The sequence below is a fragment of the Nitrospirillum iridis genome (genome assembly GCF_014205765.1).
Lineage (GTDB): Bacteria > Pseudomonadota > Alphaproteobacteria > Azospirillales > Azospirillaceae > Nitrospirillum > Nitrospirillum iridis.
In genome coordinates, this window is the sequence record NZ_JACIIZ010000005.1 from 341,803 (window position 1) to 452,911 (window position 111,109).

The 111,109-nt window shown below is 67.1% G+C and carries 103 protein-coding genes, 2 tRNA genes and 1 pseudogene; 42 read left to right on the forward strand and 64 right to left on the reverse strand.

From position 1 onward, the window contains the following. Positions 1 to 54 precede the first annotated feature (54 nt). The 6 genes from FHS74_RS11165 to FHS74_RS11190 form a co-directional block, all read right to left on the reverse strand. Positions 55 to 1,257: a hypothetical protein gene (locus FHS74_RS11165; protein WP_184800364.1), complete on the reverse strand. Its 1,203-nt coding sequence runs from the start codon at positions 1,255 to 1,257 to the stop codon at positions 55 to 57. A 213-nt stretch (positions 1,258 to 1,470) separates the two neighbouring features. Then, positions 1,471 to 1,854: a hypothetical protein gene (locus FHS74_RS11170; RefSeq protein WP_184800366.1), complete on the reverse strand. Its 384-nt coding sequence runs from the start codon at positions 1,852 to 1,854 to the stop codon at positions 1,471 to 1,473. 118 nt (positions 1,855 to 1,972) lie between these two features. Continuing rightward, positions 1,973 to 6,580 (reverse strand): beta strand repeat-containing protein, encoded by a 4,608-nt coding sequence (locus FHS74_RS11175; protein WP_184800368.1) that lies wholly within the window; start codon positions 6,578 to 6,580, stop codon positions 1,973 to 1,975. Positions 6,581 to 6,589: 9 nt separating this feature from the next. Then, positions 6,590 to 7,006 carry a phage tail assembly chaperone gene (locus tag FHS74_RS11180; RefSeq protein ID WP_184800370.1) on the reverse strand — a complete coding sequence of 139 codons (417 nt, stop codon included), beginning with the start codon at positions 7,004 to 7,006 and terminating at the stop codon, positions 6,590 to 6,592. Further along, positions 7,003 to 11,799, reverse strand: a complete 4,797-nt coding sequence (locus tag FHS74_RS11185; protein ID WP_184800372.1) for a phage tail protein — start codon at positions 11,797 to 11,799, stop codon at positions 7,003 to 7,005. Before FHS74_RS11185 ends, FHS74_RS11180 begins: the two co-directional genes overlap by 4 nt. A gap of 3 nt (positions 11,800 to 11,802) precedes the next feature. Beyond that, complete coding sequence (locus tag FHS74_RS11190) at positions 11,803 to 12,264, reverse strand: C40 family peptidase (RefSeq protein ID WP_211106223.1); 462 nt, start codon at positions 12,262 to 12,264, stop codon at positions 11,803 to 11,805. A gap of 113 nt (positions 12,265 to 12,377) precedes the next feature. Here FHS74_RS11190 and FHS74_RS11195 point away from each other — a divergent pair, with 113 nt between their 5' ends. Then, entirely contained in the window at positions 12,378 to 12,578 is a 201-nt protein-coding gene (locus tag FHS74_RS11195) for a hypothetical protein (RefSeq protein WP_184800374.1), read from the forward strand. A 26-nt stretch (positions 12,579 to 12,604) separates the two neighbouring features. On the opposite strand, the gene FHS74_RS11200 is transcribed toward FHS74_RS11195, so the two are convergent. The 24 genes from FHS74_RS11200 to FHS74_RS11315 all read right to left on the reverse strand — a co-directional run bounded on the left by FHS74_RS11200 (position 12,605) and on the right by FHS74_RS11315 (position 33,117). After that, positions 12,605 to 13,522 (reverse strand): DUF2163 domain-containing protein, encoded by a 918-nt coding sequence (locus FHS74_RS11200; protein ID WP_184800376.1) that lies wholly within the window; start codon positions 13,520 to 13,522, stop codon positions 12,605 to 12,607. 12 nt (positions 13,523 to 13,534) lie between these two features. Next, entirely contained in the window at positions 13,535 to 14,122 is a 588-nt protein-coding gene (locus tag FHS74_RS11205; protein WP_184800378.1) for a DUF2460 domain-containing protein, read from the reverse strand. Positions 14,123 to 14,317: 195 nt separating this feature from the next. Continuing rightward, positions 14,318 to 15,151: a hypothetical protein gene (locus tag FHS74_RS11210; RefSeq protein WP_184800380.1), complete on the reverse strand. Its 834-nt coding sequence runs from the start codon at positions 15,149 to 15,151 to the stop codon at positions 14,318 to 14,320. Between the two features lie 53 nt (positions 15,152 to 15,204). Next, the gene (locus tag FHS74_RS11215; RefSeq protein ID WP_184800382.1) at positions 15,205 to 18,048 is read right to left on the reverse strand and encodes a coiled-coil domain-containing protein; all 2,844 of its coding nucleotides are present in this window, start codon (positions 18,046 to 18,048) and stop codon (positions 15,205 to 15,207) included. Between the two features lie 161 nt (positions 18,049 to 18,209). Next, entirely contained in the window at positions 18,210 to 18,773 is a 564-nt protein-coding gene (locus tag FHS74_RS11220; RefSeq protein WP_184800384.1) for a hypothetical protein, read from the reverse strand. A 335-nt stretch (positions 18,774 to 19,108) separates the two neighbouring features. Further along, positions 19,109 to 19,318, reverse strand: a complete 210-nt coding sequence (locus FHS74_RS11225; RefSeq protein WP_184800386.1) for a hypothetical protein — start codon at positions 19,316 to 19,318, stop codon at positions 19,109 to 19,111. Positions 19,319 to 19,329: 11 nt separating this feature from the next. Further along, positions 19,330 to 19,656: a hypothetical protein gene (locus tag FHS74_RS11230; RefSeq protein WP_184800388.1), complete on the reverse strand. Its 327-nt coding sequence runs from the start codon at positions 19,654 to 19,656 to the stop codon at positions 19,330 to 19,332. Positions 19,657 to 19,660: 4 nt separating this feature from the next. Then, the gene (locus FHS74_RS11235) at positions 19,661 to 20,398 is read right to left on the reverse strand and encodes a hypothetical protein (RefSeq protein WP_184800390.1); all 738 of its coding nucleotides are present in this window, start codon (positions 20,396 to 20,398) and stop codon (positions 19,661 to 19,663) included. 4 nt (positions 20,399 to 20,402) lie between these two features. After that, positions 20,403 to 20,627, reverse strand: coding sequence for a hypothetical protein (locus FHS74_RS11240; protein WP_184800391.1), 225 nt, complete (start codon positions 20,625 to 20,627; stop codon positions 20,403 to 20,405). A gap of 20 nt (positions 20,628 to 20,647) precedes the next feature. Beyond that, positions 20,648 to 21,070, reverse strand: a complete 423-nt coding sequence (locus FHS74_RS11245) for a hypothetical protein (RefSeq protein ID WP_184800392.1) — start codon at positions 21,068 to 21,070, stop codon at positions 20,648 to 20,650. Between the two features lie 16 nt (positions 21,071 to 21,086). Beyond that, positions 21,087 to 21,596, reverse strand: coding sequence for a hypothetical protein (locus FHS74_RS11250; protein ID WP_184800393.1), 510 nt, complete (start codon positions 21,594 to 21,596; stop codon positions 21,087 to 21,089). Next, positions 21,593 to 22,177, reverse strand: coding sequence for a hypothetical protein (locus tag FHS74_RS11255; RefSeq protein WP_184800394.1), 585 nt, complete (start codon positions 22,175 to 22,177; stop codon positions 21,593 to 21,595). The genes FHS74_RS11250 and FHS74_RS11255 overlap by 4 nt, the downstream gene beginning before the upstream one ends. A 57-nt stretch (positions 22,178 to 22,234) precedes the next feature. Next, the gene (locus FHS74_RS11260; RefSeq protein ID WP_211106224.1) at positions 22,235 to 23,743 is read right to left on the reverse strand and encodes a hypothetical protein; all 1,509 of its coding nucleotides are present in this window, start codon (positions 23,741 to 23,743) and stop codon (positions 22,235 to 22,237) included. 114 nt (positions 23,744 to 23,857) lie between these two features. After that, positions 23,858 to 24,808, reverse strand: coding sequence for an HK97 family phage prohead protease (locus tag FHS74_RS11265; RefSeq protein WP_184800395.1), 951 nt, complete (start codon positions 24,806 to 24,808; stop codon positions 23,858 to 23,860). Positions 24,809 to 24,812: 4 nt separating this feature from the next. Then, on the reverse strand, positions 24,813 to 26,228 hold the full coding sequence (locus FHS74_RS11270) for a phage portal protein (RefSeq protein WP_184800396.1): 1,416 nt from the start codon (positions 26,226 to 26,228) through the stop codon (positions 24,813 to 24,815). 244 nt (positions 26,229 to 26,472) lie between these two features. After that, positions 26,473 to 26,853 (reverse strand): hypothetical protein, encoded by a 381-nt coding sequence (locus FHS74_RS11275; protein WP_184800397.1) that lies wholly within the window; start codon positions 26,851 to 26,853, stop codon positions 26,473 to 26,475. Between the two features lie 45 nt (positions 26,854 to 26,898). Further along, positions 26,899 to 27,249 carry a hypothetical protein gene (locus tag FHS74_RS11280; protein WP_184800399.1) on the reverse strand — a complete coding sequence of 117 codons (351 nt, stop codon included), beginning with the start codon at positions 27,247 to 27,249 and terminating at the stop codon, positions 26,899 to 26,901. 241 nt (positions 27,250 to 27,490) lie between these two features. Next, on the reverse strand, positions 27,491 to 28,372 hold the full coding sequence (locus FHS74_RS11285; protein WP_184800401.1) for a BPSL0067 family protein: 882 nt from the start codon (positions 28,370 to 28,372) through the stop codon (positions 27,491 to 27,493). An 88-nt stretch (positions 28,373 to 28,460) separates the two neighbouring features. Then, positions 28,461 to 30,047, reverse strand: coding sequence for a terminase family protein (locus FHS74_RS11290; protein WP_184800403.1), 1,587 nt, complete (start codon positions 30,045 to 30,047; stop codon positions 28,461 to 28,463). Beyond that, entirely contained in the window at positions 29,965 to 30,522 is a 558-nt protein-coding gene (locus tag FHS74_RS11295) for a helix-turn-helix domain-containing protein (protein WP_184800405.1), read from the reverse strand. The genes FHS74_RS11290 and FHS74_RS11295 overlap by 83 nt, the downstream gene beginning before the upstream one ends. A gap of 386 nt (positions 30,523 to 30,908) precedes the next feature. After that, a complete protein-coding gene (locus tag FHS74_RS11300; protein ID WP_184800407.1) occupies positions 30,909 to 31,313 on the reverse strand; it encodes a hypothetical protein in 405 nt (134 codons plus the stop codon). 6 nt (positions 31,314 to 31,319) lie between these two features. Further along, positions 31,320 to 32,192, reverse strand: coding sequence for a class-II aminoacyl-tRNA synthetase family protein (locus FHS74_RS11305; protein WP_184800409.1), 873 nt, complete (start codon positions 32,190 to 32,192; stop codon positions 31,320 to 31,322). 23 nt (positions 32,193 to 32,215) lie between these two features. Beyond that, a complete protein-coding gene (locus tag FHS74_RS11310) occupies positions 32,216 to 32,851 on the reverse strand; it encodes a hypothetical protein (RefSeq protein WP_184800411.1) in 636 nt (211 codons plus the stop codon). Then, positions 32,848 to 33,117 carry a hypothetical protein gene (locus FHS74_RS11315; protein ID WP_184800413.1) on the reverse strand — a complete coding sequence of 90 codons (270 nt, stop codon included), beginning with the start codon at positions 33,115 to 33,117 and terminating at the stop codon, positions 32,848 to 32,850. The genes FHS74_RS11310 and FHS74_RS11315 overlap by 4 nt, the downstream gene beginning before the upstream one ends. A 146-nt stretch (positions 33,118 to 33,263) precedes the next feature. On the opposite strand from FHS74_RS11315, the gene FHS74_RS11320 reads away from it, so the two are divergent. Then, positions 33,264 to 33,734, forward strand: a complete 471-nt coding sequence (locus FHS74_RS11320; protein ID WP_184800415.1) for a helix-turn-helix domain-containing protein — start codon at positions 33,264 to 33,266, stop codon at positions 33,732 to 33,734. Between the two features lie 38 nt (positions 33,735 to 33,772). On the opposite strand, the gene FHS74_RS11325 is transcribed toward FHS74_RS11320, so the two are convergent. Beyond that, positions 33,773 to 34,183, reverse strand: a complete 411-nt coding sequence (locus tag FHS74_RS11325) for a hypothetical protein (RefSeq protein ID WP_184800417.1) — start codon at positions 34,181 to 34,183, stop codon at positions 33,773 to 33,775. A gap of 485 nt (positions 34,184 to 34,668) precedes the next feature. Between FHS74_RS11325 and FHS74_RS11330 the strand changes: the two genes are divergently transcribed. Further along, entirely contained in the window at positions 34,669 to 35,190 is a 522-nt protein-coding gene (locus FHS74_RS11330; RefSeq protein WP_184800419.1) for a hypothetical protein, read from the forward strand. Positions 35,191 to 35,203: 13 nt separating this feature from the next. On the opposite strand, the gene FHS74_RS11335 is transcribed toward FHS74_RS11330, so the two are convergent. The 3 genes from FHS74_RS11335 to FHS74_RS11345 all read right to left on the reverse strand — a co-directional run bounded on the left by FHS74_RS11335 (position 35,204) and on the right by FHS74_RS11345 (position 37,320). Continuing rightward, a complete protein-coding gene (locus FHS74_RS11335) occupies positions 35,204 to 35,542 on the reverse strand; it encodes a hypothetical protein (RefSeq protein WP_211106225.1) in 339 nt (112 codons plus the stop codon). A 163-nt stretch (positions 35,543 to 35,705) separates the two neighbouring features. Next, the gene (locus FHS74_RS11340; protein WP_184800421.1) at positions 35,706 to 36,590 is read right to left on the reverse strand and encodes an NIPSNAP family protein; all 885 of its coding nucleotides are present in this window, start codon (positions 36,588 to 36,590) and stop codon (positions 35,706 to 35,708) included. Positions 36,591 to 36,666: 76 nt separating this feature from the next. Next, on the reverse strand, positions 36,667 to 37,320 hold the full coding sequence (locus FHS74_RS11345) for a hypothetical protein (protein WP_184800423.1): 654 nt from the start codon (positions 37,318 to 37,320) through the stop codon (positions 36,667 to 36,669). A 109-nt stretch (positions 37,321 to 37,429) separates the two neighbouring features. Here FHS74_RS11345 and FHS74_RS11350 point away from each other — a divergent pair, with 109 nt between their 5' ends. Continuing rightward, positions 37,430 to 38,416, forward strand: coding sequence for a helix-turn-helix transcriptional regulator (locus FHS74_RS11350; RefSeq protein WP_184800425.1), 987 nt, complete (start codon positions 37,430 to 37,432; stop codon positions 38,414 to 38,416). Positions 38,417 to 38,477: 61 nt separating this feature from the next. On the opposite strand, the gene FHS74_RS11355 is transcribed toward FHS74_RS11350, so the two are convergent. From FHS74_RS11355 to FHS74_RS11365, 3 genes are all read right to left on the reverse strand, one after another. Continuing rightward, positions 38,478 to 40,880, reverse strand: a complete 2,403-nt coding sequence (locus FHS74_RS11355; RefSeq protein ID WP_184800427.1) for a TonB-dependent receptor — start codon at positions 40,878 to 40,880, stop codon at positions 38,478 to 38,480. A 275-nt stretch (positions 40,881 to 41,155) separates the two neighbouring features. After that, the gene (locus FHS74_RS11360) at positions 41,156 to 42,571 is read right to left on the reverse strand and encodes a DUF2252 domain-containing protein (RefSeq protein ID WP_184800429.1); all 1,416 of its coding nucleotides are present in this window, start codon (positions 42,569 to 42,571) and stop codon (positions 41,156 to 41,158) included. A gap of 286 nt (positions 42,572 to 42,857) precedes the next feature. Further along, positions 42,858 to 42,932, reverse strand: a tRNA-Thr gene (locus FHS74_RS11365). Positions 42,933 to 43,170: 238 nt separating this feature from the next. On the opposite strand from FHS74_RS11365, the gene FHS74_RS11370 reads away from it, so the two are divergent. From FHS74_RS11370 to murA, 3 genes are all read left to right on the forward strand, one after another. Continuing rightward, the gene (locus FHS74_RS11370; RefSeq protein ID WP_184800431.1) at positions 43,171 to 43,326 is read left to right on the forward strand and encodes a hypothetical protein; all 156 of its coding nucleotides are present in this window, start codon (positions 43,171 to 43,173) and stop codon (positions 43,324 to 43,326) included. A 173-nt stretch (positions 43,327 to 43,499) separates the two neighbouring features. Then, positions 43,500 to 44,054 carry a dCTP deaminase gene (gene dcd / locus FHS74_RS11375; RefSeq protein ID WP_184800433.1) on the forward strand — a complete coding sequence of 185 codons (555 nt, stop codon included), beginning with the start codon at positions 43,500 to 43,502 and terminating at the stop codon, positions 44,052 to 44,054. A gap of 118 nt (positions 44,055 to 44,172) precedes the next feature. Further along, the gene (gene murA, locus FHS74_RS11380; protein ID WP_184800435.1) at positions 44,173 to 45,456 is read left to right on the forward strand and encodes a UDP-N-acetylglucosamine 1-carboxyvinyltransferase; all 1,284 of its coding nucleotides are present in this window, start codon (positions 44,173 to 44,175) and stop codon (positions 45,454 to 45,456) included. Between the two features lie 34 nt (positions 45,457 to 45,490). Here murA and FHS74_RS11385 read toward each other — a convergent pair whose 3' ends face one another. The 3 genes from FHS74_RS11385 to FHS74_RS11395 all read right to left on the reverse strand — a co-directional run bounded on the left by FHS74_RS11385 (position 45,491) and on the right by FHS74_RS11395 (position 50,196). Further along, positions 45,491 to 48,637, reverse strand: coding sequence for a diguanylate cyclase (locus FHS74_RS11385; RefSeq protein WP_184800437.1), 3,147 nt, complete (start codon positions 48,635 to 48,637; stop codon positions 45,491 to 45,493). Between the two features lie 193 nt (positions 48,638 to 48,830). After that, positions 48,831 to 49,352 (reverse strand): FKBP-type peptidyl-prolyl cis-trans isomerase, encoded by a 522-nt coding sequence (locus tag FHS74_RS11390; RefSeq protein ID WP_184800439.1) that lies wholly within the window; start codon positions 49,350 to 49,352, stop codon positions 48,831 to 48,833. 121 nt (positions 49,353 to 49,473) lie between these two features. Continuing rightward, positions 49,474 to 50,196, reverse strand: a complete 723-nt coding sequence (locus FHS74_RS11395; RefSeq protein ID WP_184800441.1) for a hypothetical protein — start codon at positions 50,194 to 50,196, stop codon at positions 49,474 to 49,476. Positions 50,197 to 50,424: 228 nt separating this feature from the next. Between FHS74_RS11395 and FHS74_RS11400 the strand changes: the two genes are divergently transcribed. The 6 genes from FHS74_RS11400 (at position 50,425) to FHS74_RS11425 (ending at position 55,054) form a co-directional block, all read left to right on the forward strand. Continuing rightward, positions 50,425 to 51,696, forward strand: coding sequence for a glycosyltransferase (locus tag FHS74_RS11400; RefSeq protein WP_184800442.1), 1,272 nt, complete (start codon positions 50,425 to 50,427; stop codon positions 51,694 to 51,696). Between the two features lie 312 nt (positions 51,697 to 52,008). Then, positions 52,009 to 52,380 (forward strand): response regulator, encoded by a 372-nt coding sequence (locus FHS74_RS11405; protein ID WP_184800587.1) that lies wholly within the window; start codon positions 52,009 to 52,011, stop codon positions 52,378 to 52,380. A gap of 5 nt (positions 52,381 to 52,385) precedes the next feature. Next, entirely contained in the window at positions 52,386 to 53,258 is an 873-nt protein-coding gene (locus FHS74_RS11410) for a protein phosphatase CheZ (protein WP_343066903.1), read from the forward strand. A 199-nt stretch (positions 53,259 to 53,457) separates the two neighbouring features. After that, positions 53,458 to 54,207, forward strand: a complete 750-nt coding sequence (locus FHS74_RS11415; RefSeq protein WP_184800443.1) for a substrate-binding periplasmic protein — start codon at positions 53,458 to 53,460, stop codon at positions 54,205 to 54,207. Positions 54,208 to 54,376: 169 nt separating this feature from the next. Continuing rightward, positions 54,377 to 54,799, forward strand: a complete 423-nt coding sequence (locus FHS74_RS11420; RefSeq protein WP_184800444.1) for a hypothetical protein — start codon at positions 54,377 to 54,379, stop codon at positions 54,797 to 54,799. Between the two features lie 54 nt (positions 54,800 to 54,853). Further along, positions 54,854 to 55,054, forward strand: coding sequence for a helix-turn-helix transcriptional regulator (locus tag FHS74_RS11425; RefSeq protein ID WP_184800445.1), 201 nt, complete (start codon positions 54,854 to 54,856; stop codon positions 55,052 to 55,054). A gap of 22 nt (positions 55,055 to 55,076) precedes the next feature. Here FHS74_RS11425 and FHS74_RS11430 read toward each other — a convergent pair whose 3' ends face one another. From FHS74_RS11430 to FHS74_RS11445, 4 genes are all read right to left on the reverse strand, one after another. After that, positions 55,077 to 55,679, reverse strand: coding sequence for an HAAS signaling domain-containing protein (locus FHS74_RS11430; RefSeq protein ID WP_184800446.1), 603 nt, complete (start codon positions 55,677 to 55,679; stop codon positions 55,077 to 55,079). Then, on the reverse strand, positions 55,669 to 56,025 hold the full coding sequence (locus FHS74_RS11435) for a PadR family transcriptional regulator (RefSeq protein WP_211106226.1): 357 nt from the start codon (positions 56,023 to 56,025) through the stop codon (positions 55,669 to 55,671). The genes FHS74_RS11430 and FHS74_RS11435 overlap by 11 nt, the downstream gene beginning before the upstream one ends. 71 nt (positions 56,026 to 56,096) lie before the next feature. After that, positions 56,097 to 56,780, reverse strand: a complete 684-nt coding sequence (locus FHS74_RS11440; protein ID WP_184800449.1) for an alpha/beta fold hydrolase — start codon at positions 56,778 to 56,780, stop codon at positions 56,097 to 56,099. A gap of 60 nt (positions 56,781 to 56,840) precedes the next feature. Next, entirely contained in the window at positions 56,841 to 59,105 is a 2,265-nt protein-coding gene (locus FHS74_RS11445) for a tetratricopeptide repeat protein (RefSeq protein WP_184800451.1), read from the reverse strand. Between the two features lie 207 nt (positions 59,106 to 59,312). On the opposite strand from FHS74_RS11445, the gene FHS74_RS11450 reads away from it, so the two are divergent. The 3 genes from FHS74_RS11450 (at position 59,313) to FHS74_RS11460 (ending at position 62,382) form a co-directional block, all read left to right on the forward strand. Next, positions 59,313 to 59,657, forward strand: coding sequence for a BufA1 family periplasmic bufferin-type metallophore (locus tag FHS74_RS11450; RefSeq protein ID WP_184800453.1), 345 nt, complete (start codon positions 59,313 to 59,315; stop codon positions 59,655 to 59,657). 102 nt (positions 59,658 to 59,759) lie between these two features. After that, entirely contained in the window at positions 59,760 to 61,121 is a 1,362-nt protein-coding gene (locus FHS74_RS11455) for a chloride channel protein (RefSeq protein WP_184800455.1), read from the forward strand. A 142-nt stretch (positions 61,122 to 61,263) separates the two neighbouring features. Then, positions 61,264 to 62,382, forward strand: a complete 1,119-nt coding sequence (locus FHS74_RS11460; protein ID WP_184800457.1) for an alpha/beta fold hydrolase — start codon at positions 61,264 to 61,266, stop codon at positions 62,380 to 62,382. 57 nt (positions 62,383 to 62,439) lie between these two features. Here FHS74_RS11460 and FHS74_RS11465 read toward each other — a convergent pair whose 3' ends face one another. Further along, positions 62,440 to 63,303 (reverse strand): MBL fold metallo-hydrolase, encoded by an 864-nt coding sequence (locus FHS74_RS11465; RefSeq protein ID WP_184800459.1) that lies wholly within the window; start codon positions 63,301 to 63,303, stop codon positions 62,440 to 62,442. Positions 63,304 to 63,426: 123 nt separating this feature from the next. Between FHS74_RS11465 and FHS74_RS11470 the strand changes: the two genes are divergently transcribed. Genes FHS74_RS11470 through FHS74_RS11485 form a run of 4 tightly spaced genes read left to right on the forward strand, consistent with a single transcriptional unit; the run spans position 63,427 to position 65,440 of the window. After that, positions 63,427 to 63,771, forward strand: a complete 345-nt coding sequence (locus tag FHS74_RS11470; protein WP_246463054.1) for an ArsR/SmtB family transcription factor — start codon at positions 63,427 to 63,429, stop codon at positions 63,769 to 63,771. Next, on the forward strand, positions 63,768 to 64,193 hold the full coding sequence (locus FHS74_RS11475) for a YeeE/YedE family protein (protein ID WP_184800461.1): 426 nt from the start codon (positions 63,768 to 63,770) through the stop codon (positions 64,191 to 64,193). The genes FHS74_RS11470 and FHS74_RS11475 overlap by 4 nt, the downstream gene beginning before the upstream one ends. Positions 64,194 to 64,196: 3 nt before the next feature. Further along, positions 64,197 to 64,658 carry a DUF6691 family protein gene (locus FHS74_RS11480; protein WP_184800463.1) on the forward strand — a complete coding sequence of 154 codons (462 nt, stop codon included), beginning with the start codon at positions 64,197 to 64,199 and terminating at the stop codon, positions 64,656 to 64,658. A 5-nt stretch (positions 64,659 to 64,663) separates the two neighbouring features. Beyond that, positions 64,664 to 65,440 (forward strand): sulfite exporter TauE/SafE family protein, encoded by a 777-nt coding sequence (locus FHS74_RS11485; RefSeq protein WP_184800465.1) that lies wholly within the window; start codon positions 64,664 to 64,666, stop codon positions 65,438 to 65,440. A 10-nt stretch (positions 65,441 to 65,450) separates the two neighbouring features. On the opposite strand, the gene FHS74_RS11490 is transcribed toward FHS74_RS11485, so the two are convergent. The 3 genes from FHS74_RS11490 to FHS74_RS11500 all read right to left on the reverse strand — a co-directional run bounded on the left by FHS74_RS11490 (position 65,451) and on the right by FHS74_RS11500 (position 68,988). Next, on the reverse strand, positions 65,451 to 66,701 hold the full coding sequence (locus FHS74_RS11490; protein WP_211106227.1) for an alkaline phosphatase family protein: 1,251 nt from the start codon (positions 66,699 to 66,701) through the stop codon (positions 65,451 to 65,453). Between the two features lie 244 nt (positions 66,702 to 66,945). Then, positions 66,946 to 68,160: a glycoside hydrolase family 27 protein gene (locus FHS74_RS11495; protein ID WP_184800467.1), complete on the reverse strand. Its 1,215-nt coding sequence runs from the start codon at positions 68,158 to 68,160 to the stop codon at positions 66,946 to 66,948. A 288-nt stretch (positions 68,161 to 68,448) separates the two neighbouring features. After that, on the reverse strand, positions 68,449 to 68,988 hold the full coding sequence (locus FHS74_RS11500) for a hypothetical protein (RefSeq protein WP_184800469.1): 540 nt from the start codon (positions 68,986 to 68,988) through the stop codon (positions 68,449 to 68,451). 277 nt (positions 68,989 to 69,265) lie between these two features. Between FHS74_RS11500 and FHS74_RS30145 the strand changes: the two genes are divergently transcribed. Then, positions 69,266 to 69,790, forward strand: a complete 525-nt coding sequence (locus FHS74_RS30145) for a hypothetical protein (RefSeq protein WP_211106228.1) — start codon at positions 69,266 to 69,268, stop codon at positions 69,788 to 69,790. Between the two features lie 83 nt (positions 69,791 to 69,873). After that, a complete protein-coding gene (locus FHS74_RS11510) occupies positions 69,874 to 70,191 on the forward strand; it encodes a chorismate mutase (RefSeq protein WP_184800473.1) in 318 nt (105 codons plus the stop codon). A 28-nt stretch (positions 70,192 to 70,219) separates the two neighbouring features. Here FHS74_RS11510 and FHS74_RS11515 read toward each other — a convergent pair whose 3' ends face one another. Beyond that, positions 70,220 to 72,448: a DUF6600 domain-containing protein gene (locus FHS74_RS11515; protein ID WP_184800475.1), complete on the reverse strand. Its 2,229-nt coding sequence runs from the start codon at positions 72,446 to 72,448 to the stop codon at positions 70,220 to 70,222. Positions 72,449 to 72,683: 235 nt separating this feature from the next. Here FHS74_RS11515 and FHS74_RS11520 point away from each other — a divergent pair, with 235 nt between their 5' ends. Further along, a complete protein-coding gene (locus FHS74_RS11520; protein ID WP_184800477.1) occupies positions 72,684 to 73,358 on the forward strand; it encodes a hypothetical protein in 675 nt (224 codons plus the stop codon). Here FHS74_RS11520 and FHS74_RS11525 read toward each other — a convergent pair. Then, entirely contained in the window at positions 73,355 to 74,254 is a 900-nt protein-coding gene (locus FHS74_RS11525; RefSeq protein WP_184800479.1) for an alpha/beta hydrolase family protein, read from the reverse strand. The genes FHS74_RS11520 and FHS74_RS11525 overlap by 4 nt on opposite strands. Positions 74,255 to 74,353: 99 nt before the next feature. On the opposite strand from FHS74_RS11525, the gene FHS74_RS11530 reads away from it, so the two are divergent. The 3 genes from FHS74_RS11530 (at position 74,354) to FHS74_RS11540 (ending at position 76,248) form a co-directional block, all read left to right on the forward strand. Continuing rightward, positions 74,354 to 74,902: a TetR/AcrR family transcriptional regulator gene (locus FHS74_RS11530; protein ID WP_184800481.1), complete on the forward strand. Its 549-nt coding sequence runs from the start codon at positions 74,354 to 74,356 to the stop codon at positions 74,900 to 74,902. 34 nt (positions 74,903 to 74,936) lie between these two features. Continuing rightward, on the forward strand, positions 74,937 to 75,632 hold the full coding sequence (locus tag FHS74_RS11535; RefSeq protein WP_184800483.1) for an aspartate/glutamate racemase family protein: 696 nt from the start codon (positions 74,937 to 74,939) through the stop codon (positions 75,630 to 75,632). An 88-nt stretch (positions 75,633 to 75,720) separates the two neighbouring features. Then, positions 75,721 to 76,248, forward strand: coding sequence for a hypothetical protein (locus FHS74_RS11540; RefSeq protein ID WP_184800485.1), 528 nt, complete (start codon positions 75,721 to 75,723; stop codon positions 76,246 to 76,248). An 85-nt stretch (positions 76,249 to 76,333) separates the two neighbouring features. On the opposite strand, the gene FHS74_RS11545 is transcribed toward FHS74_RS11540, so the two are convergent. Continuing rightward, entirely contained in the window at positions 76,334 to 77,227 is an 894-nt protein-coding gene (locus tag FHS74_RS11545) for a hypothetical protein (protein WP_184800487.1), read from the reverse strand. 149 nt (positions 77,228 to 77,376) lie between these two features. Between FHS74_RS11545 and FHS74_RS11550 the strand changes: the two genes are divergently transcribed. Then, positions 77,377 to 77,808 carry an OsmC family protein gene (locus tag FHS74_RS11550; protein ID WP_184800489.1) on the forward strand — a complete coding sequence of 144 codons (432 nt, stop codon included), beginning with the start codon at positions 77,377 to 77,379 and terminating at the stop codon, positions 77,806 to 77,808. Positions 77,809 to 77,885: 77 nt separating this feature from the next. Here FHS74_RS11550 and FHS74_RS11555 read toward each other — a convergent pair whose 3' ends face one another. After that, positions 77,886 to 79,280: a class II 3-deoxy-7-phosphoheptulonate synthase gene (locus tag FHS74_RS11555; protein ID WP_184800491.1), complete on the reverse strand. Its 1,395-nt coding sequence runs from the start codon at positions 79,278 to 79,280 to the stop codon at positions 77,886 to 77,888. Between the two features lie 346 nt (positions 79,281 to 79,626). Here FHS74_RS11555 and FHS74_RS11560 point away from each other — a divergent pair, with 346 nt between their 5' ends. Then, the gene (locus FHS74_RS11560) at positions 79,627 to 82,002 is read left to right on the forward strand and encodes a S8 family serine peptidase (RefSeq protein WP_184800493.1); all 2,376 of its coding nucleotides are present in this window, start codon (positions 79,627 to 79,629) and stop codon (positions 82,000 to 82,002) included. Positions 82,003 to 82,116: 114 nt separating this feature from the next. Further along, positions 82,117 to 82,623 carry a DUF1993 domain-containing protein gene (locus FHS74_RS11565; protein WP_184800495.1) on the forward strand — a complete coding sequence of 169 codons (507 nt, stop codon included), beginning with the start codon at positions 82,117 to 82,119 and terminating at the stop codon, positions 82,621 to 82,623. A gap of 735 nt (positions 82,624 to 83,358) precedes the next feature. Here FHS74_RS11565 and FHS74_RS11570 read toward each other — a convergent pair. From FHS74_RS11570 to FHS74_RS11580, 3 genes are all read right to left on the reverse strand, one after another. Beyond that, positions 83,359 to 84,654 carry a metal-dependent hydrolase family protein gene (locus tag FHS74_RS11570; protein WP_184800497.1) on the reverse strand — a complete coding sequence of 432 codons (1,296 nt, stop codon included), beginning with the start codon at positions 84,652 to 84,654 and terminating at the stop codon, positions 83,359 to 83,361. A gap of 4 nt (positions 84,655 to 84,658) precedes the next feature. Further along, positions 84,659 to 85,783, reverse strand: a complete 1,125-nt coding sequence (locus FHS74_RS11575) for an isoaspartyl peptidase/L-asparaginase family protein (RefSeq protein WP_184800499.1) — start codon at positions 85,781 to 85,783, stop codon at positions 84,659 to 84,661. A 118-nt stretch (positions 85,784 to 85,901) separates the two neighbouring features. Beyond that, entirely contained in the window at positions 85,902 to 86,393 is a 492-nt protein-coding gene (locus FHS74_RS11580; protein WP_211106229.1) for a phenylacetaldoxime dehydratase family protein, read from the reverse strand. 62 nt (positions 86,394 to 86,455) lie between these two features. Here FHS74_RS11580 and FHS74_RS11585 point away from each other — a divergent pair, with 62 nt between their 5' ends. Together FHS74_RS11585 and FHS74_RS11590 are read left to right on the forward strand one after the other, a co-directional pair. Then, positions 86,456 to 87,082 (forward strand): WHG domain-containing protein, encoded by a 627-nt coding sequence (locus FHS74_RS11585; protein WP_211106230.1) that lies wholly within the window; start codon positions 86,456 to 86,458, stop codon positions 87,080 to 87,082. 45 nt (positions 87,083 to 87,127) lie between these two features. Further along, a complete protein-coding gene (locus FHS74_RS11590) occupies positions 87,128 to 88,456 on the forward strand; it encodes an AmpG family muropeptide MFS transporter (RefSeq protein WP_184800503.1) in 1,329 nt (442 codons plus the stop codon). Here FHS74_RS11590 and FHS74_RS11595 read toward each other — a convergent pair. Then, positions 88,426 to 88,998, reverse strand: coding sequence for a hypothetical protein (locus FHS74_RS11595; protein ID WP_184800505.1), 573 nt, complete (start codon positions 88,996 to 88,998; stop codon positions 88,426 to 88,428). The two genes, FHS74_RS11590 and FHS74_RS11595, sit on opposite strands and share 31 nt — an antisense overlap. A gap of 241 nt (positions 88,999 to 89,239) precedes the next feature. Between FHS74_RS11595 and FHS74_RS11600 the strand changes: the two genes are divergently transcribed. Further along, positions 89,240 to 89,314, forward strand: a tRNA-Met gene (locus tag FHS74_RS11600). 91 nt (positions 89,315 to 89,405) lie between these two features. On the opposite strand, the gene FHS74_RS11605 is transcribed toward FHS74_RS11600, so the two are convergent. The 4 genes from FHS74_RS11605 to FHS74_RS11620 form a co-directional block, all read right to left on the reverse strand. Continuing rightward, a complete protein-coding gene (locus tag FHS74_RS11605; RefSeq protein WP_184800507.1) occupies positions 89,406 to 89,936 on the reverse strand; it encodes an META domain-containing protein in 531 nt (176 codons plus the stop codon). 117 nt (positions 89,937 to 90,053) lie between these two features. After that, positions 90,054 to 90,956 carry a class I SAM-dependent methyltransferase gene (locus FHS74_RS11610; RefSeq protein ID WP_211106231.1) on the reverse strand — a complete coding sequence of 301 codons (903 nt, stop codon included), beginning with the start codon at positions 90,954 to 90,956 and terminating at the stop codon, positions 90,054 to 90,056. Positions 90,957 to 90,986: 30 nt separating this feature from the next. After that, positions 90,987 to 92,123, reverse strand: a complete 1,137-nt coding sequence (gene mnmA / locus FHS74_RS11615) for a tRNA 2-thiouridine(34) synthase MnmA (RefSeq protein ID WP_184800509.1) — start codon at positions 92,121 to 92,123, stop codon at positions 90,987 to 90,989. A gap of 103 nt (positions 92,124 to 92,226) precedes the next feature. Beyond that, complete coding sequence (locus FHS74_RS11620; RefSeq protein WP_184800511.1) at positions 92,227 to 92,541, reverse strand: ferredoxin family 2Fe-2S iron-sulfur cluster binding protein; 315 nt, start codon at positions 92,539 to 92,541, stop codon at positions 92,227 to 92,229. Positions 92,542 to 92,789: 248 nt separating this feature from the next. Here FHS74_RS11620 and FHS74_RS11625 point away from each other — a divergent pair, with 248 nt between their 5' ends. After that, positions 92,790 to 93,476, forward strand: a complete 687-nt coding sequence (locus tag FHS74_RS11625) for a hypothetical protein (protein ID WP_184800513.1) — start codon at positions 92,790 to 92,792, stop codon at positions 93,474 to 93,476. Positions 93,477 to 93,619: 143 nt separating this feature from the next. Beyond that, complete coding sequence (locus FHS74_RS11630; RefSeq protein WP_211106232.1) at positions 93,620 to 95,635, forward strand: CocE/NonD family hydrolase; 2,016 nt, start codon at positions 93,620 to 93,622, stop codon at positions 95,633 to 95,635. Positions 95,636 to 95,652: 17 nt separating this feature from the next. On the opposite strand, the pseudogene FHS74_RS11635 reads toward FHS74_RS11630, so the two are convergent. From FHS74_RS11635 to cysE, 4 genes and pseudogenes are all read right to left on the reverse strand, one after another. Then, a pseudogene (locus FHS74_RS11635) lies at positions 95,653 to 96,372 on the reverse strand (YoaK family protein); the annotation flags it as partial. A 189-nt stretch (positions 96,373 to 96,561) separates the two neighbouring features. Further along, positions 96,562 to 97,239 (reverse strand): hypothetical protein, encoded by a 678-nt coding sequence (locus FHS74_RS11640; protein WP_184800515.1) that lies wholly within the window; start codon positions 97,237 to 97,239, stop codon positions 96,562 to 96,564. Between the two features lie 68 nt (positions 97,240 to 97,307). After that, positions 97,308 to 98,474 carry a cysteine desulfurase family protein gene (locus tag FHS74_RS11645; protein WP_184800517.1) on the reverse strand — a complete coding sequence of 389 codons (1,167 nt, stop codon included), beginning with the start codon at positions 98,472 to 98,474 and terminating at the stop codon, positions 97,308 to 97,310. A 48-nt stretch (positions 98,475 to 98,522) separates the two neighbouring features. Continuing rightward, positions 98,523 to 99,248: a serine O-acetyltransferase gene (cysE, locus tag FHS74_RS11650; protein ID WP_184800519.1), complete on the reverse strand. Its 726-nt coding sequence runs from the start codon at positions 99,246 to 99,248 to the stop codon at positions 98,523 to 98,525. Positions 99,249 to 99,525: 277 nt separating this feature from the next. Between cysE and FHS74_RS11655 the strand changes: the two genes are divergently transcribed. The 8 genes from FHS74_RS11655 (at position 99,526) to ybaL (ending at position 111,017) form a co-directional block, all read left to right on the forward strand. Then, positions 99,526 to 100,182, forward strand: a complete 657-nt coding sequence (locus tag FHS74_RS11655) for an alpha/beta hydrolase (protein ID WP_184800521.1) — start codon at positions 99,526 to 99,528, stop codon at positions 100,180 to 100,182. 109 nt (positions 100,183 to 100,291) lie between these two features. After that, the gene (locus tag FHS74_RS11660; RefSeq protein WP_184800523.1) at positions 100,292 to 101,041 is read left to right on the forward strand and encodes a transporter substrate-binding domain-containing protein; all 750 of its coding nucleotides are present in this window, start codon (positions 100,292 to 100,294) and stop codon (positions 101,039 to 101,041) included. A 113-nt stretch (positions 101,042 to 101,154) separates the two neighbouring features. Then, positions 101,155 to 102,426, forward strand: a complete 1,272-nt coding sequence (tyrS, locus tag FHS74_RS11665) for a tyrosine--tRNA ligase (RefSeq protein ID WP_184800525.1) — start codon at positions 101,155 to 101,157, stop codon at positions 102,424 to 102,426. Continuing rightward, a complete protein-coding gene (locus FHS74_RS11670) occupies positions 102,426 to 102,743 on the forward strand; it encodes a hypothetical protein (RefSeq protein ID WP_184800527.1) in 318 nt (105 codons plus the stop codon). Before tyrS ends, FHS74_RS11670 begins: the two co-directional genes overlap by 1 nt. 286 nt (positions 102,744 to 103,029) lie before the next feature. After that, positions 103,030 to 104,379 (forward strand): hypothetical protein, encoded by a 1,350-nt coding sequence (locus tag FHS74_RS11675; RefSeq protein ID WP_184800529.1) that lies wholly within the window; start codon positions 103,030 to 103,032, stop codon positions 104,377 to 104,379. A gap of 134 nt (positions 104,380 to 104,513) precedes the next feature. Next, positions 104,514 to 105,404 carry an ABC transporter ATP-binding protein gene (locus FHS74_RS11680; protein ID WP_184800531.1) on the forward strand — a complete coding sequence of 297 codons (891 nt, stop codon included), beginning with the start codon at positions 104,514 to 104,516 and terminating at the stop codon, positions 105,402 to 105,404. 41 nt (positions 105,405 to 105,445) lie between these two features. Further along, a complete protein-coding gene (locus FHS74_RS11685; protein WP_246463055.1) occupies positions 105,446 to 109,072 on the forward strand; it encodes an ABC transporter permease/M1 family aminopeptidase in 3,627 nt (1,208 codons plus the stop codon). Between the two features lie 196 nt (positions 109,073 to 109,268). Then, positions 109,269 to 111,017 (forward strand): YbaL family putative K(+) efflux transporter, encoded by a 1,749-nt coding sequence (gene ybaL, locus FHS74_RS11690; RefSeq protein ID WP_184800533.1) that lies wholly within the window; start codon positions 109,269 to 109,271, stop codon positions 111,015 to 111,017. Positions 111,018 to 111,109 lie beyond the last annotated feature (92 nt).

Genomic DNA, 111,109 nt, shown 5'->3' on the forward strand with positions numbered 1-111,109 from the left:
CCAATTTTAGGGAAGAAAAAGCCATTCGGCCGCGAGAAAATGAATAATTTAACACTAATGATGTATACGTGCAGCCTTCCAGCTTCGCATTAATTCTGTGATTCCGCCAGAAGCCGGGATCGCTAGAAGAATGTCGAGCGGAAGCCTGAATCTAATTCTATTAAAAAAGATCGAGTATGACGCATCAAAATATATTATTGCACATATTATTATTAATAATGGAACGGAACCCCTCCACTTCTTGTTTTTTAAAGAAAACAAAGATGTTGATATTAGAATGACGAAAAATACCGAGTAAGCCATCTGCGCCAAATTTATTCCGCCATTCGATATGGTAATATCGTCGTATAAACGGAAATAGGATACAAACTTATTAATATAATTCCAAATAGCGTGAAAAGGTTCAGCCCACAGTCGATCCACAACAAAATTCACCAGACGCTTGTTTACCTCAAGTTCGGACAAACCCAAAAGAGTGTCAAATATCGGACCGTCGGCGTTTGACACTCCCTGCCAAACATTTGACCATGGTGCATTTCCAATTATTAGATTTATTCCCGTGTTAGTACCTATAACGGGGACACCGAACACCTCCCAATTCCGGAAAATCCACCCACCAATCGGAGCGCATGCAATGAACAAAGATAAAATGCGCACAACGTGCGTCGAACCCCGGCCCAGCCACAACAAATGGGCTATTGAGAGCGGAGCGAGCATTGGATTTACAATATTCAACACCCCCCAGGCGCAGCAAGACCCTAAGATAGACTTGAATTTCGACACATCAACACTGAAATAAAAAATGATAGCCAAAAGAAAAGCCATCACCAACTGGGGGAATAATGTAACGGCCAACCCAGCCAAACCTGGGTTCGCCACGCAAAGAATTGCAGCCACGGGCCCTGCCACCTCACCGAAGAATTTAACTGCCAAACGAGATACAATCCATGCGGAAATCGCCAACAGCACGATTTGCATGAGCTGAACAGGAAATATACCAACATTAAGCGCAATTAAGGGAGAAATTAAAATTGGATACCCAGGGGGCCTAAATGCAGTTGGCTCCCCATTGGCCGAAATATAAGCATGATTATTTATTATACGAGACGAAAGTCCAATATACTCAATCTCGTCTTCAAACATTTGGCGGTTTGAAGTCAATTTTAAACAGGCGAATACCAATGCAATTACCGCAATCAGTATTATTGCAATAGATATGCGCCTGCGCGTGCCCACATACCAACTATTAGAATTCATTTAATTAACACCAAATCCAAGAGAAACGACCCCGCTAAAGCGATTGCATTCAATATATTTCGGAATGAGATCTATTTCATCGCTACACTCATATTTATCGTTCGATTTTGCGAATCTGAGATTCGGTAAATCTAGACAAAAAGCCATCGCGTTTTTCCGCCGCAAAGTGCCGAAAAAGCACATAAAATCAAAACAAGTGACCCGCGTTCCCGATTATAAATCCCCCTCCTTCAATTGCGCCAACCCCAAAGGCAGTTGCTGCTGCGCATTGGTCAGTTGCTCTGCCAGCACACTCACACGTTCAGTCTGCTCCTGTAGTTCCTGCTCCAACCTAACGACCCGTGCCTGCGCCACCTCGAGATCTGCTCGGGCATCGCCTGCCGTCTTCACGGCCGCCATCTGTAAGGCAGACAACAGCTCTGACAGAGGGTAGCTGGTCGTGCTTGTAACCCCCTCGGCCTCGCCGAGGCTCTCCGCCACCGTGGACTCGTCATCACTAACTACATAGCGCCACTGGACATGGCAGCCTTGAAGGCGGCCATCCACCCCCCAACGCGCTAGAAACTCATAGGGTAGCTTTGTGGTCTGCAGGGTCATAGGGCTTTCCTCGGAGTTAGAGCGCAGCGAGATCAGGCGGAATCTCCTGATCGTCTAAATCTGCGCTATCATGAACAGGTTACGAGCGAGATACGATCATAGGTGTTCCCATCTTGCTTTAGGAAACAATGGCGCCATCCGGCCACCGCCAACTGCCGCCATCGGAGACGGCCTGGCGCTTGTTGCTGGTGCCGTCGGACACATAAATCATCCGCCCAGCGGGAGATGCCGTGGGCAGGGTAGCCACGGTGTAGGAGCGCAGCCCCACGATCCCGTTGGCGTCAAATGCAGTGACGCCGTTGGCCGTAATCGCGCCGCCAGAGGCGATCGTCATGCGCGTTGTGCCGCGGCCACTCGAACCGGTCGCAAACGCCAGGCTAGTAGGAACGGAGCCGGTAGAGGGCGCGCCGTCGACCACTGCCGAAATCTGAGCGGACGGGATGATCGCGGAGCCGTCTGCGCCCGCGAACACGATATAGCCGAGGCCATCACCACTATTGACCGTGGTCACCGAGTTGTAGGAGGTGCCCCGGGTCTTTTGCAGGACCAGATTGACACCGCTGGAATCAGCGGTCGACCGGACCAACGAAAACGCGACACCGCTGCCCTCGTTCACGCTGAATTGCGGCGCCACACCAGAGATCGAGGGCGACGTTCCGGCCGATGAGTTTACGCGGGCGCCCCCATTGGCGATCATGGCGCCCGTCGCTGTCACCGTGCCGCCCGCAGTGACGTTGCCTGACGCCCCGTTCACGTTGAACGCAGCCACCCCGCTGTTATAGACCGTCAAACTACCCCGAACGCCATTGGTGCCCAGATATACACCGTCATAGGCGCCACCCACCGTCTTGATCACAAGCCCGGTATCGTTAGACGTCGGCGTAACAGTCGGAGTGCCTGTAAATGCTGGGCTGGTGGCAGTGAGTGCCCCGGTCACCGCCAACGCGCCCCCGAACGTGAAAGCCGAGGTCATGCTATTGTAGGCGACCTGATTGCCATTGAACTTGAAGCTGGTCAGGTCGGCATAAAGCACGTTTCCTCGAAAAGTGAAATGGTTCAGGTCCGCATACAGCACCGAAGTCCAGGTGATGGCCGCACCCGCCGCCGAAGAATGGCCATCGAACGAACGAAATTCAAAGAGGCCGCCATCGCCAGTATTGGTCGTGCTAAGTCTTATATTGGCCGCATCCTCGCTAGCTGCCACCAGGGTCGGGCTGGCGCCACCAGCCGTATTCCAATACCAATTCTGGCGGCCGGTACCATCCGTCGTGAGCCAGAATGCCTGGACGCCGGTTTGAATGCCTGCCGCCGCGTTGATCTTGCCGCTGACCGCCAGCGTGCCCGGCAGCGTAGGGTTATTGGCCAGCACCACGGCACCCGAACCCGTCACACCATTGGAGAGGTCGGCGGCCGCCAGTTGGCCCACCGTAACAGGGGCGCCAGCGGAGGCCTGTTTCAGGACCTGGCCGGCGCCACCAGTCGCGGAAAGGTCGGCGTTGGTTCCCCCATACGCCAGCCCGATCCTGGTGGCGGTCCATGCCGTGGTGCCGGAGACCGTCCCGCCGCTCACTGCCACCGCGTTGGCCGCCTGAGTGGCCAGGGTACCAAGGCCGAGGTTGGTGCGGGCCGTGGCGGCCGAGGCCAGATCGCTCAGATTGCTGGCCGCCGCCAGCCGGCTGGTGTCCGTGGGGTGGACGTGGTCCGCGCGGGCGTAACGGGTGCTGCTGCCGGCCGCCGCCGTGCCATTCACCGTCGGCGTAGCGGTGCCGGCCTGCCCCACCACATAGGCCGTTGTCGCCACCTGCGTCGTGTTGGTATCCGCGGCGGCCGTGGGTGCCGTCGGCGTCCCCGTCAGCGCCGGGCTGGCCAGGGGCGCCTTCTTGGTATCTAGCTCGTTCAGGGCCGCCTGGACCGTCACCGAGGTGACACCACCCGCTGGCGTGTTGGTGATCAATGCAGCCGTGTAATCGCCCGACGCGGCCGCCACGGCCCCGGTGCGCCCAAACACCGACAGCACCGGCGCGGCGGGGTGCGGCAGTTGCACCCAGTTGGCCAGTTGCGTCGGATCATCGGCCGCCAGGATATAGGCTTCCGACTGATCGGTGCGCACCGCCACGTCGCCGCGTTGCGCCGTCAGGGCCAGCATTGCCGCCTGGCTGGCCACCGGGAAGGTGTCGGTAATGGCCAGCGCCGGCAGCTGGGTGGTGAGCAACTTGCCGGCGCTGTCCAGTGTGGCCAGGCCGTTGGCCACCCCCATCCTGGCGGTAACGGCCCCCTGGACATAGGCGGTAGTCGCGGCCTGGGTATTGCTGGTGTTGGTCGATACCGTCGGGAATGTGGGTGTATGGGTGAGGGCGAAGACCCCCGTGGAGCGGTCGACGTCCAAGACGTTTTCGATGAAGCCCCCATCGTCAGCACAGCGGTGCATGAAGATGTGGCTGCCCGCGTTACCGCCGGCTTCTGGTTGGTAATCAATACCGAATGCGAAGCGTGTCACGCCGGCGCTTTTGAACGCGACATAGCGATAGTTGCCGGGCGCCCCGTCGACGCTCATGTACGTGGTCGCCGTTGGTGTAGCTAGGGTGGGGCTGGTGGCGAGAACTGCCGCACCAGAGCCTGTGCTTGATGCCAACTTCGCGCCAGAAGACGCATCATCGGAGACGCGGTAAACATCCCAGCTATCGGCCCACACCCCGAGACCTGCACTTTCCACAACGGCTGACATCTGGGAGTTGATCGGCAACTGGACATCCCAGAACGGGTACCCATCCGTATCCGTCGCGGCAACCGTATAGGTTGGCCCCAGACCGGACACTCCAATGATCGGGTCGCGGTTGGCCGTCACGTAGGAGCCAAAAGCCAACTGGACAGAGCCGCCGCGCGCGAAATCGTCCCAGCGCCCAGCCCACCGGATCGTGTGGATCACCGGCGATTGTCCGCCACTGGTTTTGCGCAACTTGAACCGCAGCGTCCGCACCCCCGCAGTGTCATTGAAAGTGCGAATGCAGCCGCCGACACCCCCGATTGACGGATTGATGGGGTGCGTTTTGGCTGTGCTGGCCAGCGGTACCGACGTGCCATAGCTGGCGACCCCGCTATCGCCATACAGGGAGCGGATATCCGACGAGGTGTCGACCGCTTGAGTGGTCGGGACAAAACCGTCACCCGCCACCCGCCCGAGCGTTACCACGGCACCAGCGTTGAAGGCCTGAATGCAGAACGGCGGCATGGTCGCCCCCACATGCCGCAGCGCCACGTCATCCACCGTGATCTGTGCGGCATCCGCCGCGACGAATGCGGACGAAATGGTGCTGCTTGTTTCCAATCGGGAGGCGCGAAGTACGATGTTCGAGGAATTCTGGGCGGACACGCAAACACCGTTGCTGTGGTTGACCACCTGCAACCCAGAAATATCAACCCGTTGAGCATTGATCATGTAAACGCCACGGTTGGTGGCGCCGTTGACGATCAAGGCCGAAACCGTCACATCAGAGGTGGCCGTGGACCCATCCAGGACGAGGCCATCCTGGGCACCATCAATGGTGCCCCCAGAAATTGTGACCTGCTGGCAAGACGCCAGTTCGATGCCGATGGCCAGGCCGCTGGAACCAGCATTGATGACGTTGCCCGTCAGGGTGGCCCGCGTCGCCGCATCCAGGCTGATACCGAAGCCGTTGTTGGCATGCGTGCCCGTGACAACGGTGCCCGCAACCGTCACGTCCGTGGCGCCACCCCAGATCTCGACCCCAATATACCCCGAACTATCGACAATGCAGTCGATGACCCGAATTTTGGAACAGGGAACCAACGATCCGCCGTACGACCCGACGGTCTTAATGCCGGCGCTATCGGCCCCTGTGCCAATGCCCGAAACCCGCGTCCGCGTGATACTGATGTCGGAACAGTTGCTATGCACGATGATACCCTGCTGGCCACAGGACGAAACAGTGCAGCCGTCAATATCCAGGTGCGTGAGGTTGTCCCCGCTGAAGCCAGCAGCTGCGGCCCCCATCATGGTGACACCGCGCAGTGTCAGGTTGGATCGGCCACTGGCTACAATGCAACTGCCCGCAGGCGCACGCACAGCGCCGGTCGCGACCGTGATGCCGTCGCCCGCCAGGGTCATCGCATCGCCCGACTGTGCCGTTACAGATGGTCCATCCCAGGTCACGCCCACGCCCAGGGTCAAAGCCCCCGCAGCAAAGATCAACTCCCCATCGCCTGTCACCGTCGTGTCCGCCGGCACCGTCAGGCTCTGCGCGGACAGATACCGCCCCCGGATGGTCAGCGTGCCACCGGCTGCCGCCGCCAGGGCCAGCGCCAGGCTGGCGCCGCTGTCCGTGATGCCATCGGCCACCGCGCCGTAGTCCAGCGGACTGATGTTATCGATCGTCTTGGCGTTCATCGTGCCGGCGATCGCGGTGATCGCCCGGTTGAAAACGTCGTTGGCGCCCGGGTCGCCGTGGGCCAGAAGCGGGGCGCCCGTCTTAGGCTCGAAGTCGCGGATGATGCTGTAGCTGACGGCGGTATAGCCGATGGAAGGCCAGGGCGTCTCCAGCGTCAGTTGGGTGTCGCCGTCAACGGTGGCGACGCGCGCCATGGGGATGCCATAGCCCACCCACAGCCAGTTCCCGGGCTTGACGTTGGCCTGCCACGCCGTGCCCGCGCCGGTGACGACGGCGCTGCCGCTGGTAAGGGTGATGGTGCCGGTACGGTATTGGGCCATGGGGCGTCCTCAGGCGGGCTGGACCGGCCACGCGGGCGCGGTCGGATCGGTGCAAGTGTCGGGCAGGTCGCGCAGGGCCTGGCGGTAGGCCGCCCAGGCGGCACGCTGTGCGTCGGTCATGGCCGCCCATCGGTCGGGCAAAACGCGGATGTCGCTGGCGTTGAGCCGGACGCTCCGTTCCTGGCGCAATGCGCGCCAGGCGGCCTCGGTGGCCAGGGCGGCCTGGTCGGCGGCGGGCAGCGCTGTAAGCGCACCTTCCACCACCCGGTGCGTCGTCTCACTCACCGCGGCGTCGAGGTCGATCACTACGGTGGCCAAGCCCTCGTGATAGGGGGCGTCCGGATCAAAAAGCGGCTGATCCGCCGCCCCCTTGACCGTCCAGCGGGGCTTGCCCGTCGCGGCCTCGTAAATCAGTAGGTGTTTCATCGGTAGGTCGCCCAAACAGCGAGGGAACAGTTGCTGGCGGTGATCCGGCCGTCGCCGCCGTTCCATTGCAGGAGGACGGAATGCGATCCAGCGGCCAGCGTGGTGGCGTAGCTGTAGGTCGGCGTGTCGTTTGGTTGGGTGCCTGACCGGTTGATGACAATCGAGCCGTCGACGAACAGCACGCCGGTCCAGGTCGGCCCTGTCGACGTATAAGACTGCTGCCAGTTGGTCACGATCAGGACCGAGGCCGCCGCCGTCAGGGTGAACGCGCAGCTCACAAAGTTCTGATAGGACCCGTTGCCGGTCAGCGTGCCGCTGCTGCTGGCGATCTGGGGCGCGGTGACGGCGTTGGCCACGATCTGGCCCGTGTTGACAATGTTGTTCGCCAGGCTGCCCCCGACGATCACCGGGTTGCCGGCGGCATCCCAGGTCCATAGACCATAGTCCCCGAGCCGATACCCGATCTGGACGCGATCCGTCGTTCCATTGGCGCTGACGTTGATGCTGGGGCCGCCCCCAAGGTTTCCGTGCAAGTCAATGTAGCCGCCCGACCCGGACCAGATCCGGATGTCCTTGGAGACGATTTCGCCGCCCGTCAACTGCCCCACCCCCAGGCTGCCGAGATAGCCCACGCTGGCGGCGATGGTGCCGGCGGTCAGCACATTGGCCGACAAGTTCTGGATGAAGGCGTTGTTGACCACCACCTGGCCGTCATCCGTGACGAAAAAGGGCGACAGCGTCACCGTGCTGCCGGGCTTGACCAGGGCGAAGGTGTCGACCTCGATCACCAGGGCACTGGTGCTACTGCTGTTGGCCAGCCCGATACCGGCAACGTGGCCGTTTACATTGGTCTTGAGCACCCACTGGGCGTTCAGGCCGCTGACGCTGGTTTGTAGCGTGGAAATCGACGCGGTGTTGTTACCCACAGTCGTGGTCAGGCTGGTGATGGCCGTGGCGTTGGCGCTATCACCATTGGCCCGTGCCGTCTGTTCTGTCTGCAAGGCCGCATACGTCGCCGGCAGGCCCGTGCTGCCGTTGTTGACCTGGGCCGACAGCGTGGTGATTGAGGTCGACAGCGCGCTATCGGCGTTGGCGCGCGTCGTCTGTTCCGCCGCCAGGTCCGCACGTGTCTTCGGCAGGCCCGTGCCGCTGTCGTTCACCTGGGCGGAAAGAGTCGTAATCGAAGACGACAAAGCGCTGTCGGCATTCGCCCGGGTGGTTTGCTCCGCCAGGAGGTCCGCCCGTGTCTTAGCCAAGCCGGTGCTGCCGTCGTTCACCTGGGCAGAAAGGCTGCTGATGGAGGTCGACAGCGCGCTGTCGGCACTGGCGCGCGTCGTCTGCTCCGTCACCAGATCGGCGCGGGTCTTGGCCAACCCGGTGGCGCTGTCGTTGATCTGGGCGGACAGCGCATTCGTCGCGCTGGCGTTGGCGCTATCGGCGGTCGCCCGGGTGGTCGCCTCGCTGCTGATGGCAGCGAAGGCTGCGGACAGGCCGGTGGTCGGGTTGTGCACCTCACTGGCCAGGGTGGTGATCGAGGTGGCGTTGGCGCTGTCGCCGTTGGCGCGCGCCGTCTGTTCGGTCTGGATCGCAGCCGCATTGCCGTTGATGGCGGCCGTCAGCGTCGTGGTGGTGCTGGCCAGGCTATCGGCCGTGGACTGCTGGGCGGTGCTGACCGTGTCGATATGGGCCTGAAGGGTCTGTGCGCTGGCGAGGATGGCATTCGCCCGGGTCGTGGCCTCCGCCTGGATGGCGGTCACCCGGGCCGCCGCCTCCGCCGCGATCTGGGCGGCCACGCTGCCGGGCGTGGTCGTGGGGGCGGTGACCAGGCCAATCTCATCGACCAGGTCGGTGACCAGTTGGTCCTTGCCGATGGTGTTGGCCGCGATCTGTGCCGAGGTCAGGTACGGCACCTGGAACTGCAAGGGTGCGGTGATGGGGCAGCCCGCGGTGCCGAAGGTGTCGAAGGTCTGACTGACGGCATAATAGGTCGCCCCCGCCGTCAGGCCGGCAACGGTCAGGGGGGCCGTGCTGCCGCTGGCCGCCGGCTGGCCGCTGGTGTCCACACGGGTGGTGGCCCCCACCCAAACGTTCACGCCGGCGAAGTCCAGCGCGTCATCCCCTGTCGGGGCGATGAAGGCGAACAGGGTGGACAGCGTGTTGGGCAGCGCCTGCAACTGCACAGACGCTGGCACCGGGTTGTTGACGGTGATGGTGGCCGGGTCCGTCTCTCCGCCCAGCTTGTCGCGGATGGTGACATGGAAGGTCAGGCGGCGGTGCGGGCCGCCGGCGTCCTTCGCGTTCATGCTGTCGAACAGGTAGAAATATTCCGGGTCCGTCACCAGGTCGGTGCGCAGCACGGCGCCGCTGTCGGGCTCGATCACCGTGACGGCATAGGCCTGGAAATACGGGTTCACGAAGCCGCTGCCAGCCCCGTAGGTCTCGGACCCGAAGTCCGCCGAGGTGCTGGGGAAGTTGCCCCGCCACACCAGGTGGATGTCCTTGCCCTTGAATTCGGTGTCCAGGCCCTGGCCGTATAGCTCCAGCCCGGTCACGCTGGCGCCATCCATGACCCCGTTCACATTGATGCTGACCGCCGGACCCCAGGCGGATCGCACGTCGGTGCCGATGCTGGTGGCTGCCTGTACGGTGTAGGTGGCAGCCTGGGTGACGGGCGTCAGCAGCGTGTCGGTGGCGCCGGCCGGCACCTTGACCTGCTGCCATTCCGTCACCCCGCCACTGCCGCTCACACCCCAGCGCAGCACGGTGTCCGTCGCCATCCCGGCATCGGCCGGCGTCCAGCGGGCGCGGATGCCGGGCTGCACCGTGCCGTCGGCCAAATAGGTGGTCTCCACCGCCAGGGTCAGCCCGGTGGGCGCCGGCAGCATGCCGATCGCCCCCACGGGGCTGTAAAGGAAGGCGTCCACGTCCGCCAGGCTGCGCTCCGCCGCCTGGAAGATGTTGAAGCTGGTCAGCTTGATGTAGAGGGTCTGGCCGATATAGGCCGCCGGCAGGTCGTATTTAAAGACGGCCTCGTCCAGGCGCAGGAAGGGCGTGCCGGCGGGGTGGTCGACGGCACCCGTGCCGTATAGGCCCCGGTTCAGTCCAGTCAGGTGATAGGCGGCGCTGCCGGTCAGGGTGGCGCCGGCATAGGCCAACATCTCCGTGCCCACCAGGCTGAGCGTGCGGGCGGTGGCGGCGTCATCGGCTGTACCACCCGCCAGCTTCAGCCGGCTGGTGGCCAGGGTGGCGTAAGCATCGCCCCCCGCCGCCGGCAGGGCCTGGCCCAAGGTTCCCAACCGGGCCGGCGCCGTGATCTGGCCCACGCGCTGATAGGTCAGGTCATCCACCGAGATCCAGACGGAGCACCCGCCCCAGTTGCCGGACAGGCCGACGGCACCGATCCACACCTGCTGCACGCCGCCGGACAGGCCGGGCGACGGCTCGAAGATCACGGGATCGGCCAACTCGCCCGGGTTCACGCCGGTGTCCAGCGGCGTGTTGGACAGGATGGGGGTGGGATACAGCGTGGCGGTGCCAATACCGGCAGGCAGTTCCTCCGCCGTGAAGGTCAGCTGGCCCTCCTCGTCCTCGTCGATCTGGCTGATGCGCACGGGGAATTTGGCCAGGCCCAAGGCGGCGTCAGTCAGGGTGACGATGTCGCCCGGCTCCAGTAGGGCGAAGGTCCAGGCCAGCTTGAACTGATAGGTGTTGCGGACGTAGAGCTGGCGCTGAAGGATCAGGGTGGCGATGGCCGACGCCGTGGTGGCGTTGCAGATCTCATGCGCCTGGACGGGATCGCCGGTGCGCAAGCCGTAGGCGTCGATGGCCGCCAGATCGCGCACCTCCGCGGTCGCCGTCTGGTAGGAGTTGTCGCGGTCCTTGTACTCCACCTTGGCGGTGTTGGTGGCATCGGCCGGGTCCGACCGGCTGAGCGTCACCGGATCGTCGCCGGACCCGGCGATGAAGTCGTCGTCGGTCAGGTCGTAGATGGGCGTCAGGTCGGGGGTGAAGGTGACGCCGTTGCCGGTCAGCGGCTGGTCGCCCAGGGGCAAGGCCCGCACCATGTCGCCGGACCAATAGATCAGCGTGTTGGTCAGCTGGGCCCAGCGGTTGACGATATCGCTGGCGGCCTCCTGCTCCGCCAGCAGCGGCGACATCAGCAGGCCGGCGGCGGCGCAATAGGTGCGCCAGGCCGTCAGGTCGCCGATGCGGTCGGCCGGCAGGCCCACGCCATAGCGCTCGTTGGTCAGGAAATCGACCAGGATGTCGGCCGGGTTGGCATCGAAGCCGGTGCGCGGGACGGCGTTGGTCTGCAGTTCGAAATTATGGTTGGGCAGGCTGGCGCTGCCGCCCAAATCATAGGAGGGCGAGGCGACATAGGCCGTGTAGGGATAGGCCAGCGCCTGGTCGGCATGCTTGGTGTAGAGCGAGGCGAAAGGCGTCTGGTCGGCCGTGCCGGTGAACAGCGTCAGATTCAGCTTGGCCAGGCTGGTGTCGGTCTTGTCCGCCCATACCCGGCCGATGGAACCAATGCCCCCCTCGCACAGCGCCATGGCGACGGCGCAGCTGTAGGCCTGGGTGGTGGACTGCGACCCGCCGCCCTTCCCGCCGCCGCTGTCGCTGGCCACGGCCCTGGACGTGAAGTCGTCATACCAGATCAGGTTGGGGGCGGCGCGCTGGGTGCCCCACAGCAGCGGGATGGGCAGGCCGGCCGCGCTGGTCTGCACCTGCAGGCCGGTGTAGCTGGGCTTGGTGTCGGCATTGGTCTTGCCGCCGCCGAAAAGTCCGGACATGGGTCAACCCCACAGGCTGTAGAAGATCAGGGGACGGTCGAGAAAGGGCTGCTGTCGCAGGTCGCCCACCACACACTGGCCGTCCCGGGCATAGGCGTGGACCAGGGCGGACCGCCCGGTCATGACGGCGCCATGGCTGAAGCAGCGGCCGAAACGCGCCAGCACCACGTCGCCCGCCTGGGGAGCGCGGTCCGCTGGATCGAAGGGCCGGCCGAAGCGGGCCGCCCAGTCCACATAGCGCTCATCCGAGCGGTGGAGGTGCCAGTCCGGCGGATAGGGGCGCGGGTCGAAGGGGGGCAGCACGCCCGTGTCCACGAACACCCGGACCAGCAGCATGGAGCAGTCGACGCCGGCGCCCTTCACGTCGGCCAGCTGGTGATAGGGCGTGCCCACCCAGGTGAGCGCCTCCGCCGCCACGGCGGCGCGGGCGGTGGCCTCATCGGGTGGGGCGGGAGTGTTCGCCATCACGAGTCCTCCACAATGATGATTTGACGCTCACGGGGGCGGATAAACGGGCGTAGACTGAACCTCTGGAGTCGCCCGGGCCTCCGGGGCTCCCCTCTTCAGGGAGGACGGTCATGGCCGAGAAGGCGCAAGGCTTCTGGAGCGATCTGCTGCTGGAAGAATTCGTTGAAAGCCTGGAGTGGGCGCGGTCGCCCATGCCTCTGATCATTCCACCGCCGGAGCAACTGGCGGACATGGCAGCGGGCATGGTGCCACCCAGCCTCAGGCGACACGGACGGGCTCATTTGACACCGCCGGTGCTGCCCTATCCATGAGTCAGAATGCTAGGCAGGGCCTGTGGTCAGGTCGCCGTTTCCGCCGCCGGGATATAGGGAAAGGCGCGGATGTTGGCCAGGTTGTTGAACCGGGCCTTGCAGGTGGCTGCCGTGTGGTCGCAGCCATAGGTGATCTGGAACGGGTCGCCCACGGCCGGCGCATGTGGCAACGGGTAGGCCAAGCCCAGGTTACCACCACTGACAACTTTGATGGACCGAACCACCCCGGCGTTCATGCCGCCCGTGAAGCTGACCGCCCCTTGGGCGAAAGCCTGCGGATCCAAGGCGTGGCCAGCCCCGTCAGCAGCCAGGGAGGTGAGAGGCGTTGCCGGCACGATGGTGCCCACAATGGAACCTTGGCCTACGCTGTTGGTCCAGGTGTAGCGGCTGCGCAGCACCGCGCAACCGCTGTCGTATAGGGTGTGCAGGCAATTGGCCTGGTACAGGTTGCGGGGCATCTGCTGATCCAGCAGCAGCAGGTCACCCTTCACCGTGAGGCTGGCGCGCATCCGGCCCGCGGTGGCGGTGGAGACCCGGCCCTCGAACAACAGGATGGTGCCGAACGCGGCGGTGGACGCCGTGGGCGTCAGCGCCCGTTCCAGCCGGATACGGGTGCCGTCGAAGCCGCCGTTGTTGACGAAGGCGTTCACGGGGACGTCACCCAGCAACTCGCTGGCGGCGCTATCGATGGTGACGGTCATCTCCGGCACCTCCAGTTGCGCCTTGGATGACCAGCTGGATCGTGCGATGCGGGGACCGGCGGCCGACCAGGTGGTGCCGCCGTGGCTGATATCCCGGTCGGCAGTCGTCCAGCGCCAGACGGTGCCGGTGGGGGCGCTGGGGTTGCTGACCTCGGCCGTCAGGGTCACGGTGAACAGGTCCGCCGACCACAGGTTGGGCGTGGTCCGCAGCCATTGGATGAAGGCGGTGTCGGTGGAGCGCATGGGCTTTCCCCGTCAGGCACGCACGCTGATCAGGCCGACCTCTTTGGTCTGCCACAGCTGGGCGGCGAATTTCTCAAACTCCAGGCCGTCATCCTTGAAGCGGCACAGGAAGCCATAGGTGAAGTCGGCGCTGATCACCGCACCGTTGGCCGGGGCGCTGGTGAAGGTCAGCAGACTGCCGTCGACGCTGAATCCGGACGTCTGCCGCACGCCGTTGACGTAGAGCGTGACGGCGCCGACCATCCCACCCACCGGCTCGACGTAGCCGCCGAACGTTCGCACGAGGGTGAAATTGGTGCTGGCGCCGTTGCCCACGGCGATGGTCTGGCCGGTGGCCTGGTAGTCGTCCGGATCCTGGAACAGGAACGGCGTGAAGGCGCCCTGCATCTGGAGGTAAAAGCCCAGCAGCGTCTTCAGTTCATTGGCTGTCGCCGTATCGCGCAGGAAGTCATAGGTCAGCTGGAATTCCCAGATAGGCGCGGACCAGAACGCCATGCGGGTTTCCCGCCCGGACGCCGCCGTCGCGATTTTCGTGGACCAGGTCGGTTTCTTCGTGACGGAATAGCCCAGGCCCGCCAGGGCCGGATAAATCGCGGTCATGGACGGCTCCCTATATCTGAAATGATACTGACAGCATGGGAAAGTGGTTCGCGCCGTTATAAGACGCATCTCTCGTCTCCTGGCTTTTCAGAAGACCGCCTGAGAATCTCAAGGCGAAGAGATCGCGCACCTACGGCATATCTTGTTTAAGAAAAATTAATCTAATAGCAATGAGATAAACATTATATCAATGCTCTATTTGCTTTTTGTTATATAGAAATATGTGTTGTCTATGTATTTTGTATTTCTTGATGTTCTTTCGTCCCGTGGTATTTTCTTTACATATGTGTCCCACTCAAAATGCAGACCGCATATATTATGGGTGTTTTTGCCAGATCCATTCGAGTTGTCGATGTGCTCAAAAAGGTCATTATATAGAAAGTAAGAAAATTTCTCTTCTGTTATGTTTGGACACCCATCAAGAAGAATTGGATAAATGACATCATATATTCCAAGTGCATGAAAATCGTCTAATGTTTTAGCCATGATGAAATCTGCCCCACCTCTACTTATGGAATATATAAGAACTTCCTCCACCTTTCTGGTGCCGTCTTTGGTTGTCAGTAAATCAATCCAATAATCATCCGATGTTTGCAATCTGCCCAGTGGCGAAAGATAAGCATATGAAGTTGATATATCAACAGATAATGCCTCTAAGCGATTTCCGTTCATATCGGCCTTGAAATCCCCAAGAAATGTCCCGCCGTCTTTCCATGCCCTACTGCGCATCTGAATAACCAAGTGGCTGGCCAGAGTTGCAATGCACAATGTAACCGGCGCACCGATGCACGCGGGTTTTTCCTTGCCCGAACGCAGGTTCGAGATATGGCGTGCAGTATCCTGAAATTGTGCATCTTCTGGGATAACATCCTGCGGGCGGACGAGAACATCGTCGTGGGCCGCCAGCAAAACCTGCGGCTCAGCGCGCACCATCGGTCCGGGCTTGGACGGGGAACACCCTGCCGCACCGCAGGCCATGCCCCCCATCGCCAACGCCCACCGCATCCAAAACGCAATTCTCTTGGGCATCGTTTCTCCCCCATTTCGCGGCATCTCAGCGGATCAACGCCGAAACCCATGTCTCAAAAAACGAAATTCCGTTTCTGCCCCCGCAAGGCCGACACCAGTTTGTCGCCATGGCGGTTGAAAAAGCTCGCCACGTCACGGCTATCCATGGCCTGGATGTTCAAGGTCACGGTGCCGCCACCACCGGCACCCAAGGCGCCATTGGCGTTGGCGGCACCACCACCAGGTAGATTGAGATTGGCGGCTGCATAGGCCGGCACGGCCAATGCTGGAAGCTTCTGAGCCGCCAGCATGGAGCGCATGGGGGTGGCGATACTGGCGGGCAGCACCATTTCATCCTTGTGCAGTTCCGTCAGCATGCCATCGGCCGGCACACGGCCCCAGCCGCCGGCGGCGCTGGACAGGCTGCTGGTTAGGCCAGCGATGGCTAATTGCACAGCGGCGGAGATAGCGGGCGCGATCCACCATTCCGGCCCGGCACTGGCCGAGGCATAAGCGTTGGCCGCGCCCTTGGCGGCGGCATTATTGATTTCAGCGGTCGCCGTCTCCACCGACTTGGCCTTGATCTGGGCCGTGGTGTCCTCGTCGGAGGTCAGCTTGATCACATTGCTCATGATCCAGGCGTTGGCCTGCTTCTCAGCCATGCCCACCAGCTCTGACAGGGCGGATTTGGCCATTTCGCTGACCGCCTGGCGCACCGTCTTGGTGCCGGTGATCAGGCCTTGGATCGTGCCGCCCATGGACTTGGTGATACCTGTGACCAGCTGCTGGTATTTTTCCTGTTCATCGCGAATGGCTTGGCGTCGGATTTGCGTGATCTGATCCTGTGCCGTCTGCTTGACACTCGTTACCTTGCTCGCGAACCGTTGTTCGATCACCGCGCGCGCATCGGCATCCTCATTGGCGGCAAGCAGCCTTCGCTTGAACTGATCCAGCATGTTCAAAGTAACGTCACGCTGAGCCTCGATCTCCCTGGCGTTGGCGGCGGCGATATCAGCCGCAGACAGGGACAACATCTGCCGCCGGAACTCGACATCCTTCCTGTCCTCTTCCCGCTCGGCGGTGGTCCTCTTGTCATCCTTGCTTGGCTTTTTGGCCTCCTCCACCGCAGCCTGCGCCATCAGGTCCGCGTCGTCCTCGTGAGCCTTCCGCAGCCCCGGGGCGTCTTTGCCATACAGCTCCGTCTGCGCGGCCAGAAGCTTCTTCCAGCTGTCTTCCAGTTTCTCGTTCTTGCTGAGTTGGGCGACCAGTTCCTGCTGTGCGGCCTGAATGCTGCTGTTCAGCACAGCCTTGTGGGTCGCGGTGATTTCCCTTTCAAGTCGCCGCGCATCGGCCGCCCGGTCACGATAGTTGGCTTCGATGAACGCCAGTTCAGCCTTCAGCGCCGTTTCCCGTGCTTCAGTACCCTCACCAGTTGCCTTCACCGTATCCTTGAGACATGCCAGTTCCCCGTCCAACTCCCGACGCTGCCGTTGGGTCCTGGCGGCGCTCGCCGCCTGTTCTTCCCGCTCCCCCTGCGCCCGGGCTGCGGTCGCGGCCTGTTCCTGCACCTGACGGCCACGCGCGGCGGCCTGTTGGTCGGCGCCCTGCTGTCGGGTAAGGCGCCCCTGCGCCTCGGCCAGTTTCTGTTGGGCGACCTCCAAGTTGTTGCCTTGCAGCTTTTGGGTGGCGATCAACTCCTGCCATTTCCTGACCTCCATCTCCAGATACTCGCGATCGGCACTGCCCTTGATCGCAAGCTGCTTCGCCAGGTCGTTAGAAAGTTCGGCCAGCAGGACCTTGCCCTGCTCGCGAGCCCGCAAAGCTTCCTCATCAGGCTGGGTCAGCCCCCGCCGCGCCTGCACCAGCTCGGCGCGCGCGGCATCGGCGGCACGAGCATTTTGTACATAGTCCCGCCCCCAACTATTGGCCGGAGCATATAGCGCGCCCTCACGGCCCCCATTTTTACTCTCAGCCTCCCGCACTTTCCTCAAGGCTTCGGTATACCGCCCAACCCGGTTGGTCATCCCCTCCATGAAGATAGCGCCGGCCTTGTGCGCATCCCCAACCTCTTCCGCCTTTTCCAAAGTATCCAGCTCGGCGGCACTTAGCAGATTATACTCTTTCGCCAGGGCATGAATGGTGGCGAAGTCACCGCTGGCGGCCGTGCCGATGGCCGCCGTCAACTTGCCGACGTCCTTGTCATCCTTGATCTGCAGCATATCGGCAAAGGCGCCGCTCACCTTTGCCGCCTCCTTCTGAACGTCGGCGGAGGCGCGCGGCATGGCGCTGGTGATGGCATTGATCAGCGTGAGCGCCCGTTCCTCGGTTCCCCCGATCTCCTTCAGAACCGCATCAGACCAGGCCCTGATCGCCGGGGGGACGCCTTCAGCCCCCCGCCCCACCCCCGCCATATGCCCAGAGATGCTTTCGATCTTCTCGTCCACCTCAATAAGATGGGCCACCAGCATGTAGCTGGCGGTACCGACAGCAGTAAGTATCACGCCCGCCGCCATTCCGGCGGGACCGAAACTGGACAGGGCCCCCACGATGGCAGGCACCTGCTCAATGACCGCCATCAGAGGATCGGTTCCCTGCCGGATGGACGTGCCCATCTTAATGGCGGAATCACCCAGATCCTTGAAGGCGCCGCCGACCTTTTCCACCTTCTCCGACAAGGCTTGGTGCTTTTCCCCGGCGTCCTGGGCCGCCTTCGCCTGTTCCGCCAAGGAGGCGGCCGCTTGCGTGCCGGTGGCCAGCGTGCCCTGGGCGGCCTGGGCCATACCGGTCAGCGAAGTCGCCAGCGTGGCGAAATGCTCAGCCGCCTTTTCCGTCGTCCCCGTAAGGCTGGACAGTGCCTGGATCAGAGCCCCCGCATCGCCCTCTATTTTTACGCCGAAGCTTTCTTGGGAAGACGACATGCCCATCTCCATGATTGGAATATTTCAATCTACGAAGAACCCGTGATTATTACTAATCACATAACTTTGAATTTCGACACCTGGCAATACACCTGAATTGACGGAGGGGTTCACAAGCCCCCGAAAATCGGAATCATGCCTCAACGCCGCAGACACAATCTTTATTGATTGGACATTGATTGGCTAGGCCCTATCCATTCCATCATAATCTTTCGGTGAGATTCCAGCAATTTAGAGTCAGCAATCTTTGCCGAACAATATTCTCCATTACTATATTTTGAATGGATAAAAAAGACCGTCACCTTCTCATTTTGCCACTCATAACTGACATCATTTGGAAATTCTTCTTTCTTATACCCGCCCCCATACAGGGACTTGAAAGCATCAAAAAGGCCCCCAGGACACGCCCCATATGAGAAATCTATGGCGTCCAATACACCCCTAAGGAAAGTGGCTGTCGACTCGGCAGCGGCACCGTTGAACGTCACCGGCTGCCCCTTCATCTTGAAGACCTTTAGGGATTCGGGTGGAGGATAGTTGCTGCCCCAAGGGTCGAGGCCGACCTGCTCCGCCTCCGCAATGGTCATGCCCAATCGCAGCCCGCCAAAACCATCTGGCGCATTCGTGAAACGTCGCGATTGCCAGAATACCGCACCGCCCACAACCACCGCCACCGCCACCGCCACCGCGCCTGCCGCCAGAAGCGCCTTCCCAGTGAGTCTCATGAATATCCCCGTTTTCGCCAATATTCTACGCGACTGGAACAACCGTATTACTGGCCATACCTGGCCTTGACGCTGCCAAGAAAGCCTTTCTCTCTAACAACGATGGCATCCAGCAACGTCGGCTCATCAATGGCCAGCGAGTTCATATCAATGTCGATCAACTCCAGCCTCGCCTTCACCAAAGCGGGCGCGCATTCGGGATGCGAGCTTGTTCCAGCCGCAGGATGGCCAGCACCAGCCTCACGATCATCAGTTGCGCTTTACGCATGCCCCCCCTCAATTACATTGAGGGAGTCTCATGCTTACGAACAAAATGGCAACACCTTTCTGCAACCTCAGCGGATATTCCCTTCGCCGAACGTCGCAAGAAGCTCTGCCAACCCCACCTCACCGGTAGGTGGCGGCCCATCCGGCGCAAGCCCCAGATAGGCCGCCACCATAAGGTGGACGGGCGGGTGGTGGCGCCAGTAGCGCCACAGCGCCTGATAGCGCGGTAGGGTGAACTGTCGCTCCACGTCATCCCAGGCGCCACAACCCGACGCCACCAGTTCCGCAGTCAGGTCATCGATGTCGTCGACGGCCCCGCCTGCGGCATCGGCTCCCCCGGAGGAATCAACCCCGACTCGCGCAGGATGCTGACCACCGCCGACACCAGGGCCGGGAACTCAGTGGCGCCCATCTTCTGCTCGATGGCGTCGGCCGTCATATCCGGCGCCGTACTTTTAAGGGCGGCGGCCACGATGCGGATGCCGGCGGACGCTTGGTCCACCGGGTCGGTCAGCAGGGGCAGGCCCTTGATGTCAGCCCACGCCGCCTTCAGGGCGGCGAAGTTCATGGGCGGCACGGGGTATTCCGTGCCGCCGATCACCACGCTGGCGCCCATGGCATTACCCCTGCACGCTGAGCTTGCCCACCGTGCCGGAGGCGTCGGCGAAGGCCATGAAGTCCAGTTCCGGCTGCATGTAGTCACCCTGCTTGGTCGCCAACTGCAGCTTGCTGGACGTGCAGGCGTTCAGGCTGAGCACGAGGTTCTGGCCACCGAAGGGTGTGGCCAGCACGCAGGAGAAGGTGGGCGCCAGCCCCTGCAACTGGTTGGAAATGGTGGTGACGGTGCCGCCGGTGGCGCTGGTGTAGCTGTAGTTGATCAGCAGGCCGGCACCGGTGTCGGCGGCGGCGAAGGTGTAGACACCCCCAGTCTGGCTATACTGACCCGTCGCCGGCGCGCTGGCCACCTTGGTCAGCGCCACGCCGGTGGCGGCGAACACCACGCCTTGGTCGGCCTGGAAGCCGGTGCTGTTGGCCACCGTCACGGTGTAGGGCGTGGAGGCCGGCACGCTCGCCGCCTCGTTCAGGGCCACCAGCTGTTGGCCAACGGTGGAGGTCCCGCCGAAGAACAGACTGTTGAACAGGGCGCCCTGGATTTGGCCGGTCTTGGCTTTGCCCTGGATTTTGGCCTGGCCGCGGGCGACGGACACGGGGAACTGGTTCTGGCCATACAGTTCCTTGAGCGTGAAATCGATGTCCACCGATACCGACTGCAGGGTACCGAACTGGATGGGGGTGGCGTTGGCAACACCGGTGGGCGTGCCGAACAGGGTGCCGGCGCCGAAGGAATATTGGGGCATGGGATCAGATCTCCTGCAGGATGCGGGCCTTCAGCCCGCCCAGGGTGGTGACAAGGTGGTTGTAGGCATCGGTCGCCCGCGCCACGGGCGAGTTGTGGATTTCCTCCGCCAGCCAGGCGGCCAGCGCCCGTTCCAGCCGCACGGGCCAATCGCAGGGGGCCGCGTCGGGGGTGGAAGCGGGCACGGGTTCAGGGGCGGCGGCCTCGGCCGGCGTATCGGCGTCAGTCATGGCAAGCATCCTTGATGAGATCAGGGGATGAGCAGGCGCAGCGGCACGATGGCCACGGCCTGGGAGCCCAGGGCGCCCTCGTCCGTGGTCACCTGGCCCTCGATCCAGCAGTCGTAAACCAAGCCGCCCAGGGTCTGCTTGTCCTGCCCGGGCGGGGGGCGCAGCGCTGACTCGACGGCATCGAGCAGCGGATTCAGCACCACGGCACCGGCGGTGTCGTCATCCGGCGCCTGGGCGTAGAGCAGGATGTCGACGCGTAGCAAGCGATGGGCCGGCAGGGTGTCGCGGCGCGTCACCTCCTCCCCCCGGCTCATCAGGAACAGGGCGGGCTGCTGCGCGGGTGACAGGTCGTTCCACAGCCGCACGCGGCGGCTGGCGGTGGCGAAGGGTGCCGCCGCCGTCAGCCGGGCGAACAGGGCGGCGTGGATGTCCTCACGGGCCATGGAATGGGTCCTAAGATCAGGCGCCGAGCTGGGCGGCGATGGCGGCGCCAACGGCGTCGGCCAGGGCGGCGCGGATACCGACGGCGCCGTCGGCCAGGGTGGGCGCCAGGAAGGGATGGCCTGCATAGTCGACACGGCGGTCATAAGCCTGGACTGGCACACTGACCGGTGAGATGGCCTGGCCGAAGGCTTCGGTGACGGTGCGCAAATGGGCGTGCACGGATTCCGTGCCGTGGAAGCCGTACTCCTGGAAGGCGGCATAGGCGGCCGCGGGCGACGTCTCATCCACCGTCACCCCCGCGGTGGCCATCAAGCCGCTGACCGTCAAGGTGGGGATAAGGGCGCGGCTGAGCGCGCCGGTGCCGCCTTTCGTCTGCCCGTTCAGCGTGACGCCCGCAGCAGCAGCCAAGGTCCGCGCCTGGACCATCATGGCATCGGCCAAGGCGGCGCTGACAGCCGTCGGCACCTCTGTCAGACGATCCCGCAGTTGGTCGAGACCGCTGGCGTCGACCGACCAGCCGCTCATAACGGCGCCACCCGGCGGTAGGGCGCCAGGGCCGCCGCCAGGCTGTCCGGCATTTCCTTCTGCAGATAGCCGGTGGTCTCCCCGCCATGCGCCTTGGAGACCAGGCCCACGCGGTCACGCTCCCGGTAGCGCAGGGCCACCAGTTCCACGCAGGCCTGTTCCAGAATCGCCGGCAAGGGATCGTAGCCGGCGGTCCAGGTGACGGTCACCCGACGGCGGCCCCGGGGGAAGATGCCGCCCACCAGCATGACCGTGTACTCGTCATGGGCATAGCCGTAGGCTAACGGCTGGTCCCCCGGCTGGGGTGGTACAGGCACGCCGTCCACCGTCACCGCCGCGACCGCCGTCACCGGATAGTTGGGCAGGGGCAGCAGGGCGTTGCCGTTGCCATCCAGCGTCTGGGTATAGGTGGCCGGGGACAGGTCACGGCCCAGCCAGCGGCGAATGAAGCCGCTCTCCGCCTGGATCAGGCGGGTCAGCAGGGTATCGTCCGTGGCGCTGGTCAGGGGCGGACTGAACCAGGCCTTGACCGTTGCCACGTCGGTCAACGGCGTGGGGGTGAACGGCGTGGTGCCTTCCATGGAACTCGACCTCCGGAAAGGGGCGGGGTGCGGGCGGGCCGCCCCCGCCCGGCCGCATCAGCCGTTGGCGATGTTGGTGATGACGCCGAAGGCCGGCGGGAAATAGTTCTGCAGCACGCCGTCGCAATAGACGCCGTACTCGTAGCGCCGGGTGCGCAACGGCCATTCGATCTGGTAGTAGTCGCGCCGCATGCGCATCTGCGTGACGTTGGTGACGTTGGCCAGCGGGTAAGGCAGACGCGTGGTGCGGAACAGGATGGTGCCAGCCGGCATGTTGGGGTGGACCTTGATGTCCAGGGTCTGGCCGCCGACCATGCTGTAGCGGTTGAGGTAGGTGCGCACCATGACGCCGCCGCCCAGCAACGCCTGGTCGGTGTTGAAGACGAAGCGCTGCGCGGAATTGGCGGTGCCGGTCAGGATCTTCCGGCTGATGGTCTGGGCTTCCTGGCTGCTGACCCAGATTTCCTGCGGCGACAGGCGGTAGTTGTCCCAGAAGGCCTTCAGCGCCGTCTCGATCTCCACGATGCCGCCGGCGCCGTCGGCGGTCAGAGGGGTGCCGGTGCCGGCAGTGCCCGTGGGCATGACCTGGACATAGGCGTTGGAACCGCCCTTGAACGCCTGATACAGCAAGCCGTCGAAGGATAGGCTGTTCTGGCTGTTGTCGCCGGCGCCCAGGCTGGCCGCCGTCTGCGTGCCGGCCGCCAAATCGGTGATGACGACGGAATTGATGGTGGTGAGGGCGCCCAGCTTCTCCGCACCGGCGGCCCCCCAGAACCAGGCATAGGCGACGGCGCCGATCATCGGCGCCACGGTGGCGGCCAGGCTACCGGCCGACCCGGTGGTGGTGCCGGCAGCGGCGGCGGAGGGCTTGGCGGCCCCGCCGCCGAACTGGTCGCTGGAACCATCGGCATTGGTGCGCGTCATCTGTCCCTGGATGCCGGCGGTGACCGACCCATTGAGATAGCCTTCCAAGGTCAGGCCCACGGCGACGACGGACCAGGTGCCGGCGGTCAGGGCGCCACCGCTGTTGGAGGCGGTGACCACCGGGGTGGCCGTCGTGCCCAGCGTCACCGAGGCGTTGCCGCCCAGGATCATCTGCTCTTCCTGGATCATCAGGCTTTCCAGCAGGTTCTGCACCGCCAGCGCCCGGACGTCGTCCAGGCCCTCGGCGGCGTAGTCGGCCTCGAAGTCCACGCTGGCCTCCAGGCCCAAGCCGCGATAGACCGCGTTCATGTCCTGGGTGCGGACGGCGATGACGCCACCCCGGTTGCCGCCGGAAACGCCGGCGCGCACGCCGGTGGTGTTCACACCAGTGATGGCCTTCCAGTTAGCCTGGATGCCGCCCCGGCCGGAGACTCGGGGGATGCTGTTGCGCAGCGGCGTCAGCACCGGATAGAGCAGCTTGGCCCCGGGTTCCAGGTCATAGAAGGTCAGGCCGCTGGTGGGGTTGCCCGACTGGGTGAAGGTGGACTTGGTCAGGTCGTCGCCGGCCAGGCGCTGCCCCTGCGCCGCCTTGAAGGCGGACAGGGTGTCGGTGGTGGTCGCGGCGGGGGGGATGCCGTTCATCAATGTCTCCAACAGGTGAAAATGGGCGTGCGGCGGCCCACGCCGCATCACGTGACGGGGCGTTTCCGGGCGAACCGGTCAGGGAGTGGGGCAGGCTTTAAGGAATGGGAGGGATCAGAAGGCCGGCGTCATGTGCGCCGGGTGGCGCTGCGCCTTCTTGATGGCATCCAGCGCGGTAACAGGGCCGACGCCATCCAAGGCCGTCTTGCCGGCGGCCGCACCGGCGACGGTGGCCTTCAGCACGTAATCCTCGACGCGGGGCTGGGCCTCCAGCGCTCGCACCCGGGCGGCCAGGGCGTCGCGCTGGCGCAGCAGGCCGGCGCGGTCGGCCCGCGCGCGGTTCAGGGCCTTGCGCAGGCCGCCCGCCCCCAGGGCAGCGGTCTTGTCATCCGTCCCCTCCTCCGCCGCCGCCTCGTCCTCGTCGTCCTCTTCCGGCGCCTCGTCGGTGTTGGCGGCCTGCAGCGTGGACAGCAGGCCTTCCACCTCCTTGGCCGACAGGCCGGCCACGGCGGCGCTGAGGGCTTTCAGGAGGGTGGCCAGCGGCGCGCAATCAGCCAGCGCGTCTGGTTCATCGGCGCCGGGCTTCTTCTTGGCCGGCGGCGTATCGGCTTCGGTCATGTCGGTATCCTCCAGCTTGACCAGGGTGATGACGGCATCGGGGTTGGCCGGGCGGTCCACCAGGCTGATTTCCGTCAGGCGCAGGGCGGTGATGGTGTTGCGGTCGTCGGGATCACGCGCCACCACCTTGCCGCCGATGGAAAAGCCCTTGTAGACGCCGGCCTTGACCTTGCGGATGGCGACCGGGTCCACCACCGTGGCGGTGATGCGGGTACGACGGTCGGCGCCGACGGCGGCGGCATCCACCCGGCCGGCGGCCAGGGGCTGGTGCATCTCCCGCAAGGGCCCGGTACCCAGGCGCAGGAAATCCGGCAGGGCCGCCTTCACGGCGTCCGCCGCGACCACCTCACCGTCGCCGTCCACGGTCTCGGTAGTGGCGATGCCCTCCACCATCAGGGTGCCGTCCGCCCCCTCCTCCACCTTGGTGAAATTGCCGAACAGGCGCATGGCGTCAGGTCTCCTCATCAGGGGATGGCGCGTCGGGCGCCGTGTCGGGGGCGGGCGGGGGCAAGCCTTGCGCCGCCTGCTCCAGCGGCACGGCGTTGCCACCGTAGATCAGCGGGCGGTCCCCGCCGGGCACGGGGGGATAGCCGATGTCGGCCCGCACCTCGTTCAGGGTCTTGATGCCGGCACGGACATGGATGTTGGCGATGGTGGCGGCCTTGACCGGATCGACTTCACGAGTGTCGTTCCACGCGAACTCCAGGTCGGCGGCGTCGAACTCCCGGGCCAGCAGGTCGTCGATCAGTTCCTTGACCCACAGCATGGTGGGGCCCAGCCCCTCCTCATGCGCGGCGTCCTGCGCGGTCTGGGCGGTGGCGCGGTTCATCTGCGCCACGAAGGCCTGCGGGCTGATGGAAAAGGCGAAGCACGCCACCCGCGCCAGCCACTCGTCGAACACGCCCTTCAGCTCCGGTTCCTTGATGGGAATGAAGGTGCGGGCGACACCGCCGGGCACGAATTTGGCGTGGCGGCGGCTGGCGGTATCGCCCTCGTGCAGGGCGTCCCAATAGGTCTGGAACTGGCGGATCTGGTCCGGCGTCCAGGCATCCGGCACGCCGATCAGCGCCTCGGGGATGTTGCCCTCGGTGTAGTACTGCAGCTGCCAGATCTGCCGGCGCAGGGCGATGTTGACGGTGGTCTCGATCTGCTCCACCGGACCCAGGCCATAGACGCGGTGCGGGCGTGGGTTGCGCGGGGCGTAGATCAGGTCATCGGTGGTGTAGTCGACGGCGGGCAGGCCCTTCAGCTCCTGCTGATAGGCGACATCGGGCGGCAGCGGCGTGCGGCCGAAGGGGTCGATCACCCGCTTGATGGTGGCGCCGTCCATGACCTGCAGCGCCCGGACCTGGCCACCCAGCGTGCGCGCCACATAGAGCGTGGGCGCATCGATGACCAGCAGGTCCTCCAGCAGCAGGCGCAGCCAGCGCGACCAGGCGTGCACCCCGTCAGGCCGGTGGAAGAAGGTGGTCAACGCCTCGACCCGCGCGTCGGGCCGCGCATCGGCGGTATTGGTGGTAGGGGCGGCCCCCCGCACCCGGATGGTCCATTTCAGGCCCGCCATCTGATCCTTGCGGGTTTCGATCAGCAGGCGCAGCACGTCCCAACTGTCGGCCAGGGCGCGCAAGGCCTCGAACCGCGTCCCCTCATAGGCCTTGGGCCGTTGCAGCAGGTTGTAGCCGGACGGGAAGTCGAACTGCCGCCCCGCCACCTCCGGCGCGCTGGGAGGCAAGGGATCCAGCGGGCCGAACCAGGAGGAGGCGTCGCCCGTCACCGTGTAGGAGACGGCCGCCCCCAGGGCGCGGCTGGCGCGGGCAAGAATGCCCGGCGCCACCGCGCGCCCCTTGCTGTCGCGGTTGCTTGACATGCGTTTCGTCTTTCGTGGTGGAAGCGGGCAAAATAGGGTTACGCCGCAGCGTTTTCGCGGGCGGCGTGTTTGACCTGAGCCGGAAGAATAGGCCGGTGGTTAATGAACGACGTTCGGACCGCGCGTCAGCCCAACCAGCCGCTTAGGGGCCGTTGGGAATTTACTGATCCAATTCAAGCCTGAAACTCGAGATCCTGACTCTGTTTTGCTGCAAAACTTGATTCAGTTATTTTCCCACGAGCCCTTAGCCAAGGGCAGGAGCGTCGCGATCGACGATAAATCCGCCCGCGATCTCTTCAAAAGTGCCCCCACCATAATCAGCGAGAGCATCCCTGACCGCAGGGGTCGCCTGGCATCCAAACACACTCAATCGGCGCCACGCGGGATGATGCTGGTCAATCGTATCCAGAAGGGAGATGAACGCGTTCTCCGGTGACGTCATATCCGCCCTGGTGAAGACCGTGACCTGGTGAGCATGACCATCCTTGGCCCACAGCCGCTCGGCAGCTTCCCTGTTCGCGGGTGATTGACATAGCCAAACAGGATGCAGTCCGGCGAATTCACTGAGTCGCTCACCGAAATCAGGGGCGAAGGCCAGGACAACATCGTCGCTTAAAAATGACATCTGCCTTCAGTCCCCTTTCAATGGCTCCCCTTAAAGGGCTTGCCACTAGCGCTCGCCGCCCAGCTTGCCGGACGCTGCGTCGGGTACGCTACCCTGCTTGGCCCAAACATCGTTCCAACGCTGGAAGGTGCGTTCCGTTGGTTCCATCCACGTGTAAGGGCGAGAGTCCAGATAATCGAGACTGAGCATCGTCGCGGGCACATCAATATAAAGTCCAGGCTCGCCGCCGTCCTCGTAGCATCGAAACAGATCGTCCGCTGCCCACGCCTTCATCTGGACCAAGGCTTGTTCCCTACTCAAGCTCCAATCCTGGACTCCGGCGTTAATGAGATTCTGAACCGAATCCTGATCAAGGGCATAGAGTACCGCCGTATGTTCAAAATTTAAGTCCGTCACAGCGTTCTCCCGCTTTACCGGCCCCTGGCCGAGGACAGCCCATGATTTCTATATCATGTACGGAAAAGCCGTCAGCCTCATAGGGGAAGTGCGGCCTGTAGCGGGGTTTGCCGTCGACGTTCCCGGATCACCTATTTGGGGGTGTATGAGGATGTCTCATAGCTAATCGCCATGGCGGCAACTCCCGCATTTACCCAGATGAGGTAATGTATGGCGGGTATTTTGACGCTATTCCGGCCAATTAATCCTTTTTTATCGTGGAATAACTGGTGGGCAGTTTGCTGCCACCCCTTTTGTCTCCATACAAATATAGTTTTTTGTGCACCTGCCCCGAGTTATTTCCGCGACTATTATATTGCTCCAGAACCCAAATTCCCTCATCGGTCGCACTCAGGAAAATTGCCGCGTGATTCCCTGCCGCCCGGTTTCCGTATCGTCCATTGGGGTCGAATGTGGCGATAACAGTGCCTGGCTTTAGTGTCTTGATGACATCCGGGGTTAGCTTTTCCCCCTCACGCCAGTTGCCGGATTTCGCCAGTCCACTGGTCAAAGATCGAACCAAGCTTACACATTCATGGATGTTTTGCGCGTCTATATGCGGCGCGGAATGGAACCAACCACCAACCTTTCCCGCTTCCGCAATGAGCCCCGTTACTTTCGCGTCCACTTGCTTGGTACTCAAGCCCGCGAAGCCATCGGCGACCCAACGACCTTGGTCGTCGCGTGCTTCGCCTTGATAGGCATCGTTGGCAGCCTTGGCCAAAGCCGCCTTCGTTGCCCCCTCCGCTGGCGGCAATCCCACCCGCACAAGGGCGATGGCCGCCAACGCGCGTTTGCCCTCGCTCAGCGCCTGCGCCACTGAAGCCAGACGCTGAGCCAAACGTACGCCATCGTCCAGCGTGTAGGGACGGCCATAGGCCTGGGTCAGTGTCGCGGCCAGCCGATCAGGCGTCTGAGGCTGCCAGCCCTCCCCCACACGTCGTAACAGAGGCAGGCCGCCCCCCAGGAAAGCCCCTTGATCATTCACGTAAGGCAGCCCGTCTTTGGGCGGAGCGCCATCAAAGCAGGCGTCCGCGCGGTGGACGGTGCCAGGCCAGAATTCCGTCGATCGTTGCGGCGACATGGTGGGCGGACCTTTCCGGTAGCGCCCTTTGGGCGCGCTGACACATCTCTTGTGCGAAGACGGCGTAAAGAGTCCCGCGCCTGGCGGCTCAGGCCGGGGAACCGGTTGATACGGTGGGCGACACCAGCCCCGCCGCCATCTCGGCATAAACGGCCAGCAGGCCGGTGCCGTCGCCAGCGGGCTGGGCGTGGGCCAGCACCAGGGCGTCGCCCTTGTCGGGGCTGCGGCCGATGCGGGCCTTGATGTCGTCCTTGGCTTCGATCTGGATGCCGCGCGCCGTCATCTTCCAGCGTGGCGCCACCAGATCGGCCAGCAATTCGCGGTCCGGCGGCAGGGCGAGGTCGGCGCCCAGTTCCGGCTCCAGGGCTTCGCGCAGGCCCCAGTACCATTCGGCCCGGCGGTTGACGAAGCCCAGGCGACCACCACGGTCGCGGGCGCCGCTGGCCGCCGCCGCGTTCATCGCCACCATGCGCAGGCCGTGCAGCACGCCCAGATCCTGGACGGAGGCGCCGACGCCGATGGCATCCACCTGCACGGCGACGCCCCCGGGCGTATCCGTGGTCACCTGCCCGGCCAACCGCCGCAGGATCAGGGCGACGACGGCCGCACCGTCCGGCGTCTGCCGGCCAGGCACCACATCCAAGGGCGCGAACCAGGCGCCATGGCGGGCGGCCAGCACCGTGCGGTCGCGCCCGCCGCGCGCCACGTCCACCCCCAGGGCCACGAGGGGCGCCGTCGCGGCATCCACCGGACGCCAGCGGGCCATGGCGGCCTCCACCCAGGCGGTGGGGATGACCTGCCAGGGATGATCCTCCCGCCCCGCCCCGAAGTCGCCGCGCAGCATCTTGGAGCGCAACGGCTCCGGCAGGGACTGCAGGGTGGCGATGTAGCCGGCGCGCATCATCACCGGGTTGTCCTCCACCCGTGCCGGAATGAAGGTGCGGGACTTCGGCGTCAGCATCTCGCCATCCGCCAGCGCCACCGGCTCCGGGCCGGGAACCTCCTGGTCCTGGCCCTGGGCATCGGTGACGAACCAGCGCAACTCCCCCGGCTGGGCGGGGTTGGGGTGCGTCGGGTCCAGCCATGGGGCCCAGAAACGGATGACCCAGGCGCCCTCGGCGTCGGTGGGCGGGTTGCCGGCACCGATGACACGGCAGCGTTGGCCCGCGTCCACGCCCGGCCCCGGCCGGTTCCAGCCCACCAGGAAACGGAATTGCGTCTCCGTGAAATGCGGCAACTCATCGAAGGCGATCAGGTCGTGGGGGCGGCCCTGGTATTTGTGCACATCGTCGGCGTGCTGCACGGCGCCGAATTCGATGATCCGGCCATCGGCCAGACGCCAGGTCCAGTCCGATTTTGACCAGCGCCCCCGGCCGCGGAACAACAGCTGCGCCCGGTCGGCGATGCCCTTCAGCTGGGGATATTCGCGGCGGAAGAGGATGGACAGGCGGTGGCGGGTATGGGCCGCACCCAGCAACAGGTCGGTCTTGCCGCCGCCAGCCGCGCCGCCGTAGTAGAGGAAATCAGCCTCGCTGTTCAGCGCCAGGGTCTGGGGCCCGGGGAAGGGCGTCCACCGTGCCGCCGTGCGCCGCTCAATCTCCGCCCGCACCACCGTCAGCGCCCGGGTAAGGGCCCGCCGCTTCCAGGCGGCGGAGGAGGGCTTCCAGTTGGGCATCGTTCAAGCTCGCCAAAGCCACGGGATCATCAAGCGGCGGGGACGGGGTGCCACCGCGCGGACCCGCCCCGTAGCCATCGCCCTCGCCTTCCAGCGGGCCATCATCGGCGTCGCCCGCCTTGGCCCCCCAGCCCAGGCGCACCCGGCACCAGAAGATGAGGGAGGGGGCATGCCCTTCCAGGGCCTTGGCGTACAGGGTTTCGACGATGCGGGCGTGGGCGCGGGCCGCGCCCTGTTCCAGCTCCCGCCCGAAATGGCGGCGTAGGGTGCGGGGGCTGACGCCCAGCATGCGGGCGATGACGCCGCGCGGAACCCCCTTACCCGCCAGGTCGGCCACCTCCGCCCGGCGATCATCGCTGATCACCAGGCGGGTACGGACGGCGCGCACGGGAGCGGGTAGGGACAACGCCGGAGTGTCGGTCAGGGTTTGAGTGGACAGGGCTTCGGCTTCCGCCCCCTTTGTGACGGGCGGCATGGGCGGCGTCTTGCGCGTCGGCACGGCGGCGCACCTCTCAAAGGCTGCAAATCGGATTGAGGTCAGGCCCACCGGCACCGCCAGGGCCTGAAAAGCGAAGCGCCCGGCAAGGCGTTCAGCCTTCCGGGCGCAAATCGGCATTTCATATTTCTATATATGCCAGCACAGCGCCGCGGCGTCAAGCACATTTTACATCGCGCTTCACTTTTCGCCTGCGATTGACGGCGCCCATCAACGCCTTGGCAGGGGCGAAAGGCCCCGTCCGGGCCGGTCAATAGGGCATCCCAATCCCGCCGCATGACAATGGGGGCAAAACAACGCCCGACATACGGAAGATGGCCAGTCGGCCGATTCGCTGGAGAATTATGGCGCTGATGCCTCAACCACTATTCATCTTCTTCATCGTCCCTATGCTCCCAAGGAGGCCCTTCATCAGCCCAAGGGTCGCCGCGATCCTTGACGATTTGCCAGAATTTCTGAGCCAACACCGGCCTGCCCAACCGCCAGTATGCGTTTGCCAAGTTCGCGCACGCCGCGTTGCTCCCCGCGAGGCACGCCTTTTTATATAATATTTCGGCAGTTTTGAAGTCTTTGAAAATGGGTGGTTCGCTAAGATGGTCAGCCAGCATGGTCATGCTCCAAACGTGGCCAAAATGCACACCGATCTTGAACAGCAAAGTGGCATTATCCGCATCACCGGATTCTTCCAATTTCTGCGCCAAGACCCCCAATCTGTCAAAATCATCTTCTGAAATATCAAGGTTGAATGTCCCCGATTCTTCACTCATCATGGCACCTCAGATCGAATCCGGCAAACATTTGCCGGGGGTGAGCTGGCACATCTGCTCTTCCAATATCCTCCCCGGAAGAAAAGAAAAAGGAAGAATACCCGGTATTCCGCGAAGGGCTTTATCAGCAAAATACTCCAACTCCTCCTTGGTCGATGGCCGTTCGCGCCAAGCGCCATTCTGATCTTTCCACCGGGTCCATCCGGGTTTGTCGCGATGCGGCCGCAGTTTCTTAAACTGGTTTCCGCTTCCCGCCTTGCTGCTAGACCAGTTGCGTTCCCCGTCATACCCGACCGGCACCACTCCGGCACGCAGCCCATCGCCTGCCACTTCATATGGGGCGGAACCGGTCGCCATATCGCTGCCACCCCCGGACGTCCAGCGACCATGGTCATCCCTGGGCTGGTCGGGGCTGTATTTTGCAATCGCAAAGCCCGCCACCTTCATCAGGACATTTGGCGCCATCCCATCATCCAGCAGCGTCTCCGCCAGGAACAGGCGGTGGGCGGTGGCCTCGGTGTCCGGCAGGGCGCCTAGCCCCGCATGGGCCAGGTGGATGGCGGCTTGCACGGCCTCATTCGCGGCAAGGGCACGGCCGGCGGCCTCGACCTTCGCCAGAATATGCCGTGCGCGCTCCGCCGTATGGGGGCTGCCATACGCGATGGCGAGCAGGGCCAGCAGGCGATCGGCATCGACATCCAAAGCCTGTGGTGCCCAGACATTAGCCGAGCGCTTGGCCAACAGGGTGCCGGCGCCCAGGACCAAGCCAGCAGGGGTCAGAACCGGGTGTGGGTGTAGGCCCCGGGCGCGGCGATGCTGCCAGGCGGCGGCCAGGGCGGGGTGACCAGTATCCATATCGTCCCGGGGCAAGAGTGCGGTCATGGTCGTGTCCTTTCCAGCGACGGTCAGTCTCGAGGGATACGGTAGTGATCGGCCAGGACGTCCAAGGCACCGGTCAGCGCCGCCCAGCCTTGGGGCCAGTCGCCAGCCCAGTTGGCCTCGAAACGTCGGGGCATGATCTCATCGGCGCACAGCCCCTCCACCAGGGTCAGGGCCAGGAGACCGTGCGGCCCGCTGGCGCGGATCAAGGCGCGGGCGTGGGCCAAGCGCTCATCCGTGCGGTTCCAGCGGTCGGGGTCCACATCCGGGCGACCGACGCCGGTACCGGACTCCGGCACATAGGCATGCGGCTTGGGCGCCTCCGCCAGCGACAGCCAGGCGCGCCACAAGCCGCCGACCGCCTGGCCGGCATCGTGCTGCCGCCGGGTCAGGCGGCCGCGCAGCAACAGCTGGCCCAAGGGCTGGCCGGCGCGTTGGTCAAGCAGCTGGTCCGTGGACAGCGCGCCGGCGGCCCCCAGCAGATCGGCCCGGCGTTCCAGGGCCTGGGGCAGGATGGCCGCGTCCACGGTTTGCACCAGTTGACCGCAGGCATGGCGGGTACCGGCCTTGCGCGGCCGACCGGCGCGGCGGCGTGGCGGCGCCTTGCGGCCACCGATGGCGGCGACGGATGCGGAAGAGGCGGAGGAGACGGGTGTGGTCATGCCGAAGGCGTCCTTTTACCGTAGAGGGTGGTGGCGATGGCTTCCACCGCCAGGCGATCGAATTCGTTGGGCAGGTCATCCAGCCGGATCATGGCGACACCGCGCTTGTGCCAGGCGGCGATGGCCATGGACTTGAGGTCGTCGCTCGTGGATGGCGTCCGCCCCACCTTGCCCGACAGGCTGGTGGTGACGGGCACGCCCGCCAGCGCGGCGCTGACGGTCGGCGCGGGCGCACGCGGGACGGCGCCCCGGGAACGGGGTGGCATAGGTTTCCTTTCCTTTTCGGGCTCCAGACCCGGCGGAGCCGCAAAAGCCCGCTGGTCATATCGCAAAGGATAGGGTAAATTTCCCCCAGAATCTAGGGCATAATTCCCCCGCGACGTCCGTCCCGACCCAGGGTAAATTTCCCCACATGATCAATGTCGCCAAAGCCGCCCCCCCTAACCCCGCGCCCAGCCCGCTGGCTGAGCGATTGGGCCGCCGTCTGACGGCGCTGGGCCTGGGATACGCGGAATTCGAACGGGCCGCGGGCCTGAACGAGGGCACCATCAAGGGCATCATGTACGGCAAGTCCGCTTCGCCCCGGGCCGACACCATCTATAAGATCGCACGCGGCCTGGGCTGCCGAATCGAGGATTTGATCGGGGAGAACCGCCTGGGCGACGACTCGGGTGACAACCTCACCCTGGCAGCCCCCGGTGCCGCCCCCTATCAGGGGCAGGAGCCGCCGCGGTTGCCCGAACACGCCGTCCTGGACGCCGTCCTGGACAAGGTGCGCACGGCCTATCGCGAGGGTGACCTGGACCTGGCGGCCCAGTTGGTCCGCTTGTTCCAGTTGGACCTGGAAAAGCTGAAGATCGAACGCGAGATCAGCCGCCGCTAAGTCCGTGTCCGCACCCGGCGTCGCCGCGCGCCCATCGGTCAGCATATCGGCCACCCCAGGCAAACCGCCAGATCGCGACTGAGCAACAGGTCGGCAGGCGCCTCGTCCGGCGTGCCAGCCATGCCCGGCAGCGCGTCAACCAGATAGAGACGGGCGCGCAGCGCGCGCGGCTCATCGGCCATTCCTGTCGGCGCGGGCTCATCCAGAGCGACCCAGGCATCGGCGGCGATAGCGACGCCGCCAGCCACCTGATGCAGGGATGGTATCATGTCGACCTGGCGATGCCGGGCCAGCGACAGCAAGGTCCACGGCCACGCGTCGGTCACCGCCGCCACCACCGCCACGCCGCCCACCATGACCCGCAAGCGCCCGGTGGGCGGGGCCTGGGTGGTGCCGGGATATACCTCCCCGGCCAGGGGCAACCGCCGCTGCGACACGCGACCCGACATCCCACTCCTCTATTCTTGCGATGGTTCACCAGCGATGTTCCTCCAGGCGCACATCGTGCGGACGAGGAGTGGACCGGGCATAGCCCGCTATAAATCAATACATTATCGATAATCTCCGCATCAAAACTCCCGGTTAACGTGCGCTGACGGACAAGGAACGCCCTCCGGGAGCGGCCCGGCTGTTCTCTTTATGTTCTCATTTTGGTTCGGAACGGTCAAGCACCGCCCACCATCCGGAAACGACCGTGAAGCGGGGGATGATTCCCCTCTAGGGTATTTTTCTTCTGATTCCGCTTGACGGAAGATTTTTCTCCTGGCAGGGTAACTCTCACCGGCCGGCGCGATCCCCATCGGCGCCAGCCGGCGACGGCGCCCCGCCCTCTGCCCCTCCCGGGCGGGCGCGCCCCTCCCCCGGGGCGGGCAGGCGCCGACAGGCGGCCACCGCCCCGGGGGTCCTTTCCCAAAACCATCGGAGCCTCGCGCCCATGCCCCCCTCCCCGCTTGTGCCCATTTCGGCGAATCCCATCCCCGGCACCCCGACGCGGCCGGGCCCCGCCCTGGCGGCACACATCCCGGCCCTGGCCCGGCTGACGGCACACGCGGCGCTCAGCGTGCGCCTGGCCTGCCGCCGCCTGGAGCAGGGCCAAGATCAAGCCGCGTTGGATGAATTGCTGGAAACGGCCGGCCCGGTCCTGACGCAGGCGCTGGAAGGCGTCGGCCGGCTTGAGGCGGCACTGGAAGCCCATGGGCGGGAGCGGGAGGCTGATTGGCGCCCGGCCGCAACGCTGCGCGTGCGCATGGAGGCTGCGGCCGGCCTGCTGAGACAGGCCGACATCCTGGCCCGCGCCGGCCTGGCGGAGGAGGCGGGCGACAGTCGGGAGGCGGCGCTATGGACGCTGGAACGGGGCTTGGCCCTGGTGCCGCCGTTCAGTCCCGTGCCAGGGCAGGACATGCCCATCCACGCCCTGCCACCGACCTATCCGGCCGAAGGCTTGCCGCGACCATAATCGACAGCGCACATCAGCGGCGGACCGCGTGAGTGCCGCCGCTGCCCCAGGCGCTGACGCCCAGCAGGAAACCGAAATCGTACCAGCGACCGGGATTGGGATAGGCATAGACGCGGGTGTCGGACACCAGGCTGTAGATAAAGCTGAACGGCGCGATCAATCCGTGCAGCAGGCCGTAGAGGAAGCCGGGCAGTTCGCGGCCGGCCATGGGCGGGGGCTGCGTGGCACAGGCACTGAGCAACAGCCCAGTGCCCACCATGGCGGCACCCACCAGCACGGGCTTCAGCCAGCGCCGACGCCTGGCCTCCTCCTGCAGGGGCGATATCGGCGTGCGCGGTACGGACTGTTCCATCTTGGCCTCCCGGACAATGGCAGCGATAGGGATCACCTGTCGCTGCCACTGTCCGGGCGGATGATGGCGAGGCCAAGGCCCCCAAAAGGCGATTCTGGCCATAGGCGGGTTAGCCGGAAGACGCCCTGGCGACGGCCGCCCTCGACCGGAAGGCGGCGATCGGTCATTGCCACCGCGATCCCGCGGTGGGCACCAGACGGTGGACCTCCGGCAGCCCTTTCAACACATGGCCCCGCCACCAGGGCATCACCCCCTGCGTCCGATACCGGTCATAGGCCGCCACACCGGCGAAGGCTTGGAAGGTGACGAACACGCCCTCCCCCTCCCGTACCGGCAGACGGGGGAAGCTGTTGGCTTCAGCGGTGGTGACAAAGGTAGCCATGACGGGCCCGCCCGCCGCTGCCAGCGCTGGGGCCCCGTCATGGGCGAAGGCATCGGCCAATTCCTGGGCGGCGATGGCGTCGTGTGCCGGAAATGGGGTGTAGATGGTGACGACCAGCAACCCTTGGGAACCGGCCGGGCCGCCCGGCGGGGATGTTGGCGGCGGGGCCGCATCCGCGAACCCGGTGCCGGCCACGGCCGGCCGCAGCAGCAGGACATTGTCGGAGTCCAGCATGGTGGCATTGGCGTCCTGCCGGTGCGCCCGCCAGACCGGCCCGTCGTAGAAGGCGGCAAGGCCGGCGGCCCGCGACCGCATGTCCGTGAACCCGCGCAGCCAAACGAAGCGGTCAGGATCGTCCAGGTCACGGAACTGGCCCACCACCCGCAGGCCCAGCGCCTCCTGCCCTGTCCGGAAATAGCGGTCGAACAGGTCGATCAGCACGTCGCGCTGGCCGGGCTTCAGCGTGTACTGGCGCAGTTCCAGGATGGCGCAGCACAGCCCGGCGGCAGGGGGCGGCGTGACAGCGGGAGCGTCCGCCCGCAGCGCGGCCTTCAAGGGCAGGGCGCTGGCAGGCAACAGATCCGGCGGCCAGGCCAGCGCCCGTTGGGTCAGGCCGGCCCCGACCAGCAGGGTCGCGGCCAGCAGGGTGACGGTTTGCAGTCTCATGGTGGCTTTCCCGTGTTCGTATCGCCCGAGCTGACGACGACGCTAAAACCTCAAGCAAAGTTGAGGTCAAGTGTCCTCAGGCGCGGGTGAAATCCTGGGTCCAATTGGTTTCCCAGGTGCGGCCCCCATCGGCCGACCATGCCTGTTCCCAATGGGCGGAGGTCGCGGTGATGTGCGACCACACCACCCGCACCGCCACGGCCCGGTCCAACAGCGGATCATGGTCCTGACCGTGGAACTCGCCCCGCCGGCCGGCGAACAGACCGCCCCCGAAGTGCCCGGTCAGGGGCGCCCGCAGGGTGCCGGTGCGCCCGTCCACCTGATGCGATGTCCACTGGCGGGCGGCCGGGTCATACAGGCGAAAGGTGACGGCGGCGGACGGCTGCCCGGGTGTCGAAGCCGGCAATTCCAGTTCGTCCAGGCAGGCCAGCCCGCCCAGCATGACCTGGCCCTGGGCAGTGGCCGACACTTGATCCCAGCGATCATCGCCCGACCAGGGGTTCAGACGCCGACGGCTGAGCACCGACCAGCGGCCCGCCAGGAAATCGAAATCGCCGCGCCCCGGCCCCCCGGTCAGCAGGTCCGGCTGGCCGGGATCGGCGGGGCCGCTGTCGACCGCGGACAGACGTTCCGCCCATGCCGGGCGGGCGGCGACCAGCGTCAGCAGACCCGCCCCGAACAGGGTTGCCCGTCGGGTGGCAACTGGGAAGGTGGCAGGGACGGCATGCATGGAAACGGTCCTCCTGGCGGCGGAAAGCCGGACGTCTTGTCCGGCGCCTTCCTTTTACCGGACAAAACCTGACATCCTTTGTCATGTATAATCTGCTAGTTTGAAATTCATGCGCGCCAGCCGTCTCCTCTCCCTGCTCATGCTGTTACAGACCCGGGGTCGCCAGACCGCCCAGGCCCTGGCCGACGAGCTGGAGGTCACGGTGCGCACCATTTACCGCGACATCGACGATTTGAGTTCGGCGGGCGTCCCGGTCTATGGCGACCGCGGCCGGGCCGGCGGCTTCCAGCTGTTGGACGGTTACCGCACCCGGCTGACCGGGATGACCGCGCAGGAGGCGGAGAGCCTGTTCCTGGCGGGCCTTCCGGGTCCGGCGGCGGAACTGGGGCTGGGCGATACCCTGGCCGCCGCCCAGTTGAAGCTGCTGGCCGCCTTGCCGGAGCAGGGGCGCCAGACGGCGGCGCGGCTGAACGCCCGCATCCACCTGGACCCGGTGGGCTGGTTCCAGGAACCCGGCAAGGTCGACATCCTGCCCGACATCGCCCGGGCGGTGTGGAACGAACAGATCATCCGTATGCGCTATGAGCGGTGGAGCGGCATCGTGGAACGCACGGTGGAACCGCTGGGCCTGGTGCTGAAGGGGGGCGTCTGGTACCTGGTGGCGCAAAGCCAACCGGAATTGGGCAAGCCGCCCAGCGGCCCCCGCACCTATCGCGTCTCCAACATCCTGGCCCATACGGTGCTGGAGCGGCATTTCACCCGGCCCCAGAACTTCGACCTGCCCGCCCATTGGCGGGAGTCGCTGGAGAGCTTCGAGGCCGGCCTCTATACCGGCACCGCCCGGGTGAAGGCGACGGCTGCGGGCCTGAAGATGCTGCGCAACCTAGCCCCCGCCTTCAATGAACGCATTACCGCGACCCTGCGGCCCGCGGACGCCAGCGGCTGGGCCGAAGCCGACATCCCCCTGGAAGCGGTGGACTGGACGGCGCACCAATTGCTGGGCCTGGGTCTCACCGTGGAGGTCCTGGAGCCCCCCGCCCTGCGCGCCCATATGGCCGAATTGGCGGCGGAGTTGCATCGCCGCTATCAGAGCTAAAAAAGGGCACCGGCGTCGCCACCGGTGCCCCCTTCCTTGAACCTGGACGCCCTGCGTTGGGTCAGTAAGTGACTGACATCTTGGCGGAGACGAAACGCGGCGGCGCCAGCTGGTATGATGGCAGGTTCGCGGCCACACCATTATAGGCCAGGGCGTTGTTCCCGAAGTTGATGCCGCCGATGTAGTGCTTGTCGAACAGGTTGGTGACCGACAGCACGAACTTGGTGGTGAACTTGCCCGTCAGCGCCTCTGGCAGGGTGTACCCGGCCGACACGTCGAAGGTGTAGAAGGACGGCACCTCTTCATCGTTGGTCAGCGAGCTGAAACGGTGGGCGGTGTACTTGCCCTGGATCTGGGCGAAGTAGTTGTCCCGCTCATACCGCAGCATGGACGACACCAGCCATTCGGGCGTGTCCGTCAGTTGCTTGCCAGCCGTGGGCAGCGGCACCGTGCTGCCATTGCCCAAGCCGACATAGATGTCGTTCTTCAGATGGCTCTGGGTGTAGGCCGCCGACAGATAGGCGGAAAAGCCGTCGATGGGCTTGGTGCCGATCTCCGCTTCCGCGCCCTTGATGATGACGCCGCCGATGTTCTTCGACACCGTGGTGTTGGCGGTCACGTCAAACAGCGACTGCTGGCGGTTGGAGTAGTTGGTGTTGAACAAAGTGAAGGAACTGATGAACCATTCGTCGGCGTGGCGGACGCCTGCCTCCAGGTCCACCGTCGTCTCCGGCTGGATGGTGGAGAGGTTCACGCCCGGGGTGTACAGGGCCGAGTTGTCGGTGGCGCGGAAGGTCTGCGTCGCCGACATGAAGACTTGGTTGCTGTCGTCGATATGATAGACGGCGCCGGCGCTGGGCACGAACTTGCCCTGGTCCAATTCCGGCCGGGTCGGGGCCACCGCGTTGCCGGCGGTGCGTAGGCTCAGCGGCAAATAGTTGATGCCGCTGCGGTTGATCTGCGAGTGCTGCAGGCCGACGCTGAGCGCCAGCTTGTCATCGAACAGATTGAGGGTGTCGACCACGAAAGGCCGCACCACCTCGGTCGTCGTCTTCTGGTCCTGGGTGCGGACCACCGTGCCGTCGGCGCGGAAGACGTGCTCGTTGTAGAGGTCCGGCCACAGGCTGACGGGGTTGCCATAGGCATCCACCGACAGCAGTGGCTTCCATTCGCGCAGCTTGCCGATTTCGTACTGGAAGCCCACCACCAGTTCGTTGTGGCCGTAGCTCCACTTGCCGCGGGTCAGGAACCCGGGGCGCATCTGCTGCTGGGCGAAGGGGTTGTAGAACAGCTTGGTGTCCCTGGTGTCACCGTCGCCGTTCAGATCCCGGGGTCCGCCCAACTGGGCCGCATTGGTCTCAGAGAAATAGCCGGCGGTGCCGCCAGCGCCGAAGCCGTACCAGAGGTAGGGCTGGACATCGAGGCGAATGCTGTCGGTCAGGGCGAAATTGCCCTTCACCGACACCACCAGGTTCTCGAAAGGGTTGGTCGCCAGCTTGTAGTAGTTTGACCGCTGCAGCAGCGTCTGTCCGTTCAAATTGGCGCTGTTGTTATCGTTTTGCGCCGTACCGTTCGCCGCCGGGTCGGTGGGGGCGAAGGCCGTGGCGAAGTTGAAGTTGTAGCCGTATTGCGCGATCTGCGCCTTGTTCAGCGCCTGATACGAATAGGTCTCCGCCGTATTGTAGAAGGCGCTGAGGGCGATGCGGCTGCTGTCGCCGATGTCATGCGCGATGGAGGCGTCGACATGCTGGCGTTTGGTGTCGCCCACGCCGCGCCACACGTCGACCGCCGCGTTGGAGTAGGAGATGAAGGCCTTGGTACGGAAGCCGATGTCGCCCGTATCCACGCGCACGAATTCGCGGCGCAGGCTGTTGTCGCCCAGCGCCTGCTGCGCCATGACATGGAAGTCGTCGGACGGCTTCTGGATGACCATGCCGATGTTGCCGCCCGTCTCGCCCACGTTGGGGGTGTCGGCATCGCCAGCACCCTGCATGATGTAGACTTGGGAGAGGTTTTCGGCGTCGATGTATTCCTGCGGATAGACGTTGAAGGTGCCGCTGTCGTTCACCGGCACGCCGTCCAGGATCAGGCCGATCTGATTGGACTGGAAGCCGCGGACGGAGATGGCGCCGCGGCCGGTACCGGTGGCGTCACGGCCATTGGAGTTCACGCCCGGGGCCAGGTTGATCAGCTGGAAGGGGTTGGCCGCCGCCGGCTGGTCCTGGATGAACTGCCGCGAAACCGAGGAGGCGGACTTCGGCGCCTCTTGCAAGGTGATCATACCGGCGGCCCCCGCCGGGCGACCGCTGGTGACCAGGATCGTCTCCACGTCACCGGCCGACGAGGCCTCCTGCGCCAAGGCGCCGGCACACACCACAACGTTGAGCGCCACCCCAGCCAGCAAGGCGCCGCGCAGCCGAGACCCTTCACGGACGGCGTCGCCGTCCCGTGCCAAAATCGTCATGAGATCCCCCGATCTTTCCTACCCAGCGCCCACTTCCCATGGGGTCGCCAACCGATGCTTCTGCAGCTGCAACTATCATTGGTTTGTTGCAGTTTCAAGGCGTTGGCAAAAAAGCTTGGGGACAATATGTCCTTTGCGCTTCGCATGCGCGAATTCGCCTGGACCTTGGGCAAACGGACGGTGGTCCTGTCCATTTTCTGACCATCCGGTCAGCCAGATTCACGCACGGAAAGGGCGAATCGAGACAGAACCGCAAAGGTCGCGGGCGGCGGGTATCAGTCCGCCTTCTTCGCCTTGCCCTTGGCCTTACACGGCAGGTCCGCCACCGCCAACTGGCCATCGGCGATGGCCTGCTTCAACAGGCCGTGATCCCGCGCGCTGATCTCGGCATAGCCGGCGGCGAAGTCCGCCACGGCGTCGTCAAAGGTCCCGGAGGTCCCCAGGTAGCCCGAGATCAGGGCCGCATCGCCGGAACGGGCGTGGGCGCGCGCCAGCGTGGTGCCGCACAGGGTGGCATAGAAATCCAACCGGTCGCTTTCCATCAGGGTGCTGGCCGAGGCCATGCGCCGGTCCTTCAACTGGCGGATATAGAAATAGCGGCCAGCCTCATCCGCCGCCCAGCCAAGAAAACCGTCGCTGACCGTCTGCAGGACGCGTTGGCCCACCACGACCCGCTGCCCCTGGTTGGCGTAGGGCGAGGCGCCGGCGTAAGGCGCCAAGGCCGACGCCATGGCCTCCTTCACCTGCAGGAACAGGGGATGGCCGTCCGGGTCGATGAACAGGCCAATGGCGCAGAACGTGCCCACGGACCCCACCCCCACCACCTTGAACGCCACGTCGGCCAGTTGATAGCGGTCGATGAGGAAGCGCCGCTCCTCCGGCAAGGTATCGCGATAGCGGGTGAAGAGGGCGCGGGCGCGCAAGGCCGCCTGGCCCTGGCGGTCCGTCTCCTCATCAAAATGATAGATCAGGGGTGGCGCGTCGCGGATGCGGGCCTCACGCCCGTCGTGGTCCGCCAGGCGGGGAAAGTCGTCGCCGGCGGATGGCGTGGCCGCCGCCTTGGCCAACAGCGCCATCTCCTTCTCGCGAACCGCCAGATCACTGATGCCCTGGGCCATGGCGGTGATGTCCACCCGACTGGACCAGGCGGTCAGTGGATCAAGATCGGCCAATTCGGCCATGCGCAGGCGATAGGCGGTGACGGCGGCCCGGGCCATGTCTTTCGCCGCGGCGGGGGCATGGCCGGAATCCAAGGCCGCCAGCACCAAAGAAGCGGCCAGCCGCTTCACATCCCATTCGAAGGGAGCGGACAGCGTCTCGTCGAAGTCATTCAGATCGAAGACCGGGCGCCCCTCCGGGCTGGCGTAGACGCCGAAGTTCATCAGATGGCAGTCGCCCGACGCCTGCACGCGGATGCCACTGGCCGGCAAGGCCGCCAGATCGCGCACCATGACCGCGGCGGCCCCGCGCAGGAAGGTGAACGGGCTGGCCACCATGCGCGCCCAGCGCACCGGCAGCAGGGATTGAATGCGCTGGGCAGACGTCGCCAGCAGCAGGGCGATGGGGTCGCCCCGGCCTTGCAGCGCCGGAAGCGCGGCGTTGCCCGACCGGGGGGCGGCGTCGCGCAAATCCTTGCCAGCCTCCCGGCGGCGATTGGCGGGCAGGGTCCGCAGGGCGGCGAGATCGGTCATGGCTCTCTCCAAACAGGTCGAGGGCGCGGACGGCGTGGAGCGGACAAATCCAGCTATGGCTGGCTGCGGTTCCGATTAAACGCAGCCGACCATAGCGTCGGGGGCGATTATGGCAGGGATGTGAAGCCGTGCCGGTAGGCACCGCGGCTGGGAAGCCGCTACCGCACGGAATGTTCACCACAGATACGGACGCCATTCCATGACGGCTCATGGAAATGGACAATCGGCCGCAGTACGCCCCACCGGGGCGTCGGCCATAAGCATCTGATTTTTAGGAGGGTTCGGATGGTGCTGCCAGAGAGGATTGAACTCTCGACCTCTCCCTTACCAAGGGAGTGCTCTACCACTGAGCTACGGCAGCGCCCGTCCGGTGGGCGGGGTAATTGCCACAGGGGCGGATGGTATGCAAGCCCTTTGATCGAAGAAAATGAAAGAAAGTCCGGGACGCCCGATCGGATCATCCCCCAGATGCCCCGTGACAAGGCTTGGCGTCGGCCCATTCTGCGCCTATTTTCGGACCCTTGCGACAGGGAAAAGGCCAGGGTTTCCGCCCGTCCCCGCCCCCTTCTGGAGTAACCATCCCCCCCATGACCCGGAACATGACCGACAAGCCGACCACCAAGCCCGGCGCCGAGAAGACCCTGACACGCGAGGAACGCCTGGCGGCCGCGCTGCGCGAAAACCTGCGTCGCCGCAAGACGCAGTCGCGTGAGCGGGAGGACACCGCCGACAGCCCGGCATCCGACGGCGAGTGAATTGCGGACCAGCCGCTTAACCACATGTGGTGGGTGGAACCCAATCCTGAGGCCCATTCCTGGGGCATATGTCCGCCAGATATGGCGTCAAAGTCACCTTGAGCGCCGCGCGGGGAGGGTCTAAGAAGGGATCCGTAATCCTTGCCCGACACCCGACCCCAGGAGTACCGCCCATGGCCATCATGCCCGACAGCTGGATCCGCGATATGGCGCAGAACCGGGGCATGATCGAGCCGTTCGTGGAAGCGCAAAAGCGCGAGGGCGTCATCTCCTTCGGCCTCTCCTCCTATGGCTATGACGCGCGGGTGGCCGACGAGTTCAAGATCTTCACCAATGTCGACAGCGCCATCGTCGATCCCAAGCGCTTCGACGACGCCAGTTTCGTGGACCGCAAGACCGACGTCTGCGTCATCCCGCCCAACAGCTTCGCGCTGGCCCGCACGGTGGAATATTTCCGCGTGCCCCGGGACGTCCTGGTGATCTGCCTGGGCAAGAGCACCTATGCCCGTTGCGGCCTGATCGTGAACGTCACGCCGCTGGAGCCGGAGTGGGAGGGCCACGTGACCCTGGAAATCAGCAACACCACCCCGCTGCCCGCCAAGGTCTACGCCAATGAGGGCCTGTGCCAGTTCCTGTTCCTGAAGGGCGACAGCGTGTGCGAGGTGTCCTACGCCGACCGCGCCGGCAAATACATGCGCCAGCAGGGCGTGACACTGCCGCGCCTGTAAACGCAAGGTCGAGTTTCGAAGGGCGGCCCACCGCCGCCTCAATTCCGCCATACCCCTCAGCCATTCCAGCCGGCATCCCCCAAGACCGGCATACCTGAACCGATCGGCCCTTATTCCCATGGACAAGTTACGCATCCGCGGTGGCAACCCGCTGAACGGCAGCATTCGCATCAGCGGCGCCAAGAACGCGGCCCTGCCGTTGATGGCCGCCTGTCTCCTGACCGAGGGGACGCTGACGCTGGACAACCTGCCCCATCTGGCCGACATCACCACCATGGCCAACCTGCTGGCCCAGCACGGCGTGGACATGGTCTATGAGGGGGGCGCCACCTCCTGCGCCCAGCGGGCGGTCAATTTGACCGCAGGCACCATCACCTCAACCGAGGCGCCGTATGACCTAGTGCGCAAGATGCGCGCCAGCGTGCTGGTGCTGGGGCCGCTGGTGGCACGCTTCGGCCAGGCCAAGGTGTCGCTGCCGGGCGGCTGCGCCATCGGCACCCGCCCCGTCGACCTGCACATCAAGGGCCTGCAGGCCATGGGCGCCAAGATCGAGCTGGAGGCGGGCTACATCCACGCCTCCGCCCCCGGCGGGCTACGCGGGGCGGAATTCGTCTTCCCCCAGGTTTCGGTGGGCGCCACTGAGAACCTGCTGATGGCCGCCTGCCTGGCCAAGGGCGAAACCGTTCTGATCAACGCGGCGCGCGAGCCGGAGATCACCGACCTGGCCCACTGCCTGGTGGCCATGGGCGCCGAGATCACGGGCATCGGCACCGACCGCCTGCACATCGTGGGCAAGCCCACGCTGCACGGCGCCCGCCACCGCATCGTGTCCGACCGGATCGAGACCGGCACCTACGTCATGGCCGCCGCCATCACCGGCGGTGAGCTGGAGCTGGTGGGCGGCGTGCTGGAGCATATCCAGGCGGTGGCCACGTCCCTGACCAGCGCCGAGATCGCCTTCACCCCCACTGAGGCCGGCTTCAAGGTACGGCGGGTCAACGGCGAGCTATTGGGCGTGGACGTGATGACGGAGCCGTTTCCCGGCTTCCCCACCGACCTGCAGGCCCAGATGATGGCGCTGATGTGCACCGCCAAGGGTGCCGCCATGATCACCGAGACGATTTTCGAGAACCGTTTCATGCATGTGCCGGAACTGGCCCGCATGGGCGCCAACATCACCGTCCATGGTTCGTCCGCCCTGGTGCGCGGCGTGCCCCGCCTGACCGGCGCGCCCGTCATGGCGACGGACCTGCGCGCCTCGGTCTCGCTGGTCCTGGCCGGCCTGGCGGCCCAGGGCGAAACCACGGTCAACCGCATCTATCACCTGGACCGCGGCTATGAGCGCATCGAGGACAAGCTGAACGCCTGCGGTGCCGAAATGGAACGGCTGAAGGGCGACTGATCGCGCTTGCGCCCCGGGGGCGGCATCATCCCGCTCACATGCCGGCGGCGTATTCCACCCGATTGCGCCCCAGGTGCTTGGCCCGATAGAGCGCCTGGTCCGCCCGCTTGATGATTTCCTCCAGCGACGGCGCCCCGGCCACGCCATGGGCGGAGGAGGGCCCGACGCAAACGACGCCGAAGCTGCACGTCACCGTCAGGCTGACGCCGAAAGCGTCGATATGGACGCCCGGCGCGCCCTCGTCCGGCCCCCCGTCCAGGACGTGCACCAGACCCGACGGCACCTCGCCCAAGGCGATGGGCGTGAGGGAGATGGCGCCATGCAGACGGCTCAACACCTCACCGCAATCATCCTGGCCCAAGCCCGGCAGTAGGATCAGGAACTCCTCCCCGCCATAGCGTCCGACCGCGTCGTAGCTGCGCACCGCGGCGGACAGACGGCGCGATACCTCGACCAGCACGGCATCGCCCGCCGGATGTCCGTGGGTGTCGTTGATGCGCTTGAAATGGTCGACATCCGCCAGAACCACGGTCAGGCAGCCATCATCGCGCCGGCGCACCAGTTCCAGCTCCAGGAGATCCAGGATGGCGCGGCGGTTCCACAAATGGGTCAGGCTGTCATACATGGCCAGCTGGCGCAGCCGCTCGCGCGAAGCCTCCAGTTCCCGTGTCCGCGCTTCGACCAGGGTTTCCAGGGTGCGGCGGCGCTCTACATCAGTGTGGGTTCGCCATCGATAGATGGCTATGGCCACGGCGACCAGGGCCACCGCGCAGGCGGCGAAGAACAGTTTCGTCTGCCACCAGGGCGGCCGAACGGTGAAGGGCACCACGATGGATGGGGCCATGGCTTGAAGCGCCGTGTTTCGGGCCACGATCTCCAGCGCATACGTGCCGGGCGGCAGGGCGGAGTAGCGGATTTCCTCCGCCGCCGTGACGTTCCAGTCGCCCTCCAGCCCGTTCAGACGATAGCGGTAAATCTGGCCGCCCCGGCTGCGGAAACTCGGGGTGGTCAGGTGGAAAGTCACGGGAGCGGTGTCCCAGGGTAATTCGAAGCCACCGTCGGGCGGCAACGCCACGCCGTTGCGTTCTATACCCGTCACCCGGGTCACCAGGGCCGGCCGGTTGAACAGCAGATCCGGCCGGGTGATATGGGTCATGCCCTTGCTGGTGCCCACCCACAGCGTGCCATCGTCATCCTCGATCAGCGCGCTTTGGTTGCAGTCATTCCAGACCAGTCCCGTCTCGTGGCCATACTGGCGCAAGGCGCCGGCGCTCCACACCAGGATGCCGCTATCGGTGGCCAGCCAGATCCAGCCGCGGCGGTCCTCCAGCACCCCCAGGATTTGCCGATCGCCGGCAAGGTCCTCAGCCACGTCCCCCACCGGTTGCAGCACCCCGTCGGTCGTCGCGGCGCTCACCGGGGCGGCACCGCGCGATTCCTGGACATGGGCCAGACGCACCGTCTCCCCCCCCAGCCAAAGGCTGCCGTCGCGGGCGCAAGCGATGACGTTGAACCGGGTCACCGGTGGCAAGCCGGTGATGGCCGGGGCCGTCCACCGCCCGTCGCCATAACGCAACAGCCCAACCTCGGTGGCGAACCAGAGGGCGCCGGAAGGGGCCTGGCAGGCGCTTGAGACGGAACTGTCGGACGGAATGGGCAAGGCGGTGCCCAAGGGCGCCACCCTCGGGTTGGGCCCATCCGGCTTGTCGACGACGAAAATGCCCTTCTTGCGGGTCAGCACCCACAGCCTGCCCGACCCGTCGACGAAGACCTGGAAGATCAGCGGCAGATGGGCGACGACGACGACGGGGGGCGGCTGGTCCCCCTCGCGTCCCCCGCGGCCGGCGGGGTCCTGGTAGAACAATAGACCGGAGAAGGTGCCACCCCACAAGCGCCCGGACTTGTCCAACGCCAGGCTGCCCACCTGGTGGTTCTGGATGGCCTGGGCGCCGGGCGCTGGAATGATGTGGGGCGGCCCGTCCCCATCCGTCTCCAGACGGGCCAAGCCGCCGTCGGTGCCTATCATCAGCTTGCCGGCCCCGTCGCGCCCAAAGGACCAGACGGATTCGTGTATCAGCCCCTGGCGCGCCGTCCAGTTGACCCAGCTGCGATACCCAACCCAGTGGGACAGGCCCAGCCCAGCCGATCCCACCCACAGATCACCATCATGGTCCACCAGCAGGGCGCTGACCTCCCGCGCCGGCAGGCCATTGGCGTCGCCTAGTTGCTCCCAGCGGGGGGCGGTGTCGCCCCCGTTGGCCGTTGGCCGGGCCAGGCGCAGCAGCCCCTGGTCACCGAAGGTGACGATATTGCGGTCCATATCCTGCAGCAGGGGCAGGAAGACCCTGACGTTGGTGCGGGTGGACGGAATGGGCAACTGGCTCGTGAACCGGTCGGCCCCCGGTGCCAACGCCAGCAGCTGGTGTTCACCCCGGGCCCAGAGGGTGCCGTCGACATCGCGCAGGACATTGCCCCAGCGGTCGGGAGAAACGCCCTGGTCCGGCCCCCACAGCCTCAGTTCGCCCCGCCGGATCTCGCAAAGGGCCTGCCCACACCCCAGCCAGATGTCACCCCCGCCCTGTTCACCAACGCCGAAAACCCGCACACTTTGAATTCGGGTCAGGGCGGGGTTGGCGGTCTTCTGCTGGGTCGAGAAAAAGGGCCGGGCCACCCAGGCCACCCCGCCGACAGGCGGGCCGGCCGTTGATTGCCCGGCAGGCGCGGCGGACTTTTCCGCCTCCACCACCAATAATTCCTCGCGCCCCACCACCAGCAGGTGGCCAGCGTCCAGCGACGCCAGCTTCTGCCCTTGCCATATCGGTACCGGCCGCCCCTCCTGCACCGTCGGGCTGAAGGTGCGGCCATCCCAGCGGTAGAGCCCCCCCGTTGTGCCCACCCACAGCACCCCCGACGGGGTGACATGGATGGCGCTGACATATGGTTCCCTCAGCCCCTCAGCGGGGCCGAAGCGCATGAACTTTCCGCCATCGAAACGATAGAGGCCGTTTTCCGTACCCACCCACAGGAAGCCCATGGCGTCCTGCGCGAGCGCGGTGATGGACAGGTTGGAAAGGCCGTCCTCCTGGGTGTAGGAGCGGAAGGCGTACTCCTGCGCGACCAGCGGGGAGGCTGGTAGGAAGGTTCCCAGCCAGACAAGGAAAAGTAGGAGCGCCCCGGGCACGCGGCGCCGTCCCTGTCTCGCTCCCACGGCGGTCGTCCCCCTGTTCACGGCGGCGACTGATCCCAAAACGTTGAGCATGACTGTCCCCCGGCTGCCGCCCCGGGTTGTTCCTGGGCGCCGCCCCGAACGACACCGTGATGTGACGGGGTTGTGCGCAACAACGCAAGATCCCTTTAAACGGGTGCAGGCCCCCTTAGCCGCCCTTGCGCGGCAGTTCGCCCGGCAGGATCTCGAACAGCTCGACCTTGAAGATCAGGGTGGCGCCCGGCGGAATGACACCATCGCCCGACCCCTTCTGGCCGTAGCCCAGCTCCGCCGGGATGACCATTTCCAGCTTGTCCCCCACATGCATGCGGGGAATCACCTCGACCCAGCCCTTGACCACCTTTTCCAGTGACATGACCGTCGTCTCGTCCCGCTGGTAGGAGCTGTCGAAAACCGTCCCGTCGATCAGCCGGCCCTCATAGTGCACCCGTATACGGCTGTTCGGCATGGGCTGCAGGCCCACGGGAGGCCCCTTGCGCAGGAAGCGGTAGGCCACACCCTCGGTGGACACCTCGACGCCCGGCTGCTTGGCGTATTCCTGGATGAACTGGTGCTGGGCGTCGACTTGGCCGCCGATGGCCGGCCGGGCGTTCAACTGCGCCTGGGCCGCCCCGGAAAGGGCCAACGTCGCCGCCAGCAGGGTGGAGATTAGAAATGTGTGCCCGCGCATCAAACCGCTCCTGCGACGCTGGCCGACTTTCCCGCGTGGCCCTGATCGGGCCAAGCGGCGAACCGGCTGCCGGTTGTTCTATTCTGGACGGTGGCTTGCCCCCACCCCGCAGCTACAAGCATTACGGCTTGGGCGTGTCCCCGCGCAAGCCTTCCGGCACCGGCGCGTCGATGGGTCCGAAATTCATCATGGTGTATCCCTTGGGCAGCTCGAACAGGCCGCCGTCCTGGCGTCCGCGCTTCAGGTCCATGAGATCCAGGCGGATGGCCACGGGGCCATTGCCATCGTTGGCCGTGCCCTCGACCCGCATGTAGACGCCGTCGGCGGTTGACCAGACCTGGCCTTCGAAGCCGCCCCCCTGGTCATAGGTGCCGACGACGCGGTAGCGGACCACCGCCTCGCCTCCCAAGGTTTCCCGGCCCACAGCCTCGGACTCCAGCTGGGACAGTCGGGTCAGGTCGGGCGCCGCCTCCGGGTCCTGGGGAGATAAGGGGGCCGCCATATGTGATTCCGGCTGCAACACGAAAGCGGCGTCACGATCCGGCCGCAGGATGAGGACGGTGCTCAACCCACCGTCCCTCATCTCCCGCCGTTCCCGGCCCTGGTCATGGAAGACGCGGAGCTCCTGGCGCACGCCGTTGACGGTCAGCGTCTCCGCCGCCTGATAATCCGCCCCCATCTTGGGCAGGCCGCCATCGGGCAGATCCGCGGCGGCTTTGGATGGCCGGGGGGCTGTGGTCTTGGGCTGGGCCGACCCGGGCTGGGTGGAGGTGGGCGGCGGGGCCGCCTGGGCCAAGGCGGCCGGGAAGAGCAACAGCAGGGCGGCAAGACGGGCGAACAGCATGGGGCGGGGAGCCCTTTCGGGTGGGAAGCGATGTGGGCCGGACCCTAAAGCAGATCGCGCGAAGGCGGAATCGCCTTTACGCTTGGGACCGCTCGGGAACGCAGTCCTTATAGTTTGGTTGGCGACGCGGCCAGTTGCCCCCCCCCTCCCCGCCGCTCACCCGCAAGGAGCCCTTGCCCATCCCCAAAACCCAGGCTAATCGGGAGAGGTGTTCGAAAGGCCGCCACCTTGAAAATCCTGATCGTTGCCGCCGGGTCGCACGGGGACGTCCTGCCTTTCATCGCCCTGGGTGCGGAACTGCGACGCCGGGGGCATGATCCCCATCTCTTCGCCGTCGCCGTTTTTGAAGAGTTGGCGCGGCAGGCCGGCCTGCCCTTCACCGCGCTGGGCACCGCGGCGTTCTATGAAACACTGTTGCGCCACCCGGACCTGAACCACCCCATCCGGTCGCTGGGCATCATGGCCCGGGCGATGGACCATGGCGGCACCGAGGCATGGGGGACCCTGACGGCGACCATCGCGCCGGGACGGACCCTGATCGTCGGCAGCACACTGGCTTTCATCACCCGCTCGCTGGCGGAACGCCACGGCCTGCCCGTTGTCACCGTGCATCTGGCCCCGAGCGTGCTGCGCACCACCCACACCCTGCCGCGCCACGGTGGCCCTGTACCCGGCCCCACCGCGCCCCGTTGGGTGAAACGCCTGTTCTGGCGCCTGGTCGACGGTTTGATCGTCGCCCCCACGCTGGGCAAGGTCATCAACCGGCATCGCCGGGCGGTGGGCCTCGCGCCGGTGCGTCGGCCCATGGCCACCTGGTTGAATCAGGCCGATCTGGTCATCGGCCTGTTCCCGGAATGGTTCGCCCCACGCCAGCCGGATTGGCCGGCCACTCTGGCGCTACCAGGGTTTCCCTTGTACGACGCCCCGCCGGGGGTGGACCTGCCCCCCGCCCTGCAGGAGTTCCTGGCGGCGGGGGAGCCCCCCGTCGCCTTCACCTCCGGCACCGCCACGGCACTCGCGCTGGATTTCTTCACCACCTCCATCGCCGCCTGCGGCCTGACCGGTCGGCGGGGCGTGCTGTTGACGCGGCATGCCGACCAGGTGCCGGCCCCCCTGCCGCCGGGCCTGATCCGGGTGGACTACGCCCCTTTCAGCCAGCTGCTGCCGCGCTGCGCCGCCTTCGTTCATCACGGCGGCATCGGCACCACCAGCCAGGCCCTGGCCGCCGGCGTGCCGCAGGTGATCCGCCCCATGGCCCACGACCAGTTCGACAACGCCGCCCGGGCGACCGCGCTGGGCGTCGGGCTATCCCTGAGCACCAGGCGGTACCGGCCCGCGGCGGTGGCGGGGGCGCTGCGCCACGTCACCACCGACCCAGGCGTCAAACGCCGCTGTGCCGAGGTGGCGGCGCTGGTCAGCGCTGGCGGCGCGATCTCCGAGGCTTGTGACAGCATCCTGGCGCTGGTCGGCGGCGGCGAACCGGCGGTTCCGGCGCGTTGAAGGGCAGGATCAGCGAACCCGCCCACGAGTTCATGGCCGTTCAACCGCTTGGGCGCGACCATTGGCGATCACGGTAAAGAAACAAGCTATCCCGGGGCGATGCTTGACAACCGTTTGGCCCCCTTCCAAAGTGCCGCGCGGCGCCGTTCATGAAGGGACGCGCCGGGAAGTGTTTTCATGTCCCGGAACGGGCAGAACGCCCACCCGGCAGGATTTCCTGACCGGCCACCGGATCGGAGGGGGCACTCTCCCGCGCCCTGTTTCCATCCTCCGCTCAACTTTTGGCTCTTGGGGGTTTGCGTGTCCTTGAATATCCAGGTCCTTGTCGTCGATGACTATGCGACGATGCGGCGCATCATCAGGAACCTGCTCACGCAGATCGGCTTCACCAAGATCGACGAGGCCGCCGACGGCGCCGAGGCGCTTGCCAAGCTGCGCGCGGCCAGCTTCGGCCTGGTCATTTCCGACTGGAATATGGAACCGATGACCGGCCTGCAGCTTCTGAAGGAAGTGCGCGCCGACGTCCGTCTGAAGGGTACGCCCTTCATCATGGTGACCGCGGAATCCAAGACCGAGAACGTCGTCGCCGCCAAGGAGGCGGGCGTCAACAACTACATCGTGAAACCGTTTAACGCCGACACGCTGAAGAAAAAGATCGAGAGCGTCATCGGCGCGTTGGGATGATGCCGGTGTCGGATTTCTTTTCCGACCTGTCTGACGAGGAATACGCCCGCATCGAGGACGCGCTGCAGTCCACGGCGCGGGGTCGTGCCTTTTTGCGCATGCGGGACCGCCGGGGCCGCGTCGTCGCCATAGACGACGTCCGGCGCCTGCTGAAGGAAGCGAAGACCGGGGGCGAGGTCGACAGCTCCGGCGCCCACATCCGCATCCTGCGGCGCGAACTACAGGAAATGGCGTCGCACATCGCCCAAACGCGGCGCGAGATCGCGGCGCTGAAGCCGGACGATCCCTCGGCCAACCGCATCATGTTGGCGACCGAGGAATTGGACGCCATCCTGCAGGCGACCGAGCACGCCACCACTGAAATCCTGAACGGCGCCGAGCGCATCCAGTCGGTCGCCGACCGCCTGCGCGGCGAGTCGCCGGCCGTGGCCAGCGAACTGGACAACGAGGTCATGGAAATCATGACCGCGTGCAGCTTCCAGGACATCACCGGCCAGCGTATGACCAAGGTGGTGAACACCATGCGCTATATCGAGCGCCGGGTGCACACCATGATCGAGATTTGGGGCCTGGAGAGCGAGGCGGCCGAGGCCATCATGGACGATCCGCAGGACGTCCGGCCCGATTCCCACCTCATTCATGGGCCGGCGCTGCGCGGCGGCATCGACCAGAACATGGTCGACGCGCTGATGGACGGCGGCGGCTTCGCGCCGGTCGAGGCCCCGCCGCCCCCTGCACCCCCACCGCCACCGCCCCCCGCGCCGCCGCCAGTGCCCCCACCGCCGCCGAAGCCGGCACCCAAGCCCGCCAAGGCGCCGGAACCACCCAGCAGCGACGGCAAGTTGAGCCAAAGCGCCGTGGACGACATGTTCCCCTGATCACCAGCCCCCGGGATGCCTCAAGCGCCCCGGGGGTTTGTATTTTCCCTTTGGTGGTCTTCGGGATGAAAGATTGGCGGCGGCGGCACAACCCTGGCGACAGCATTCCAAGCATTTGCCATGCTGGAAGCCAGGATGATGTCCCCGCCAGGGCCGCGGCACCCGGGCGGCCGCCAGTGGGGTGATACGGGGCTGACAGATGAGGGCACGCGGCGCATACCGGCCCGCCGCCGGCGCGATCACCCGGCGACACACCTTGGCCATCGGCGCGGCCGCGCTGCTGCCACTGTCGGCGCGGGGCGCCCGCGCCGACAGTGGCGCCATCCGCGCGGGCGGCAACCCCGCCTGGTTCCCCTATAGCTGGGAGGAGGGGGAGCGCCTGCGCGGCCTGGGAATGGACCGGGCGGAGGCGGCGCTTGGCCACCTGGGCCTGACGGTCCTGCCCATGACCTTTGGCCGGTGGCCGCGGGCGCTGGCGGCCCTGGCCCATGGCCAAGTCGACCTGCTGGTTTCCGCCCTGTGGAACGCCGAGCGCACGGCCCAGATGCTGTACACCGCCCCCTATGCCACGGACGATGTGTGCGCCTTCGTCCGCCGACAGGACCTGGAACGATACCACGCCGTGGCTGACCTGTTCGGGCGGGTCGGCCTGGCCCCGCTGGGTAGCGCTTATGGCGCCGATATGGATGCGCTGGAGGCACGGGGCCTGAACCTGGAACGCAGCGGCACGATAACGGGCATGTTGCAACGCGTCCGCCATGCGCGGGCCGACTATTGCGTCCTGGTCCGCCAGAATGGGCTGCATCTCCTGGCAAGCTTGGACCTGGCGGACGATCTGGCGCCCCTGCCCTTTCCCCTGGCCCCCGTGCAGGTTCGCATGCTGATCACCCGCGACGGCCCCCTGGCGGGCCGGCTGGAAGCGTTGAACGGCTTGATCACCGGCGTATGACGTCACGGGCTGGGGCGAAAAACGTGTCGCGCATACTTGTCTTGGGTGGCACCCTGTCTGTATTCTCCGACGGTTAGAGCAGATCGCACGAAGGCGGAATCGCCTCTGCGCGTCAAGCTGCTCGCGGACAGTCTCAAGCGAGAGCCGCCGCCCCACCGGAAGCCCCCCCATGACCGGCAAACGCTCCCTCATCGAATTCGTCGTCGTCCTGCTGGCCTACGGCCTGCTGATGACCCTCGCCATGGTGGCGCTGAACAACGGCTGGGCCCAGGGCGGTGCCCGTACCGCGGTGGCCCTGGCGCCCATGGTGGCCTGCATCGGCATCTGGTGGGCGGTGGTCCGCCACCTGCATCGCAGTGGACCGGAAGAGGCGCGGGTGCAACTGATCGCCATCGGCTTCGCCTTCGTCGGCACGGCCTTGCTGACCTTCACCTATGGCTTCCTGGAGGTCGCGGGCTTCCCGCGCCTGTCCATGTTCGTGGTGTGGCCGCTTATGGTCCTGCTGTTGGTCGTGGGCCAAGTCCTGGGCCGCCGGCTGACGGCATCACGGGGGGAGGACCCGTCGGAGGGGGAGCGGGATGACGAGGAGTAAGGTCCGGCGGGCCCCCGGCCGTCGCCGCACCGTGTGCCAGGAGGGGCCACTGTCATGAACAACCGGCTGCGTGAAATGCGCGCCCGCTATGGCTGGACCCAGGCGGACCTGGCCCGCCGGCTTGAGGTGTCGCGCCAGACGGTCAACGCGTTGGAGACCGGGCGCTATGACCCCTCCCTGCCACTGGCCTTCCGGATTGGGCGCCTGTTCGGTCTGCCCATCGAGATGATCTTCCGCGACGATCCGTCATCCTGACGGCATGCGGGTGCGCGGGCCTTCAGGACCGGGGCCGGGGGGCCCCATCCACGAGCAGGGCGCGGGCGCCGGTGCGTAGCAGCCACGTTCCGGTGATGTAGCACAGCACCGCCAGGACCAGGCTGACGGGGATGATGCCATACCCCAGCAATTCAGCCTTTGGATCCCACGTGCCGCTGGATGTGATGCCGAATTGCAGGGTGCCTTGCCCCCGCCAGAACCCCACCTGCGCCGGCAGCACCGGTTTCAACAAGGCGATGACGGCGAACGCGCCCCCCATCATATACAGCAGGAAGGCGCCCAGGCCGGACACCAGGGACAGGGCGCTACGGCCGCCCCGGTCCAGGAGCGCCAACACCAGCGGCACGGGCGACGTGCCGGCCAACGCACCCGACAATTCGAACTCCCGCACAAAGGCGCGGGCAAAATCGTGGGGGGCGCCCAGCTTGCGCAGGGCGTCGTCCAGCGCCGCTTGGCCCTGGCCCAACCGGTCGATCAGATGGGCCTGGATTTCCATCACGATCTGCTGGCGGTCGGCCTCCGGCAGCGGGCGCAAGGCCCAGCCCAGGCGCTGAATGTAGAGCGCCGCCACCGGCGGCAACGATGATGTCCCGTCAAGACCCATGACCGCCCTCCCCCTCCAGCAGTTCGTCAGCTTCCACCAGCGTTGTCAGGGTCTGGCGGAACCCTTTCCATATTTCCCGCATTTCCGTCAGCAGGGTCAGCCCCGCCGGCGTCAACGCATAGTATTTGCGCGGATGGGTGGCACCGGCGTCGAACGCCCAGCGGGCCACCAGCTTGCCATCCCGCTCCAACCGGTTGAGCAGGGGGTAGAGCGCGCCCTCCGACACGACGGCGCCGGCGGCGGCCAGGATTTCCAGGCCATACGCCTCCCCCCGTCCGAGGATGGCCAGCACCACCAGTTCGGCCGCGCCCTTGCGCAACTGCGTCTGCCAGCTTGTGACATCCATGGGCGCACTGTTCCACATGATGCCTTGCTATGCAAGATATCGTGCTTATGAGAGGTGCGCGGCCTGGCCCCTCACGCCAAGGCGTGCGCCAGCGCCTGTAGAACCTGGGGGTTGCGGCACATGGTGACATGGGCGCCGTCCACGGCCACCACCTGGCCCAGGGGTTCCGGAACCCAGCAACTCTGCCAGGCCACCACGCCGTCATCGCGGCTATAGATGGCGGTGGTGGGCAGTGGGAGGGGCCGGGACAGGCGCTCCGGATCCAGATCCTCGGGGTAGTGGCGGGCGCAAAGGCGGATCAGCGGTTCCAACGGGCTGGCGGTGGGCAGTCGCACAGGGCTGCCGATGGTCACCACCCGGCGCACCCGGTCCGGCCGGTCCTGGGCCAGGTCGCGGGCCAATAGCCCGCCCATGCTGATGCCCACCAGATCCACCAGCGCGCCCGAGACGCCGTGGAGCTCATCCAGCCGCCGTCGCAGACCGTCTCGGGCGGCAGCGGTGGGGCCCCAGTTGATGCCTTGGCCCCATGGAACCGCCGCATGGCCGCACCGGGCCAGGAAGTCACGCAGCGGCCGGGTGAAGGCGTCGCTGGTCAGGAAGGCGGGTATGACCAGCACGGTCCGATCACCGGCCGGCTGGGGCGGCGGCGGAGCGGGATGATAGCTGGGAAGCGACCAGAGTTCCCCCCACAGACGGCGGTAGGGCGGGCGGGCGACCGCCCCGGTTCGATCGAAAACGCCTGTCAGATCCCGCATCGCCAGCCCCAACCCGCACGTCCCCGAAGGATTTGGGACATGCGGGGCACCGTCAAGCCGTCATGACCGCGGCTTATCCCAAAGGGCGACATGGACCGCCAGCGCATCGGCCAGGGCGCTGACGACACCAGACCAGTCGCCGGGCCGGGCTTGGCGGAACAGGCTGGCGGTGGGGTACCAGGGACTATCCGTCCGGCGGGTCAGCCAGCGCCATTCGGAGCCGGTGTCCAGCATCAGCCACAAGGGCCGTCCCAGACCGCCGGCCAGATGGGCCACGGCCGTGTCCATGGTGATCACCACGTCCGCCTGGGCCAGAACGGCGGCGGTGTCGGCGAAGGTGCGCAGGCCATCGGCCATGTCCAGGAAGTCCTCCCGCACGGCCATGGGCAGGTCGATCGATTCCAGATCCCGGCGGCCGTCGTCGGTCTGCACCGACACCCACCCCACCCGGCCGGCCAGGCGCGGGTCGGTCAGCAGCGGCACCAGCGGGGCCAGACGCGGCGCCCGGTGCCGATGGTAAGGGAACTGGGTGGAACCGGCCCAACTGAACGCCACCCGCAGGGGCGGCAGCGTTTCCAGAATGCCCGACCACCTTTCAACCGCGTCAGCCGGCGGCACCAGATACGGCACAGTGTCCGCCGCCCAGCCCAGCCCCGTGCCCGCCAGCGACAGCAGGGCCAGGCAGTCCGCCTGGACCCACCGTTGGCCGGGCAGGGGCGTCGGCAACGACTGTTGCAGGGTGCCGACATCGTCCACCAGACCGGACGAAGCCAGCAAATCCAGCAGGGTGGCCATGCCGCGGAAAGCCACCCGCACGCCCGCCGCCCGCAAGGGACGGGCATAGCGGATGAAATGCAGGACGTCGCCATGTCCTCGGGTGGCGGTGATGACCAGATGCAGGCCGGGACATACCGCGCCATCCCACACCGGCACATCCGCCAGGGCCGGGCCCTGGCCCGGCATGCGCGCCCGCCAGGCGAAATGCGGGGCGCCGCCGACCACATCGCCCTGTTGCAGCAGGGCCATGCCCAGCCCCTGGTGCAGGACGGCGCTGTTGGCGTCCAGGGTGGGTGGGTGCAGGGCCACGGCGGTGCGGAAGCAAGCCTCCGCTCCCTGGGGATCGCCCCGGCGCAGGGCGATGAAGCCGCCATTGGCATGGGCTTCGGCGGAGTCGGGGTCAAGGGACAGCGCGGCCGCGACCTGCTCGGCCGCCTCATCGATGCGATTGGTGTCGATCAGCGCTGCCGCGGCCGTCACGCGCAGATCGGCCCGCTCCGGTGCCGCCCGCACGGCCAGCAGAATGGGATCCAGCGCGCCGTCCGGATCATGCGCCGCCAGCCGCGCGACCGCCAGGTCGCGCCATGCCTCCACCCCGGGCGTCACCGCCGCCCGTTCGGTGGCGACGACCACCGCCTCGCGGGCCAGGCCACAGGCGCACAGGGCGCGGGCCAAATTGCCCTGGACCCGGCCCCGGTCGACGGTTGGCGGGGGGCCCTTGCCGGCGTCGGCTTGCGCCTGTTCCTGCGCCAGATGGTCCAACGCCAGTCGATAGGCGGCCGCGGCGGCGAACGGGTCACCCTGGGTGAAGCGCGCATCCCCCAAGTCGCTCAGCAGGATCCCGCGGACGCCGATGACGACCAACGCGTTGTTCAAGACCTCGGCCGCCTCCGCCGGGCGGCCCAGTTGATACAGGGCCACGGCATGGTTGCGGTGATGATCCAGCACCTGGGGGGCGTACCGGACGGCGGCCGCGAAGTGACCGATTGCCGCCTCGTCCCGGGTCTGCAGGGCCAGGACACCCAGCATGTTCCAGGCGTCGGCGTACGTCCCGTCCTCCGCCAGCGCCTCCCGGCACAGGGCTTCCGCCCCACCCAGATCGTTGATCCGCAGCCGCTGACGGGCCAGCGCCAACAGGCCGGCGGCGTCCCCCCGCGGCGGTGCGCCAGCCGCCATCTCGGGAACGACCGCCAACCGGGCCGTCACCTCCGCCACCCAAGGGGCGTCGGGCGGGGCCAAGGCCAGCGCCCGCCGCCAACTGGCCGCCGCCGCCTCGACCCGGCCCAAATCGGCCAGGACCTGGCCCAGGGAGAGGTGAAGGTCGGCCATGGTATCGAAGCGCGTCAACGCCTCGCGGATATGGGCCTCCGCCTCGGTCAGGCGGCCGGCCTGGGCCAGCGCCATGCCCAGAAGATGGGCGGCATCACCCCGGCCCGGTTCGTGCGCCAGCACCTGACGATAGATGCCCTCGGCCGCCTCCATCTTGCCGGCCTTGTGCAGGCCCACGGCATAGCGCAGCAGATCGTCGGTTTGGAATGTGTCGTTCATAGGCCCGCCGCTCTCTTCAGGGTTCGCCGTCATTCAAGATTCCCCCGGCCAAGATTCCCCCGGCCAAAAGGCCCCCGGCGAAATACTATCCGTTTTGTCGCATGATCCGGGCGAAAGGGCGTTTTGCAAGCCGGCTCGCACCCCTTATCTTCGCCCTACCCGGGAGGGGCCGGTCTGGTCCCGTCCGGACCCAACAGGAGGAAGGCCATGTCTCAATTCCGTGCTCCGTCCCCCGTCCGGCAGACCGCGTCCGCGGATGTTCCTGCCACGCCGCAGACCGCGGTAACCGTCGCGGCCGCCCTTGCCGGCGCGCTGGCGCTGGCGGCTTTCGCCGGCCCGGCGCATGCCCAGGCTACCGAGAAGTGCTACGGCGTCTCCAAGGCCGGGCAGAACAGCTGCGCCAACGCCGCCGGTACGCACTCCTGCGCCGGGCAGTCCACCAAGAACTACGATGGCCAGGACTGGAAGGCGGTGAAAGCCGGCACCTGCGCCGAGATGGGCGGCAAGACCGCGCCCTTCAATGGCACCGGCACGCCCAAGGACGGCAAGTAAGATCCGGGCGGGCGGCAGGGCTTCCGCATAGGCGGCCCTGCCGTACCCCCTTCAGGGGCATGATCCGGCACCATCCCCGTCGCGTGAACAGGCCCCCACATCATGACATTGGCAGCGTACCGCCGCACCCGGCGCCTATGGCTCTCCCGCGAAGGCTGGCAGCGGCGGCTGGTGTTCTGGGGCGGTGGTGTGTTGGTCGGCTTGGCTGCCGTCATCTTCGCCACGCTGGCGGACAAGGTGCAGGAACTGTTCACCGGCGCCATAGCCGGGCGGCCCTGGCTGCCGCTGCTGGCCACCCCGGCCGGCTTGGCGCTGTCCGCCTGGCTGACACGCGCTTATTTCCCCAACGCCGGGGGCAGCGGCATCCCGCAGGCCATCGCCGCCCGCGAACTGCGCGACCGGACGGAGCGCACGGCCCTGGTCTCCATCCGCCTGGCGGTGGGAAAGGTCATGCTGACCCTGTTGGGCCTGGCGGTCGGCGCCTCCATCGGGCGCGAAGGGCCGACGGTGCAGGTGGGCGCCTCGCTCATGCACCGTGTCGGGGCGACCTTCGGCGGGCGCTTCCCCGGCCTGCTGCTGGCCGGTGGCGCCGCTGGCGTGGCCGCCGCCTTCAACACGCCGCTGGCCGGCATCGTCTTCGCGATCGAGGAGATGGGACGTGGCTTCGACATGCGCACCGGCGCCCTGGTGCTGGCTGCGGTGACCGTGGCGGGCGCCGCCCCCCTGGCCATCCAGGGCGACTATCTCTACTTCGGCCAAAGCACGGCGCACATGGCGACGTGGCAAGACTGGGCGCTGGTGCCGCTGTGCGGGGTGCTGGGCGGCCTGGCCGGCGGCGCCTTCAGCCGCGTGGTGGTGCGCATGGCCCGGGGCGTGGGCCACTGGCCGGGCCGGGCCGGCCAGGCGGGTCGGTGGATCAAGGCCCACCCCGTTTCCTTCGCGGCCCTGTGCGGCCTGGCCATGGCCCTGTTGGGCCTAGCCACCCGCGGGGACACCTACGGCACCGGCTACAGCCAGGCCAAGGCGCTGTTGGAAGTCGCCGCCCATCCTGAGGCTGCGGCCGCCGTCTCCCCCCTGTTCGGCCCCGCCAAATGGCTGGCCACGGCGCTGTCGTCCGTCAGCGGCATCCCGGGCGGCATCTTCTCCCCCTCCCTGGCGGTGGGGGCGGGGCTGGGGGCGGAACTGGGTCACCTGCTACCCGGCGCCAACGCGGAGGTCGCGGTGCTGGTGGGCATGGTCGCCTACTTCGCCGGCGTGGTGCAGGCGCCCATCACCGCCTTCGTCATCGTGCTGGAGATGACGGGCAACCACGCCATGGCCGTACCCATCATGGCCGGCAGCCTGATCGGATGTGGCGCCGCCCGCATGATGGGGGCGGAGGCCGTCTACCACGCCCTGTCCCACGGCTTCCTGGACCGGGCGCACAAGACCATCAAGGCCCGGGGCCCCTCCGCCAACCGCTGAGCCCCCACATCCACCTTGACCGACATGCCCCGCCACGAGAGCGTCGCCAGACGGCACCCGCCCTGACCAACGGCCTATACCGGCCCCGGCGACTACGCCCGTATATTGCATACGATACGAACCGGCCGGGAGCCTTCACGCCATGATCCGATCCGTCGCCCGCGCGCTGCGCGCGCCCGTCCTGCTGAGCGCGCTGCTGGGCGGCACCCCACTGGCCAGCACGGCCGCCCTTGCCACCACCCCGGCGCCCCCCGTCACCCGCGAGGGCGACGTGTCGGTGACGGACTTCACGTTCAAGAGCGGCGAGACCCTGCCTGAGGTGCGGCTGCATTACACCACCCTGGGCACACCACACCGCGACGCCAAAGGCAACGTGGACAATGCCGTCCTGATCCTGCACGGCACCGGCGGCACCGGCGCCCAGTTCCTGCGCCCGCAGTTCAGCGATGTGCTGTTCCGGCCCGGCGGGGTGCTGGATCCCGCGCGCTACTTCATCATCCTGCCGGACGATGTCGGCCACGGCCGGTCCACCAAGCCCAGCGACGGCCTGCGCGCCCACTTCCCCAAGTACGACTACGACGACATGGTGGCGCTGGAGCATGAGTTGGTGACCAGGGGCCTGGGCGTGGACCATCTGCGCCTGGTCATGGGCACATCCATGGGCTGCATGCACGCCTTCGTCTGGGGGGAGACCTACCCCAAGGCCATGGACGCGCTGATGCCGCTGGCCTGCCTGCCGCAGACCATCGCCGGCCGCAACCGCCTGTGGCGCCAGATGGCCATCAGCGCCATCAAGGCTGATCCCGCCTGGCAGGGCGGCGACTATGTCGAGCAGCCGCGGCAAGGCCTGCGCACGGCGGCCAGCCTTCTGGTCATCGCCGGCAGCGCGCCCCTTCAAATGCAGAAGGCCTACCCCACGCGCGAAGCGGCCGATACCGCCGTGGACACCCTGACCCATGCCCAGATGGACCATGCCGACGCCAACGACCTGATCTATCAGCTGGACGCGTCGCGCACCTACGATCCGTCGCCCCGGCTGGAAACCATCACCGCCCCCGTCACCTGGATCAATTCCGGCGACGACTTCATCAATCCACCGGAATTGGCCCTGGCCGAGCAACTGGTGAAGCGCCTGCCCCACGGCCAGTTCATCCTGATCCCCGCCAGCGACCAGACCCATGGCCACGGCACCCATACCTGGGCCGCGCTGTGGCAGGACAAGCTGGCCGACCTGCTGGCCCGCACGGCGCCCAAAGGCTGAGAGTGCGATCGGTTCGGATGGAAGCGTCCGAACCGATCGCCCGACGGAACAAAGACCCTATAGGGCGTTCAGCGGAATCTTCAGATAGCGGATGCCGTTATCCTCGGGCGGGGGGAAGTGCCCCGCCCGCACATTCACCTGCACCGAGGGCAATAGCAGGCGGGGCATATCCAGACCGGCATCCCGGGCGGTCCGCAACGCCACGAAGCGGTCCTCATCCACACCATCATGCACATGGACGTTGGCCGCGCGCTGCGCCGCCACCGTGCTTTCCCAGACAAAGACGTCACGGCCCGGCGCCTTGTAGTCGTGGCCGGTGAACAGCCGCGTTTCCGGCGGCAATGCCAGGATGCGACGGATGGAGCGGTAGAGCTGCCGGGCGTCACCGCCCGGGAAATCCGTGCGGGCGGTGCCATAGTCCGGCTGGAACAAGGTATCACCGACGAAGGCGGCGTCGCCCACGCGATAGGTGACGTCGGCCGGCGTGTGACCGGGCGTATGCAACGCGGTGATGGCCAGCGATCCGAGGGGAACACCCTCGCCATCCTCAAACAGGTGGTCGAAAGGTCGCCCGTCAGCCTGAAAGGCCGGTTCCAGGTTGAAAACGCCCCGGAACACGCGCTGAACCTGGCGGACATGGGCGCCAATGCCGATCTTTCCGCCCAGCGCGGCCTGCAGGTAGGGCGCCGCCGTCAGGTGGTCGGCATGAACATGGGTTTCCAGGATCCAGTCCACGGTCAGCCCCCGGGCACGCACCGCCCCGATCAGCCGGTCCGCCGACGCGGTGGAGGTACGCCCCGATTTGGGATCGAAATCCAGCACACTGTCGATGATGGCCGCCGCCCTGGTGGCGGGATCGGCCACCAGATAACTGACGGTGTTGGTGTCGGTATCGAAAAACGCCTGAACATCGGGATGCATCACGCCCCTCCCTCACCTGGAACCGCGCAGCGGGCCGCCGGTGGCCGCCGCGCTTTTTTCGTTGGCAACGATCGCGCCAGCCGTTATATTAGTCAAGTCTAATTTAGGCATTAGGAATGTACGATGGATCAGTCGTTGCCCTTGATGGACCCGGTGGAGATGGAGGCCCGCGCCGCCCAGGCGGAGGCCTTCCTGCGGTCGCTGGCCAGCCGCCACCGGCTGATGATCCTGTGCACCCTGGTGCAGGGGGAAATGACGGTGGGCGACCTGGGCCACCGGCTGGGCCTGTCGCAATCCAACCTGTCGCAGCATCTGGCCAAGCTGCGGGACGAAGGGCTGGTCGCGCCCCGGCGTGAGGGAACCGTCATCCACTACCGCATCGGATCGGACAAGGTGGGGCCGATCCTCGGCGCGCTTTATCAACTGTTCTGCGCCCCGGAAGGCGGGGCCCCGGAGGGTGGGAAATGAGTGGTTTCACGCCCTTTGCCGCCGCCGCCGGCGGTGTGTTGATCGGCCTGGCGGCGGCCCTGCTGTGGTTGGGCATCGGCCGCATCGCCGGCATCAGCGGCATCCTTGGTGGCTTGGCGACCGCCGGGCGGGGTGACCGCGCCTGGCGCACCGCCTTTCTGATCGGACTGATGGCCGCCCCCGTCCTGTACGCCCTGACGATGGGGGTGCCGGCACGGTCAGGCCTGACCCCGTCACCCTGGCGGCTGATTCTGGGGGGATTGCTGGTCGGGGTGGGCACCCGCCTGGGCGGCGGCTGCACCAGCGGCCACGGTGTCTGCGGCCTGGCCCGCTTTTCGCGCCGATCGCTGGCGGCGACCTTGACCTTCATGGTCACCGCCATGGCGACCGTCTTCCTGTTGCGCCATGCGTTGGGAGGCTGACTGATGAAGCGTTTCGTGTTCGCGCTGGGCGCCGGCCTGCTGTTCGGCCTGGGGCTGACGATGTCCGCCATGATCTCCCCCGCGAAGGTGTTGGGTTTCCTGGATGTCGCCAAAATCCGGGCCGGCACCTGGGATCCCAGTCTGGCCCTGGTCATGGCCACCGCCATTCCGACCGCCTGGCTGGGCGTCGCCCTGGCGGGCCGGCGCGCCCGCCCGTTGGCGGACGACGCCTTCCACGGCCCCACCGCCAGGCGGGTGGACCGCCGCCTGCTGGCGGGTGCCGCGCTGTTCGGCATCGGGTGGGGTCTGGTGGGCTATTGCCCCGGCCCGGCGCTGGCGGTCCTTGCCTTGGGTCTGGTGGATCCCGATGGACGGGTCGAGACGTGGATGTTCGTGGCGGCCATGGCCGCCGGCATGGCCGGGTTCAGCCTATGGAATCGGCTGCCCACCCGGCCGCGGAATTGATGGTCATGCCCATAATCTTGATCCTGGCTTCTGGCGGCGTGGTCGGCTTCACCCTGGGGGTGGTGGGCGGCGGCGGCTCCATCCTGGCGGTGCCGCTTCTGCTTTATGTCGTTGGCATACCCGATCCCCATGTCGCCATCGGCACAAGCGCCCTTGGCGTCGCCGTCAACGCCTTCCTCAACCTGGCCCAGCATGCCCGGGCGGGAACGGTGAAATGGCCCTGCGCCGCCGTCTTCGCCGCGACCGGTGTCATCGGCGCCATGGCCGGGTCAACCCTGGGCAAGGCGGTGGACGGCGCCTGGCTGCTGTCCCTGTTCGCGCTGGTCATGATCGCGGTCGCGGTGTCCATGGTCCGGCGACGCGGGGACCTGGGCGACCCACAGGTCCACATCACCCCCGCCATCGCGGCCCGCCTGGTGGCCGTCGGCCTGGCCACGGGTTTCGTGTCGGGCTTTTTCGGCATCGGCGGTGGCTTCCTGATCGTCCCCGGACTGATGCTGGGCAGTGGCATGACCATCCTGAACGCCGTGGGGTCGTCCCTGTTCTCCGTCGGGACGTTCGGACTCGCCACCGCCGCCAACTATGCCCGCTCCGGCCTGGTGGATTGGCATGTGGCTGGCTGGTTCATACTGGGCGGCGGCCTGGGCGGGTTCGCCGGGTTGCGGGTCGCCGTGAGGCTGGCGCGGCGCAAAGCCATGCTGACGCGCGTGTTCGCCGCCATCCTGGTGCTGGTCGCCCTTTACACCCTATACCGCAGCGTCACCGCCCTGGCGGTGCCGTGAGAATGGCGGCTCAGGCCCCCGGTTGCAGCATGGGCAGCACGTCCTCGACATGCCCGTCGTTGCGCTCCCCCTCGATGGCCAGCAGCCGGACCAGGAGGGGGTAGACGTCGACGTTGGGAAACTCCGGCACCACGGCGCCACGCCTGAATGCCGGGCCATGAGCCACGAACAGGGCGCCCATCGCGGGGCTGGCCGTGTCATAGCCATGGTCCCCCAACGAGGCCGGCTTGTCCTTGTTGCGTTCCAGCGTTGCCCGCGTGGTCACCTCCCAGCCATCGTCCGCCAGGCAGAGGATGGCGGGTACCCGGTCGTTGGTGCCGTAGCGGAAGCGGGTCGGCAAATCCTGTTTGCGCCAGCATTCCATGTGCTCATGCCGGCCCAGCAGCCGGGCGGCCACCGCCGCCTGGCCGGGTGCGACACCAATGCCGGCCAGCGGGCCGGTGGTCACCACGTGCAGCGCGGCGGGATCGACCAGATCGTCCAGGATGATGCGCCGGTCCGGGCCCGTGGCCGTCATGCCATGATCGGAAACGATGACCAGATTGACCGTGTCGAACAGGCCGCGCCGCTTCAGCCCGTCCACCAGACGGGCCAGGGCCCGATCGACCAGGGCGGAGGCCGCGTCGGCCTGGGCGCTGCCCGGACCCTTCTCATGCTCCGCATGATCAACCTGGTCGAAATAGAGGGTGATGAAGGATGGCCGCTGGTCACCGGGGAGGTCCATCCAGCCAAGCACGGTGTCCACCCGCTGGTCGGGCGTCACCTTGGCATCGAACGGCTGCCAATGATCGGGGCGCACGCCTTGAACGGGCGCCTCCGATCCCGGCCAGAACATGACCCCGCTATGCCGGCCCTGCTCCTGCACGCTGACCCATAGGGGAGTCGCCTGGTTCCACCAGCGGGCATCAGCCACCGCGGTGTGGTCGTTCATGGAAAAGACGCCCAGTTCCGCATCCTCCATCGCGTTGTTCACGATGCCGTGGTGATCGGGATAGAGACCCGTCACCAGGGTGTAGTGGTTGGGAAACGTCAGCGATGGGAAAGAGGGGCGCATGGATTTGGCCCGCACGCCGTCGGCCGCCACCGCCGCCAATGTGGGCGTCGCGCCCCGATCGATCTGGTCGGCGCGGAAGCCATCGATGGACACCAGGATCACGGGCGGCGGCACGGCATCGGCAACGTAGGCCGGGGGCGGCGGGGCGGCCGCGCTGGGCAGGGGCGCGCCGTCGGGAACATCAATGCACCCGGATAGCGCCGCCATGGCCGCCATCGCCATCCCCAGGCCTGACCGCCCCCAGCGCCGAAAATACGCCCGCCCGGAATACATCCCCCGAAAATACACCATGATGATGCCGCGCCCCCGATGTCACCCGAACCACCGGTGTGACACGGGCGTCGCCCGCCCCGCCCGTCGCCCGGCATGACCCGGGATGGGCCAGCGCCGGCGACGGACTGATCAATTTCCGAGGAAGAGCCGGGCCTTGATGCCCAAGGCTAACGGCCGATCAGACCGCGGGGCGGATGGTCACCATGACCACGCCATGGGACGCAACCTCGGCCGTGTAGGCGCCTTTGACCGTGCCCTGATCCTTGGCCAACCACAGGTCGCGCACCTTCGCCGGCACCTTCGCCGGGAATCCCAGGTCGGTCCAGTTGACGGTGATCTTGGCCGGCGCGACGCCACGGTTCAACAGCACCACCGCGCGGTCGCCGCTGGCCAGCGGGCGGGCCCAGACCTCCAGGTCGCCCTGTTTGGCCACGCGACGCCCCTGGGCGCCCAGGGGATCCTGGTCCACGGCGATGACCTCGGCATTCGTCAGGATGGCCTTGGTCGCGGGCGACATGGTGGTGAGGTCGTTCCCGGCGATCAGGGGGGCCGCCATCAACGCCCACAGGCTGAAGTGCGAGCGGTATTCCGTATCGGTCATGCCGCCGTTGCCCACCTCCAGCATGTCGGGATCGTTCCAATGGCCCGGGCCGGCATAAGGGTAGAGGTCGGCCTGAAGATCCACGATGTCCATGACGCCCAGGGAATAAGTCTTCTTGCCCTGCCAGCCGTCATAGATATCGCCGGTGCTGCGCCACAGATTGCCCACGTTCTGCGCCCACAGCCAGGGCTTGGCCGTGCCCCATTCGCACATGCTGAAGACGATATCGCGGCCCGACGCCCGAAGCGCGTCACTCATCAGCGTATAGGCGGCCTTGGCATCCAGCGTGCCGGTATAGCACCAGTCGTACTTCAGGTAATCCACGCCCCACGCGGCATACTGGGCCGCGTCCTGATACTCATGCCCCAGACTGCCCGGCCGCTTGCCGCATGTCATCTTGCCGGCGTCGGAATAGATGCCGAACTTCAGGCCCTTGGAATGGATGTAGTCGGCGAGCGCCTTGAGCCCCGAGGGAAAGCGGACCGGGTCAGCCTGCATGTCGCCGTGGGCGTCGCGCCCGCCATGCCAACAGTCATCGATCACCACATATTTATAGCCGGCGCCGGCCATGCCGGTGGCGACCAGGGCATCGGCGGCTTTGCGAATGACCTCTTCATTGATTTCACAGCCGAATTTGTTCCAGGTGTTCCAGCCCATGGGTGGCGTCAGGGCCAGGCCATTGGCGGGGCGCGGCGGCTCGACATCATTGGGATCATCGGCCAACGCCGGGGGGGCCAGCAACAGCAGCGGCACGAAAAGCAAGGCAGCCAGGGCCAGAAGCACTCTGCGCATGGGGACGTTTCCTCAAGGTGACCCGCAGGGTCGTTTCTTGGACGGCCAATGCCGCCATGGCCAATTATAAGATAAATAAACCATTTTTAAAAAATTAAATTGGCGCCGGTTTCTCCCCATATGACAGAACCCCGGGGACTGCCCCCGGGGTTCTCAAACACCGCTGCTTTAGGGCAGATTGCCCAAAGGCGGCATCGCCTTTGGGCGTGAAGCTGCTCGCGGACAGACTCAGCTATAGCCGGATGTGGTTCCGATTAAACGCAGCCGGCTATAGCCCATCAGGGATGGTTACGGCCGCGGGTTGCCCGGCTGGCTGGGTGCGGCGCCGTCCGGGCTGGCCGGTGGCGGGGGCGGCGGAGCCGCTTCCTCATTGTTCTGGCCAGGATCAGACTTCTTGTGAGCCATGTGCCTGGACGCCTTCCTGGACTTGGCGGCCTTGCCCTTGTCGTCGTTCGGGTCATGGGGCGGCAGGGGCTGCACCACCGGCGGCTTTTCCGTGACCATCCCGCCCGATGGGCCGCTGGGCGAGGTGTAGGACGAACTCTGATCCGACGGCGCCGGCGGCATGGTGGAGGGGGTCCCGGTGTCGGGCTGGCCGCGATCGCCAGGCAAGGTATGGGAATTGGATGGGCTGGGTGAGGTGGCGTCCGGCGCCGGCGGGACCGTGGACGGTGTCATGCCCTGGCGGCTGGGCATGCCCATATCTTCGGACGGGACGGTCTGCGCCCAGGCGGCGACGCTCAGAACCGGAGCGGAAGCAAGGCCAGCGACCAGTGTCATCGCTGTCGCGGTGCGGGCCCAGCCCGTGGTGGTCAATTTCGTTAACATGGGTCGTCCTCCATTCCTTTCAGAAGGGTGTGACATCAAGGGGACCGCCCAATGGTGGCGAAAAAGCGTCGCCGAACCGCAAATTATGGGGTGTGGGCGGGGGTATCTCCTTTGCCCCGGCGGGGATATCGGCAAGCGCCAGGGTGGAAGCGGATATGGAAACGCCCTGGGGGACAGGAAAGTTCCACCAGGGCGTTCCCAAGGGGGGGATCACGACCTATCTAACAGCCGCTCGTGAAGGCGCCCCCCTTCAGCCATGCGGGTGAGCCGCCGGCGCATGGTGCACCACCCGATGGTGGACGTGATGCGGGGGGTGGCGATGATGATGGTGATGATGATGGTGATGATGCGCCACTCGGTGATGAACCCCCTCCGCCTGGGCGCTCCCCGCCGTCATCAGGGGCGCCAGCGCCAGACCGACGGCCAGGGTCAAGGCCGCGATCCCGCGGCGGCGCCAAGACGGGCCGGCGGATGGACCGGTGGTGGTGGGGCAGGTCAGGACAGGCATGGGTTCGATCCTTCTGACATAAACAGGGCCCGGCCACGCCGGGCACCTTCAGAAGGCAACCCAATGGTGGCGAAAAAACGCCCCCGAACGGGATTTAATGAGACCTCTCTTCTGATCCCCACGTGGATCGCCCATGGCATGGGTGGCGCCCACATCAATCCGCGCCCTTTGCCGGTCACCCGACACACCCGCGTCAGCGCCGCCCCTGCCCACCTGTCATATCGTTTGTGTCCGGACGGCGCCTATTTGCGCATTGGTCGTTCCCGTCACCATCCCATCCGCGACCGTTTGTGATAAAGGCTTTCCGATAATTTTCACTGCCCGTCGGCAAGTACGGGCTGTACTGTCAGCCCGGTTCCGATTTTCCAGGAGTGGCCATGTCCGGCGTTGAGCACCCTGCCCCCGCCATCCATCCCGAACTGAAGCGCCTGCGTGACAGCATCGATAACATCGACGCGGCCCTGATCTACATGCTGGCGGAGCGCTTCAAGTGCACCCAGCAGGTGGGCGTGCTGAAGGCCCAAATCGATCTTCCCAGCAGCGATCCAGGCCGCGAGGCGGCGCAGATTGAGCGTCTCCGCCGTCTGGCCGAGGGCGCGCACCTGGATCCGGATTTCGCGGCCAAGTTCCTGAACTTCATCATCAAGGAAGTCATCCGCCACCACGACAGCTTCCGCGCGGCGGATCCGGCCTGACATTCGGCCGGCCCCGGGCCGCGGCCGGTCAAGGACGCGGCAGCGGGTTCGGGTCATCCTTGCGGTTGGGTGGTTTCGGCGGCTCCGAATGTGGCGCTTGGGGATGCGGCGCCTGGGGACGGGGCGGCTCCGGCCGGGCCTGGGGTGGCGGCGCGTGCGGGGGTTCCGGCCGGGGCTGAGGCTCCATGTGACGCGCCGGTTCGGCCGGGGATTGCGGCCGCATTTGCGGGGTCTCCGGCCGGGGCTGGTGCTGTGGATGGGCGTCCCGCTCCACCTCCCGCTGGGGTTGAGGCCGCTCCGGCTGACGCGGCGGCTCCGCGGGGGGCCGGGGCTGGGGCTGGGGAATGGCCGGCGGTGGTGCCGCGTGCTGGACCGGCGGACCCTCGGGCCGGGCTTCTTCAGCGCGGCCCCCGTCCGGGCGGCGCCCTTCCCCATGCGGCGTCGGCGCCGGTTGCGGCTGGCCCGGACCGGCCTGTCCCGGCTGCGGATGGTCCTGGGGGTTGCCGGGGGGCGGCCCGGACCGCTCCGGCCCGGTCGGATGCACCGGCGGCGGGCCCGGTGGCTGATCATGATCGCGCAACGCCGGCAGGCCGGCGGGGGCGGAACGATCCGGGTGTAAGCCTGGCTCGTCGGGGCGCCGCTGCCCCGCCCGGAAGTCGCCCTGACGGAAGTCGCCCTGCCGCAAATCACCAGACCGGCCATCGGCGCGCGGGGTACCGTCCGGGCCCCGCCAATCCTGGTGACGGGTATCGCGCGCCTCGGGCGCCCCATCAGGCCGGAACTGGGGGCCGGGACTGGCCGGACGCGGGACGGGCCCGGCGCCATCGGGCGGGCCAGGCAGGTGCAGTCGCTGCGCCAGTTGCGGCGTCACGCCGGCGGTGGCGGCGGTGGGCAGCACCGGCGGGCGCCCCGCGACAAGGCGGGCGTTGGCGAATTGCCGTTCGTCCAGCGGGCGGGCGCCGCCATCATGACGATCCCAGGCGCGCTCTCCCGGGCGGTCCCCGGGGTGGCCCCAAGACCGTCCCCCCACCATGGCGTCCGCCGGCATCATGGAGGCGCCACGGCGGTTCACATAGTTGTTGATGGTGACGTTCACGGTGTTGTTCACGACGGTGAGGTTGCGCACCACCGGACGGTTCACATACTCAACATAGCGCGGACTGGCCCGGTACCAGGGATGATAGGGCTCTTGCCAGCCGAGCGGGCACCAGCCCACCGGGGGGTGGCCACCGACACCGATGCCCACCGCCACGCCAGCGCCGAAAAAAGCGACCAGCGCCGGAGCATAAACCGGCGGGGGCGGCGGGCCTGCGGTGATGACCGCGCCGGCCGGAGCCCAGGCCCAACGCCCGCCAATGTCCACCCAACGGCCATAGTGGAAGGGGGCGAAACCCCATGGCGCGTCGTCGATCCAGGTCCATCCCCAAGGCGCCACGAAGGCCCAGTGGCCCTGGCGATAGGGGACCCACCCCGCATCGACCTGCGGGTACCACACCTGGCCATAGTCGGGCGTGACCTGCCAACTGCCGTAGGCGGTAAGATCTTCGGCGCCCGGCATGGCGGCAATGGCCGGCGGGGTGGAGGAGCCGACCCGATCAGCCGCCAGGGCCGCCAGCAGGAAGGAATCGTGGTCAGCCGGCCGCACGCTGACATTGGGCGGGTTGTCGCCGGTGATCTCCCCCGTCTGGCCGCCGTTCAGCCGCAGCGACAGGCCGTCGCCGCTGAGTTGCGCCGTCCCCTCCAGCACGGTGACGCGGGTGGGCGTGTCACGGTCACCGGCCACGATCTCATACCGCCCCGGGGCGTTCAAAGTGACCATGCCCCGCGGCGTGCGCAGGCTGTAGCTTTCCTCAGGCAGCAAGCCGCGGATCCGCACATAGACCCGCCCCTGGGCCACGTTGGCATCCAGGGTGCGATCATCCAGCGTGTCGATGTCCAGCTCGGTGGCCCCATCCATGACCAGCCGGGTGGCGGAGACCTCCACGGTGGCGCTGGCGCCCGGCTCCGTCCACAGGGCGTTGCCGCTGGTCAGCGGATAGTTGGGGATGGCGGTGTCCCACTGCGTGGCATCGGCCGTGTGGAAGGACACGGTGCCGCGCACCCGCGCCAATCGTCCGACCCGGGCCGGCGGGTCGCCGGAATATTGGTCGCCGGCGGCGTCATAGGCTGCGGGGTCGTCCTGCGCCAAAACCCGGGTGGCGGCAAGGGGGGAAAAGGCCAGAAGGACCGCCAGCGCCGTCATGGTGCCGCGGGCCATGCCCGATCGCCGCGAGACCGGCCGCTGGGACACCATGGGTTGGAGGGGTGTTGGGGGCATGATGACAGGTTCCACCCTGGTTCGTTCAGGTCAACCCAGGCTGCGCGCCGATGGTGGCATAACTACGACGAATGATGGCCCCGATTTGGCCGGCGGGCGATTCATATTGCCCGGTCTCAAGCCCTGCGCGCAGAGTGCGGCCGCGTCAGGAAGCCTGAGGAAAAGGTCTAAGGTCATGCGGATGTCATTGGATATGGTGCGCGCCCGGTTCGAGGCGGACAATGCGGCCCTGCTGCCCCGGGTCCAGTCCTTCCTGGCGCATGTCATGCGGGCACCCGCCTCCCATGCCTGTTTCATGAACGAGTTGTCGCTGATGGAACATATGGGCAGCCACAAGATCATGGCCACCCAGCACGGCCCCGGCATGGACCAGCCCACCCTGAAACATCTGGCGGAGGAGGCGCGGCACGCCTTTTTCTTCAAGCGCCATGCCGAGGGGGTGGCCCGCCGCCCACTGGACTATGTCCAGGCCGACCTGCTGTCACCGGCCGCCGGCCGCCTGTATTTCCAAAAGCTGGATATCGCCGTGGAGCAGGCGCTGGCGGATGAGCCACCGCGATCCAAGGTGCTGTACCTGCACATGTCGCTGATCATCGAGTTCCGCGCCGTGTGGTTCTACCATCTGTATGAGACGGCGCTGCGCCAGGCCGGGTCCAAGATTTCGCTCAAAAGCCTGCTGGCCGAGGAACAGGGGCACCTGGCCGACATGGCCACCCGGTTGGCGGCGGTCGGGGCCTGGGACCCCGCCCGGCTGCAGGCCCTATGCCAGGCCGAAACCGCCCTGTTCGGCATCCTGCTGGGCCGGCTGGAACGGGCGGTGGCCCCACAGGCGGAAGCCCAGGCGGCTTAAACGGCGCCTTCCAGCAGCAAGGGCCAAGCCTGGGCGTTGCGTTCGGCAAACAGGCGCAGATGGCCGATGGCCTTGACCCCAGCCTCCGCCGGGGTGATGACGCGGTGGCGGATGGTGGCCGCCGGGTAGAAGTCAGCCAGTCGGCGCACCCGTTCCGGCGGCATCATCTCATCATCCGCAATGCCCACAAGGGTGACGGCACCTGTCATGCGGTCGGGCATTGGGTGGGGCATGGCCCGCCCCCAATCCACCCGGTAGAAGCCACGTGAGGTGCACCAGCGCCGCCATTGCCAGAACACACCCTTGGGCAGGTCGGCGCCCAGGCCTAGCAGCCGCCCGGGCAGATAGCCCCACAGCCGCGTGGCCAGCGGCCCCAGCAGGAACCAGAAGGCGATGACCGAGGGCGTGTAGCGCCACGGATGCTTGGTCCAATGCGCGGGGCCGGAAGCGACGGCGATCAGCCGCGCCACCCGCCCGGCATTGGCATGAAAGGGCAGGCACATGCCGCCGAGCGAATGGCCGACAACCCAGATCTCCGCATCCGGAAACCGGTCGCACAGATAATCCAGGGCCGCCGCCTGATCGACCACGCCCCAGACGGCCATGGTGGCGTCGGAGTGGCGGACCGGGCCGGCCGCCGAGGCGCCGAAGTCGCGATAATCATAGGTCAGCACTGCCGCGTCCCTGGCACCCGCCAGCCAGACAGCGAAGCGGGCATAGTAGTCACGCGGCACCCCCGTGGCGCCGTGTATGACGATGGCGATCTCGGGCGTTGGCACCGCCGGCGGCAGCATCAGCCGGCCAGCCAGCTGGGCGCCATCGGGCGTGGTGATCCGCACCGCCTGTTCCCCCATGGCCTGTTCCCCCGTGGCCTGCTCCTGCTTGTCCACCGGCATGTGCTCCTCCCGCCCCTCGGGCCTCGGAACCCGTTTTATGGTGATCACCATAGAATGGATATCACTAGACCGACCGACATACAATTGGCATGAAGGGGCATGCCGCGCCCGTCCGATGCCAAGAAGCATTTCGTCGATACCGCCGTGACCCTGTTCCGGCGCAAGGGCTATAATGGCGTCGGGCTGAACGAGATCATCGCCGTCAGCGGTGCGCCGAAAGGTTCGTTCTACCACCACTTCCCCGGCGGCAAGGAAGAGCTGGCGGAGGAAGCGGCCCGCCTGGCCGGCCACCGCATTGCCCGCCTGATCGACCAGGCCTTCATCGACGCGCCCACCTTCGCCGACGGCGTTCACGCCCTGGCCGACATCATCGCCGATTGGTTCGAGGCGTCGGACTGGCGTGACGGCTGCCCCGTCACCGCCCTGGTCATCGGGGCCATCCCGGACTCCACCCGCCTGTCCGCCGTGGTGGCCGAGGTGCTGGAGGATTGGGCCGCCCGCACCGCCGGCCATGCCGAGCGCCTGGGCGTCAGCGATCCGCGGGAACGGGCGGCGCGTTTTTTCATCGCGCTGGAGGGCGCCTGGCTGCTGGCCCGGGTGCAACGCACCCGTGCGCCGTTCAAACTGGCGGCGTCCATGGTCCTGTGAGACCGTTTTCCTGACAGGAAAAAGGGGCACTGCCATGCGTCTGTTGGGCTTGATCGGGGGCATGAGCTGGGAAAGCACCACCCTCTACTACCGCCATTTGAATACCATCGCCCGTGACCGGCTGGGCGGCCTGCACTCCGCCCGAGTCCTGCTGTGGTCCGTGGATTTCGCCGAAGTCGCGGACAGACAACAGGCGGGTGACTGGGCGGGCGCGGGCGCGCTGATGGCTGACGCCGCCCGTCGCTTGCAGGACGCAGGCGCGGAGGCGCTGATGATCGGCGCCAACACCATGCACAAGACGGCGGATGCCGTGCGCGCCGCCACCACCATCCCCCTGCTGCACATCGCCGACGCCACCGGCCGGGCCCTGGCCGCCGCCGGCAGCGTTCGCCCGGCCTTGCTGGCCACCCGCTACACCATGGAACAGGACTTCTACCGCGGGCACCTGGCCCAGCATTATGGCGTGGACGCCCTGGTGCCCGACGCCGCCGGCCGCGATGCCGTCCACCGCATCATTTACGAGGAGTTGTGCCGCGGCATCGTACGACCGGAATCCAAGGCGCTGATCCTGGACCAAGTGGCGCGCCTGCGTGACGGCGGGGCGGATGGCGTCATCCTGGGCTGCACGGAAATTGGTATGATCATGGATCAAGCCGACAGCGACCTGCCGGTTTTTGACACCACGCGTCTGCACGCGGAAACGGCGATGAGCTTCGCGTTAACATATTAATATATAAAACTTTTACGCCCATGGATTGCATTCCCCCATGGGCACGTTAGCATGGCGTTGGTAAGCGTCGGCTGGCGGGGTATGGGCGTTGAAGAAGTGGGCGAAGGGGGCCGTCGGCCTGGCCATCGTGGCCCTGGGCATCACCGGATGGAATCTGGTGTGTGTCACCCTGCCTGTGGCCCGAGTCCTGGATAGGGATCCGCGCAACGCGCCCGTCAGCGTGGTCGCATACCACCGGGGACTTGTTCTGCCGGACAGTCTGGTGATCGATGTCTGGGGTGCCCGCACCACCGCTGGCCCGCAGGACATGCTGCGCGCCCTGCTGCAAACGGCGGCGACGCTGGGCGGACGCACCTACGACACCGTCGTCCTGGCCTATCACGGCCGCCCCCGCTTCACCTTGCCAGGCTTCTATTTCCAGCAGTTGGGACACGATTACGACAGTGGGGAAGATACGACCAGCCTGATCCGCACCCTGCCGCAAAATGTGCGCGCCATGGACGGCAGTGCCGCGTTCGAGACCTGGACAGGGGGTATGGCCGGGGTGCAGGATCGGCAAATGGAAGACGTGCGGACCCTCAGCCGCCTGTGGTGGATGGATCGCCACAGTTCCTGAGTCGCGTTCCGCAGCCGCCGATGGATGAGCCTGGCCCCGCGCGGCTTGACGCTTCAGGACGATTCCGCCCCTCGCGCCGTCCGCCCTAGTGATCACGCGGCAGGTGGACACCACCAAAGCGTGCGGCCAATTGGGCCAGCGCGTCCGGCGCCAGGAAGGGGTCATGCGCCGTCAGCCCGGCGACCCCATAGCCATCGGCCAGGACACCCGGCGTCAACCACCACCACACCTGGTCGCGGGCGATGCCCGGATGGGCGGCCAGATAGTCGTCCGTCGCCTGATCGATGTCATCCAGCAGCGTGGGCGCCACGCCCCATTCCCGATACAGCGCCGCGATCGCCTGGCGCAGGTTGGCGGCGTTCTGCCGGCGCGCGCCCAGGATGGCCTCGACCGTGGCGGCGCCCAGGTCCGGCGGCGTCACGGTGACGCCGTCCCGGGACAGGTCGGGCAACTGGTCGCGGATGGCCGCCATCTCCTGGATCAGGCGGGCGCGCGCATCCAGCGTATCGCGCGGATCCAGGCTGTTGGTCGAATGGAACTCCACCACCGCGCCCGGGGCCACCGTCTTGCGCTGGCCGGCCAGGAAAGGCAGCAGGGCGCAAGCGGACGCGCAGCGCCCCCGCACCACCACGTCCAGGCGGCGGTCATGGATCAGGCGCGCCATTTCCAGCGCCACGGCGACATCGCCGCCGCCGGAGTCCAGCACCAGGGTCCGCGTCTCCGGCGTCAGGTGGCGGGCCAGCAGCTCCGCGTCCCCCGCCGGGTGCTCCCCGGGCAGGAAGCGGCGGGGAAGGATTTCACCCTGGAAGGCCAGGGTGGCCGCGTCCTCCCGCCGCCACGCCTTATCCTGGTAGGACTGCGACCAAGCGGGAACCGGGGCCAGTGGCGGGAGCACCATCAGGCAGGCGGCGAGCAGCAGAGCCGCGAGCGGCGCCCGCCTCACGAGGGGGGGCGGGGGCTGGCGGGGGGACGACGGCAATGGTGCATGGAGACCCTGGAATGGTTGCGGTCCGCGCATCACGGACCAAGCGCATGGAACTGACACGGTAGCTTGCTAGTCTAATCCCAGCACCCGGCCCACTGGTAGAGCGGGCAAAGGGTTTACCCCACGCAACTAGGAGAACGGCCATGGCCCAGTTGAAGCGCACCGCGAATGCCGTCTGGCACGGCACCGGCAAGGACGGCGACGGCACCCTGACGACGCAGAGCGCGACGTTGTCCAGCGTGCCCTATTCCTACATCGCCCGTTTCGGCGATGGCAAAGGCACCAATCCGGAAGAACTGATCGCCGCCGCCCACGCCGGCTGCTTCAGCATGGCCCTGGCCTTCATGCTGTCCGGGGCCGGCTTCACCCCGGACGAGATCAAGTCCGACGCCCTGCTGACCATGGAGGGCGAAGGCGCCGGCTGGCGCATCTCCGCTGTCAAGCTGACGGTGCGGGCAAAGGTCCCGGGCATCGAGCCTGGCAAGTTCCAGGACATCGCCGCCGAGGCCAAGGCCAACTGCCCGGTGTCCCGCGTGCTGAATGCGGAGATCACCCTGGACGCCGCCTTGGCTTGAGGCCGGCCCCTGCCCACAACAAAATGGGCGGGGTCTCGCGACACCCGCCCATTTTTATTGCGAAAGCGGAATGATCCTTATTCCGCCGCCTCGGTTCGGCGTGGCTGACCAGTGCGTGAGGCTTTCAGCCCCTCAGCCACCAGGAACGCCAATTCCAGCGCCTGGTTGGCGTTCAGGCGCGGATCGCAGGCGGTGTGGTAACGCTGGGCCAAGGCGTGTTCGGTGATGGCCTGGGCGCCGCCCGTGCACTCCGTCACGTCCTGGCCGGTCATCTCGAAATGCACGCCGCCGGCGTGCACGCCCTCGGCGCGGCAGGCCTCGAAGAAGCCGCGCACCTCGGCCAGGATGCGCTCGAACGGGCGCGTCTTGTAGCCGGTGGCCGACTTGATGGTGTTGCCGTGCATGGGGTCGCAGCTCCACACCACCGTGCGGCCTTCGTCCCGCACGCGGCGCAGCAGGGGCGCCAGCTTGTCCGCCACCTTGTCATGGCCCATGCGGGCGATGAGGGTCAGGCGCCCGGCCTCGTCCGCCGGGTTCAGGACGTCGATCAGGCGGATCAGGTCATCCGGGTCCGTGGTCGGGCCGCACTTGAGCCCGATGGGGTTCTTCACGCCGCGCAGGAATTCCACGTGCGCGCCATCCAGCTGGCGGGTGCGGTCGCCGATCCACAACATATGGGCCGACACGTCGTACCAGTCACCCGTGGTGCTGTCGACGCGGGTCAGCGCCTGCTCATACGGCAGCAGCAAGGCCTCATGGCTGGTGAAGAACTCCGTCTCGCGGATCTGGGCGGTGGTTTCCGCCGTGATGCCGCAGGCGGCCATGAAGGCCAGCGCCTCATCCAGCCGGTTGGCCAGATCGCGGTAGCGCTCGCCCTGCGGGCTGCGATCGACGAAACCCAGATTCCACTGGTGCACCTTCTGCAGGTCGGCGTAACCGCCCTGGGCGAAGGCGCGCAGCAGGTTCAGCGTGCTGGCCGCCTGGTTGTAGGCCTGGACCATGCGCTCCGGATCAGGCACCCGCGCCTCGGCCGTGAAGTCGAAGCCGTTGATGATGTCCCCCCGGTAGGAGGGGAGCGACACGCCGCCAATATCCTCGAGGTCGGCGGAGCGCGGCTTGGCGAACTGCCCGGCCATGCGACCGACCTTGACCACTGGCGTGGCGCCACCGAAGGTCAGCACCACCGCCATCTGGAGCATCACGCGGAAGGTGTCGCGGATGTTGTTGGGATGGAACTCGGCAAAGCTCTCGGCGCAATCGCCGCCCTGCAGCAGGAAGCTCTGGCCCTTGGCCACGCGGCCCAGATGCTCCTTCAGGCGCCGGGCCTCACCCGCGAAGACCAGCGGCGGATAATTGGCAAGGCGGGCCTCCACGGCATGCAGGCGCTGGGTGTCCGGATATGACGGCATCTGCCGCACTTCCCGAGACCGCCAGCTATCGGGCGCCCAGCGCCCCGCCTTTTCCAGTGCCATGACCCACCTCTTAAAACCCGTGAAACCGGCCGGGATTCCGGACCTCAGGTGTAGCGATCGGGGAAACCCCGACAGTCGCGGGCGGTGACGCCCTCCCAAGTCTGGCAGCAAGCCGGTCTCGTTATGTACTGCCGGATTTTATACTTTTCCAGTCTTCTAAGCCCCCCGCTGCGCATTACTGTTACCCGGCAAACGCGGTTGCCGGCCGCCGCAAGGCTTGGAACACCAGCCACCCTATCCAGATGGCCGAGCCAAGGCCTAGCCGGAATAGTATAGGCTGGAAGTCATTTTCCTGCCCAAAACGGGCTGACCGCTGGGTCGTCAAAGGCGATCGGGAGTTGCAGGCATGATGGCCCCCATGGTCCCCTTCCCCATTCGCCTGGCCAGCGCGGGCCTGTTGGCCGCCGCGGCCCTGATCGCCCGTCCGGCACCGGCTCAAGCGGCCACCACCCCAACCTATGCCGCCGGCTACTCGGCGGGCTGGTGGGCGCAATTGGGCGTGACCAACGCCATCGAGGTGGCGGCCACGGGCGGCAGCGGCGTCACCATCGGTGTGGTCGACACCGGCGTGGTCGCGACCCAGGCCGACGTCACCGGCCGGGTCGCCACCACGTCCTCATGCGCCGCCGTGGCCTTCACCTGCTCCAAGGGCTACACCGACGACAACGGCCACGGCACCGCCACCGCCGCCATCGCCGCCGGTGCCGTGACCAGCACCGGGGCGGGCATGGCCGGCTTGGCGCCCAAAGCCACCATCGTGGCGGAAAAATCCCTGAACGTGAGCGGCAGCGGCACGGACGCGGACGTGGCCAACGGCATCATCAAGGCCACCAATGCCGGCGCCCGGATCATCAACCTGTCGCTGACCTATCTGCCCACCAATGCCATCGTATCCGCCATCAATTACGCCGCCGCCAAGGGAACGGTCCTGGTGTTCGCCGGCGGAAATTCCGCGACGGTCCTGAATGGCGGTGGCAGTACCAACGGGCTGACCACGGCGGCACTGACCCACCTGGCCTTCACCGGCTCGGTCACCAGCGCCAACAAGCTCTCCAGCTTCTCCAACACCCCCGGTGCCGGCTACGCCATCGCCGGCACGACGCGGACCAGCTACGCCTCGCTGTGGTTGATGGCGCCGGGGGAAAACATCGTCGCCCCCGGCATCCAGTACGGCAGCAACGCCCTGGCCTACTGGACCGGCACCTCCATGGCCGCCCCCATGGTGTCGGGCGCCCTGGCCCTGCTGGAGGCCACCTGGCCGGTGTTGTACCGCAATGGCACCGCCACCGCCGTCCTGTTCGCGTCCGCCACCGACCTGGGCACCAAGGGCGTGGACGCGACCTTCGGCAACGGCCTGATGAACCTGACCACGGCGTTCACGCCGCTGGGCGGCTTGTCGGTGACACAGGCCAACGGCAAGTCCCTGCCGGTCACCAGCCTGACCGGAGCGCTTGTCACCGGCGGCGCCCTGGGCTCCCTGGGCAGTATCAGCGCGCAACTGGCCTCCTACACCGCCTTCGACGGCTATCAGCGCAACTTCACGGTCAACTTGAGCGGCCTGATCGCCAAGCAGCCGGTCTCCGCCTCGTCCATCACGGCGGCGCTGCCGGCCCCGACCGTCACCACCAGCAGCACCAAGTTCGCGGATGGCGGCAGCCTGACGCTGGCCTACACCGACGCCCCCCGGCTGGACTTCATGACCCGGCCGCAGCCCCTGGCACCGCGCGATGGCTACGCCGGGCACGACGGCTGGACGCTGGCCTATAGCCGGGGCGGCCTGACCCTGGCGACAGGCCAGGGCTTTCCCGGTGCCGCATCCTTCGCCCAGGCGCTGTGGGGGCAAGGCTCGGGTGCCGCGGAGGCGGCGGGCACGCTGGGTGTGTCCACGGCGCTGACCGGCCTGGCGCAGGGTGGCGGTTTCGCCGCTTTGGGCACGGATCTGGATGGCTGGCTCTCCCGGGCGCTGGGTGGCGCCCGGTTGGCGCTCAGCTGGTCGGGGGCGCCCGGCGCCGACACCGTGTCACGGCGCGACCTGCTGGGCGGCGACTGGAACCCCTGGCGTGGCCCGGTGCTGACGGGTGCCGGCTGGGACCGGCAGGCCGACGCCTTCGCCGCCGGCCTCAGCTGGGATTTGACGCGGGGCTGGAGCACCAGCCTGTCCGTCAGCCTGCTGAATGAACGGGACGGCCTGTTGGGCAGCCGCTATCGCGGTGGCGGCCTGTTGTCCCTGGGCGATCATAACGACAGCCTGTCGCTGGGCCTGGCCACCGCCGTCACGCTATGGGACGGCGGCAGCCTCATGCTGGACGCCAGCCTGGCCCGCACGGGCGCGGCCGACAGCGCCCACGGCATCATCGCCGGCATCGGGCCGCTGCTGGCCCGGTCCTACGGCCTGGCCTTGTCCCAGCGCGACGCGGTGACGGAGGGCGACAGCCTGACGGCCGCCTGGCGGCGGCCGTTGCGCGTGGTGTCCGGCACCGCGAGCCTGTTGATCACCAGCGTGGACGACCAGGGATACGCCACCACCGTGCCGACGCGGGTATCGCTGCGGCCGGATGGGGCGGAAACGGACCTGGCGCTAACCTACGCGGCGCCGCTGGCGACCGGCCGATGGGGTCAGGCCCTGACCCTGAACGGCAGCCTGGAATACCGGCAGGACGCCGGCAACATCCGGGGTCTGACCGACCAGGTGGCGCGCGTCGGTCTCAACTTTCGCTTTTAAGGCGTAGCCAACATTCATTGTGTGAAATTCAGGCCGCGGGGTGACCGGGCGCACATCGTGCCCCGTGGTTGGCCGTATCTTGGCCGCCATCCATCCCTTGTCGGAGTACACCCGATGTCGATTTCCATGTACCAGGCGTCCATCCCGGTATTCGTGCGCATTCTGGGCAACCTGTCCACCATCCTGGACAAGGGCCTGGCCCATGCCGAGGCCAAGAAGATCGACCCGTCGGTGTTCGTGAGCGCCCGCCTGGCGCCCGACATGCACCCGCTAGCCCGCCAGATCCAGATCGCCAGCGACGCCGCCAAGGGCGCGGCCGCCCGCCTGGCCGGCGTCGATGTCCCCAGTTTCCCCGATACCGAGACCACCTTTGGTGAATTGCGGGAGCGCATCGCCAAGACGGTGGACTTCCTGAAGGGCGTGACGCCGGACCAAGTCGACGGCAGCGAGGAGCGCACCATCACCCTGAAGATCAGGGGCGAGGATGTGCACTTCCCCGGGCAGGCCTTCCTGCTGTTCTTCGCCCTGCCGAACTTCTTTTTCCACGTGACCACCGCCTACGACATCCTGCGCCACAACGGCGTGGAATTGGGCAAGATGGATTTCCTGGGCCGTCCGTAACATCGGCTGGGGTCCCATGGGGAAAAGGCGGTGCCACCAGGCGCCGCCTTTTTCATGCGGCCCCTTTCGGGACGGGCCAGACGGTGGCTCCTGCCACATTCTGTTCCGGGACAAGCCCGTCTTCCGGGCCTATCTGGACCGCCTGGCCCAGCGCCCCGCCTTCCAGCGCTTCGTCCAAGCCATGGCGGCGGCCTGATCAAGGAACAGGCGGAGCGCCCCTTTTAAAGGTCAACCTCGCGGACCCTGTCGGAATCGCGACCGGGGTCGAAATTCTCACCACCAGAAAGTGCTTCAAGGAACGGCGCCAAAGAGCCGCCCCCATGCGCAAGATGGCGCCGGATAAAGGCGACGCGTTCGCGGATGGAACGGTCGGGGTCCTGTTCCAGCCGAGCCAACAGCGGCCGCCACTCTTCCCAAACGGCCCCCTTCTCACGACCCAACGCCTGGGCAAGGGTCGCCGGGGCCTGGCGTCGTCCGCAGCAGGCTCGCGTCACCCTTAGAACCGCCGAACCATCGCTGCAGGAAATCCGACGGCGCCGGTGGAACGGCCGCAAGGGCGTCGCGAACGTGTTGCCCGACGGCCACCAGCTTCTGAGGTGGCAGGTCAGCAATCAGGGATACGAGCCGCTGGACCCTGTCCATACGCACACGACCTTGCCGGAGGTCGCGTTCCAAACACCGCAGCGCGTCATCGAGGTCTTCGGGCAAATTCCACACATTCACAGGCCGCACTCCTCAAGGCTTGCGAACCACCGCGCCGCCCTTCATGACGAAGACCACATTGGCCACGGCGGCGATGTCCTGGGTGGGATCGCCGGTCACGGCCACCAGGTCGGCCAGCAGGCCGGTGTGGATACGCCCCAGCCGATCAGCCTGGCCCAGGATGTGGGCGTTAGTGGCCGTGGCGGCCGTCAGCGCCTGGGCCGGGGTCATGCCGTAGCGCACCATCCACACCAGTTCGCGCGCGTTCTCGCCGTGGGCGAAGACGCCCACGTCGCTGCCACAGCCGATGGTGACCCCCGCCTTCAGCGCGCGGCGGAAGGCGGCCTCCGCCGCCTGCATGGCCGGGGTGGGCGGGCTCTGGCCGGGGATGTAGCCTTTGAAATAGCGGCTGGTGGCCTCCGGCGCCGTCAGGGTCGGCAGGTAGGCGACGCCCCGCCGGGCCATTTCCTGGAAGGTGGCGTCGGTGCCGCCATAGCCGTGCTCGATGGTGTCCACCCCGGCCAGCACCGCCCGGCGCATGCCCTCATCCGACGCCGCGTGCGCCGCCACCGGACGGCCGGTGTCATGGGCGGCGGCGATCAGGGCCGCCATTTCCGCCTGACTGAAGGTGGGGCGGGTGCCGCCATCGGGACCGGTGCGATAGTCGGCGTAGAACTTGATCCAGTCGGCCCCGCGCGCCGCCTGGGTGCGGGCGGCCGTCGCCACGCTAGCCTCGCCGCTGGCTTCCTCCGCCCCCTGGGGCAGGTCCATGTCCTCGCGGAACTTGGTGACGGACGGGCCGTAGGCGCCGCTGGCCACGATGGCGCGGGTGGCGACGAACAGGCGGGGCCCCGGCACCAGACCATCCTCGATGGCCTTCTTCAGGCCCACGTCGGCATAGCCCGCCCCCTCCGTGCCCAGGTCGCGCAGGGTGGTGAAGCCCGCCATCAGGGTCGCCGTCGCCTGGCGGCCCGCCCGCAGCGTGCGGTAGGCCAGGCTTTCGCGCAGCACCTGGTCGTCCCACGACGCCTCGTCATACGGATGCAGGAAAAGGTGGGAGTGCAGATCGATCAGGCCGGGCAGCAGGGTGGCGCCGGGCAGGTCCAGCACCGCCGTGCCCGCCGGCACGCCCAGGGTGGCTTCCGGCCCCACCGCCTGGATATGGTCGCCCCGCACCAGTACGGCCCAGCCGGCATGGGGCGCCACCGCCTCCGCCGTCCACACCCGCGCCGGGCGGATCAGCAGCGACGCCTCCTCCGCCCGCACCACCGCCGGCGAGAGGAGAAGGCTAAGGGCCAGGCAGGCGGCGACCGCGATGAGCCGGCGCATGGGCTCAGGGCTCGTGCTTCGGGTGGGCCTTGGCGGGGCCTTCATCCTTGAAGATGCCGAATTCCGGCGTCCCGCCCTGCTTCACCCGGATGCGGTACATGCCGGTGGTGTTGAAACCCCAGGCCAGCGTGCCGTCGGGCGCCGCGGCGATGACGCCGCCGTCACCGCCCAGGGCCGTCAGACGGTGCTGGATGACCTCATCCACCGCCGCCTGCAGGCCCATGTGCCGGTACTGCACCAGGGCGCAAATCTCACGCGCCACCGTCAGGCGGATGAAGTACTCCCCAGCCCCCGTGGCCGACACGGCGCACGACTGGTTGGAGGCATAGGTGCCGGCGCCGATGATGGGGCTGTCCCCGATGCGGCCCGGCCGCTTGGCCGTCATGCCGCCGGTGGAGGTGGCGGCCGCCACGTTGCCCTTGGCGTCCACCGCCACGGCGCCCACGGTGCCGAACCGATGGGCGTCCGCCGGCTCAAAATTCCTGAGGTCCAGCAGGGTGTGCTTGTCCGGTTCCGGCGGGGCGCCCTGGGGCCGGGGCGGCACGGGCAGGCCCTTCTCCGTCAGTTCCGTCACCAGCGCCTGCCAGCGCCGCTCGGTGAAGAACCAGGCGGGGTCGGCCTGCTCCAGTCCCGCCTCCTTGGAGAAGGCGTCCGCCCCCTCGCCCGCCAGCATGACATGCGGCGTCTTTTCCATGACGGCGCGGGCCAGGCTGACCGGATGGCGGGTGTGGGTGACGGTGGCGACGGAGCCCGCCTTCAGCGTGGCCCCATCCATGATGGCGGCATCCATCTCGTTCCGGCCGGCGGCGGTGAACACGGCGCCCCGGCCGGCGTTGAACAGGGGATCGTCCTCCAGCACCTTGACCGCCGCCTCGACCGCGTCGAGCGCGCTGCCACCGGCCTTCAGCACGGCCGTGCCCGCCTCCAGCGCCGCGGTCATGCCGGCCTGATAGGCGGCGGCGGCTTCAGGCGTCAGCTTCGCCGGGTCCACCGTGCCGGCGCCGCCGTGCAGCTCAAGGGCCCATGGATGCGCCGGGGCGGAACCCTTTTCCGCCGCCAGGGCCGTGCCGCCCAGCAGCGCCCACCCCAATGCCATGCCCGCCAACATCCGCGCGCCCGTGCCGCCCATGCCCCTGTCCTTTGCCGCCGCCGTTATTCCCAACCGTCCGCCAAACAGCGGCGGTGGGCGATAGTCCCGCAACGCCGTGGCGCTGTCATCAAAAACGGATATGGGATACAGGCGCCGTTCAGCCGGCGGCCAGACGGTCGCGGGCGCTCACGAACGGGCCGGTGGGGGTGCGGGCGGCGGCGAAGGTGCCGAAGCCGATGGGCTGGGGCATGTTGACATAGACGGCCTCCATCCCGCCCTGGCGGCGGTAGGTCTCATGCCAGAAGCCGGCGCCGCCATCCTTGGCCAGGAAGTCCCGCCACCAGGTCTTGTGCGGCTCACTGCGGGTGAAGCGCTCCAGGCTTTCCAGATCGCGCCAATACTGGCGCATGCCGATGTGGCGCAGGCCGTAAATCACCCGTTCATGCGCCAGCAGGCCGTCGGGGAAGTCCTGGGCGATACGGGTCAGCCCCCGCCCCAGCCGCAGCAGCCCGAGCACGCCCCGCAGGCTGTTCACATGGAAACCCAGATAGATCACCACCAGGTCGGGATATGCCGACAGGTCGACCGAGGCGCGGCGCCCGCCCATGGGGGATGCCTTGTTGGCACCATCGGTTGGTCGCTCTTGCATGATACCCTTCGCTTCAAGTTTACTTCGTAAACATGAAACCATTTGGCCTGGGGATGTTTACAGTGTCAACCGAGAAAGCGGCCTATCATCATGGCAACCTGCGTGAGGCCCTGGTGAGGACGGCCCTCGCCTTGCTGGAGGATGGCGGGGTCGAGGCCTTGACCCTGCGGGCGGCGGCGCGCGGGGCGGGGGTGTCGGCCATGGCGCCTTACCGCCATTTCGCGGACAAGGCGGCCCTGCTGACCGCCGTGGCGGCGCAGGGCTACGCCGACCTGCGCGACCGCCTGGCCCACGCCGACGGCCAGACCGATGCCCGCCAGGCACTGGTGGAACAGGGCGTGGCCTATGTGCTGTTCGCCTACGAACGCCCGGCCCTGTTTCGTTTGATGTTCGGCGCGCCGCTGGCCGCGCCGAAGGTGGCCCCCGCTTCCGCCGATACCGCGTACGGCATTTTGGCGGCGCGCGTGGCCGGCCTAGTGCCGGAGGCGGAACGCGAGACCGCCACCATGGCCGCCTGGTCCCTGGTGCACGGCCTGGCCTGCCTGACGGTGGACGGTAGGCTGCCCCCCCCGGCGCAGGGCAATGCGCCGACGACCGAGGCCCTGGCGCGGCGGGTGACCGGCCTGTTCGCGGCGGGCTTGCCCGCTGACGGCGGCGATGCTGGACGGGGCCGCTCGCGCGGGCGATGATGCCGGCACCATCAGCCTTCCCCAATCAAGGGCGGTCCCGCCTCCATGACATCGTCCCCCGCCCCCGCCGCCACCGGATCGACCCAGTGGCTGGATCGCCGCGTCCTGACGGTGCTGTGCCTGGGCTTCGCCAGCGGCCTGCCCTATTTCCTGCTGTTCTCCACATTGTCGGCGTGGCTGACGGAATCGCATGTGACGCGCACAGCCATCGGCCTATTCGCCATGGTGCGCACGCCCTTCACCTTCAAACCGCTGTGGGCGCCGCTGATCGACCGGTTGCCCCTGCCGGTGCTGACGCGGCTGATGGGCCAGCGGCGTGGCTGGGCCTTGGTGACCCAGGCGGCCCTGATGCTGACCCTGCTGGCCATGGCGGCCTGCGACCCCGCCACCAATCTCTACTGGTTGGCGGTGGCGACCGTGGCCACCGCCTTCGCCTCCGCCAGCCAGGACATCGTCCTGGATGCCCTGCGCATCGAATTGCTGCCGGATACACACCAGCCGCAGGGGGCAGCCGCCTACATGGTGGGCTATCGCCTGGGCATGATCGTGGCTGGCGCCGGCGCCCTGTACCTGGCCAGCGTCCTGCCCTGGCCTGTCGTCTACACCATCATGGCGGCCCTGGTGGCCGTGGGCATGGTGACAGTGCTGCTGTCCAGCGAACCGGCCCGGCCACCGTCCGGCCCCCACCGCACCTTCGATGTCTGGGTGCGGGAGGCGGTGGTGGCGCCTTTCACCCGGTTCGCCACCCGGCGCGGCTGGCTTGCCATCGTGGTGTTTGTCGCCATCTACAAGCTGGGCGATGTCTATGTGAACGTCATGGCCACCACCTTCTACCTGTCGGACGGCTACACGAAGCAGGAGATCGCCACCGTCAGCAAGTTGCTGGGCATGGGCTGCGCCATCGGCGGCGCGCTGTGCGGTGGCCTGCTGGCTGGGTGGGTGGGCCAGGTGCGTGGCCTGATGCTGTGCGGCGCGCTGATGATCGTCACCAACCTGATGTACGCTTACCTGGCATCCCAACCGCACGACATCGTCCTGCTGGCCGTGGTGGTGGGGCTGGAACTGTTTGCTGGCGGCATGAGTTCCGCCGCCTTCGCGGCCTTCCTGGCACGGCTATGCGACCCCGGCTTCACCGCCACCCAGTACGCCTTGCTGTCCAGCCTGGCCACCCTGCCGCTGGACCTCCTGTCGGGCGGCAGCGGCTGGCTCGCCGACCACCTCAACTCCTGGCCGCTCTATTTCGCCGCCAGCGCCGCCATGGGGGTGCCCGGGCTGCTGCTGCTGCTGCTGCTGTCCCGTCTGGCGGACATCCACCACCGCCCGGCGGAGGATGCCGTCCCCGATCAGGGCGGATCGCGGCCCGTGCCGGCGTAGCCGCCTGGCCCTGGCGGCGTCTCCACCGTCAGCCCGCCGAGATCGATCCCAGCCTCCCCGCCCTTGGCGGCCAGACGCACGCTGCCGCCCACCAGACTGAGGGTGTGGACCGTGCCGGTGCCGTTCAGGTTCCTGTCCAACCCGGCCAGCAATCCCCGCAGATTGATGGGCCGGTCAGCGTAGAGCACGGGGTCCAGCACCCGCGTGCGCACCACCAGGCGGCCGCTGGTCAGCGAGGCCAGTAGGTCGACCTCCACCACCGCGCGGGCGGCGGTGATGGACGGCCGGTCGGGGGTCTGCGGGTTGGCCAGACTGAAATGGTGCAGGATCAGCCTGGCGGGGAAGCCCCGCCGCACCTCGGGATCAGCCCGCACCACCACGCCGCTGGCGGGGTCGTCGCTGAGCTGTGCCAGGATGGCTTGCGCGCGGCCCGGCAAATCCACGGCGAAGGGGAACACCACGACCAGCACCGCCGCCATCAGGATGATGAACACCACCAGGCGGAACAGCAGGCGAAAGGGCGCCGTGATCAGGGAAAGCATGGGGTGCGGGGCCGCCGGGCGTGGGAAATGCGGCGTGACTGTATCGGTGGCGGCAAATCCCTGCCACCATGTTCGGGGCTGTGGCGTTCAGCCGCCCCAGGGCGGAGGCCGGTCGCGTGGCTGGGCATCGGGCCCATGCTGAAAAATGCGTCATGCCCCCGGTCGAAGCCCTTGACAGCCCCTGGCCAGGTGTCCTACATGACGGCCCTCACCAACGCCGGCCTGTCCGGCGCTGGCCTATGGCAGCGTAGCTCAGTGGTAGAGCAGGGGAATCATAATCCCTTGGTCGGGGGTTCAAATCCCTCCGCTGCTACCAAATTCGGTGGTGCCTAACCCGCACCGGCCGCTTACACGAACCCTCGGGAAGACCTGCACGGCTCCCGAGGGTTTGTTGTATCCGGGCCACGCTATTGCCCCGTCATGCCCCCGCCGACGGTATTGCCCGCCGGCTCCGGCGGCTCCCCATTCATGACGCGCACGAACAGCAGCTCATCACCGTTGTCGCTGGCCAGTGTCAGGGTATCCAGGTCGCGGCCGGGATCGCGGGCGCGGGTCAGGGTGGTGGCGGTGGTCAGCACCTCCAGATAATCCTGTTCCAGCTTGGCGCGTTCCGGCGACAGGCAGACCATGCGGGTGGTGGCCGCGGGCAACACCTGCAGATACCCCCCACCCAGGGTGTAGCCGCCGCGATAGCGATTGCAGCCGGCGTTGCCCGACAGGATGTTGGCGGCGCCGTCACGGTTGAACCGGATGCTGATGGGGCCGCCATTGCCACCGGGCATCAGGGGGTAGGCCGCCCCGTTGCGCTGCTGCCAGTGCTGCAATTCCCAGCCCGTGCCGGCCAGATCCTCCGCCGAGACGTTGGATGCGGGCTTGGGCATGGAACAGCCGGCCAACACCAGGGTGGCCAGACAGACAATCGCAACGCTACGCAGCATCCTCAAGATCCTTCCCGGATGATCGGCAAACCCTTGTTCCGCATGCCGAATGTGGTGTGGACACTATGCGCGCGGGTATGCCGGGTGGCGATACCTCCTTATGATTGAACCGTCCGGCTAGGGGGCCTTGCCCTCCGGCCTATAGCCGGCCGTCCCATCGACCTGGGCATGCACCAGCCGGCTGACGCCACCCAAGGCCAGACCGTCCGCGCGGTGCGCGAAATAGCGGGGGTTCAGTTCCGACGCCCCCGAATCCTCCACCGTCGTGAAACCCAGGGCGCGCAGGTCGGGCAACAAGCTGTCGGGGGTGAAGAAGGACCGCCACGGCTCCCCCTCCGCCGCCGCGCGGTCCAGCATGGCCTGGAAGATGGGCCGCTGGCCGGGGGACAGGCGGTCGGCTGGCAGGCTGTAGTCGAAGACGATGCCGCTGCCCGCCGGAAGCCCGGCGATCAGGCGCAAGGTGTCCATGACCGCATCCCGGGTCAGGTACATGGTGACGCCCAACCAGGCGAAGAAGGCCGGCCGGTCCCAGTCAAAGCCGGCATGGGTCAGCCCGGTACTCAAGGTGTCCCGCTCCAAATCGAGGGGCGCGAAGGTGACGCCAGCCGGTGGCACGACGCCGGCATGTCGCAGCATCTCCCGCTTCCAGGCCTGCGTCGCGGGATGGTCAACCTCGATCACCCGCAGGTCGGGGTGGGGGTTGCGGTAGGCGAAGGTGTCGAGCCCCGCGCCCAGCAGAACATACTGCCCCACCCCCTGCCCCACCGCCGCGGCCAGCCCCTCCTCCGCATGGCGGCTGCGGGCGACCAGGGCCGCGCGCAGGAAGCGCGCCGGCGGCTGGCGCAGCCGCGCCTCATCGGCGCGGATGCGCCGCTCCGCGTCCGGCCCCAGGATGGGCAGGGCCACGGGGTCGGCGAACACCACGGGTGTATCCAGCACCTGATGCGCCGCCCGCAGCAGGGCGACGGCCAGGGCGGTGCGGCTGGGACGGCCTTGGTCCACCGAGATGCTCCAACTCAAGGGAAGGGAGCACACCCTATCATGGAATGATTACGCGGCGCCCACGATCCAGCCCCCGCCAAGGACGCGGTCGTCCTGGTAGAAGACGGCGGCCTGCCCAGGGGCCACGCCGAACTGGGGCTGCTCCAGGTCAACGGCGGCGCCACCCTGGCCATCGAGGAACAGGCGGGCGGCCAGGGCCGGCTGGGCGGAGCGCAACTTGACCGTGACAGGCAGCCCCTCGGCCGGGGCGTCCCCGCCCAGCCAGTTGACCTCGCGCACCGTCACCCGTGTGCGGGCCAGCGCCGCGCGCGGCCCCACCACCACCTGGGCGCTGGCCGCATCCACGCGCACGACGTAGAGGGGGTCGGTGTCGCCCCCCGGCTCCATCGCCAAGGTGGCGTTGCCGCCCAGGCCCAGGCCCTTGCGTTGGCCAACGGTGTAGTTGATCACGCCCTCATGCCGGCCCAGGACCCGGCCGTCGACATGGACGATGTCGCCCGGCGTCACGGCGCCGGGACGCAGGCGGTTCACCACCGCCGCGTAGGAGCCGTTGGGGACGAAGCAGATATCCTGGCTGTCGGGCTTGTCGGCCACCGGCAGGCGGTAGCGGTCGGCCAGGGCCCGGGTCTCCGTCTTGGGCATGCCGCCCAGGGGGAAACGCAGGAAATCCAACTGCGCCTGGGTGGTGGCGAACAGGAAGTAGCTCTGGTCCTTGGATGGGTCGGCGGCGCGGTGCAGTTCGGCGCCCCGCGCCCCCTGCACCCGCCGCACATAGTGACCGGTGGCCAGGGCCTCGGCCCCCAGATCGCGCGCCTGGTCCAGCAGGTCGCGAAACTTGACCCGCTGGTTGCAGCGCACGCAGGGGATGGGGGTTTCACCCCGCAGGTAGCTGTCGGCGAAATCCTGCATCACCGCATCGGAGAAGCGGGATTCATAGTCCAGGACATAGTGGGGAATGCCGATGGTCTCGGCCACGCGGCTGGCGTCGTAGATGTCCTGGCCGGCGCAGCAGGCGCCCTTGCGCCCCACGGCCATGCCATGGTCGTACAGTTGCAGGGTGACGCCGACCACGTCGTAGCCCTCCTCCTTCAGGAGGGCCGCGGTGACCGAGCTGTCCACCCCGCCGGACATGGCGACCACCACGCGGGTGTCGGCCGGCGCCTTATCGAAGCCTAGGGAATTCATGGCCCCGCATATGGGCCAAGATGGACCCGAGCGCAAGCGCGGCCTGGCGGTCGTCACCGCAAGGCCGGCTTGTTCGTTTTAGGGACCGCCGAAAAGGGGCCGCTTACTTGGCGCCCGGCAGCATGACGACCAGGCCGTCCAACTCCTCGGAGATGCGGATCTGGCAGCCCAGGCGCGAGGTCTTGGTCAGACCGAAGGCCAGATCCAGCATGTCCTCTTCATCTTCCTGCGCGTCGGGCAGCAGGTCGTACCATTCCGGGGCGACGACGACATGGCAGGTGGAGCAGGCCAGCGAGCCCTCGCAGGCGCCTTCCAGGTCGATGTTGTGCCGCCGCGCGACCTCCAGGATCGACAGGCCCAGCGGGGCCTCCACCTCACGGCGGGTTCCATCGGTCTCAACGAACGTCATCTTGGGCATGGCACTGGGTCGCTCTGATAAGGGTTGGCCAAGGATTAGGCGTCGCCCGGCGGCCGGTGCGGCGCCCGCCGGATCAGCCTGTCTTGGTAGAGGGCGACCGGGCGCTTGTAAAGATGGTGTCACGCATGGCGCCCGACAAAGTCCGGCACACCTGCGACCCGGCTCACCTGCGACGGCGTGGCCGCTGGCGGCGGCACGCCCGGCGCGGTATGACGCCTTCCCAGTTCCACCGAAGATCAGGGGCCCCCATGTCACCGTTCCGCTGGCTGGCCACGCCGCTGCTGGGCCTGCTTCTCATGGCGGGCATCGCCACCGCCGCGCCGAAGGGCAAGGCGACACCGCCGGTGGGTGCTGGACCGCAAGGCATCAGCGACCTGGCGCCCATAGCCCTGACATCGGGCGTCAATGAACTGAAGCGATTCAGCCCTGATGGCCGTACCGCGCTCATCGTCCGCGCCTGGCGCGACAACGGCAACGCCTGGGGCCACAACACCTATCTGGTGATGATGAAACCCACGGCGGACGGCGGCGGCATCCGCGGCGGCTGGAACCTGGTGTCGGTCGAGGCGGAAACGCCGCCGGGCGTGGCAGAGATCGTGCGCGACAGCCCGCACACCTTCGAGGACGCCATCCGGTCCGTCGTCTTCGCCCATGGCAAGGTCGACGGCAAACCCCAGACCCTGCTGCTGATCGCCACCCGCACGGTGAAAGACGCGGTGCCCGACCCGGCCCCCACCACCATCGCCATCTATCAGCTGGTCGTCAACGCCCAGGAGGACGACCCGGTCGGCGACACGGTCGACGCCTTCCACCGCATCCGCAGCTGGCAAACCAGGAAGCCCTATTGCAGCAGCGACGCCGCCCTGGCCACGGAGTTGGGCCTGCCCCGGCCGGAGGGCAGCGAGGCGCCGGACACGGCGGATGGCTGCCCATAAGGCATTCCACCAGCCTGCCCCGCCGCGCCCAAAGTCCACGCTTTCCCCGATATCCATGATGGCTTAGCCTGCGCCCAAATGGGCCCCGCGCCAGCGCGGAGGCCCCCGAGACGGACGGGGACACGGCGTATATGAAGCGAGTGATGGAGAAACGGCGCGCCCTTCGGGCCGCGCGGGCGTTGGGCGTGGCTGGATTGGCGCTGACGCTGTCCGGACCGATGACGGCGCCGGTGGCGCTGGCCCAAGGGGCGGCCCAAGGCCCGGCCCAGCAGGGCCAGGACAAGCCGTTCAACGTGGCGGAGCATTACACCAAGTACGAATACCGCATCGCCATGCGCGACGGGGTGGAGCTGTTCACCGTCGTCTACGTGCCCAAGGACCAGTCCAAGACCTATCCCTTCCTGATGGTGCGCACGCCCTATGGCGCTGGCGCCCGGGTGGGGAAGGAGCTGTGGTACGGTGTCGAGGCCTACCCCAAGCAACTGGGCCCCTCGCCAGACTTCGACCGCGCCGGCTACATCTTCGTCTTCCAGGACGTGCGCGGTCGCTACATGTCCGGCAGCAGCTGGGTGGAGATGCGGCCGCATATCGACCAGAAGAAGTCCAAGACCGACACCGATGACAGCAGCGACATGCATGACAGTGTCGATTGGCTGCTGAAGAACGTACCGGGCAACAATGGCAAGGTCGGCATCTGGGGCATCAGCTATCCGGGCTTCTTCACATCATCCAGCATCATCGACAGCCATCCGGCCATCAAGGCGGCCTCCCCCCAGGCGCCGGTGACCGACCTGTACATGGGGGACGACGCCTATCACGGCGGCGCCTACATGCTGGCCGCCAACTTCGCCTTCTATGCCGCCTTCAAGCCACAGAACAACCCCACGACGGAGCCCCGCGGCTGGTCGGATTATGATTTCGGCACCACCGACGGCTATGACTTTTACCTGAAGAAGGGCAACCTGGCCGACATCAGCGCCCTGTTCAGCAAGGAGGACGGGATCAACTGGCGTGAGATGGTGGACCACCCCACCTACGACGACTATTGGAAGCCGCGCGCCATCGCCCCGCACCTGAAGAACATCAAGGCCGCCGTGCTGACGGTGGGCGGCTGGTTCGACGCGGAGGACCTGCACGGTCCCTTCACCACCTACAACGCCATCGAGAAGCAGAACCCCGGCACGCCCAACAACCTGGTGGTGGGCCCCTGGGTTCATGGTGGCTGGGCCCGGTCCTACGGCCGCAAGCTGGGTGCCGTCGACTTCGCCTCCGACACCGGCGATTATTACCGCAAGAACATCCTCTTCCCCTTCTTCGAGCAGCATCTGAAGGGTGCGCCGGATGCCAAGCTGGCCAAGGCCACGGTGTTCGAGACAGGCACCAACGTCTGGCGCCAGTACGCGGCCTGGCCGCCCAAACAGGCGCGAACCCGCACCCTGTACCTGCAGCCGGGGGGAACCTTGGGCTGGACGGCGCCGGGACAAAATGGCGGAGCCAAGTTCGACGAGTATGTCAGCGACCCGGCCCGCCCGGTGCCCTATGTCGGATACGTCACCACCGACGTGCCCAAGGAATACATGGTGGCCGACCAGCGCTTCGCCACCACGCGGGGCGACGTGCTGACCTACCAGACGGCACCGCTGGAAAACGACGTCACCATCGTCGGCCCCGTGGTTCCCAAGCTGTTCGTCTCCACCTCCGGCACCGACAGCGACTGGGTGGTCAAGGTGATCGACGTCTATCCGCAGGAATTGCCGCCGTCGCAGTCCGGCGGCGGTGAAGGGCCGGCCGATCCCAAGAGCGACGTGCCGCCGCCCTCCGTCGACATGGGCGGATACCAGCAGCTGGTGCGCGGCGACCCGCTGCGGGGCAAGTTCCGCAACAGCTTCGAGAAGCCGGAACCGATGGTGCCGGATCAGGTCACCCCTATCCGCTATGCCCTGGCGGACATCAACCACACCTTCCGCCGCGGCCACCGCATCATGGTGCAGATCCAAAGCAGCTGGTTCCCCCTGACCGACCGCAACCCGCAGACGTTCGTCGACATCCCCAACGCCAAGCCGGGCGATTTCAAGGCGGCGCGCGAGCGGGTCTACCGCTCACCCGATTATCCGTCGGGCCTGGAGGTGCAGGTGATGCCCGGGGTGGGGGCGCCTTAAGCGCCGCCGCCGTTGCGCCGCAGGTCATCCACCAGCGGCACAATGGCCAGCATCAGCAGCAGCAGGGCCAGCGGCACCGTGACGGAGAAGCCGATCACCTTGAAGCCCAGGGCGCCCACGACGCCGCCGACGAAGAAGGTGCCGACCAGGGTGGCCAGCAGGCGCAGCTTGGCCACGTCCGCCCGCACCGCCTCCGCTTCCGGGCGGGAGCGGTTCCAGTAGAGCATCTTGCCCAACTCGATCCCGATATCCGTCACCATCCCCGTCATGTGGGTGGTGCGGATGCGGGCGCGGGAGAGCTTGGTGATGATGGCGTTCTGCAAGCCCATGATGAAGCACAGCAAGGGCACGGCCACGCCCAGGAAATGCGGGATGTGCGTCCGCAAGTCCCCGAGGACGCCGAAGGCCAGCAGCAAGGTCGCCTCAAGCGACAGGGGCAAAGCGTACAGGCTGGCGTTTTGCCGGCGCCGCCCCCAATTGATCAGAATGGCGGAGCACGCGGCACCGGCCAGGAAGGCGGCCAAGGCGCCGATGCCTGCGGCCACCAGCCCCAAGGCGCCCAACACCAGATTGTCCGCCAAGGCGGAGACCATCCCCGACATGTGCGACGTGTATTGCCCCACCACCAGGAAGCCGCCAGCGTTGGTCATGCCGGCGACGAAGCACAAGGCCACGGCAAGCTGCGCGTCGGCCTGATCGCTGCGCTCCGGCGCGATCAGGCGCCGCAGTTTGTCCAGCGGACCAGGCCCCACGCCCTCACCGGCCCTCGGCGCCGCGCCCGCATGAACGGACGACGGGCCGGCATACGACTGATCCACGCCACGCACCCCTTCGACCCTGAGGCCCCATCCGGGGGATTCGTCCCCGGCGGCGGCCGGTGGCCAATGGCCACCCGCCCCAGCATAGCGCCGGGGGATGGGGGACGATCAAGGCTGATCGTCAGGCGCCTCGGGCGGGGTGACGGCGCCCAGGGCCTCCCCCAACTGCTGGCAGAGGGCCAGGCGGTCCGCCAGCGGCGGCACGGCGGCCAGGTTGCCGCTGTGGAAGGCGGCCGAGAGGTCGACCAGGGACCCGGCGATGGCGCCGATGACGCCCAGGGTCGCCTGTTCCAACTGGTCCTCATCCACCGGGGCGTCATCGTGCAAGGCGGCCACCTGGGCCGCGAGATCGGCCATGTCGGCGTCCTCCGGCCCCTTGCCCACGGTGCCGGGCAGGTCGCCCTGGGGCCATATCAGGTTCAGCAGATAGCGGGCGCGGGAGGCCGGGTCGCGCAGGGTGACGTAGGCGTGATCCACCGCCTGGCGGTAGCGCTCGGCCATTGCCTGTTCCTGAACCCCCCGCGTCTTCAGGCGATCCGGATCCAGGATGCGGCTGAAACCCGCCCGCTGGCGGTCCAGCACCGCGCGCTCCACATCGAAGCGCCGCTCAATGTTCAAGCGCGCGAAGGCGTCCAGATCCGCCGGTGGCTGGATGGAACCGCAGTTGTGGCAGAACAGGGCCCGCCCCGAGACTGGCTTGCCACAAGCCCAACAATCGCCCATGCCCCCCGGAATCACTCCGGAAACACCCTGGGGGGCATTGTCCCCCTCCACACCATCGGCCATGCGCCGCCTACCCCTGTTCCGTACGCCCGGTTCCATACGCCTACCCGGACGCCCACCGGGGCGCAACCCTACTGCTGCCGCGCCGTCTGGGAAATGACAGACTGCCTATCCTGAGGCGATAGGTCCTGCTGCGCCACCGGCGCCGGAGCCCGACGCGCATGCAGGGATATCCAGGTCGTGGCGAAACGCTCGACCTCCGCCGCGGTCGTCGACCAGCCCAGGCTGACGCGGATGGCGGCCCCCGCCAGGTCGGGGCCCAGGCCCATGGCCGCCAGCACGTGCGACGCCGCGACCTTGCCACTGGAACAGGCCGAGCCGCTGCTGACGGCGAAGCCCGCCAGGTCCAGGGCCATGACCTGCGTCTCCCCGCGCCAACCCGGGGTCACCAGGCAACTGGTGTTGGCCACCCGCGCGGCGCCGGCGCCGGCGACGACCAGGCCCGGCGCGGCGGCGCGCAGGCAAGCCTCTAGCCCGTCACGCAGGGCGGCCAGGTGGCTGAACGCCTCGACATCGCAGGCGGCGGCGGCGGCACCGAAACCGACGATGCCGGCCACATTCTCCGTCCCCGCCCGGCGGCGACGCTCCTGCCCTCCGCCCCGCAGCAGGGGGGCGAGCGGCGCGCCATCACGCGCGGCCAGCGCCCCGACACCCTGGGGGCCGCCGATCTTATGGGCGGAAACGGTCAGGTAATCGGGCGCGATGGCCCCCCAATCCCATGCCAAGCGACCGACAGCCTGGCTGGCGTCGCAATGGAACAGCGCGCCGAAACGCCGGGCGAGGGCCGCCACCTCAGCCACCGGCTGGATGACGCCCGTCTCGTTGTTCACCGCCATCAGGGAGAGGAAAGCGGGACGGCCGGCCCCGGCCAGCGCCGCTTCCAGGGCCGCGAGGTCGACGACGCCGTCGGCGGTGACGGGGCAGCGGAGGGCAGCGGGAGCGGCCTCCAGCACGCTGGCATGCTCGATGGCGCTGGTGATCAGCGGCCGATCACCGGCGCTGGCCAACGCCAGGGCGTTGGCCTCCGTCCCACCGCCGGTGAAAACCAGGGTGGCCGGGGGCAGGCTCAGCAGGGCCGCCAGCTGACGCCGGGCGACTTCCACCCGCCGCCGGGCCTCGCGACCCTGGGCATGGACGGACGACGGGTTGCCCGGCTGGGACAACACCTCGACCATGGCCGCCACCGCCTGCGGGCGGGGCGGGCAGGTGCCGTTATGGTCGAGATAGATCGACGCCATGGGCACACCTAAGGCAGGAACCGGGAAGGGGGCTGGAAGCGGAACCGCTCAGCAGGGCGGCCGGCCGCCCTTGCCGCAATCCTCATCAAGGACGGCGGTCGGGACTAAAGGGACGGTGGGGGCCGCCTGCTCCAATTCCTCGATGCGGCGACTGAGCGTGCTGACCTGATCGGTCAGGGCCTGCAGCGCGCGGGCCACCGGGTCCGGCATGTTGTTGCAGGGCGTGCCGTAGGCCAGGAACTGGTCCTTTTCCGTCTTGGCCCTGGCCGTCACGGCGCGGGCGGGTATGCCCACCATGGTGGCGCCCGGCGACACGTCGGCCACGACCACGGCGTTCGCGCCAATGCGGGCACCCGCGCCAATGGTGATGGCGCCTAGGATCTTGGCCCCGGCGCCGATGATGACATTGTCGCCCACGGTGGGATGGCGCTTGCCCTTGCTGAGCGAGGTGCCGCCCAGCGTGACCGCATGATAGAGGTGGACGTTGCGGCCGATCTCCGCCGTCTCGCCGATCACCACGCCCATGCCGTGGTCGATGAAGAAACCGTCGCCGATGGTGGCGCCAGGGTGGATTTCAATGCCGGTGCCCATGCGCGCCAGGTGCGAAATGAACCGGCCCAGGGTGGGCCAGCCATGACGCCAGCAATGGTTGGCCACCCGGTACAGCAACACCGCATGTAGGCCTGGATAGCACAGCAGAACCTCCAGGGTGGAGCGTGCAGCCGGGTCGCGGGCCTTGATTCCCTCGATCTCTTCTTGAAGACGCTTGAACACCGATGCGCTCGCTGTGGTATAAATCGCGCCCGGAATGGTCGTTCTGCCATCAAATGCAGCCTGACCGTCCCGAGAAACGGGGGGTCAGATTGTTCGATGCGTCCGCACATGGCTCCAGGAGGCCCAGCCTTGCGATATAAGATCGCCTGCTTGCCGGGTCAAGCGCAGCCAGCGTCGACGGTCATTATCCCGCCGTTTCCCCCCCATGCGGCCCCCACCGGTACGGCCCCCGGCGACATGAGCCGGGGTCCCCAGACAGCAGCGGAAACGGAGCACGATGCCTGAAGTCATCATCAATGGACCGGCCGGCCGGATCGAGGGACGCTACCTTCACGGCAAGTCGACCAACGCCCCCATCGCCCTGCTGCTGCATCCGCACCCGCAGTACGGCGGGACCATGAACAACAAGGTGGTCTACACCCTGTTCCACGCGTTCGCGCAGCGGGGTTTTTCCTGCCTGCGCTTCAACTTCCGCGGCGTCGGCCGCAGCCAGGGCACCTACGACAGGGGCGAGGGGGAGTTGTCGGACGCCGCGTCGGCGCTGGACTGGCTGCAGACCTACAACCCCAACGCCACGGCGTGCTGGATCGGCGGCTTTTCCTTCGGCGCCTGGATCGGGATGCAGTTGCTGATGCGCCGGCCGGAGATCGACGGCTTCGTCTCGGTGGCCCCGCCGGCCAACATGTTCGACTTCAGCTTCCTGGCGCCTTGCCCTTCCTCCGGCCTCATCGTCCATGGCGACAAGGATGAGTTGGTGCCGGACGCGGCGGTGACCAAGCTGGTCAACAAGCTGTCGAATCAGCGCGACATCAAGATCGACTTCAAGAAAGTCGAGGGCGCCAACCACTTCTTCAACGATCGCTCCGATGTGTTGAACGATGTGGTCGGCACCTACCTGGATGCCAACCTGGGCAAGACGCTTGCGGCCGAGTAAGGCTGACCTCCCCTCTCGCCACGCCCCCGTCCGCCGCGGAAGACGCGCCGTCAAGGCCGTCTTCTGGGCGGCGATCCTGACCCTCTGCGGCGCACCGGCGGCGCGGGCCGTGATTGACGAGGCCAGCCCGGCCACACCGACCCTGGTCATGGTGTTCGCGGAGCAGCCGCCGATACTCAATTGGAACCGGGAGACGCAGCAGCCCTATGGCTCGCTGGTCGACCTGATGACCCGGGTGGCCGCCCGCGCCGGGCTCACCCTGCTCTGGCAGGAACCCTGGGCGCGGCGGCGCCTGCTGACAGACCTGGACGCCGGCCGCCAGCCCCTGTGCGCGCTGAACTGGGCGCTGACCCCAGACCGGGCCACCAGGTTCAAATTCACCGAGCCGCTGGGGCCGGCGCCGGACTGGGTGCTGCTGGTCCGGGCCAACGATAGCCGCATCGGCGCCACTCCCACGCTGGACAGCCTTCTGGCCCGACCGGACCTGGTCTTCGGCTTTTCCGACGGGTCTTGGGCGGACGAACGCTATGTCCGTCCAGAGATGGATAGACGGCGGACGGGGACGGAACCCGTCGCGGACGCCCCCAACCGCGAACGGGTGCGGGCCGGCCTCAGCACACTCGTCGCCATGGTGCACCGGGGGCGGATCGATTACACCCTGGTCGACCGGCGCAGCATGGACCGGATCCTCGCGGAACGTCATATCCCCCCAGCCGACCTGCGGGCCATTCCGGCGCCCGGGAGCGGCCCCAGCCAGCCGGGCCGCGTCATGTGCAGCCGGTCCACCGCGGCCACGGTCATCGATCGCCTGAACCAAGCCATCGCCGAGGAGGCCCGCCTGCCCCTGGCGGAGGACTGAACCGGCCGGCACCCCCTGGACGCGATGATGCCAACTGGTTTTACGGCGTCAGGGGATGTGATAACAGACGTCTTCCCTTTCGACTGACGTTCCAAGCCGGCAGAGTCCCATCCATGACCAGCGCGTCCGCCTACACCCCCAAGTCCGATTTCCTGCGTACCATGACGGAGCGCGGGTTCTTCCACCAGTGCACCGATCTGGAGGCGCTGGACGCCGCCTTCCTGGCCGGGCCGGTGACCGGCTATATCGGCTTCGACGCCACGGCGGACAGCCTGCACGTCGGCAGCCTGGTCCAGATCATGATCCTGCGCTGGATGCAGAAGACGGGCCACCGTCCCATCGCCCTGATGGGCGGCGGCACCACCAAGATCGGCGACCCGTCGGGCAAGGACGAATCCCGCCAATTGCTGACCAACGACAGCATCGCCCAGAACATCGTCGGCATCCGCAAGCCCATGGACCGGCTGCTGGATTTCAATGACGGCCCCAACGGCGCCATCCTGGCGAACAACGCCGACTGGCTGGACGAGCTGGCCTACATCCCGTTCCTGCGCGACGTGGGCCGCCACTTCACCATCAACCGCATGCTGACCTTCGATTCCGTGAAGCTGCGGCTGGACCGGGAACAGCCGCTGACCTTCCTGGAATTCAACTACATGATCCTGCAGGCCTACGACTTCGTGGAGTTGAACCGCCGCTATGGCTGTCAGCTGCAATGCGGCGGGTCTGACCAGTGGGGCAACATCGTCAACGGCGTGGAGCTGGGCCGGCGCGTGTCGCAGGCGGCCCTGTTCGGGCTGACCGCCCCGCTGCTGACCACCGCGTCCGGCGCCAAGATGGGCAAGACCGCCAACGGCGCCGTCTGGCTGAACGCCGAGCGCCTGTCCGACTGGGACTTCTGGCAATACTGGCGCAATACCGAGGACGCGGACGTGGGCCGCTTCCTGCGCCTGTTCACCGAGCTGCCGCTGGAAGAGATCGCCCGCCTGGAGGCGCTGCAGGGGTCGGAGATCAATGAGGCCAAGAAGATCCTGGCCAATGCCGTCACCGCCCTCATGCGGGGCGAGGAGGCGGGGGCCGCCGCCGCCGAGACCGCCCGCCAGACCTTCGAACAGGGCGCCACGGCCGAAGGCCTGCCCAGCATCGACGTCGGCCTGGCCGAGCTGGAGGAAGGCATCCCCGCCTATGCCCTGCTGCTGCGCTCCGGTCTGGCCGGCAGCAATGGCGAGGCCCGGCGCCTGATCAAGGGCGGCGGCGCCAAGGTCAACGACATCCGCATCGCCGACGAGCAAGCCAAGGTCACCACCGCCGACATCACCGACGGGGACATCATCAAGCTGTCGTCCGGCAAGAAGCACCACGCCCTGGTGAAGGTCGCGCGCTGATGACCGCCCAGGGGAACCGCTTGGGCATGACCCTGCGCCTGGTGCTGCTGGGCATGGCCGTCTGCGTCGCCCTGTTCGGCACCCTGGGCGTCGTCGTCGGCTTGCGGATCACGGCCGGCTTGCTGGGCCTGGGTTTCCTGGCGGCGCTGCTGCGGGTGTGGACCAAGGTGCGGCCCGACCGGCGCCTGCGCGCCACCCTGCGGCTGGTGCTGTTCTCCGCGCTCATCCTGGTGCTGATCGAGCGGCTGGCGGTATTGGGCGGCTATGGCGTGCAACTCCATGAGGGCCTGCGCATGGCCTTCGGCCTGGCGCTTTAAGACACCCGCCTGTCCTTAGGACTCACGCCCCACCGGCATTGGTGGGCGCGCCCATCCGAAGGGGGTAAGCGCCGCGCCTTGCGGGCTGGCACGAACGTGCCAGACTAAAGGCTTAAACCACGGGGGCGTGGACGGCGGGCCGGGGCGGCCGCCGGGCGGGGTATCGATACGGGGCGTCATGTCGGGGGACGACATCAGCCAGGCGACGATCGGCGACACGGTCGATGCGCCTGCCAGCCAGGCCGGGAGGGCTCAGGTCACCGAGCCACCGCCTGAAGCGATTCCGATGGGCACGCGTCCCGCCGGCCCCACCGCCCGCGCCGTCTACCGCCTGCGGGCCACCATGGGCCGCCGCGCCGCCCTCGCCTGGACCTTGGCGACACTGTGGCTTGCCGCCTTCTGGATGCGGATCGGCCCTGCCGTGGGCGGCCACGGCCGGGCCGCGTGGCACCAGGCGACCTTGGCCATGACGCTGACCGCCCCCCAAGCCGTCGCCGGGACCCTGCGCCACCTGCGCGACCGCGCCCTGGACCATGCGGCGCGGCGCATGCGGACGATGCCACCGTCCGGCGCCCGCCGGCGCCTCCACCACCTGTGGGCCGCCACCGCCGTGCGTCTGGGCTATGCCCTGGACCATCAGGCCAGCCGCCTGACCTGGCGCCTTGCCCGCGCGCTGCGGGCTTTGGAACGGGAGCACACGACGGCACCCGGCCGCCCCCGGCCGCTTCCCCCGCGCCCGGCACCCCGGGCGGGGTGGATGCGTTGGCTGGGGGGCGCGGCGTGGGCGATGCTGGAATGGCTGGCGCACGCCCTGGACCAGATCGGCGTCTTGATCGGGCGAGGCCTGACGGCGACGTTGCGCACCGGTCGAAGCGGCGCCCGACACCTGCTTCGGCACGGCAGGGCGCTGGGACGGCAGGGGGCCATGATCCTGCGGCGGGGGCACACTCGCGGGACGGCGCTGGCGCACGCCGCCTTGCGGCGCGTGCGGCACGGCCCGACATCGTGGCGGCCCCCGCGCTGGATGGCCGCACAGGCGCTGGTGCCGCGCGCGGCGCGGCTCCGGCTGGCTGGCGGCCTGATCGACGGACGCGGCACCTTGCGTCGGGCGGGGGGGGCCGCGCTGTCCCGCCTGCGCCGATATCCCTGGCGACGGCTGGGTGCCCGGCTGCTGGTGCCGGCGCAATGCGCCGCCTGCATCATCTTCGGCGTCAGTCTCATGCGGCGGGGCGACATGGTGCACATGCTGGCCGGGGGCCTGCTGGTCACGGCCTTCGTGCTGATGGCGGTCGTCTACGCCTGGATGCAGATGCACCCGCCCAAGGCGGGAACCGAGGGGGACCCGGCGCCCAATCCCGCCGCCGCCCAGGTCCCCACCAGCCCTTCTCTTGAGCCCGCCCTCATGGCCACCGCGATGCCGTCGTCCGCGCCGGAAGCCCCCGTCCCGGCAACGGGCGTCCCGGCAGCCGGCGTCCCGACGGGGGGCGTTCCGGCGGTGGACGTTCCTGTGGACACGATCGCCGCGCCGGTGGCCGCCGCCGGGCCAGGCCAGCCCCGGCGCAAGCGCTCGCGACGCAAGGCCACCGCCGACGCGTCACCGCCGACTCTGACCAGCGAGCTGCGGCCCGGCGTGTGACGCGCCACAAGCGACAGGGGTAAATGGCCCCATCCCATCACCCCATAATGGCGTTGCTTTGCCCCCCACATCGCTTACGATGCGCGATAATGCCCTGATAAACAGGCATAAACGGACGCGGGGGATTTTTGACGATGCTGCAGATAGATGGTCTGGCCCACACCTACGCCAACGGGGTGCAGGCGCTGCGTGGGCTGACGCTGGACATTCCCCGGGGCATGTTCGGACTGTTGGGGCCCAATGGCGCCGGCAAGTCCACGCTGATGCGCACCATCGCCACCCTGCAGCAGCCCACCGCCGGCCGCATCACCTTCGACGGCATCGACGTGCTGGCCGAACCGCAGCGCCTGCGCCAGGCGCTGGGCTACCTGCCACAGGAGTTCAGCGTCTATCCCCGCGTCTCGGCGGAGGACATGCTGGACCACCTGGCCGTGCTGAAGGGCCTGGCCGACAAGGCCACCCGCCGGGAGCAGGTGGCGGCCCTGCTGCACCAGACCAACCTGTATGACGTGCGCAAGAAGGCCCTGTCCGGCTTTTCCGGCGGCATGCGCCAGCGTTTCGGCATCGCCCAGGCCCTGCTGGGCGACCCCCGGCTGATCATCGTGGATGAGCCCACCGCCGGCCTGGATCCGGAGGAGCGCAACCGCTTCCACGGCCTGCTGTCGGAGATTGGCGAGAACGTGGTGGTCATCCTGTCCACCCACATCGTCGACGACGTGGCCGATCTGTGCCCGCGCATGGCCATCATCGAGGGGGGGCAGATCGTGGCCCAGGGCGAACCCGCCGCCCTGATCGAGGGCATGCGTGGCCGCATCTGGCGCAAGGTGGTCGCCAAGGCGGAGGTGGAGGCCCACCGCCAAGCCCACCAGGTCATCGCCACCCGCCTGGTGGGCGGCCGCAGCGTCCTGCACGCCCTGGCCGACGCCCACCCCGGCGATGGATTCGAGCCGGTGCCGGGCGACCTGGAGGATGTCTATTTCGCGGCCCTGTACCAGCGGCGTCATCCCGCGGCGCTGGCCGCCTGATCCCCCTCCCCGCCCTTTCGCCAACGGACAGGTCCGCTCCCATGGCCGCGCTGTGTCTTCTTGCCCGTATCGCCTGGTTCGAGCTGCGCTATCAGCTGCGCCAGCCGGCGTTGATCATCAATTTCCTCATCTTCTTCCTCATGACCTTCCTGGCCACCACGGTGGATCAGATCCAGGTGGGCGGCCGCAGCAACGGCGTCCATATGGACAGCCCCTTCGTCGTGCTGCAGATCGCCGCCATCCTCAGCCTGTTCGCCATGACCGTGGGCCTGCGTGGCCTGACCGACCCGGTGTTGCGCGACGCTGACACCGGCATGGCCGGCATGGTGGGGGCGACGCCGGTGCCGCGCCCCCTGCTGTTGACGGGGCGGCTGCTGGGCGCGTTCGTGGCCTGCGCCATCGCCGTGTCGTCCTGCCAGTGGGGCATCGTCCTGGGCCGCCTGGCCTGGTGGGTGGATCCGGAGCATTTCGGCGCTTTCCGGCCCCTGGACTATATGTACGCCCTGGGCCTGTTCAGCCTGCCCAACCTGCTGGTGACCGGCGCCCTGTTCTTCAGCGTGGCCGCCTTCACCCGCCGGCAGATGGCGACCTACATCGTCATGATCGCCCTGATCGCCGTCTACGCCGGCACCAGCAGCGCCCTGGGTGAGCCCGCGTATCGCGCGCTGGCGGGATATATCGATCCCTTCGGCCTGGCGCCGTATGCCAACGTCACCCGGTACTGGACGGTGGTTGAGCGCAACAGCCAACTGCCGGCGCTGACCAGCGCCCTGCTGGTCAACCGCGCCATTTGGATCAGCGTGGGCTTGGCCCTGGTCGGCATCGGCTTGGCCGGCGACCGCTGGGCGACGCGCCGCGGCCCCCTTCCGGCAGCCGCCGCCAAACCGGCCCCGGACATCCCGTCCGCGCCGCCACCCTTGCGGCCGGTGGCCCCCCATCTGGGCCTTCATGCCGCATGGACCATGGCGCGCCGGCGCCTGGGGTTCGAGGTCGGTGCCACGCTGCGCAGCCCCAGCTTCTGGATCCTGCTGACCCTCAGCATCATCAACATGGTGGCAGCGCTGCTGACACAGAACAAATGGTACGGCATCCCGGCATACCCGGTGACGCGACTGATGGTGGAACTGATCCTGGGCACCTTCACCATCGCGCCGCTGGCCATCGCCAGCTACTACACGGGCGAACTGGTATGGCGGGAACGCCAGGCCGGCATGGCCGATATCCTGGGTGCCACGCCAGCCCCGGGCTGGGTCTTCACCGTGTCCAAGTTCCTGACGGTGGCCATGGTGCTGGCCGGCCTGTGGCTGGTGGCCATCCTGCCGGCGGTGGCGGTGCAGATCGCCCGTGGCCCCGTGACCATCGAGCCCGGACTGTACCTGACACCCCTGCTGGGCATGGCTTTCCCCGACATGCTGATCGTGGCGGCGCTGACCCTGTTCGCCCAGGTGCTGTCGCCCAACAAGTTCGTCGGTTACGCCATCATGGTTGTCTACACCGTGCTTCTGCTGGTGGCGCAGCGCCTGGGTCTGGAGGACAACCTGCTGCTCTATGGCGGGGCGCCCGACCTGCGGCTGTCGGACATGAACGGCTACGGCCACTTCCTGACCGCCCATACCTGGTTCAACATCTATTGGGGCGCGGCGGCCCTGCTGCTGCTGCTGCTGACACACCTGCTGTGGCCGCGCAGCCGCGCACTGACCTGGCGCGACCGGGGCCGGGCCCTGGTGACCGGCTGGACCCTTCCCACCGGCGCCCTGGCCGGCCTGCTGGTCCTGGCCTTCATCGGCAGCGGCGTATGGATCCACCACAACACTCACGTCCTGAACACCTTCCGCACCCAAGACGGGGAGGAGGCCAGGCAAGTGGCGCTGGAACAGGCCTACCGCCAATACGAGACACTGCCACAACCGCGAATCACCAAGGTGGCGGTGGATGTGGACCTCTACCCCGACGTCCAGGGCTTCGACGCCCGGGGCCGCTATACCCTGGAGAACCGCACCGGCGCCCCCTTGTCACAAGTGCATATGGCGGTGCCACCCGACATCGTGGTGGAGAAGGCGGCGCTTGAAGGTGGGCGGCTGACCACCGAAGACCACACCCTGAACTACTACATCTTCACCCTGGACCAACCGCTGGCGCCCGGCGACCACCGGCAGCTGGACTTCAGCCTCAGCCAGCGCCATCCCGGCTTCACCAACCGCGCCAGCGCGCCCCTGGTGGTGGATAACGGCAGCTTCATCGGCTATGGCCGCGCGCTGCCCATCATCGGCCTGGACCAGCGCCTGCTGTTGCAGGACAAATTCCGGCGGCGCAAGAACGGCCTGCCCCCGATCGACCGCCTGCCCAAGCTGGAGGACCAGAGCCAGTGGGCGGTGTCGGACCTGGGGCGGGACGCCGACATGGTGGATTTCGAGACCACCATCTCCACCGTGCCGGACCAGACCGCCATCGCCCCCGGCTATCTGGAGAAGGAATGGACGGCCAAGGATGCGGAGGGCTGCGACCGCCGCTACTTCCACTATCGCTCGGACAGCCCCATCGCCCATTTCGAATCCTGGCTGTCCGCCCGCTACGCCGTGGCGCGCGACCATTGGGGCGAGGGCGATCACGCCGTGGACCTGGCTGTCTATTACCACCAGCCCCACGCCTGGAATGTGGCCCGCATGATGGAAGGCATGAAGCGGGCGCTGACCTATGCCAGCGACAGCTTCGGTCCCTATCAGCACCGGCAGTTGCGGGTGCTGGAGTTTCCCGACTACAGCCGCTTCGCCCAGAGTTTCCCCAACACCGTGCCTTATTCAGAGGGCATCGGTTTCGTCTCCGACCTGCGGGACAAGAGCAAGATCGACGCCGTGTTCTACGTGACGGCGCATGAGGTGGCGCACCAGTGGTGGGGCCACCAGTTGGTGGCCGCCAACGTCCAGGGCAACACCCTGCTGGTGGAAAGCCTGGCGCAGTACACCGCCCTGATGGTCATGGAACATGAATATGGCCCCAACCAGATCCGCAAATTCCTGAAGTATGAGCTGGACCGCTATCTGGCCGCGCGTGGCCGCGAGGAGTTGGAGGAACTGCCGCTGGTGCGGGTTGAGGGGCAGGGCTACATCCACTATCAGAAGGGCTCGCTGGCCATGTACGCGCTGAAGGATTATCTGGGCGAGGATGTGGTGAACCGGGCGCTGGCCCGCCTGCTGAAGGAAAGCAAGGCGCGCACCGACCGCTACGCCCTGTCCACCGACCTGGTGGCGGCGTTGAAGGCGGAGGCGCCGGACCAGGCGGACCTGATCAGCGACATGCTGGAAAAGATCGTGCTGTATGATCTGAAGGTCGTGCGTTCCGATGTCGAGGCCCTGCCCGATGGCCGCTTCAAGGTCAACTTAACGGTCAGCGCGTCCAAGTTCGAGGCGGACGGCCAGGGCAAGGAAACGCCCATCCCCTTCATCGCCATGCCCATCGACATCGGCCTGTTCAGGGCGGAACCGGGAACGGCGACCTTCGGCGACCACGATGTCATCCACCTGGCCAAGCACCCGCTTCATTTCGGGGAGCAGACCATAGAACTGGTGGTGGACAAGAAGCCGGACTATGTCGGCATCGATCCTTACAACAAGCTGATCGACCGCAATTCCGATGACAACGTGGCGCGGCTGGGCCAATCGGCGCAGTGACGGTGGACGGATGCCTGGCGGTGGCCGGGGGAATCCGTGCCCCCCGTCACTGCCGGTTCCTTGTGACCAGGTAAAATAGGGGCTGCGGGTCGATTTAGCCCGCTGTGGGGTGGGACCGGAGGACCCGTCCTGCTAGGGTGCCCCGCGCTGGGGCGTTCCGTCCCCCACGAGCAAATCCGGAGGCCACCCCCCGCCCATGATGCATGAGACCCCCCTGATCGCCACCATCGTCGGCGGCCTCGGCTGCGCCTTTGTCCTGGGCGCCATCGCCACGCGGCTGCGCATCTCGCCCCTGGTGGGGTATCTGCTGGCGGGGGTGCTGCTGGGACCGTTCACGCCGGGCTTCGTCGCCGACCAGCATCTGGCGCCGCAGTTGGCGGAGATCGGCGTCATCCTGCTGATGTTCGGCGTGGGCCTGCACTTCTCCCTCAGCGATCTCATGTCGGTGAAGCTGATCGCCATACCGGGCGCGTTGTTGCAGATCGGCGTCGCCACCCTGATGGGCATGGGCCTGGCCCACCTCATGGGCTGGGGCCTGGGGGCCGGCCTGGTGTTCGGTCTGGCCCTATCGGTCGCCAGCACGGTGGTGCTGTTGCGCACCCTGCAGGAACGCCGGCTGATGGAAACCCAGGGCGGCAAGATCGCCATCGGCTGGCTGGTGGTGGAGGATATGGCCATGGTGCTGGCGCTGGTGCTGCTGCCTGCGCTGGGCGACCTGCTGGGGGGCATGGGGTCGCCGTCCCTGTCCCAACTGGGGATGACCCTGGCCATCACCCTGGGCAAGGTGGCGGTGTTCGTCGCCCTCATGCTGGTGGGCGGGCGCCGGGCGATTCCCTGGGTGCTGCATCGCGTCGCCCAGACGGGGTCGCGTGAGCTGTTCCGCCTGGCGGTGCTGGCCCTGGCCCTGGGCGTGGCCTTCGGTGCCGCCGAGCTGTTCGGCGTGTCCTTCGCGCTGGGCGCCTTCTTCGCCGGCATGACCCTGGCCGAATCGCCCCTGGCGCATGAGGCGGCGGAGGAATCGCTGCCCTTGCGCGACGCCTTCGCCGTGCTGTTCTTCGTCTCGGTCGGCATGCTGTTCGACTGGCACATCATCATCCAGCACCCGCTGCCCCTGCTGGGCACGCTGGCCATCATCCTGGTGGGCAAGGTGGGGGCGGCCTACGCCCTGGTGCGGGCCTTCCGCCATAGCGCGGCCACGGCGCTGACCATCGCCGGCGGCCTGGCGCAGATCGGTGAATTCTCCTTCATCCTGGCGGCGTTCGGCGTCGACCTTGGCCTGCTGCCGCCGACGGGGCAGAGCCTGATCCTGGCCGGCGCCATCCTGTCCATCCTGCTGAACCCGGTGGTGTTCATCGGCCTGCAGCGGCTGGCCAACCTGCGCCAGCGCAAGGTCGCGGCGCCGGGAACGGCCGAGGTGGCGGAGGCCCCGGCCAAGGTCAAGGTGTTCACCGCCCCCGAACCCACCGCCCTGACCGAGCATGCCGTCATCATCGGCTATGGCCGTGTCGGCCGGCTGGTGGGGGAGGCCCTGCGCCAGGACGGCACGCCGGTGCTGGTGGTGGAAGAGGACACCGGCATCCTGGAACGGCTGCGCGCCAGCGGGCAGGAGGTCATCGCCGGCAACGCCGCGCAACCCGACGTGCTGGCCGCCGCCAATGTCGAGGGGGCGCGGTGGCTGTTCGTGGCGGTGCCCAACAGCTTCGAGGCCGGCCAGGTGGTGGCCCAGGCGCGCAAGCGCAACCCGCATCTGGACATCATCGCCCGCGCCCACACCGACGCCGCCGTGGACCACCTGCGCCAGCATGGCGCCAGCCTGGTCATCATGGGCGAGCGGGAGATCGCCCAGGCCATGCTGGCCCACACCCACGGCCTGCGCATCCCCGACCCCGCGCCGGCGCCCGCGCGCGGAACGCCACCCGATGGCGCGGTGGCGGAGGCGGTTTAGAGCATCGAGCCTTTAATTGGACGCATATCCTGCGGCCTTGAGGTAGTTCCAGCATTCGTCGGGGTCGTAGAGGTCGCAAATGTTTCCGATGG

Bases quoted from the DNA above. Each gene is read 5' to 3' on its own strand.
- FHS74_RS11265 (WP_184800395.1), bottom strand. From the start codon at position 24,808: ATGCGCCTGTTCGGCAATTTCACCAAGGTGGAGGAGGGGGCGGACGGC.
- FHS74_RS30145 (WP_211106228.1), top strand. From the start codon at position 69,266: ATGGTGCACCACCCGATGGTGGACGTGATGCGGGGGGTGGCGATGATG.
- FHS74_RS11200 (WP_184800376.1), bottom strand. From the start codon at position 13,522: ATGCGCTCCACCGACACCGCCTTCATCCAATGGCTGCGGACCACGCCC.
- FHS74_RS11425 (WP_184800445.1), top strand. From the start codon at position 54,854: ATGAACAACCGGCTGCGTGAAATGCGCGCCCGCTATGGCTGGACCCAG.
- FHS74_RS11310 (WP_184800411.1), bottom strand. From the start codon at position 32,851: ATGACCACACCCGTCTCCTCCGCCTCTTCCGCATCCGTCGCCGCCATC.
- FHS74_RS11285 (WP_184800401.1), bottom strand. From the start codon at position 28,372: ATGTCGCCGCAACGATCGACGGAATTCTGGCCTGGCACCGTCCACCGC.
- FHS74_RS11170 (WP_184800366.1), bottom strand. From the start codon at position 1,854: ATGACCCTGCAGACCACAAAGCTACCCTATGAGTTTCTAGCGCGTTGG.
- FHS74_RS11195 (WP_184800374.1), top strand. From the start codon at position 12,378: ATGGCCGAGAAGGCGCAAGGCTTCTGGAGCGATCTGCTGCTGGAAGAA.
- FHS74_RS11165 (WP_184800364.1), bottom strand. From the start codon at position 1,257: ATGAATTCTAATAGTTGGTATGTGGGCACGCGCAGGCGCATATCTATT.
- tyrS (WP_184800525.1), top strand. From the start codon at position 101,155: ATGACCAGCGCGTCCGCCTACACCCCCAAGTCCGATTTCCTGCGTACC.
- FHS74_RS11230 (WP_184800388.1), bottom strand. From the start codon at position 19,656: ATGGGCGCCAGCGTGGTGATCGGCGGCACGGAATACCCCGTGCCGCCC.
- FHS74_RS11325 (WP_184800417.1), bottom strand. From the start codon at position 34,183: ATGTCGGGTCGCGTGTCGCAGCGGCGGTTGCCCCTGGCCGGGGAGGTA.
- FHS74_RS11560 (WP_184800493.1), top strand. From the start codon at position 79,627: ATGATGGCCCCCATGGTCCCCTTCCCCATTCGCCTGGCCAGCGCGGGC.
- FHS74_RS11470 (WP_246463054.1), top strand. From the start codon at position 63,427: ATGGATCAGTCGTTGCCCTTGATGGACCCGGTGGAGATGGAGGCCCGC.
- FHS74_RS11500 (WP_184800469.1), bottom strand. From the start codon at position 68,988: ATGTTAACGAAATTGACCACCACGGGCTGGGCCCGCACCGCGACAGCG.
- FHS74_RS11430 (WP_184800446.1), bottom strand. From the start codon at position 55,679: ATGGGTCTTGACGGGACATCATCGTTGCCGCCGGTGGCGGCGCTCTAC.
- FHS74_RS11630 (WP_211106232.1), top strand. From the start codon at position 93,620: ATGGAGAAACGGCGCGCCCTTCGGGCCGCGCGGGCGTTGGGCGTGGCT.
- FHS74_RS11525 (WP_184800479.1), bottom strand. From the start codon at position 74,254: ATGCCGGTGGACAAGCAGGAGCAGGCCACGGGGGAACAGGCCATGGGG.
- FHS74_RS11480 (WP_184800463.1), top strand. From the start codon at position 64,197: ATGAAGCGTTTCGTGTTCGCGCTGGGCGCCGGCCTGCTGTTCGGCCTG.
- FHS74_RS11440 (WP_184800449.1), bottom strand. From the start codon at position 56,780: ATGCGGGATCTGACAGGCGTTTTCGATCGAACCGGGGCGGTCGCCCGC.
- FHS74_RS11330 (WP_184800419.1), top strand. From the start codon at position 34,669: ATGCCCCCCTCCCCGCTTGTGCCCATTTCGGCGAATCCCATCCCCGGC.
- FHS74_RS11235 (WP_184800390.1), bottom strand. From the start codon at position 20,398: ATGCCCCAATATTCCTTCGGCGCCGGCACCCTGTTCGGCACGCCCACC.
- FHS74_RS11255 (WP_184800394.1), bottom strand. From the start codon at position 22,177: ATGGAAGGCACCACGCCGTTCACCCCCACGCCGTTGACCGACGTGGCA.
- FHS74_RS11670 (WP_184800527.1), top strand. From the start codon at position 102,426: ATGACCGCCCAGGGGAACCGCTTGGGCATGACCCTGCGCCTGGTGCTG.
- FHS74_RS11555 (WP_184800491.1), bottom strand. From the start codon at position 79,280: ATGGCACTGGAAAAGGCGGGGCGCTGGGCGCCCGATAGCTGGCGGTCT.
- FHS74_RS11510 (WP_184800473.1), top strand. From the start codon at position 69,874: ATGTCCGGCGTTGAGCACCCTGCCCCCGCCATCCATCCCGAACTGAAG.
- FHS74_RS11215 (WP_184800382.1), bottom strand. From the start codon at position 18,048: ATGTCGTCTTCCCAAGAAAGCTTCGGCGTAAAAATAGAGGGCGATGCG.
- FHS74_RS11345 (WP_184800423.1), bottom strand. From the start codon at position 37,320: ATGCATGCCGTCCCTGCCACCTTCCCAGTTGCCACCCGACGGGCAACC.
- FHS74_RS11465 (WP_184800459.1), bottom strand. From the start codon at position 63,303: ATGCATCCCGATGTTCAGGCGTTTTTCGATACCGACACCAACACCGTC.
- FHS74_RS11640 (WP_184800515.1), bottom strand. From the start codon at position 97,239: ATGGCCGATGGTGTGGAGGGGGACAATGCCCCCCAGGGTGTTTCCGGA.
- FHS74_RS11530 (WP_184800481.1), top strand. From the start codon at position 74,354: ATGCCGCGCCCGTCCGATGCCAAGAAGCATTTCGTCGATACCGCCGTG.
- FHS74_RS11180 (WP_184800370.1), bottom strand. From the start codon at position 7,006: ATGAAACACCTACTGATTTACGAGGCCGCGACGGGCAAGCCCCGCTGG.
- FHS74_RS11355 (WP_184800427.1), bottom strand. From the start codon at position 40,880: ATGACGATTTTGGCACGGGACGGCGACGCCGTCCGTGAAGGGTCTCGG.
- FHS74_RS11570 (WP_184800497.1), bottom strand. From the start codon at position 84,654: ATGCGCCGGCTCATCGCGGTCGCCGCCTGCCTGGCCCTTAGCCTTCTC.
- FHS74_RS11595 (WP_184800505.1), bottom strand. From the start codon at position 88,998: ATGCTTTCCCTGATCACGGCGCCCTTTCGCCTGCTGTTCCGCCTGGTG.
- FHS74_RS11340 (WP_184800421.1), bottom strand. From the start codon at position 36,590: ATGAGACTGCAAACCGTCACCCTGCTGGCCGCGACCCTGCTGGTCGGG.
- FHS74_RS11550 (WP_184800489.1), top strand. From the start codon at position 77,377: ATGGCCCAGTTGAAGCGCACCGCGAATGCCGTCTGGCACGGCACCGGC.
- FHS74_RS11245 (WP_184800392.1), bottom strand. From the start codon at position 21,070: ATGGCCCGTGAGGACATCCACGCCGCCCTGTTCGCCCGGCTGACGGCG.
- FHS74_RS11315 (WP_184800413.1), bottom strand. From the start codon at position 33,117: ATGCCACCCCGTTCCCGGGGCGCCGTCCCGCGTGCGCCCGCGCCGACC.
- FHS74_RS11260 (WP_211106224.1), bottom strand. From the start codon at position 23,743: ATGAACGGCATCCCCCCCGCCGCGACCACCACCGACACCCTGTCCGCC.
- FHS74_RS11675 (WP_184800529.1), top strand. From the start codon at position 103,030: ATGGGCACGCGTCCCGCCGGCCCCACCGCCCGCGCCGTCTACCGCCTG.
- FHS74_RS11205 (WP_184800378.1), bottom strand. From the start codon at position 14,122: ATGACCGCGATTTATCCGGCCCTGGCGGGCCTGGGCTATTCCGTCACG.
- FHS74_RS11685 (WP_246463055.1), top strand. From the start codon at position 105,446: ATGGCCGCGCTGTGTCTTCTTGCCCGTATCGCCTGGTTCGAGCTGCGC.
- ybaL (WP_184800533.1), top strand. From the start codon at position 109,269: ATGATGCATGAGACCCCCCTGATCGCCACCATCGTCGGCGGCCTCGGC.
- FHS74_RS11350 (WP_184800425.1), top strand. From the start codon at position 37,430: ATGCGCGCCAGCCGTCTCCTCTCCCTGCTCATGCTGTTACAGACCCGG.
- FHS74_RS11320 (WP_184800415.1), top strand. From the start codon at position 33,264: ATGATCAATGTCGCCAAAGCCGCCCCCCCTAACCCCGCGCCCAGCCCG.
- FHS74_RS11335 (WP_211106225.1), bottom strand. From the start codon at position 35,542: ATGGAACAGTCCGTACCGCGCACGCCGATATCGCCCCTGCAGGAGGAG.
- FHS74_RS11490 (WP_211106227.1), bottom strand. From the start codon at position 66,701: ATGGCGGCGCTATCCGGGTGCATTGATGTTCCCGACGGCGCGCCCCTG.
- FHS74_RS11565 (WP_184800495.1), top strand. From the start codon at position 82,117: ATGTCGATTTCCATGTACCAGGCGTCCATCCCGGTATTCGTGCGCATT.
- FHS74_RS11605 (WP_184800507.1), bottom strand. From the start codon at position 89,936: ATGCTGCGTAGCGTTGCGATTGTCTGTCTGGCCACCCTGGTGTTGGCC.
- FHS74_RS11455 (WP_184800455.1), top strand. From the start codon at position 59,760: ATGACATTGGCAGCGTACCGCCGCACCCGGCGCCTATGGCTCTCCCGC.
- FHS74_RS11435 (WP_211106226.1), bottom strand. From the start codon at position 56,025: ATGGATGTCACAAGCTGGCAGACGCAGTTGCGCAAGGGCGCGGCCGAA.
- FHS74_RS11190 (WP_211106223.1), bottom strand. From the start codon at position 12,264: ATGGCGAACACTCCCGCCCCACCCGATGAGGCCACCGCCCGCGCCGCC.
- FHS74_RS11680 (WP_184800531.1), top strand. From the start codon at position 104,514: ATGCTGCAGATAGATGGTCTGGCCCACACCTACGCCAACGGGGTGCAG.
- mnmA (WP_184800509.1), bottom strand. From the start codon at position 92,123: ATGAATTCCCTAGGCTTCGATAAGGCGCCGGCCGACACCCGCGTGGTG.
- FHS74_RS11395 (WP_184800441.1), bottom strand. From the start codon at position 50,196: ATGCTGTTCGCCCGTCTTGCCGCCCTGCTGTTGCTCTTCCCGGCCGCC.
- FHS74_RS11580 (WP_211106229.1), bottom strand. From the start codon at position 86,393: ATGCAAGAGCGACCAACCGATGGTGCCAACAAGGCATCCCCCATGGGC.
- FHS74_RS11270 (WP_184800396.1), bottom strand. From the start codon at position 26,228: ATGTCAAGCAACCGCGACAGCAAGGGGCGCGCGGTGGCGCCGGGCATT.
- FHS74_RS11175 (WP_184800368.1), bottom strand. From the start codon at position 6,580: ATGGCCCAATACCGTACCGGCACCATCACCCTTACCAGCGGCAGCGCC.
- FHS74_RS11275 (WP_184800397.1), bottom strand. From the start codon at position 26,853: ATGTCATTTTTAAGCGACGATGTTGTCCTGGCCTTCGCCCCTGATTTC.
- FHS74_RS11240 (WP_184800391.1), bottom strand. From the start codon at position 20,627: ATGACTGACGCCGATACGCCGGCCGAGGCCGCCGCCCCTGAACCCGTG.
- FHS74_RS11535 (WP_184800483.1), top strand. From the start codon at position 74,937: ATGCGTCTGTTGGGCTTGATCGGGGGCATGAGCTGGGAAAGCACCACC.
- FHS74_RS11620 (WP_184800511.1), bottom strand. From the start codon at position 92,541: ATGCCCAAGATGACGTTCGTTGAGACCGATGGAACCCGCCGTGAGGTG.
- FHS74_RS11250 (WP_184800393.1), bottom strand. From the start codon at position 21,596: ATGAGCGGCTGGTCGGTCGACGCCAGCGGTCTCGACCAACTGCGGGAT.
- FHS74_RS11220 (WP_184800384.1), bottom strand. From the start codon at position 18,773: ATGAGACTCACTGGGAAGGCGCTTCTGGCGGCAGGCGCGGTGGCGGTG.
- FHS74_RS11625 (WP_184800513.1), top strand. From the start codon at position 92,790: ATGTCACCGTTCCGCTGGCTGGCCACGCCGCTGCTGGGCCTGCTTCTC.
- FHS74_RS11445 (WP_184800451.1), bottom strand. From the start codon at position 59,105: ATGAACGACACATTCCAAACCGACGATCTGCTGCGCTATGCCGTGGGC.
- FHS74_RS11370 (WP_184800431.1), top strand. From the start codon at position 43,171: ATGACCGACAAGCCGACCACCAAGCCCGGCGCCGAGAAGACCCTGACA.
- FHS74_RS11485 (WP_184800465.1), top strand. From the start codon at position 64,664: ATGCCCATAATCTTGATCCTGGCTTCTGGCGGCGTGGTCGGCTTCACC.
- FHS74_RS11290 (WP_184800403.1), bottom strand. From the start codon at position 30,047: ATGCCCAACTGGAAGCCCTCCTCCGCCGCCTGGAAGCGGCGGGCCCTT.
- FHS74_RS11655 (WP_184800521.1), top strand. From the start codon at position 99,526: ATGCCTGAAGTCATCATCAATGGACCGGCCGGCCGGATCGAGGGACGC.
- FHS74_RS11575 (WP_184800499.1), bottom strand. From the start codon at position 85,783: ATGGGCGGCACGGGCGCGCGGATGTTGGCGGGCATGGCATTGGGGTGG.
- FHS74_RS11475 (WP_184800461.1), top strand. From the start codon at position 63,768: ATGAGTGGTTTCACGCCCTTTGCCGCCGCCGCCGGCGGTGTGTTGATC.
- FHS74_RS11295 (WP_184800405.1), bottom strand. From the start codon at position 30,522: ATGCCGCCCGTCACAAAGGGGGCGGAAGCCGAAGCCCTGTCCACTCAA.
- FHS74_RS11520 (WP_184800477.1), top strand. From the start codon at position 72,684: ATGCGGATGTCATTGGATATGGTGCGCGCCCGGTTCGAGGCGGACAAT.
- FHS74_RS11415 (WP_184800443.1), top strand. From the start codon at position 53,458: ATGAGGGCACGCGGCGCATACCGGCCCGCCGCCGGCGCGATCACCCGG.
- FHS74_RS11515 (WP_184800475.1), bottom strand. From the start codon at position 72,448: ATGGCCCGCGGCACCATGACGGCGCTGGCGGTCCTTCTGGCCTTTTCC.
- FHS74_RS11460 (WP_184800457.1), top strand. From the start codon at position 61,264: ATGATCCGATCCGTCGCCCGCGCGCTGCGCGCGCCCGTCCTGCTGAGC.
- FHS74_RS11305 (WP_184800409.1), bottom strand. From the start codon at position 32,192: ATGACCGCACTCTTGCCCCGGGACGATATGGATACTGGTCACCCCGCC.
- FHS74_RS11590 (WP_184800503.1), top strand. From the start codon at position 87,128: ATGACATCGTCCCCCGCCCCCGCCGCCACCGGATCGACCCAGTGGCTG.
- FHS74_RS11420 (WP_184800444.1), top strand. From the start codon at position 54,377: ATGACCGGCAAACGCTCCCTCATCGAATTCGTCGTCGTCCTGCTGGCC.
- FHS74_RS11450 (WP_184800453.1), top strand. From the start codon at position 59,313: ATGTCTCAATTCCGTGCTCCGTCCCCCGTCCGGCAGACCGCGTCCGCG.
- murA (WP_184800435.1), top strand. From the start codon at position 44,173: ATGGACAAGTTACGCATCCGCGGTGGCAACCCGCTGAACGGCAGCATT.
- FHS74_RS11185 (WP_184800372.1), bottom strand. From the start codon at position 11,799: ATGTCCGGACTTTTCGGCGGCGGCAAGACCAATGCCGACACCAAGCCC.
- FHS74_RS11360 (WP_184800429.1), bottom strand. From the start codon at position 42,571: ATGACCGATCTCGCCGCCCTGCGGACCCTGCCCGCCAATCGCCGCCGG.
- FHS74_RS11390 (WP_184800439.1), bottom strand. From the start codon at position 49,352: ATGCGCGGGCACACATTTCTAATCTCCACCCTGCTGGCGGCGACGTTG.
- FHS74_RS11645 (WP_184800517.1), bottom strand. From the start codon at position 98,474: ATGGCGTCGATCTATCTCGACCATAACGGCACCTGCCCGCCCCGCCCG.
- dcd (WP_184800433.1), top strand. From the start codon at position 43,500: ATGGCCATCATGCCCGACAGCTGGATCCGCGATATGGCGCAGAACCGG.
- FHS74_RS11495 (WP_184800467.1), bottom strand. From the start codon at position 68,160: ATGCGCAGAGTGCTTCTGGCCCTGGCTGCCTTGCTTTTCGTGCCGCTG.
- FHS74_RS11300 (WP_184800407.1), bottom strand. From the start codon at position 31,313: ATGATGAGTGAAGAATCGGGGACATTCAACCTTGATATTTCAGAAGAT.
- FHS74_RS11210 (WP_184800380.1), bottom strand. From the start codon at position 15,151: ATGCCCAAGAGAATTGCGTTTTGGATGCGGTGGGCGTTGGCGATGGGG.